Origin of the sequence: Paenibacillus polymyxa, from assembly GCF_001719045.1 — a bacterium.
Lineage (GTDB): Bacteria > Bacillota > Bacilli > Paenibacillales > Paenibacillaceae > Paenibacillus > Paenibacillus polymyxa_B.
Map to the genome: position 1 here is coordinate 3,315,172 of NZ_CP015423.1, position 115,343 is coordinate 3,430,514.

Annotated in this window: 102 protein-coding genes, 2 tRNA genes, 3 pseudogenes and 1 riboswitch (2 of these 108 only partly in view); of the genes and pseudogenes, 65 read left to right on the top strand and 42 right to left on the bottom strand. The window is 45.3% G+C overall.

Going from position 1 to position 115,343, the window contains the following annotated elements:
* Both AOU00_RS14845 and AOU00_RS14850 read right to left on the bottom strand, forming a co-directional pair.
* A protein-coding gene (locus AOU00_RS14845; RefSeq protein ID WP_069290920.1) for an MTH1187 family thiamine-binding protein crosses the window boundary here: on the bottom strand, positions 1–258 show its 5' portion. The gene continues 36 nt to the left of window position 1, outside the view; only the first 258 of its 294 coding nucleotides appear in the window; it begins with the start codon at positions 256–258; its stop codon lies beyond the left edge, outside the window.
* 387 nt (positions 259–645) lie between these two features.
* Positions 646–1,689 carry an ABC transporter substrate-binding protein gene (locus tag AOU00_RS14850; protein WP_069290921.1) on the bottom strand — a complete coding sequence of 348 codons (1,044 nt, stop codon included), beginning with the start codon at positions 1,687–1,689 and terminating at the stop codon, positions 646–648.
* A 191-nt stretch (positions 1,690–1,880) separates the two neighbouring features.
* Positions 1,881–1,990, bottom strand: a riboswitch (TPP riboswitch).
* A gap of 270 nt (positions 1,991–2,260) precedes the next feature.
* Here AOU00_RS14850 and AOU00_RS14855 point away from each other — a divergent pair.
* The 6 genes from AOU00_RS14855 (at position 2,261) to AOU00_RS14880 (ending at position 9,765) form a co-directional block, all read left to right on the top strand.
* Positions 2,261–2,695, top strand: coding sequence for a pyridoxamine 5'-phosphate oxidase family protein (locus AOU00_RS14855; protein WP_061831133.1), 435 nt, complete (start codon positions 2,261–2,263; stop codon positions 2,693–2,695).
* A gap of 221 nt (positions 2,696–2,916) precedes the next feature.
* Positions 2,917–5,019 (top strand): bifunctional 2',3'-cyclic-nucleotide 2'-phosphodiesterase/3'-nucleotidase, encoded by a 2,103-nt coding sequence (locus tag AOU00_RS14860; protein WP_069290922.1) that lies wholly within the window; start codon positions 2,917–2,919, stop codon positions 5,017–5,019.
* A gap of 275 nt (positions 5,020–5,294) precedes the next feature.
* Positions 5,295–6,356 carry an EAL domain-containing protein gene (locus tag AOU00_RS14865; RefSeq protein ID WP_069290923.1) on the top strand — a complete coding sequence of 354 codons (1,062 nt, stop codon included), beginning with the start codon at positions 5,295–5,297 and terminating at the stop codon, positions 6,354–6,356.
* A gap of 399 nt (positions 6,357–6,755) precedes the next feature.
* On the top strand, positions 6,756–7,769 hold the full coding sequence (locus AOU00_RS14870) for a zinc-dependent alcohol dehydrogenase family protein (protein WP_069290924.1): 1,014 nt from the start codon (positions 6,756–6,758) through the stop codon (positions 7,767–7,769).
* Positions 7,770–7,800: 31 nt separating this feature from the next.
* Positions 7,801–8,958, top strand: a complete 1,158-nt coding sequence (locus tag AOU00_RS14875; RefSeq protein ID WP_069290925.1) for an SMP-30/gluconolactonase/LRE family protein — start codon at positions 7,801–7,803, stop codon at positions 8,956–8,958.
* A gap of 18 nt (positions 8,959–8,976) precedes the next feature.
* Entirely contained in the window at positions 8,977–9,765 is a 789-nt protein-coding gene (locus tag AOU00_RS14880; RefSeq protein ID WP_069290926.1) for an SDR family oxidoreductase, read from the top strand.
* A 304-nt stretch (positions 9,766–10,069) separates the two neighbouring features.
* On the opposite strand, the gene AOU00_RS14885 is transcribed toward AOU00_RS14880, so the two are convergent.
* Entirely contained in the window at positions 10,070–11,161 is a 1,092-nt protein-coding gene (locus tag AOU00_RS14885) for a hypothetical protein (protein ID WP_069290927.1), read from the bottom strand.
* 272 nt (positions 11,162–11,433) lie between these two features.
* Between AOU00_RS14885 and AOU00_RS14890 the strand changes: the two genes are divergently transcribed.
* Positions 11,434–13,131, top strand: a complete 1,698-nt coding sequence (locus AOU00_RS14890; RefSeq protein ID WP_069290928.1) for a glycoside hydrolase family 13 protein — start codon at positions 11,434–11,436, stop codon at positions 13,129–13,131.
* 71 nt (positions 13,132–13,202) lie between these two features.
* Here the strand turns inward: AOU00_RS14890 and AOU00_RS14895 are convergent, their stop codons facing one another.
* A complete protein-coding gene (locus AOU00_RS14895) occupies positions 13,203–13,526 on the bottom strand; it encodes an HAD family hydrolase (RefSeq protein ID WP_231109479.1) in 324 nt (107 codons plus the stop codon).
* Between the two features lie 118 nt (positions 13,527–13,644).
* Positions 13,645–14,442: a delta-lactam-biosynthetic de-N-acetylase gene (gene pdaA, locus AOU00_RS14900; RefSeq protein WP_061831141.1), complete on the bottom strand. Its 798-nt coding sequence runs from the start codon at positions 14,440–14,442 to the stop codon at positions 13,645–13,647.
* A 262-nt stretch (positions 14,443–14,704) separates the two neighbouring features.
* Here pdaA and AOU00_RS14905 point away from each other — a divergent pair, with 262 nt between their 5' ends.
* Together AOU00_RS14905 and AOU00_RS14910 are read left to right on the top strand one after the other, a co-directional pair.
* Entirely contained in the window at positions 14,705–15,727 is a 1,023-nt protein-coding gene (locus AOU00_RS14905; RefSeq protein ID WP_061831142.1) for a methionine ABC transporter ATP-binding protein, read from the top strand.
* Complete coding sequence (locus tag AOU00_RS14910) at positions 15,724–16,389, top strand: methionine ABC transporter permease (RefSeq protein WP_061831143.1); 666 nt, start codon at positions 15,724–15,726, stop codon at positions 16,387–16,389. The genes AOU00_RS14905 and AOU00_RS14910 overlap by 4 nt, the downstream gene beginning before the upstream one ends.
* On the opposite strand, the gene AOU00_RS14915 is transcribed toward AOU00_RS14910, so the two are convergent.
* Together AOU00_RS14915 and AOU00_RS14920 are read right to left on the bottom strand one after the other, a co-directional pair.
* Positions 16,386–16,760, bottom strand: coding sequence for a MerR family transcriptional regulator (locus tag AOU00_RS14915; protein WP_025722906.1), 375 nt, complete (start codon positions 16,758–16,760; stop codon positions 16,386–16,388). The two genes, AOU00_RS14910 and AOU00_RS14915, sit on opposite strands and share 4 nt — an antisense overlap.
* A gap of 99 nt (positions 16,761–16,859) precedes the next feature.
* On the bottom strand, positions 16,860–17,840 hold the full coding sequence (locus AOU00_RS14920; protein WP_061831144.1) for an aldo/keto reductase: 981 nt from the start codon (positions 17,838–17,840) through the stop codon (positions 16,860–16,862).
* Between the two features lie 274 nt (positions 17,841–18,114).
* On the opposite strand from AOU00_RS14920, the gene AOU00_RS14925 reads away from it, so the two are divergent.
* The 4 genes from AOU00_RS14925 (at position 18,115) to AOU00_RS26625 (ending at position 26,466) form a co-directional block, all read left to right on the top strand.
* Positions 18,115–21,585: an S-layer homology domain-containing protein gene (locus tag AOU00_RS14925; protein ID WP_069290929.1), complete on the top strand. Its 3,471-nt coding sequence runs from the start codon at positions 18,115–18,117 to the stop codon at positions 21,583–21,585.
* Between the two features lie 162 nt (positions 21,586–21,747).
* Entirely contained in the window at positions 21,748–24,894 is a 3,147-nt protein-coding gene (locus AOU00_RS14930; protein WP_069290930.1) for an ATP-binding protein, read from the top strand.
* Positions 24,895–25,050: 156 nt separating this feature from the next.
* Positions 25,051–26,202, top strand: a complete 1,152-nt coding sequence (locus AOU00_RS14935; protein ID WP_061831147.1) for a response regulator — start codon at positions 25,051–25,053, stop codon at positions 26,200–26,202.
* A 111-nt stretch (positions 26,203–26,313) separates the two neighbouring features.
* The gene (locus tag AOU00_RS26625) at positions 26,314–26,466 is read left to right on the top strand and encodes a hypothetical protein (RefSeq protein ID WP_172828288.1); all 153 of its coding nucleotides are present in this window, start codon (positions 26,314–26,316) and stop codon (positions 26,464–26,466) included.
* A 160-nt stretch (positions 26,467–26,626) separates the two neighbouring features.
* Here the strand turns inward: AOU00_RS26625 and AOU00_RS14940 are convergent, their stop codons facing one another.
* Entirely contained in the window at positions 26,627–28,396 is a 1,770-nt protein-coding gene (locus tag AOU00_RS14940; protein ID WP_061831148.1) for an alpha-glycosidase, read from the bottom strand.
* 150 nt (positions 28,397–28,546) lie between these two features.
* Between AOU00_RS14940 and AOU00_RS14945 the strand changes: the two genes are divergently transcribed.
* The 5 genes from AOU00_RS14945 to AOU00_RS14965 are packed head-to-tail and all read left to right on the top strand — an operon-like array spanning position 28,547 to position 33,069.
* Positions 28,547–29,221, top strand: a complete 675-nt coding sequence (locus AOU00_RS14945) for a response regulator transcription factor (protein WP_061831149.1) — start codon at positions 28,547–28,549, stop codon at positions 29,219–29,221.
* Complete coding sequence (locus tag AOU00_RS14950) at positions 29,221–30,651, top strand: sensor histidine kinase (RefSeq protein ID WP_061831150.1); 1,431 nt, start codon at positions 29,221–29,223, stop codon at positions 30,649–30,651. Before AOU00_RS14945 ends, AOU00_RS14950 begins: the two co-directional genes overlap by 1 nt.
* 59 nt (positions 30,652–30,710) lie before the next feature.
* The gene (locus AOU00_RS14955; protein WP_061831151.1) at positions 30,711–31,628 is read left to right on the top strand and encodes an ABC transporter ATP-binding protein; all 918 of its coding nucleotides are present in this window, start codon (positions 30,711–30,713) and stop codon (positions 31,626–31,628) included.
* A complete protein-coding gene (locus AOU00_RS14960) occupies positions 31,625–32,341 on the top strand; it encodes an ABC transporter permease (RefSeq protein WP_061831152.1) in 717 nt (238 codons plus the stop codon). Before AOU00_RS14955 ends, AOU00_RS14960 begins: the two co-directional genes overlap by 4 nt.
* Positions 32,341–33,069 (top strand): ABC transporter permease, encoded by a 729-nt coding sequence (locus AOU00_RS14965; protein ID WP_061831153.1) that lies wholly within the window; start codon positions 32,341–32,343, stop codon positions 33,067–33,069. Before AOU00_RS14960 ends, AOU00_RS14965 begins: the two co-directional genes overlap by 1 nt.
* 71 nt (positions 33,070–33,140) lie before the next feature.
* Here AOU00_RS14965 and AOU00_RS14970 read toward each other — a convergent pair whose 3' ends face one another.
* Complete coding sequence (locus tag AOU00_RS14970; RefSeq protein WP_061831154.1) at positions 33,141–34,097, bottom strand: L-lactate dehydrogenase; 957 nt, start codon at positions 34,095–34,097, stop codon at positions 33,141–33,143.
* Positions 34,098–34,633: 536 nt separating this feature from the next.
* Between AOU00_RS14970 and AOU00_RS14975 the strand changes: the two genes are divergently transcribed.
* The 3 genes from AOU00_RS14975 (at position 34,634) to AOU00_RS26780 (ending at position 36,653) form a co-directional block, all read left to right on the top strand.
* A complete protein-coding gene (locus AOU00_RS14975; RefSeq protein ID WP_069290931.1) occupies positions 34,634–35,455 on the top strand; it encodes a MerR family transcriptional regulator in 822 nt (273 codons plus the stop codon).
* A 144-nt stretch (positions 35,456–35,599) separates the two neighbouring features.
* Positions 35,600–36,421 (top strand): serine/threonine protein kinase, encoded by an 822-nt coding sequence (locus AOU00_RS14980; RefSeq protein WP_069290932.1) that lies wholly within the window; start codon positions 35,600–35,602, stop codon positions 36,419–36,421.
* Between the two features lie 112 nt (positions 36,422–36,533).
* Positions 36,534–36,653: a hypothetical protein gene (locus AOU00_RS26780; RefSeq protein ID WP_013369112.1), complete on the top strand. Its 120-nt coding sequence runs from the start codon at positions 36,534–36,536 to the stop codon at positions 36,651–36,653.
* Between the two features lie 179 nt (positions 36,654–36,832).
* On the opposite strand, the gene AOU00_RS25855 is transcribed toward AOU00_RS26780, so the two are convergent.
* From AOU00_RS25855 to AOU00_RS14995, 4 genes are all read right to left on the bottom strand, one after another.
* The gene (locus AOU00_RS25855; RefSeq protein ID WP_081330714.1) at positions 36,833–37,018 is read right to left on the bottom strand and encodes a hypothetical protein; all 186 of its coding nucleotides are present in this window, start codon (positions 37,016–37,018) and stop codon (positions 36,833–36,835) included.
* An 87-nt stretch (positions 37,019–37,105) separates the two neighbouring features.
* Entirely contained in the window at positions 37,106–38,659 is a 1,554-nt protein-coding gene (gene gntK / locus AOU00_RS14985) for a gluconokinase (RefSeq protein WP_069290933.1), read from the bottom strand.
* A 41-nt stretch (positions 38,660–38,700) separates the two neighbouring features.
* On the bottom strand, positions 38,701–40,062 hold the full coding sequence (locus tag AOU00_RS14990) for a GntP family permease (protein WP_025722432.1): 1,362 nt from the start codon (positions 40,060–40,062) through the stop codon (positions 38,701–38,703).
* A 132-nt stretch (positions 40,063–40,194) separates the two neighbouring features.
* Positions 40,195–40,890, bottom strand: coding sequence for a GntR family transcriptional regulator (locus tag AOU00_RS14995; protein WP_069290934.1), 696 nt, complete (start codon positions 40,888–40,890; stop codon positions 40,195–40,197).
* Positions 40,891–41,083: 193 nt separating this feature from the next.
* On the opposite strand from AOU00_RS14995, the gene map reads away from it, so the two are divergent.
* Together map and AOU00_RS26280 are read left to right on the top strand one after the other, a co-directional pair.
* A complete protein-coding gene (gene map, locus AOU00_RS15000) occupies positions 41,084–41,830 on the top strand; it encodes a type I methionyl aminopeptidase (protein ID WP_023986734.1) in 747 nt (248 codons plus the stop codon).
* Between the two features lie 36 nt (positions 41,831–41,866).
* On the top strand, positions 41,867–42,013 hold the full coding sequence (locus AOU00_RS26280) for a diguanylate cyclase (protein WP_172828289.1): 147 nt from the start codon (positions 41,867–41,869) through the stop codon (positions 42,011–42,013).
* Positions 42,014–42,121: 108 nt separating this feature from the next.
* On the opposite strand, the gene AOU00_RS15005 is transcribed toward AOU00_RS26280, so the two are convergent.
* Both AOU00_RS15005 and AOU00_RS15010 read right to left on the bottom strand, forming a co-directional pair.
* The gene (locus AOU00_RS15005) at positions 42,122–42,619 is read right to left on the bottom strand and encodes a CcdC family protein (RefSeq protein WP_069290935.1); all 498 of its coding nucleotides are present in this window, start codon (positions 42,617–42,619) and stop codon (positions 42,122–42,124) included.
* 165 nt (positions 42,620–42,784) lie between these two features.
* On the bottom strand, positions 42,785–43,261 hold the full coding sequence (locus tag AOU00_RS15010; protein WP_053324504.1) for a disulfide oxidoreductase: 477 nt from the start codon (positions 43,259–43,261) through the stop codon (positions 42,785–42,787).
* A gap of 235 nt (positions 43,262–43,496) precedes the next feature.
* Here AOU00_RS15010 and AOU00_RS15015 point away from each other — a divergent pair, with 235 nt between their 5' ends.
* The gene (locus AOU00_RS15015) at positions 43,497–44,123 is read left to right on the top strand and encodes a nitroreductase family protein (RefSeq protein ID WP_069290936.1); all 627 of its coding nucleotides are present in this window, start codon (positions 43,497–43,499) and stop codon (positions 44,121–44,123) included.
* 105 nt (positions 44,124–44,228) lie between these two features.
* Here AOU00_RS15015 and mprF read toward each other — a convergent pair whose 3' ends face one another.
* Entirely contained in the window at positions 44,229–46,871 is a 2,643-nt protein-coding gene (mprF, locus tag AOU00_RS15020) for a bifunctional lysylphosphatidylglycerol flippase/synthetase MprF (protein WP_069290937.1), read from the bottom strand.
* A 211-nt stretch (positions 46,872–47,082) separates the two neighbouring features.
* Between mprF and AOU00_RS15025 the strand changes: the two genes are divergently transcribed.
* From AOU00_RS15025 to AOU00_RS15035, 3 genes are all read left to right on the top strand, one after another.
* Positions 47,083–47,841, top strand: coding sequence for an AAA family ATPase (locus AOU00_RS15025; RefSeq protein ID WP_069290938.1), 759 nt, complete (start codon positions 47,083–47,085; stop codon positions 47,839–47,841).
* Between the two features lie 250 nt (positions 47,842–48,091).
* Positions 48,092–49,294 (top strand): MFS transporter, encoded by a 1,203-nt coding sequence (locus AOU00_RS15030; protein ID WP_069290939.1) that lies wholly within the window; start codon positions 48,092–48,094, stop codon positions 49,292–49,294.
* A 222-nt stretch (positions 49,295–49,516) separates the two neighbouring features.
* Positions 49,517–50,569 carry a lactonase family protein gene (locus tag AOU00_RS15035; RefSeq protein WP_069290940.1) on the top strand — a complete coding sequence of 351 codons (1,053 nt, stop codon included), beginning with the start codon at positions 49,517–49,519 and terminating at the stop codon, positions 50,567–50,569.
* 120 nt (positions 50,570–50,689) lie between these two features.
* On the opposite strand, the gene AOU00_RS15040 is transcribed toward AOU00_RS15035, so the two are convergent.
* Together AOU00_RS15040 and AOU00_RS15045 are read right to left on the bottom strand one after the other, a co-directional pair.
* Complete coding sequence (locus AOU00_RS15040; RefSeq protein WP_061831167.1) at positions 50,690–51,646, bottom strand: ArsR/SmtB family transcription factor; 957 nt, start codon at positions 51,644–51,646, stop codon at positions 50,690–50,692.
* A gap of 273 nt (positions 51,647–51,919) precedes the next feature.
* Complete coding sequence (locus AOU00_RS15045; RefSeq protein WP_069290941.1) at positions 51,920–52,885, bottom strand: hypothetical protein; 966 nt, start codon at positions 52,883–52,885, stop codon at positions 51,920–51,922.
* Between the two features lie 175 nt (positions 52,886–53,060).
* Here AOU00_RS15045 and AOU00_RS27080 point away from each other — a divergent pair, with 175 nt between their 5' ends.
* From AOU00_RS27080 to AOU00_RS15055, 3 genes are read left to right on the top strand one after another with little or no spacing between them, the layout of a single operon-like run.
* Positions 53,061–53,237: a hypothetical protein gene (locus AOU00_RS27080; RefSeq protein ID WP_237166187.1), complete on the top strand. Its 177-nt coding sequence runs from the start codon at positions 53,061–53,063 to the stop codon at positions 53,235–53,237.
* A gap of 51 nt (positions 53,238–53,288) precedes the next feature.
* Complete coding sequence (locus AOU00_RS15050; RefSeq protein ID WP_061831169.1) at positions 53,289–53,921, top strand: NAD(P)-dependent oxidoreductase; 633 nt, start codon at positions 53,289–53,291, stop codon at positions 53,919–53,921.
* A gap of 33 nt (positions 53,922–53,954) precedes the next feature.
* The gene (locus AOU00_RS15055) at positions 53,955–55,673 is read left to right on the top strand and encodes a bifunctional ADP-dependent NAD(P)H-hydrate dehydratase/NAD(P)H-hydrate epimerase (protein ID WP_069290942.1); all 1,719 of its coding nucleotides are present in this window, start codon (positions 53,955–53,957) and stop codon (positions 55,671–55,673) included.
* Here AOU00_RS15055 and AOU00_RS15060 read toward each other — a convergent pair.
* On the bottom strand, positions 55,657–56,151 hold the full coding sequence (locus AOU00_RS15060) for a hypothetical protein (RefSeq protein WP_069290943.1): 495 nt from the start codon (positions 56,149–56,151) through the stop codon (positions 55,657–55,659). The genes AOU00_RS15055 and AOU00_RS15060 overlap by 17 nt on opposite strands.
* A 170-nt stretch (positions 56,152–56,321) precedes the next feature.
* Between AOU00_RS15060 and AOU00_RS15065 the strand changes: the two genes are divergently transcribed.
* Positions 56,322–57,158 (top strand): HAD hydrolase-like protein, encoded by an 837-nt coding sequence (locus tag AOU00_RS15065; protein ID WP_069290944.1) that lies wholly within the window; start codon positions 56,322–56,324, stop codon positions 57,156–57,158.
* Positions 57,159–57,342: 184 nt separating this feature from the next.
* On the opposite strand, the gene AOU00_RS15070 is transcribed toward AOU00_RS15065, so the two are convergent.
* The 3 genes from AOU00_RS15070 to AOU00_RS15080 form a co-directional block, all read right to left on the bottom strand.
* Entirely contained in the window at positions 57,343–59,094 is a 1,752-nt protein-coding gene (locus AOU00_RS15070; RefSeq protein ID WP_069290945.1) for a methyl-accepting chemotaxis protein, read from the bottom strand.
* A 166-nt stretch (positions 59,095–59,260) separates the two neighbouring features.
* Positions 59,261–60,292, bottom strand: coding sequence for a ribonucleotide-diphosphate reductase subunit beta (locus tag AOU00_RS15075; protein WP_029517885.1), 1,032 nt, complete (start codon positions 60,290–60,292; stop codon positions 59,261–59,263).
* A 20-nt stretch (positions 60,293–60,312) separates the two neighbouring features.
* Positions 60,313–62,646 carry a ribonucleoside-diphosphate reductase subunit alpha gene (locus tag AOU00_RS15080; protein ID WP_069290946.1) on the bottom strand — a complete coding sequence of 778 codons (2,334 nt, stop codon included), beginning with the start codon at positions 62,644–62,646 and terminating at the stop codon, positions 60,313–60,315.
* 527 nt (positions 62,647–63,173) lie between these two features.
* Here AOU00_RS15080 and AOU00_RS15085 point away from each other — a divergent pair.
* The 3 genes from AOU00_RS15085 to AOU00_RS15095 all read left to right on the top strand — a co-directional run bounded on the left by AOU00_RS15085 (position 63,174) and on the right by AOU00_RS15095 (position 64,701).
* Complete coding sequence (locus tag AOU00_RS15085; RefSeq protein ID WP_061830040.1) at positions 63,174–63,521, top strand: MTH1187 family thiamine-binding protein; 348 nt, start codon at positions 63,174–63,176, stop codon at positions 63,519–63,521.
* Between the two features lie 73 nt (positions 63,522–63,594).
* Positions 63,595–63,666: transfer RNA gene (locus AOU00_RS15090), tRNA-Thr, on the top strand.
* Between the two features lie 459 nt (positions 63,667–64,125).
* Positions 64,126–64,701 (top strand): sce7726 family protein, encoded by a 576-nt coding sequence (locus tag AOU00_RS15095; RefSeq protein WP_049817004.1) that lies wholly within the window; start codon positions 64,126–64,128, stop codon positions 64,699–64,701.
* On the opposite strand, the gene AOU00_RS15100 is transcribed toward AOU00_RS15095, so the two are convergent.
* Complete coding sequence (locus tag AOU00_RS15100; protein ID WP_068941186.1) at positions 64,670–65,749, bottom strand: beta family protein; 1,080 nt, start codon at positions 65,747–65,749, stop codon at positions 64,670–64,672. The genes AOU00_RS15095 and AOU00_RS15100 overlap by 32 nt on opposite strands.
* A gap of 488 nt (positions 65,750–66,237) precedes the next feature.
* On the opposite strand from AOU00_RS15100, the gene AOU00_RS15105 reads away from it, so the two are divergent.
* Entirely contained in the window at positions 66,238–67,650 is a 1,413-nt protein-coding gene (locus AOU00_RS15105) for a helix-turn-helix transcriptional regulator (RefSeq protein WP_069290947.1), read from the top strand.
* A 442-nt stretch (positions 67,651–68,092) separates the two neighbouring features.
* On the opposite strand, the pseudogene folE reads toward AOU00_RS15105, so the two are convergent.
* The 3 genes and pseudogenes from folE to AOU00_RS15120 all read right to left on the bottom strand — a co-directional run bounded on the left by folE (position 68,093) and on the right by AOU00_RS15120 (position 72,282).
* Positions 68,093–68,727 (bottom strand): annotated as a pseudogene (folE, locus tag AOU00_RS27595) (GTP cyclohydrolase I FolE).
* 151 nt (positions 68,728–68,878) lie between these two features.
* Positions 68,879–70,327, bottom strand: coding sequence for a 6-phospho-beta-glucosidase (locus AOU00_RS15115; protein ID WP_081330715.1), 1,449 nt, complete (start codon positions 70,325–70,327; stop codon positions 68,879–68,881).
* 20 nt (positions 70,328–70,347) lie between these two features.
* Positions 70,348–72,282, bottom strand: a complete 1,935-nt coding sequence (locus AOU00_RS15120) for a beta-glucoside-specific PTS transporter subunit IIABC (RefSeq protein WP_069290948.1) — start codon at positions 72,280–72,282, stop codon at positions 70,348–70,350.
* 667 nt (positions 72,283–72,949) lie between these two features.
* On the opposite strand from AOU00_RS15120, the gene AOU00_RS15125 reads away from it, so the two are divergent.
* From AOU00_RS15125 to AOU00_RS26295, 4 genes are all read left to right on the top strand, one after another.
* Positions 72,950–73,858 carry an EamA family transporter gene (locus AOU00_RS15125; RefSeq protein WP_061830035.1) on the top strand — a complete coding sequence of 303 codons (909 nt, stop codon included), beginning with the start codon at positions 72,950–72,952 and terminating at the stop codon, positions 73,856–73,858.
* Between the two features lie 87 nt (positions 73,859–73,945).
* Positions 73,946–74,428: a nucleoside deaminase gene (locus AOU00_RS15130; RefSeq protein WP_061830034.1), complete on the top strand. Its 483-nt coding sequence runs from the start codon at positions 73,946–73,948 to the stop codon at positions 74,426–74,428.
* 555 nt (positions 74,429–74,983) lie between these two features.
* Positions 74,984–75,070: transfer RNA gene (locus AOU00_RS26290), tRNA-Thr, on the top strand.
* A 146-nt stretch (positions 75,071–75,216) separates the two neighbouring features.
* Positions 75,217–75,492, top strand: a complete 276-nt coding sequence (locus AOU00_RS26295; protein ID WP_155765241.1) for a hypothetical protein — start codon at positions 75,217–75,219, stop codon at positions 75,490–75,492.
* 113 nt (positions 75,493–75,605) lie between these two features.
* Here AOU00_RS26295 and AOU00_RS15140 read toward each other — a convergent pair whose 3' ends face one another.
* The 4 genes from AOU00_RS15140 to AOU00_RS15155 all read right to left on the bottom strand — a co-directional run bounded on the left by AOU00_RS15140 (position 75,606) and on the right by AOU00_RS15155 (position 80,472).
* Positions 75,606–76,703, bottom strand: a complete 1,098-nt coding sequence (locus AOU00_RS15140) for a GerAB/ArcD/ProY family transporter (RefSeq protein ID WP_069290950.1) — start codon at positions 76,701–76,703, stop codon at positions 75,606–75,608.
* A 28-nt stretch (positions 76,704–76,731) separates the two neighbouring features.
* Positions 76,732–77,958, bottom strand: coding sequence for a Ger(x)C family spore germination protein (locus AOU00_RS15145; protein ID WP_069290951.1), 1,227 nt, complete (start codon positions 77,956–77,958; stop codon positions 76,732–76,734).
* Positions 77,959–77,970: 12 nt separating this feature from the next.
* Positions 77,971–79,587, bottom strand: coding sequence for a spore germination protein (locus tag AOU00_RS15150; RefSeq protein WP_069290952.1), 1,617 nt, complete (start codon positions 79,585–79,587; stop codon positions 77,971–77,973).
* Positions 79,588–79,977: 390 nt separating this feature from the next.
* Positions 79,978–80,472, bottom strand: a complete 495-nt coding sequence (locus AOU00_RS15155) for a MerR family transcriptional regulator (protein WP_061830029.1) — start codon at positions 80,470–80,472, stop codon at positions 79,978–79,980.
* Between the two features lie 173 nt (positions 80,473–80,645).
* On the opposite strand from AOU00_RS15155, the gene AOU00_RS15160 reads away from it, so the two are divergent.
* Entirely contained in the window at positions 80,646–81,497 is an 852-nt protein-coding gene (locus AOU00_RS15160) for an aldo/keto reductase (protein ID WP_069290953.1), read from the top strand.
* Between the two features lie 467 nt (positions 81,498–81,964).
* Here the strand turns inward: AOU00_RS15160 and AOU00_RS15170 are convergent, their stop codons facing one another.
* The gene (locus AOU00_RS15170; protein WP_069290955.1) at positions 81,965–82,957 is read right to left on the bottom strand and encodes a YiiG family protein; all 993 of its coding nucleotides are present in this window, start codon (positions 82,955–82,957) and stop codon (positions 81,965–81,967) included.
* Between the two features lie 515 nt (positions 82,958–83,472).
* Positions 83,473–83,991 carry a DUF3231 family protein gene (locus tag AOU00_RS15175; protein WP_069290956.1) on the bottom strand — a complete coding sequence of 173 codons (519 nt, stop codon included), beginning with the start codon at positions 83,989–83,991 and terminating at the stop codon, positions 83,473–83,475.
* Between the two features lie 155 nt (positions 83,992–84,146).
* Between AOU00_RS15175 and AOU00_RS15180 the strand changes: the two genes are divergently transcribed.
* The 4 genes and pseudogenes from AOU00_RS15180 to AOU00_RS27095 all read left to right on the top strand — a co-directional run bounded on the left by AOU00_RS15180 (position 84,147) and on the right by AOU00_RS27095 (position 86,530).
* Positions 84,147–84,389, top strand: coding sequence for a WGxxGxxG family protein (locus tag AOU00_RS15180; protein WP_069290957.1), 243 nt, complete (start codon positions 84,147–84,149; stop codon positions 84,387–84,389).
* Positions 84,390–84,649: 260 nt separating this feature from the next.
* Positions 84,650–84,892: pseudogene (locus AOU00_RS15185) on the top strand (glycosyltransferase); the annotation flags it as partial.
* 503 nt (positions 84,893–85,395) lie between these two features.
* Positions 85,396–86,277, top strand: coding sequence for a glycosyltransferase family 2 protein (locus AOU00_RS15190; RefSeq protein ID WP_061830024.1), 882 nt, complete (start codon positions 85,396–85,398; stop codon positions 86,275–86,277).
* A gap of 145 nt (positions 86,278–86,422) precedes the next feature.
* Positions 86,423–86,530 carry a hypothetical protein gene (locus AOU00_RS27095; protein WP_023986758.1) on the top strand — a complete coding sequence of 36 codons (108 nt, stop codon included), beginning with the start codon at positions 86,423–86,425 and terminating at the stop codon, positions 86,528–86,530.
* Positions 86,531–86,878: 348 nt separating this feature from the next.
* On the opposite strand, the gene AOU00_RS15195 is transcribed toward AOU00_RS27095, so the two are convergent.
* Positions 86,879–87,520, bottom strand: a complete 642-nt coding sequence (locus AOU00_RS15195; RefSeq protein WP_061830023.1) for a hypothetical protein — start codon at positions 87,518–87,520, stop codon at positions 86,879–86,881.
* Between the two features lie 365 nt (positions 87,521–87,885).
* On the opposite strand from AOU00_RS15195, the gene AOU00_RS15200 reads away from it, so the two are divergent.
* Positions 87,886–88,941 (top strand): acyltransferase family protein, encoded by a 1,056-nt coding sequence (locus tag AOU00_RS15200; RefSeq protein ID WP_061830022.1) that lies wholly within the window; start codon positions 87,886–87,888, stop codon positions 88,939–88,941.
* Between the two features lie 259 nt (positions 88,942–89,200).
* Here AOU00_RS15200 and AOU00_RS15205 read toward each other — a convergent pair whose 3' ends face one another.
* Together AOU00_RS15205 and AOU00_RS15210 are read right to left on the bottom strand one after the other, a co-directional pair.
* A complete protein-coding gene (locus AOU00_RS15205; protein WP_069290959.1) occupies positions 89,201–90,103 on the bottom strand; it encodes a discoidin domain-containing protein in 903 nt (300 codons plus the stop codon).
* Positions 90,104–90,621: 518 nt separating this feature from the next.
* Positions 90,622–90,867 carry a helix-turn-helix domain-containing protein gene (locus AOU00_RS15210; protein ID WP_061830021.1) on the bottom strand — a complete coding sequence of 82 codons (246 nt, stop codon included), beginning with the start codon at positions 90,865–90,867 and terminating at the stop codon, positions 90,622–90,624.
* A 518-nt stretch (positions 90,868–91,385) separates the two neighbouring features.
* On the opposite strand from AOU00_RS15210, the gene AOU00_RS15215 reads away from it, so the two are divergent.
* The 3 genes from AOU00_RS15215 to AOU00_RS15225 all read left to right on the top strand — a co-directional run bounded on the left by AOU00_RS15215 (position 91,386) and on the right by AOU00_RS15225 (position 93,060).
* On the top strand, positions 91,386–91,760 hold the full coding sequence (locus AOU00_RS15215; protein ID WP_061830020.1) for a hypothetical protein: 375 nt from the start codon (positions 91,386–91,388) through the stop codon (positions 91,758–91,760).
* A 67-nt stretch (positions 91,761–91,827) separates the two neighbouring features.
* The gene (locus AOU00_RS15220) at positions 91,828–92,070 is read left to right on the top strand and encodes a hypothetical protein (protein WP_420488428.1); all 243 of its coding nucleotides are present in this window, start codon (positions 91,828–91,830) and stop codon (positions 92,068–92,070) included.
* A gap of 174 nt (positions 92,071–92,244) precedes the next feature.
* On the top strand, positions 92,245–93,060 hold the full coding sequence (locus tag AOU00_RS15225) for a DUF2935 domain-containing protein (protein ID WP_061830019.1): 816 nt from the start codon (positions 92,245–92,247) through the stop codon (positions 93,058–93,060).
* 134 nt (positions 93,061–93,194) lie between these two features.
* Here the strand turns inward: AOU00_RS15225 and AOU00_RS27100 are convergent.
* The 3 genes and pseudogenes from AOU00_RS27100 to AOU00_RS15235 all read right to left on the bottom strand — a co-directional run.
* A pseudogene (locus tag AOU00_RS27100) lies at positions 93,195–93,349 on the bottom strand (alpha/beta hydrolase); the annotation flags it as partial.
* 14 nt (positions 93,350–93,363) lie between these two features.
* Complete coding sequence (locus tag AOU00_RS15230) at positions 93,364–93,729, bottom strand: cupin domain-containing protein (RefSeq protein WP_023986767.1); 366 nt, start codon at positions 93,727–93,729, stop codon at positions 93,364–93,366.
* 17 nt (positions 93,730–93,746) lie between these two features.
* A complete protein-coding gene (locus AOU00_RS15235) occupies positions 93,747–94,289 on the bottom strand; it encodes a GNAT family N-acetyltransferase (protein WP_069290960.1) in 543 nt (180 codons plus the stop codon).
* Positions 94,290–94,465: 176 nt separating this feature from the next.
* Here AOU00_RS15235 and AOU00_RS15240 point away from each other — a divergent pair, with 176 nt between their 5' ends.
* From AOU00_RS15240 to AOU00_RS15250, 3 genes are all read left to right on the top strand, one after another.
* Complete coding sequence (locus tag AOU00_RS15240) at positions 94,466–95,320, top strand: aminoglycoside 6-adenylyltransferase (protein WP_069290961.1); 855 nt, start codon at positions 94,466–94,468, stop codon at positions 95,318–95,320.
* A complete protein-coding gene (locus AOU00_RS15245) occupies positions 95,304–95,897 on the top strand; it encodes a dienelactone hydrolase family protein (protein WP_069290962.1) in 594 nt (197 codons plus the stop codon). The genes AOU00_RS15240 and AOU00_RS15245 overlap by 17 nt, the downstream gene beginning before the upstream one ends.
* Positions 95,898–95,961: 64 nt before the next feature.
* Entirely contained in the window at positions 95,962–97,116 is a 1,155-nt protein-coding gene (locus AOU00_RS15250; protein WP_081330717.1) for a hypothetical protein, read from the top strand.
* A 24-nt stretch (positions 97,117–97,140) separates the two neighbouring features.
* On the opposite strand, the gene AOU00_RS15255 is transcribed toward AOU00_RS15250, so the two are convergent.
* Positions 97,141–97,830 carry an ArsR/SmtB family transcription factor gene (locus AOU00_RS15255; protein WP_069290963.1) on the bottom strand — a complete coding sequence of 230 codons (690 nt, stop codon included), beginning with the start codon at positions 97,828–97,830 and terminating at the stop codon, positions 97,141–97,143.
* Between the two features lie 98 nt (positions 97,831–97,928).
* Here AOU00_RS15255 and AOU00_RS15260 point away from each other — a divergent pair, with 98 nt between their 5' ends.
* From AOU00_RS15260 to AOU00_RS15270, 3 genes are all read left to right on the top strand, one after another.
* Positions 97,929–98,567, top strand: coding sequence for a flavin reductase family protein (locus AOU00_RS15260; RefSeq protein WP_069290964.1), 639 nt, complete (start codon positions 97,929–97,931; stop codon positions 98,565–98,567).
* 152 nt (positions 98,568–98,719) lie between these two features.
* Complete coding sequence (locus AOU00_RS15265; protein WP_069290965.1) at positions 98,720–100,012, top strand: homocysteine synthase; 1,293 nt, start codon at positions 98,720–98,722, stop codon at positions 100,010–100,012.
* A gap of 191 nt (positions 100,013–100,203) precedes the next feature.
* Positions 100,204–101,868 (top strand): CoA-disulfide reductase, encoded by a 1,665-nt coding sequence (locus tag AOU00_RS15270; protein ID WP_069290966.1) that lies wholly within the window; start codon positions 100,204–100,206, stop codon positions 101,866–101,868.
* Here AOU00_RS15270 and AOU00_RS15275 read toward each other — a convergent pair.
* The gene (locus AOU00_RS15275) at positions 101,853–102,221 is read right to left on the bottom strand and encodes a VOC family protein (RefSeq protein WP_029516003.1); all 369 of its coding nucleotides are present in this window, start codon (positions 102,219–102,221) and stop codon (positions 101,853–101,855) included. The genes AOU00_RS15270 and AOU00_RS15275 overlap by 16 nt on opposite strands.
* A 141-nt stretch (positions 102,222–102,362) precedes the next feature.
* Here AOU00_RS15275 and AOU00_RS15280 point away from each other — a divergent pair, with 141 nt between their 5' ends.
* The 8 genes from AOU00_RS15280 to AOU00_RS15310 all read left to right on the top strand — a co-directional run bounded on the left by AOU00_RS15280 (position 102,363) and on the right by AOU00_RS15310 (position 110,024).
* Positions 102,363–102,692 carry a hypothetical protein gene (locus tag AOU00_RS15280; protein ID WP_023986776.1) on the top strand — a complete coding sequence of 110 codons (330 nt, stop codon included), beginning with the start codon at positions 102,363–102,365 and terminating at the stop codon, positions 102,690–102,692.
* A 337-nt stretch (positions 102,693–103,029) separates the two neighbouring features.
* The gene (locus tag AOU00_RS27480; protein WP_257785344.1) at positions 103,030–103,152 is read left to right on the top strand and encodes a hypothetical protein; all 123 of its coding nucleotides are present in this window, start codon (positions 103,030–103,032) and stop codon (positions 103,150–103,152) included.
* A gap of 99 nt (positions 103,153–103,251) precedes the next feature.
* Complete coding sequence (locus AOU00_RS15285) at positions 103,252–103,560, top strand: LexA family transcriptional regulator (protein ID WP_069290967.1); 309 nt, start codon at positions 103,252–103,254, stop codon at positions 103,558–103,560.
* A 785-nt stretch (positions 103,561–104,345) separates the two neighbouring features.
* Complete coding sequence (locus tag AOU00_RS15290) at positions 104,346–105,881, top strand: HD-GYP domain-containing protein (RefSeq protein ID WP_069290968.1); 1,536 nt, start codon at positions 104,346–104,348, stop codon at positions 105,879–105,881.
* Positions 105,882–106,020: 139 nt separating this feature from the next.
* Positions 106,021–107,466: an ATP-binding protein gene (locus tag AOU00_RS15295; RefSeq protein ID WP_069290969.1), complete on the top strand. Its 1,446-nt coding sequence runs from the start codon at positions 106,021–106,023 to the stop codon at positions 107,464–107,466.
* A 46-nt stretch (positions 107,467–107,512) separates the two neighbouring features.
* Complete coding sequence (locus AOU00_RS15300; protein ID WP_069290970.1) at positions 107,513–108,232, top strand: NAD(P)H-binding protein; 720 nt, start codon at positions 107,513–107,515, stop codon at positions 108,230–108,232.
* Positions 108,233–108,451: 219 nt separating this feature from the next.
* Entirely contained in the window at positions 108,452–108,832 is a 381-nt protein-coding gene (locus tag AOU00_RS15305; protein ID WP_069290971.1) for a RidA family protein, read from the top strand.
* A gap of 127 nt (positions 108,833–108,959) precedes the next feature.
* Entirely contained in the window at positions 108,960–110,024 is a 1,065-nt protein-coding gene (locus AOU00_RS15310) for an undecaprenyldiphospho-muramoylpentapeptide beta-N-acetylglucosaminyltransferase (RefSeq protein ID WP_172828339.1), read from the top strand.
* 97 nt (positions 110,025–110,121) lie between these two features.
* Here the strand turns inward: AOU00_RS15310 and AOU00_RS15315 are convergent, their stop codons facing one another.
* Positions 110,122–110,877 (bottom strand): TspO/MBR family protein, encoded by a 756-nt coding sequence (locus tag AOU00_RS15315; protein ID WP_069290973.1) that lies wholly within the window; start codon positions 110,875–110,877, stop codon positions 110,122–110,124.
* 242 nt (positions 110,878–111,119) lie between these two features.
* Between AOU00_RS15315 and AOU00_RS15320 the strand changes: the two genes are divergently transcribed.
* The 3 genes from AOU00_RS15320 (at position 111,120) to AOU00_RS15330 (ending at position 114,144) form a co-directional block, all read left to right on the top strand.
* Positions 111,120–112,070, top strand: a complete 951-nt coding sequence (locus AOU00_RS15320; RefSeq protein ID WP_069290974.1) for a bile acid:sodium symporter family protein — start codon at positions 111,120–111,122, stop codon at positions 112,068–112,070.
* 249 nt (positions 112,071–112,319) lie between these two features.
* Positions 112,320–113,444: an NADH-dependent flavin oxidoreductase gene (locus AOU00_RS15325; protein ID WP_069290975.1), complete on the top strand. Its 1,125-nt coding sequence runs from the start codon at positions 112,320–112,322 to the stop codon at positions 113,442–113,444.
* A 112-nt stretch (positions 113,445–113,556) separates the two neighbouring features.
* Entirely contained in the window at positions 113,557–114,144 is a 588-nt protein-coding gene (locus AOU00_RS15330; protein ID WP_069290976.1) for a GNAT family N-acetyltransferase, read from the top strand.
* Here AOU00_RS15330 and AOU00_RS15335 read toward each other — a convergent pair.
* Positions 114,110–115,343, bottom strand: partial view of a response regulator transcription factor gene (locus tag AOU00_RS15335; protein ID WP_069290977.1) — the 3' portion only. 401 nt of this gene lie beyond the right edge of the window; only the last 1,234 of its 1,635 coding nucleotides appear in the window; its start codon lies beyond the right edge, outside the window; the stop codon is at positions 114,110–114,112. The genes AOU00_RS15330 and AOU00_RS15335 overlap by 35 nt on opposite strands.

A 115,343-nucleotide genomic window follows, 5' to 3' on the forward strand; every position in this document is an offset into this window, starting at 1 on the left:
GATGCCTTGTGGGTTATGTGCGATTTTGATCTGTGAAATGACGCTGGGACTGCCCGCTTCCGTCAAAGCCTCGTGCATTTCTTTAACCACTTTCAGCAACTCGTCGAGGTCGCCCTCCATGGTCGTATCCAGTGGATTCACCTGATGTTTGACGCCGGAGCGCTGAATGACCTCAATCGCCTTATCTACATACGGGTAAGAGTCCTCGTTATTAGGAGTTTTAGGGATTACTTGAATACTGAGCAGTGTGTTAGCCATGAAAATTCACCTGTCCTTTATTGTGGAGTTGTTTTGAGAAAATAGGGTGATTTAAGGCGGGGAGACCGCTTCGCGGTTCATTTGATCTTACGATCGCTGCGCTTCTCCAGATTCAAATGAACCGCTCCGCTGCCAACCGCCTTAAAAAGCACCTTAGTTTTTAAGCTAGGTTGTGTAGCATTTTTATAAAAGCAAAACAAGCAAAAGAACGAAGTGGGCGGAATGGTGCTCTACAAGCGTTAGCGTTCGCCTTTGTACCCAGATTTCAACCTCTGGATATTCATAAAAGAAATCTGGGTACAACAGCGATGGGAAGCAACATCCGACTGCGTAGTGGCACTTCGTTCACTTCTCTAGTTCAGTCTTATTTAACGTTTTAACAAATGATCAGCGCTTGGGCAAGAAGTCGTTTGTGAAGGCTTTATCCACTTCCAAAGGCTTGCTGAGCAGCTTGCGTTCGTACATCCAGTCCGAATAGTTTTGCCATACCTCCGCTTTTTGCACACCCCATTGCGCGGCATCGTCCTGATAACGCGGGCTTAGCCATTTTTGGCTGGCAAGTACCAGTTTTTTATCCAGCTCCGGTACAGCTTTGCTTAAGATGTCCGCGGCTTCTTCTGGATGGGCGATAGTGTATTCATAGCCTTGTGCGGTAGCGTTCATGAACGCTTTTACCAGTTCTGGATCATTTTTTATTGTCTGTTCGTTGCTCACAATTACAGGTGTATAGTAATCGAGGCTTTTGGAATAATCTTTTACATACAGCATATCCAATGGCTCACCTCGAAGCTGGGCTTCGATTCCGGTCCATGCGTAGAAAATCCAGGCAAAGTCGATATCCCGCTTCACGGCTGTAAAATAGTCTGCATTACCCATGTTGACGATCTTCACTTTGCTCACATCGCCTTTGTCTGAATCCATGATGGATTTCATGACCGCTTCTTCTACGGGAGAGCCCCAACCGCCGTATTTTTTACCTTCAAAATCTTTGGGGCTCTTAATTCCGCGATCTACTGGGGCTGCGAAGCCTGAGGTATTATGCTGAATCACCGCAGCGATGGATACAAGCGGCACGCCTTGCGTACGAGCCTGTGTGACGCCTTCTTGGTAGCTAATACCAAAAGGTGCAGCATTAGAGGCAACCATTTGATCGGCTCCACCTGAACCAGGTTGAATAATTTGGACATTCAAACCCGCTTTTTCGTAAAATCCTTTGTCCTTGGCAACATAGAGTCCCGTATGATTCGTATTGGGTGTCCAGTCGAGCACGACTTTAACATCTTTGAGCTCCTTTGCCGGAGTAGACGTTTGAGTGTTGGTTGCGGGAGCCGCTTCTTGGGATGTGGAGGGACTTCCACCGCAAGCGGTCAGGGTCAGGGCCATGAGCCACAGACTGATCAGTCCCAGGCTTAACATTTTCATGCGCTTCATCGTTGTGTTCTCTCCTTTAATTACCCGTTATCCGTCCAATCAGACAGCTTATGTTCCCCATTTTCATAAAAATAACATCTGCCGGACGCGATCTTTCCAACAACTTAATCTTCAACAAAAAAAGCGCCCCGAGGTTCCGGACGCTTGCGCTTGTATATACCAAAGTAAGGGATGGTCCTATGTAAAAAAGGCACATCTTGCTTAAGCATTCCTACGCTGGCATTACCCAGATCAGGTTGTAAGGGTCAGTGTCTTGGGACACACTCTCAGCCGGCCGATTCCAGCACCCCTGGCATTGTAAGGTTTAATGGGTTCATTTATTCGGGTTTACTACGACGATTATATGCCTTGAATGCGGGTCTGTCCAGCATGGAGGAAGAGATGACGGTTCATTTGCCGAACGACAGGGTACACTTTTACTGTGAGCTTTGATCTGAAAATGAGCATGCATCAATCCGATCTGATCGGGTCATGTTATTTTCAGAACAGCTGCGCAGGTAGGTTCAGATGGGCTGGTGCCCAATGGCATGGCCGTAGAGAATTCTAATTCGTGAAAAGGAGTTGTTGTACTGTGGGTAAAACGGAAACATTGGATCGTAGCCAACTAGAACAAGCCATTGTGAAGGCTTTGGATAACAACAAATTTTGCTCGTTAGGCACGGTAGAGGGTGGCAAACCGAAAGTACGCTATATGGCCCTTTTTAACGATGGAATGAACATTCATCTGGCGACAGATCGTAAAACGCATAAAGTGGATGAGCTAAAGGATAATCCGAATGCTTATCTGCTGCTGGGTTATGAAGTTGGCGGTACAAAGGAAGTCGTAGAAGTGGAGGCTACTGTCCAGATTACAGCTGATGAGGGGCTACGTAAACAAGTGTGGAACGATTCATTGAAGGAATGGTTTTCCGGACCGGATGATCCCGATTATGTCATTCTGGACGTGAATCCGACTCGCATTGAGTATGTGGGTCAGCAAACGGAGCGCCAAGTGTGGAATAAATAATGAGAATATAAATGGATAAACCAGTGAATCTCCGAGTTTTTTAGGAGGTTTGCTGGTTTTTTTATTTTTGAGAGAATTAATTATTTTTTCATAAATAATTTAAGTGAATGACTACTCTTTTGTCTGGCGTTGGATTAAAATAGAAATGGTGGGTTCAAGGCTTACATATATGTGCAAAAGTATGTATATGAGGCATACACCTTAATGAGGAGGGGTATATTTTGTTATTTCGTAAAAATTGGTTTAAAGGGTTTACAGCAATAGTTGTAGCTTGTAGCATGCTGGTGTTTTCGGCCGCTCCATCCTGGGCAGCTAGCGATTCTCGCGATAGCGCTACGGTGAATTTGCGGATCATGGAAACAACGGATATCCATGCGTCGCTGATGAACTATGATTACTATTCAGACAAAGAAACCAACGAATATGGCTTGATTAGCACAGCCAGTTTGATCCAACAGGCGCGCAGTGAAACAAGAAACAGCATGCTGTTCGATAACGGTGATTTGTTACAGGGCAATCCATTAGGCGATTATATGGCCAGAAACAAAACCTATGAAAAAGAAGGCGGTGTCCATCCAGTCTACAAGATGATGAACTTGATGGGCTATGATGCGGCGACAGTGGGCAACCACGAATTCAACTATGGTCTCGATTTTCTGGAAAAATCGCTCAAGGGAGCCGATTTCCCTTACGTAAATGCGAATGTTTATGTTGATAAGGGGGGGCAAGCTACTAAAAATTATTTTACCCCTTATCAAATTCTTGATAAAACGGTAACGGATGAGAAAGGTGAAGAGCATACGCTCAGAGTGGGTGTCATCGGCTTGGTCACACCTCAAATTATGCAGTGGGATGAAGCCAATTTGAAGGATAAAGTCGTTACGAAGGATATTGTGGAAACGGCGAAAAAGTTTATTCCTCAAATGAAGACGGAAGGTGCTGACATTATTGTCGTGCTTGCGCACACAGGTTATGAGGATGTGCCGCAAACGCCAATGATGGAGAATGCCGTTAAATATTTAAGCCAGGTGGACGGAATTAACGCTATTCTGTTTGGGCATGCTCATAAATCTTTCCCTGGTCCTGATTTTAAAGAAATGAAGGGTGTAGATCTAGATAAAGGGACCATTAACGGCGTACCGGCCGTGGAAGCTTCCTCATGGGGCAAGGAGCTGGGTATTATTGACCTGAGCCTGGAAAAGAAAAACCGCGAGTGGAACGTAACAAACTCTCAGTCTGAAGTACGTCCGGTTGTGAATACCACTAACCAGGCTGTGCAGTTTACTCCTGACTACAAACTGACAGATTCGATCAAGGAAGAGCATCAAGGAACCTTGGATTATATTCGTCAACCTGTCGGAACAACGACTGCACCGATTACCAGCTATTTTGCATTAGTGCAGGACGATCCTTCTATTCAAATCGTGACGAATGCACAGAAATGGTATGTTCAAAACCATCTTAAAGGAACTGAATACGAAAAACTTCCCGTATTGTCGGCAGGCGCTCCATTCAAGGCCGGCGGTCGAAACGGAGCCGAGTATTACACCAATATTCCTGAAGGTACGGTAGCGATTAAAAACGTATCCGACCTGTATGTGTATCCGAACACGGTTCATGCTGTAGAAGTGACCGGTGCTGAAATTCAGGAATGGCTGGAGTGGTCTGCAGGTCAGTTCAACCGCATTGATCCAAAGCAAACTGAGGAGCAATCGCTGATCAACAAAGATTTCCCAACCTACAATTTTGATGTCATTGACGGTGTGAATTACCAGATTGATGTAACTCAGCCTGCACGATATGATGCCAAGGGAACTATTATTGATTCTTCAGCTCATCGTATCAAGGATCTGCAATACAATGGAAAAGCTATTGATCCTGCGCAGAAATTTATCGTAGCCACCAATAACTATCGTGCTTCCTCATCCAAACTGGCCAACCCAGATGGCAAACGAATTGTGATGGCAGCACCGGATGAAAGTCGCCAGGTCATTGTTGACTATATCCGTACGAACGGAACGATTAATCCATCGGCGGATGGCAACTGGTCTATTGCTCCTTTTGGTCAGGCAAAGGTTACTTTCGAGTCCTCTCCTGATGCCAAAGACGTGCTGGCAGGAAATCAACAAATTTCATTCTTGAGCAGCGCGGCAGACGGCTTTGCCAAATACAGCTTAAAAGCTGGCGCTAAGCCTAGTGCAGCAACGACTCCTGTAAAGGAAGCTGTGGCTCCCGCGAAAGCAACAGCAAAGCCAGCTGTTAAAACGACCAAACCCGCGACTGTTAAACCAGCTAAAACAACGAAGCCAAAGGCGTCCAAATAACTTCGAACTTTAGTTTTCAATCAATATCAGAGTGAAGCAGCAAGTCTCTTTAACCAAGAGATTTGCTGCTTTTTTTAATGTCAAAAACAACAGCCCCCGAATTTATCATGAGTGCAAAAAGTTTTCTGTTTTTGTCGAATATATACTTAAGTCCTAAGTTGTCGTTAAGAATAAGCTAGTTTTTTGTAAAAACACGTAGTTATATAGTACTTTTGTTCTAGTTATTTGTGATATAATGGTGAAAAAACCGGAAAATTGTTCCGAGGAGGACCATTATGACATGCAGCAATTGCAGCATCATATTACCTATTAAGGATCAAGGATTTCTCAGAATTAGGCATTCCAGGGTGTCGCTTACTCCAGCATTAGATGGTTTGGGTATGCTATCGGAACAAATGAAGCAGGAACATGAGCGTGAGGGTGGCATAGAGTTTCGCTATGACAGCCGTTCAGAGCTGGAACAGCTGGTTAACGGACTGGCTCGTCTGCCGAAGGAATACTTGAACCATATGCAAATTGTGGTGACCGGCTTGCATCATGTCGAAGGATATGAGGACTGGCTTTTATTTAGTCAATTGCAAGCCAGACTGCAACATCCGGATATCGTGAATATCATTAAGGATCAAAGTTTTTCCAGCCATATGCAACCTATTGTTGACCATAAGTTGGATATTATCGGGTTTGAGTTTTTACTGCGTCCGTCACATGCGGAGAGACCATTTCAGCCGTTACGACTGTTTGAAATCGCCCGTGAAGCTGGTTTGCATGCTCATCTGGATCGCTCGGCTCGTATTTCCGCTATTGAAAAAAGTGCAACATGCCTTCCGGCGGGAATTAAACGTTTTATTAACTTTCTCCCTTCGACCATTTATAATCCGGCTTATTGCTTGAATCACACCTTTGAGACGATTGATCAGTTATCCATGAATACGAAGGATTTTGTATTTGAGGTCGTAGAAACGGAAGAAATAGACGACCTTAATTTTTTGCATCATATCTTTGATCAATATCGTAATCGAGGAGTTTCGGTAGCCCTGGACGATGTGGGGGCAGGTTATTCTACGACAGAGCTTATGAATTGCCTTCAGCCGGATTATGTTAAAATTGACCGCAGTATAATTGACGGCTGTCATAGTAACAGTGATCAGAAGCGGCAAATTACAGGGATTGTAGAATCGGCTTTTCGTTTTGGAGGCCAAGTGTTGGCTGAAGGCGTAGAGCAGATGAAGGATTTTGAATTTTGTCGTGAAGCAGGTGTATCACTGGCTCAGGGTTATTTGTTTGGCAAGCCGGAGCCCGGTCCGCCCTCTAATTTTATACTTAGTAGCGTAATATAGTCAGGAACAAATTTAAGTAGACGTAGTTTATAAAAGTTGGAGCTTAAATAAGGCTGTGGCATAAGCAAATTCCAATTCTATTGGACAGTGCTTATATCACCATTAATGTAAAAAAAAACGCGAGTTGCAGAGGTTATCACACCTTTGCAACTCGCGTTTTTTGGTCATGCTTGCCCACCTGAGCAAGTTCTGGACAAGCGAAGCCACCCAGTCTCGAATTTACTTGGTAAGGAACGTTAAAAGTTTGGAACAGTTTACGACCATTTTTATTTTTAAAGTAAAGATTGACGTTTTGAAGACAATTGGATACAGTGTATTACATAGGAAACAGTGTTTCTTGCGTAATACATTGTATCCATACTAGGTAAAAAGTTTAACATTACAGGGAGGACAACCAAAATGAAAGCAGTGCAACTGAAAAATGGTTTTGGCTTTGAAGAGTTAACCTTGACGGAACTTGACATACCGGTGCCAGGACGGTTGGAAGTTCTAATCCGCATAAGGGCAGCGTCTCTGAATTACCGGGATTTGGTAATCATTAACGGAGTAATGCCAATCGGCATTCAATTTCCCTTCATTCCGTTATCTGATGGAGCGGGTGAAATTGTAGCTGTGGGCGAAGGGGTGACAAAATTTCAGATTGGACAAAGGGTAGCGGCAAATTTACAACAGAAATTCATTGGCGGAGCCACGAGAGCGGAGGTCTTAAAGGACAGTCTGGGAGGCCCGCTCAGTGGAGTGGCGTCTGAATATATCGTCCTGCATGAAGAAGGGGTCGTCGCCATTCCCGATCACCTTTCTTGGGAGGAGGCTTCCACCTTGCCGATTGCAGCATTAACCGCATGGAGCATGCTGATGGAATCCGGCGGGCTGCGAGCGGGGGATACGGTGCTCTTGCAAGGAACAGGCGGTGTTTCCATCTTTGGGCTTCAATTCTCTCTGATGGCGGGAGCAAGGGTAATTATCACATCGAGCAGCAATGACAAGCTGGAACGGGCAAAGGATCTCGGCGCATGGCAGACAATCAACTATTCGGAAGTTCCCGAGTGGGATAAGGTGGCTCTGGAGCTGACAGACGGCGGAGTCGACCATGTCCTGGATGTAGGGGGAGCGGCAACAATGGCGCAATCCATCAATGCACTTCGTACCGGAGGGACTGTGAACATGGTCGGCTTCTTATCGGGCTTGACTATTCCTGAGTTCGATGTCACCAGCATTTTGCAGAAGGCTGCGACGATTCGCGGCAGCCAAGTCGGTAACCGGGAACATTTCGAAAATATGAATCGTGCCATTTCCCGCCATCGTTTACATCCTGTCATTGACCGGGTATTCCCGCTCAGCCGAATCGGCGAAGCCTTCGCACTTTTGGCTGAAGGAAAACAGTATTTCGGTAAAATCGTCGTTCAAATATAAATATTATTCACATCACATAGGAGGCAATCTAATGCCCAGTAAACCTGATTTATCTGTCAAAGATTCTCAAGGAAGAAAGAATAAGAAACCGCGTAAATGGGTACGCAGAACCGGAGTATCGCTGCTGGCGGTAGTCCTTCTGGGAGTGGTTATTTTTATGCTCATCCCTTCCCCTGTCCAGCCTGCAAAATGGTTTGCACCTTCGGCCCCCTCATTTGAACAAGCGGGTCCATGGCAACAAAACAACAAACTCAGCTCCGCAGAGCTTGTTACAGATGCCCCTAAGTTTCCGGAATTTATCACCTTTGACAAGGTAGGAAATTTATATACGGGAGACTCCGACGGGAAAATTTATAAGGTTGCCTTTGATACTAAGGGCAATCCGCAAAAGGCCCAGCTATATGCAGATACCCAAGGAACGCCCAATGGACTTATGTTTGATGCAAGTGGAAATTTGATCGTTACGGATGTTAAGAAGGGGTTGCTGTCGGTAGATCCTTCTGGAAAAGTGACGGTGTTGGCCAATCAAGTCGACGGCACACCGATCTATTTGGCCAACGAGCTGGATATTGCCAAAGATGGTACCATTTATTTTTCTGACACCTCCAATTATGGCAGTGTAGTCTTCAAAGAAATCGCCGAGAACAAGCCACATGGACGTTTGCTGAAATATGATCCGGTGACCAAGCAGACGACAGTTCTGTTGGAAGGCCTTTATTTTGCGAACGGGGTTGCCTTGTCTGCGGACGAAGATTTTGTGCTTGTGGCAGAGTCGTATCACTACCAATTGACCCGATACTGGCTCAAAGGGCCGAAGAAGGGGACTTCGGATATTTTTGTGGATAATCTTGCCGGTTTTCCGGATAACATTACGCGTGATGATCAAGGCCATTTCTGGGTCGGTCTCTTCACAACACGTATTCCCTTTGTAGATCAGATGCATGGAAGCCCGTGGCTGGCTGGAATGATGGCCAAATTGCCTCAATCGCTGCTCAGCGGTGCAAGCGCACCTGTGAAGCATGGGCTTGCCGTGGAGCTTAATCCGCAGGGTAAACTTATCGGAAGCTGGCATGATCCTGAAGGCTCGCTTTATGGGGTAACCACGGCTGTGAACCATGACGGATATTTATATATAGGTACAGCTCCTGGAGGCAGCCAGGGTGTTCATCGCGTGCTTTTAACCAAATAAGCTTGGGGAGGGTATAACATGATATTGGATGAGTTGAGATTATCCTGGAAAGCGAAGGAAAGCCTGGCCGGGAAAGTAGCTTTGGTAACAGGCGCAAGCAGCGGCATTGGGGCATCGATTGCAAAAAAACTGGCAAAGCGAGGCGCGTATGTAGCTGTATTGGCACGCCGTCAGGAACGATTGGATGAATTGGTTCGCGACTTGCACCAAGAGGAATTGTACGAGGTCATGGCAATACCTGCCGATATCCAAAAAGCTGAAGACGTACAGCAGGCGGTCCACGCCATTCTTGAACGCTGGGGACGGCTTGACATTATCGTTGCCAATGCTGGCTTCGGGTATCGAAGCCCACTGGCAGAAGTGGAACTGGAAAGGTGGGAGGAGCTTTACAAGACGAATGTGCACGGTCTTGTCCTGACACTGAAGTACGGACTTCAGCCAATGAGGGAACAGGCCAAGGGGGATGTTGTCATTGTCTCCTCTATTGCAGCGAAGGAAGTGGTTGCCGGAGGAGGACTATACAGCGCTACCAAGTACGGCGTTAGCGCTATAGCCTCTGCATTGCGTTTGGAGACCAGTACGCAAGGAATTCGTGTAACTGCGATTCACCCCGGGGCGGTGGCGACGGAATTTTCGCAGGTGGCCGGATATCCCGAGCAGGAAATTCGGGCGTTTGCTTCGAGCGTTTTGCCGCTGCATCCCGATGATGTCGCAGAAGCTGCCCTTTTTGCACTAGAGCAGCCGGAGCATGTCAATATTCCAGAGTTGACCATTATGCCTTCGAGGCAGGTCCAGCGGTTCAAATAGAGCGATATTTATTCTGACACAAACCGGGTAACCGGGTATGGTCATCGCCATGCCGGGTATGGCGGCGATGAGGACTACGTGCCTTCGTTTGACCAAACCTGCTCAAATGGGTGAGCATGAACCAAAAAGCGCGAGCTATAGGGGGAATAACCCTTGCACTCGCGCTTTTTTATACTAATGACGAAGCGTGACTGTCCAATAAAATTTAAAACCAGCTTTGGGACAGCTCCATTTACTATAGAGCAGACCATATCCTGTGAAAATTTTGGCTCCACGTTCGCTCATCCAGTCATCGTGAGCATAGCTATAGTGTAATGACGTACAGACCTAGCGGCGTAGTTGCACTGCCGGCGACCATGAAGCTCAGATCATAGCTGGATCTACCGGGAGGGACGCTGATATCAGCCAATCGGCATACCTTGGTATTATCTCGTAGCAGAGGAATACCATATACACGATCGTCCACACGTACAGATCCGGCGAACGCGCCCCCACGTGGATTGGCGTAGATTCGTACGATACGTACCTCGTCACTGTCATTAACGATGGGAATGGTCGCGTTGTATATGGTTCCGAATTGTCCGCGATTATCTAGCGCAGGCCCCAGCTCGCTGCGTGCCCCGGTAAATAGCAGATCGGCAGGAGTCTCGCCGTTCAGCTTTTTGGTGGCACACGCCCGATAGTTGGCGCTCTGCCCCACCACGTACTCTGGCATCCGCGCATTCGTTTCGGAAAAGGACCACACCCCTCGTGGATGCGCCTGGGGTGGAGGTACGGGAGGAAGCGCGTCCATATGAATCTGGCGTAGATCGGTCTGCGTATCCTTGCTGATCACGGTGCGAATCACATAATCCAGCGTACCGTGGCCTTCAGCAAATTCTACTGTGAGGTCATAGATGAATCCGACCAGCGATCCTTCGGGCAGCTCAAATTCTTCCAGCAGGGCGGTGCCTTTGCTGAATTTATGACGGTCTGCTGGTTTCAGACGTTCCATCGTACCCGCCAAACAGCTTTTGGCAATAGACTGCCCGACATCTATAATCCAGTTGGCATCCTCAGGCACAATCTTAAGGGCACGTTCAATATGACGTACTTCTAGTTTAGCAGCGCTTCTGTTCTCTACGGTGATGCCCAGTTTAACAGCGCTGCTGATTTTGTTATAATGCCAGCCGAAAATGCGATGTTTGACTGTTCGGGTTGTCGTGCGAACCACGTCATGCCACAGGGTGGCTTGCTCGGTAGGTACCGTCACATGGGTAAGCGTCTCCGGATTATCGCTAAGCATCAGGCGGCGTGTTCCCCCCTCATTGGCTGACTCCACATCCACATGAATATTGGGCGGGATCACAGCAGTTTCCACAATCAGATCCTTTGGCTCCTTGGGTCGATGGTTCATGTCAATTCCTCCTTTTATTCAAAAGTGGCACCGCTTTGGGTACATGTATATGGGCAGTTCATAAATATAGGTAACGCCAGATACACTTTTACAACCTGTTTTGCAAAATATTTTTTTAAAATAAACCTCCGTAGGTTATAGCGGCTCTGCTGATGCATGGAAGCAAGCTTACAAGACTCTTGTTCCCCTTCACTAACGATTCGCAGACAGGTATTGCGTGTATGTTAAGAGCATAAGCTATTGGATGTACAGAGAAGCTACAGGAGGGAAACATGCCTAGAAAAATATGGTGGAAGGAAGCCGTTGTATATCAGATTTACCCGATCAGTTTTCAGGATTCTGACGGAGACGGTAAAGGGGACTTACGAGGTATTTTGTCCAGGCTGGATTATTTGTGTGAGCTGGGTATTGATGTAATTTGGATTTGTCCGGTATATAAATCGCCCAATCACGATAACGGATATGATATTAGTGATTATTATGCCATTATGGATGAGTTTGGAACAATGGAGGATTTTGACGAACTGCTTCACCAGGCGCATGAACGAGGCATCAAAATCATGATGGATTTGGTATTAAACCATACATCGGATGAGCATCCGTGGTTTACGGAGTCACGCTCGTCCAAGGATAATCCGAAGCGGGACTACTACATATGGCGAACAGGCAAAAATGGCGGATATCCGAACAACTGGGAATCGTATTTTTCCGGTTCAGTGTGGAAATATGACAAGCTTACAGACGAATATTACATGCATCTATATTCCGAGCATCAGCCAGATCTGAACTGGGAAAATGAAGAGATGGTGAGCGAGCTCTACCGCATGGTGGAATGGTGGCTGAAAAAGGGAGTCGATGGCTTCCGTTTTGACGCCATTGCCCATATTGTCAAAGCCGAGGGGCTGCCGGATGCCGATAATCCTGACAAACGAACCTTGGTACGTGCCTATCAGCTCTTTTCCAATCTAGAACAGGTACATGTACTTCTACGGATGCTGAATGAAAAATTACTGGAGCGTTATCCCTTAATGACAGTTGGCGAAACGTCTGGTTTAGGACCGGAACAGGCACTTGATTATGTGGGGGACCAGCGGCATGAGCTGAATATGGTTTTCCAGTTTGAACACATGTTTATTGATGCCCAAGGTCTGGGTACGGAAAAATGGAAATCCAAGCCGTGGACACTGGTGGAGCTGAAAAAAATAATGAGCAGCTGGCAGACAGTGCTTCATGAGGAAGGATGGAATGCCAATTATCTGAACAATCATGATCAGCCGCGGGCCCTCTCGCGATTTGCGAATGATGGACAATATCGTGTGGAGTCGGCCAAAATGCTGGCAACCTTCACGCATATGCTAGAGGGTACGCCTTATATTTATCAGGGTGAGGAAATTGGGATGACGAATATTGCATTCCCGTCCATTGATGATTATCGGGATGTGGAAACGTTGAATTATTATGAGCAACAACGGAAGATCGGTGAGTCTGAGGAACAGATTATGGCAGAGATCTGGCGGAAAAGTCGGGATAATGCGCGTACTCCTATGCAATGGAATGCTGGACCTTCAGCCGGATTTACCGATGGAGAGCCGTGGATGAAGATTAATGATAACTACACGCACATTAATGCAGAGGCAGAAAGAAGTAATCCAGACTCGATTTTCCACTATTATCGCAAGTTGATTGCTCTGCGTAAACAACATGAGGTCATAGTCTATGGCGAATACAAGCTGCTGTTGCCGCTGGATACGGAGCTGTATGTATTCACTCGTATGCTGGGAGAAGAGCGTTTGCTGGTCATTTTGAATTTCTTTGACCGTGATCCGGTGTACCACTGGCCCGAGGAGGACTTTCCTGTCGCTAAGGCGGAGCTGCTGCTGTCCAACTACAAGCCGGTTCAAGGGGAACAACTGCATGCCTTGAAGCTGCGCCCTTATGAAGCCAGGGTGTATAAGCTAACCATGCAATAGGCGTTGCTATCTTTAGAATGGTAAAAGGAAGGGAAGGTTCATAGAGAGACCTTCCCTTCCTTGGCGTTTGGCTAAATGGTAACTGTTTCAGCCAACTCACGTATTTTGGCGATAATCCGGTCTTCTTGATTTTCCCCTTCGTTAGAGATCGATTCAGTCGCGTAGGCTGCCAGTTCAGGATGGTGATGAATCATGACGGCATGTTGTGCCTCCTTGAACATCGGAATATCGTTCGCATCATTGCCGAAGGCGATAAATTGACGGGGCTGCACACCAAGCTTCTGAAGCGCGTTCCATTTATGGATATTTTGCGGGCTGATGTCCAGCACTTGTTCATTATGGTGTTGATGGATGACCACGCCGAGTGGCGAAAGCTTGGCAGCCAGCCCATCCATATCGTTATATCCATTACCTTCCTTGGTCGTAAACTAAAAAGCCCGATTCACACTGGCTACGCATGGGCAGGTGTGGATCGGGCTGATAACGTATCGACTCATTAAATTCAATTACTATTTAGTGATAATGCTTCACCTTAAGGTCGTCTAGACTTTTAAACTCATACCCTTGCTTGCGAGCCTCATCGATGATGGAACCAAGCGCCTCGGCATTGTCCTTGGATACGGAGTGGAGCAGAATAACCGCACCAGGGTGGAGCTGACCAATCACTTGACGATAGGCATAGTCCGTTCCTTGATGGATATTTGTGTCCCAGTCCTTGTAAGCCACGGACCAGAATACGCTCGTATATCCGGCTTCTCGACAGGAAGCCAATGCTTTTTCACTAAAAATGCCGCGAGGCGGCCGGACGTATTTCATTTCTTTTTGCCCGGTTAGCTCTGCCGATGCATTTCGTACCCGATCTAGCTCAGACCGGATCTCTGTCGAAGAAATGGTGCTCATATCAGGATGGCTCCATGAATGGTTTCCGATAATATGGCCCTCACTGGCCATGCGTCGCATCAAATCAGGCTGGTCTTTTACAAAATGCCCCGTCACAAAGAAGGCGGCTGGAACCTTTTTGGCCTTCAATACATCCAGCACTTTGGGAGTATACCCATTCTCATAGCCGTTGTCGAAAGTGAGAAATAATTCTTTTTTAGTGGTATCCCCCAGAAAGATGCCACCTTGCCTTTCGATTAGTTGCATAAAGCCTTCTTGTGCGATGGAAGGCAGCTCCCCTCCCTTACTTTTTTTGAACCCAAAATGATAAGGCTGTCCGCCAACAGTCTGAGTAGCCCATGCGGGTTCTGCCGTAACTGTCAACATCCCTATAACTGCAACGCATAGCCACAAGGTAAATATTCGCTTCATCTATCTTCCTCCGCTTCCGTCCCGTTCGGGCAAGGTGTGTATGCTTCGGCATATTTCATACCATTTGCAATATCATGCTGATTTATGCAAGAACTGAACTAACCAAGACTCAAAACACATATTGACATGAATATTAAATCGAAGTAGTATACTTTATAAAACTCACTAGAATACTCGGATTTAATTCGATCATTCATGCCAAAGAAAAGCAATCAGCTTAGAACATCTTACATACTTGTGAGAACGGAAGGAGTTAGGACTCATGATTGAACTTAGGAATGTATCCAAAACCTATGTGAGAAAAGGTCTAAGTATTGAAGCGTTAAAAAATATAAATATCAAAGTGGATAAAGGAGATATCTTCGGGTTTATCGGATTCAGTGGCGCAGGGAAAAGTACGCTGATCCGTTTGGTCAATCGTCTGGAGAAAGTAACCAGCGGAGAGGTTCTTGTTGAGGGGGAACAGTTAAATACCTATTCGACCTCTGGGCTGCGAAAGGTAAGAAAGAAGATCGGAATGATCTTTCAGCATTTTAATCTGCTGGAATCGAAAACAGTATTCGACAACATTGCAATTCCGTTGGTGCTACTTAAGCGCAACAAACGGGAAATAGAGAGGCGTGTAAAAGAGCTTTTGGCGTTCATAGGATTGTCGGACAAGGCGAATAGCTACCCCAGCGAGCTTTCCGGCGGACAAAAGCAGCGTGTGGGGATTGCACGGGCGCTTGCGAGCAATCCGTCCATTTTGCTCTGTGATGAGGCAACCTCGGCACTTGATCCGCAGACCACACAGTCAATTCTCGACTTGCTTCGCAAAATCAATAAGGAATACAAGATCACTATTTTGATCATCACCCATGAGATGTCGGTGATTCAGCGGATTTGCAACAAGGTAGCCGTAATGGAAAAGGGGGAAATCATCGAGCAGGGCAATGTCCTGGAGGTATTCGGGCAGCCGCAGCACCCAACGACGCAGAGCTTTGTACGCACGGTCATTCACGATACGGTACCCGAGAGTGTGCTGCAAACGTTCGAACAGCAAGAATCACAGCGAATATACAAGCTGGAATTTATAGGGCAGGTTGCTTCTGATCCGGTGGTTCATGAATTGATTCGGCAGCATGATATCCACGTGAACATTTTGTTTGCCAACATGACGGAGATTCAAGAAACGACGATTGGCTATATGACGATTCAACTGCGCGGTGGACAGCATGCCGTTCAGCAGGCTGTTGATTTTCTCAAGAGCAAAGGAGTCCATATTCAGGAGGTAGAGAGTCTATGATGATTACAGGAACTACGATCACCTGGGATCAACTGTGGGAAGCTTTGTATGAATCCGTGCTCATGGTCAGCATATCATTATTCATTGGCGCCCTGATCGGTATCCCTATCGGTATTTTACTCGTCATCACCCGTCCGGGCGGGATTCTGGAGAACAAATGGCTGCACAATATTTTGAATCCGATCATTAACATTGTTCGTTCCTTACCGTTTATTATCTTGCTGATTGCGATCATTCCGTTAACCCGTCTGATTGTGAATACATCCATTGGGACCAGTGCGGCAATTGTCCCCTTGATTATATACATTGCGCCATATATTGGAAGGCTGGTCGAAAACTCGCTGTTGGAGGTAAATCCGGGGATACTGGAGGCAGCAGATGCGATGGGGGCGACCCCGTTTCAGGTCATTCGATACTTTTTGCTTCCTGAGGCATTCAGTTCTCTGATTTTGTCGTTAACGACAGCAGCCATTGGTCTGATTGGTGCTACTGCTATGGCTGGTGCGGTCGGCGGAGGCGGAATTGGCGATCTGGCGATCGCATATGGCTATCAACGTTTTGATACGCTGGTTATGCTGATTACCGTCATCATTCTAGTCTTGTTTGTACAAGGTGTTCAGTCCTTGGGGAACCTATTGTCCCGTAAAGCACGCAGGGGCTAAATTAGATGTTTTTCTTTTTCACCTATTGTCTGTTCATAGCTTGTAATTTTATAATCCATGCGTTCCAACACATTTTCCATATCTTTCATTTTTGCAATGAGCTGCTTGCGCTGCTCTATTAGGAGTTCTTTTCTAGCATTCATCGTTTCATCACCCTGTTGGAATAACCTAACATACTCAATCAAAATTTCAATGGGAAGTCCTACGCCTCGCATACATTTAATATATTCAACCCATCTGCAATCTTCTTCCGTGTAATCCCTGATGCCACTTTTATTACGGTTCACACGCGGAATAAGTCCGATGCGTTCATAATAGCGGAGTGTATCCTGAGATAGTTCAAATTTTTTGCTTACTTCTGCGATCAACATGCAGACTTCACCTCCTGATTTCTGATCAAGAAACGCCCTATGTAAATGGATAGGGCGTTCTTGTCGTTTCTTATTTCGAAACTGTCATTTCATCCATATTTACTGAGCGCCAACTACCGGATGAGGAACATAAGGCTCTTCCAGCAATGCGATTTCTTCAGGTGTTAACGTAATCGAAAGAGCAGCTACTGCATCTTCAAGATGAGACGTTTTCGTAGCACCGATAATCGGAGCTGTTACCGGTTCTTTCTGTAGCAACCAGGCAAGTGCGATTTGAACGCGGGGAACTCCACGTTTTTCTGCGATGGCCGCAACCTGCTCCACGATCAATCGATCGGTATCGGCAGTCGCATCGTATTTAGATTTCGCAACCTGATCGGTTTCGGAACGGTGTGTTGTTTCCTGCGCACCACGCGTCAATCTTCCACCTGCAAGCGGGCTGTATGGAATCACACCGATTTTTTCTTCCTTACAAAGCGGCAGCATCTCTCTCTCCTCTTCACGATATAAGAGATTTAAATGATTCTGCATTGATACAAATCGGGTCCATCCATTCTTTTCAGCGACATGTAACGCCTTTAGAAACTGCCATGCGTACATAGCAGAAGCACCAATATATCTTGCCTTCCCGGCCTTCACAACATCATGTAATGCTTCCATCGTCTCTTCAATAGGGGTATTGTAATCCCAGCGATGGATTTGGTACAGATCCACATAATCTGTCCCCAGTCGCTTAAGGCTCTTATCTATTTCACTCATGATAGCCTTTCGGGAAAGTCCCGCACCATTCGGGCCTTGATGCATACGGAAATGAACCTTTGTCGCGAGGACAATTTCATCTCGATTCGCATAATCCTTTAAAGCCCGTCCAACAATTTCTTCGCTAGTTCCATCTGAATATACATTCGCGGTATCGAAAAAATTAATACCTAGCTCCAGGGCATTTTTTATAATGGGACGACTGCGCTCTTCATCTAGTATCCATGGGTGAATCCACCGTTCTGCAACCCCAAAGCCCATACACCCAAGACAAAGCCGGGATACATCCAAGCCGGTATTTCCAAGTTTCACATAGTCCATTTGATTATACCTCGCTTTCCTAGATATTGTTTTCTTCAAATGTAGTCTACTCCAGCTACTTACACCGGATATTATTACATTTGGAGTTCACTCCAAGTCAAGCAATTTTGCTCCGGAATGATTCGTGTAGGTCTAATTGTTCAGAATCGGTTCAGTGGGGTTTCGTATACTTCTCTTAGCATAGTTCCTTGGTTGCATAAATCGTAGAACTAAACATGACTAAAGCCTTTGATAAAACAGGATATATGCCAATAAATAGTGTCTAGGAGTGGAAATGTTGAAACTTGTAAATCGAAATAAATGGATTGCATCTGCGATGGTATTGGGTATTGCTTCAGGTTCAATCGTATCTCTGCCTTGGGTGGGCGGCGTCCAGACTGCTTATGCAGCGACAGCAGATACGCAAAGCGAAACTGGATTTGTAACACAAGCTCGCACCTTGGGTTTGATGACAGGCGGTAATCAGGGCGATTTTATGGCACAAAAAAATTTGACCCGTGCAGAAGCGGCTAAAATTCTGTGCAGTCTGTTCCAGTTGGAAGTTAACAACCAGTCGCAGACTTCTTTTATGGATGTATCGTCCGATGCATGGGGCGCTCCCTATATTGAGGCTGTACGTGCAGCCGGGTATATGACAGGTAACGGGGAGCTGTTCCGTCCGGGGGATGCCATTACCAAGGAAGAACTGATCGTATCGCTAGTACGTGCAATGGACTTACAGGATGCCGGCACAGCGAATGCACAGCAAAATGCAGTTCAAGTTGCCCGCTCTTATGGTCTGTTATCAGAGGATGCTTCTACAACGGATTTGAAAAATCCATTGAACCGGGAGAGTGGTGCGGAAGTATTCGTCAGCCTGCTGGATCATCCGGTAGGAGAAGTGAAATCAGAGGGGAATACCGTTCGAATCGGAAATATCCCGTACCAGTTGGAAGGATCTTTGCAAGGTTTGTTTGGTGAAAATAACAAAGCTGTATTAAAAGGGGCAAAATTCGACCTTAACCGTAATTTGCATACACTGACAGGTGTGAATAAGCTGGAAATTAACGCAGACGGTGGCGTTCTTGACGGCAAGGGCGTGTCTTTTGAGGGGCGCCTGATCGTTAATGGCTCGGTAACCTTGAAGAACATGTCCTCTACAGGGGTATTGGAAATCAAAGGCACAGGGACCCAGCCTGTATCGGCCATTTTGGAAAATACGGCATGGTCTGGTGTGGAGCTTGGCTCCAAGGATGCCAAGCTGACAGCAACCGGGACGACGAAGATCGACAACCTGACGCTGAAAAATGATGCATCGATCGTGACCGAGGGAAATGCCGCGATTAGCCGCGTTTCGTTGCAACAGGGACTGGGCAAGCTGTTGGTTAGCGGCAGTATTGGTTTGCTGGATGCATCACAATATGTGGGCGTTCCTTTTATTACGCTGGCTAAGGGAGCTACAATCAACCAGCTTAACCTGCCGGAACAAAAACAGCCGCAGGATGTTATCATTAACTATGATGCGATGAAAGAAGCTGTTAGTCTCGTGAATGGCACGACGAACTCGTCCTCTACTGGATCAGTTGTCACGGAAACAGAGAGCAAAGATAAGAAAAAACACAACAGTGATATTGTCAACGTAGACCGCAGTCAGCTGGAGGCAGAAGTCCATGCAGCCAAAGATCTGCTGGATCGTACAGGTGAGGGTGGACCGGATCAGGCACTCTACCCGGCTACGGCGAAGGAAAGCCTGTCGGCAGCAATCCATCAGGCTACGCTGGTACTCAACAATACTACAGCTACACAGGCAGAGGTAGATCAAGCGCTCAGCACATTGAAACAGGAAGTTTCTGTGTACACAGATTCAGCCACAGAACCGGTGATTGGAACACAGGAATTAGTTAGACTGATTCAGGTAGCTTCGACTACCCTTGAGCAAAATCGAATGGTTAGCGACGAATTCCCACCTCTTTGGGATGATTCATTAAGTCAAGCAATTCAATTTGGCAATAATGTGTTAGAAGGGAATGCGCCCCAAAATATAGTGGATCGGGAAGTAGTAAGCCTGCGTCGAGTAATTGAAGTCTACAATGCATCAGTAAAACTGAGAGATGCCTATCTGCATTTTCTCGATGTAACGGATCGTGTGGAGAATTTGAACACAGATAAAGCGCGTTATAAGTCCTTAGTGAGGGAAGGATTAAGCGTATATGTGAATCCATTAACTACAACGGAGCAGTTGGACGAATGGACACAAAAAATAGAAGCTACCACAGAATCATTCTTGGTACTGCAAACAGTGGACTTCTCAGTGCTTAAAAATACTTTACAAGAAGCGCAGGTTATCTACGATCAGAGTAGCGCTCAAAATGCCGAACTGGGCAACCTCATTCAGGAATATACAGAGAAGATGCACACCGCTATGACGCAGCTGGATGTATTGAACTTGAACATGGAGCTGAGTCAAAGGCTTGCGGAATTCACTGCACCAGTGCCTGCTACAACTCGGGAAAAACTGCAACAGCTGGTTCATGACGTTCATCTAAAACTGCTGTCTGACCCTATCGCTCGTAATTATTTGAATACGGAAATGCTCCCTTTAGAGCAACTAACAGAACAAGCCAACTTTGCACTCATGATGCCGTTTACTCCTGAGGAGCAATTGGTGATCTCTTATAATCAATTAAGTCAGGCTAAAGGGAACTATATTGAAAAATATAACGAGAAAAGACTACAATTAAGACACGAAATCATTGAAATGCAGGCATCGATCAATGGAATTTTGGTGCAAAATTCAGGCTCATTAAGCGCTGAAGCCCAGCAAGCCTTGTCTTCTGCTTCAGAGCATGCCTCCATCTTCTTAGGTTTGCCTAGCTTTGAATTGCAAGACGTGGTTCCTGTATACGAGGAGTTGCAACAGGTACAGAGCCAGTATGCTGCACCCATAGCAGTGGATACCATGTTCTTAAATTTCAACATAAGTATAGCTAATAATGAAGTTCAGACGTTCGGCCGTCATTATACCCAACAAGATAACGAAGAACTTCAAGGGCAAATTAATCAGGCAAGCCTTGTGCTTAATACTCCGGATATTACACAGCTTCAGGTAGATCAGGCTAACACAGATTTGATTACAGCACTTTCGAACTACCAATCCAAATGGATCGTAACTGATCTTGATATCAATGAGCTCAAGAACATTGCGAACAATCTGCTTACAGTAAATGGTACAGATCCTACGACGGTCTACTTTCACAGAGTAGTGGATGCATACAATCGTCTGGACCAGTATTATCCTATGCCGGAAATCAAGAAAAATTATATGAATCTGGAAGATGCGATTCAGGAGTATAAAGATTTTATAGCCAGCCAGCAACAAAGCAGCGGAACAGGAAGCAGTGACAGCAGCGGTGGAGCAACACCACCAAGCGATAGCAGCGGAACAGGAAGCGGCGACAGCAGCGGAGGAGCAACGCCGCCAAGCGATAGCAGCGGAACAGGAAGCGGCGACAGCAGCGGTGGAGCAACACCACCGAGCGATAGCAGCGGAATAGGAAGCGGCGACAGCAGCGGTGGAGCAACACCACCAAGCGACAACAGCGGAACAGGAAGCAGCGATAGCAGCGGTGGAGCAACGCCGCCAAGCGACAACAGCGGAACAGGAAGCGGCGACAGCAGTGGAGGAGTAATACCACCAAGCGATAGCAGCGGAGACGATTCAGGCTCGATTCCTGGCGGTGGCAATGATGAAGGCATGATTCCTTAATAAGGGAAATGCAGGGAGTACAAGGGTGTATAAAAGGGGACGATTCCGCACAGATTTTTGTCTGCGGCGGGCGTCCCTTTTTGCATGGGCAGCGCTTCTAATACAGCTGGTTAGAATAACCGATACTAAAAGATAGACGATATTGAAAAGAGCGGGGGATTTATGAAAAAACAGGGGGTTTTATTTTTTATTATACTTCTGCTTGCGGTTGCGTTGCCGGTGTATCCGTTAGTGTCAGGTGTTTTATCTGGAAACAGTCATTGGAAAGCACACAACGGTGTTATTGATTTGCGTAATTGGGACCCTGAAAAGGAAGGCCCTATACAGCTGGGAGGGGAGTGGAAATTTTACCCCAATCAGCTTGTGCAACCTTCATCCTTTCATGAAATGCAACAAGATAAGGATTGGGAAAATCATCAGAGTTCTTCAGAGTTGAGGCTGGAAACGAGTTCTTCTGCCAAGATTGTGGATGTGCCTGGTAAATGGAATCAGTGGATGCCTAAGGGACAGGCGACCGGATATGGAACCTATCATATCCGTGTGCTGTTGCCTGAAAAAGCGGAAAATCTGTACGGCATCTATATGCAAAACATTCGCAGCGCCAGTCAAGTATGGATTGACGGAGAAAACGTGGGAGCAAGTGGTATTCCCTCTGTTTCTGCCGACAAGGGCAAGCAGGGCAATGTTCCCTATGTTGGATTTGCAGCGATAGATGGACATTCGGCTGATATTACCGTGCATGTGGCTAATTATAGCTACTCCTCCGGTGGAATCATTTATCCACTGTTATTTGGGGATTACGAGAGTATTACGCATAGCCGGGAAGTTGCAATGGCAGAGGACACCATACTGATAGCAGGATTTTTTATTCCTACCGTATTTTTTATCATGCTATACCTTTTACGTAAAAAGGAGAAGGCATTGCTTTACTTAGGATGCTTTTGTATCGCGGCTTTATTTTATATTCTGACACATGGAGAAAAGCTGCTGGCTTGGGGAATACCGGACTTACCTTATGAATGGATACTGAAAATACAGTCGTTCTCGTCAACCCTGTTCTACTATTTTCTGATCCACTATGTTCATCTTTCGACGCAGATTGTTATGAATCGGCTCGTGCTGCGCCTCTATAATATTACAACCGCACTGATGCTGGGTATGGGGCTATTTCTGCCTACATTGGTACTCTCATCCTTTGAAGCATTTATTCTTCTTTTTGGTGTAGTCAGTGTGGGATATGTATTACTGATCTTGATTCGTGGGCTTCTTCAACGGACGGATGACGCTGCACTGCTAGTCATTAGTATTATGAGCATTCTTATGATTGTAGTGACTAATTTTGTGTATATTCTGGGCTGGGGAGATGTGCGTGGGGTGACAGCCTATGAAATGCTCATATTCGTATTGGCTCAAACGCTCCTGCTGGCCAAACGTTTTGTACATTCGTTTATGGAGGTTGAGAACCTGTCACGACGGTTGCTAACACTGGATGGGTTAAAAGATGAATTTCTGGCCAATACGTCACATGAACTGCGCACTCCTCTGCATGGAGTAATTAATATCGCTCAATCCATGCTAGACCGCTACGGGACACAATTCAATGAGCCGCAAAAGCACAACTTGGTCTTGATTGCGAATATAGGACGCAGACTTTCGTATTTAATTAACGATATTCTGGATTTTTCTAATTTGAAAAATGGCAGATTAGCCTTAAATCGTCGGCCTGTCAATGTACAGGCAGCTGTGAAGTCCGTGTTGGAGGTATTGGGTCATACAGTGGGTAAGAAAAAGATTCAATTTGTCAAAGAATTGCCCAATTCGTTGCCCAAGGTAGATGCGGATGAGGATCGGCTGATTCAGATTTTGTACAATTTGTTGGGGAATGCGGTGAAATTTACGGAGGAAGGCGAAATCGTTATCTCTGCCAAAGCGGGGAACCGTGAAATGGAAATCAGTGTGAAGGATACCGGGTCCGGTATTGCCCAGGAGCATCTTTCGCATATATTTGAACCCTTTAACCGAGGGGCGAATGCTGAGGATGAAGGATACAGTGGAACAGGGCTTGGATTAGGCATAGTCCGTCGTCTGGTGGAGCTGCATGGTGGTCATATCCGGGTAGAATCTAGATTGGGCAAGGGTTCGACCTTTTATTTTACACTGCCCTTAGCGCAGACTGGAACGTTGGCACATGAAGCTCAAAAAGATGTTTCGTCTGCGGTTATATTGCAGCCTGGTGTGACGTCGGGTCGGAATGTGATTCCGCAGGAAGAAGATGCACTGGAGCAAGTTCAGACTGTTCCTTACAAAGTGCTGGCTGTAGATGATGATGCGGTTAATCTTCGGGTGCTGGAGGAGCTATTATATACCACAGGTTGTAGCGTGGTGGCGGTGGATCATGCCGAGGAGGCACTTCACATGCTGAATGGCCGTTCCCGATTTGACCTAGTCATTACGGATTGGATGATGCCGGAAATGTCCGGTATTGAGCTGTGCCGACGGATACGGGAACGGTATTCCCTGTCCGAGCTACCGGTGTTGCTGCTGACGGCACGCGACCTGCCCAGGGATATCCGCGCAGGTTTTATGGCGGGAGCTAATGATTTTCTGCGTAAGCCTGTTGATGCTGAGGAATTAAAGGCGCGTGTGCGTACGCTGTTGAACATGCGTCATTCGGCGGAGGAAGCGGTGCGTTCGGAAATGGCCTTTTTACAGGCACAAATCAAGCCGCATTTTCTGTACAATGCCTTGAATGTCATTGTTTCGACTGTAGCCGTAGACCCGGACAAAGCAGCGGAGCTACTCATGGAGCTGAGTCAGTATTTGCGGGGCAGTTTTGATTTTCAGAACAGGGAGAATACGGTGCCATTATCCAAGGAGTTGGAATTGGTAGAATCGTATGTGGCACTGGAAAAAGCACGATTTGAAGAACGTTTGCAGGTGACCGTAGAGGTAGGAAGGAACATCCGGTCGCTCATCCCGCCATTAAGCATTCAGCCCATCGTGGAAAATGCGATACGGCATGGTGTGATGCAACGGGCAACAGGTGGAACCGTGCGAGTGGTTGTGCAGGAGGATGGAACCGATTTTGTGGTCAGCGTGACCGATGACGGCGTAGGGATTCCGTCCGAGCGACTGGAACAGCTGCTGTCGGAGGATCATGTATCTTCCAGCGTGGGACTGCGTAATATCCATCGCCGTCTTATCCATATGTATGGAGAAGGATTGCGAATTGAAAGTAATCCTATGCAAGGGACGACGGTAAGCTTCCGTGTGCCGGAAACGATCTCGCCCCGGAATACCGATGAATAAAAAAAGTACAGTACATTTGTCGGAAAAGCTAAAGTCACGCCCGCAATGATACGATATATAAAATATAAGAAATTAAAAATCGTAAGGATAAAGGCGCATAGCGTGTAAATAGAGCATCATGATGGATGTTGCAGCAGGAAGGGAGTACGGACACAAATGAAGGCGATTTTGATTGATGATGAGAGGTCGGCATTAACCTACTTGGAACGGTTGCTGGAGGCGGACGGACGGTTAACGGTAATGGGCAAATATACGTCTGCACAAGCGGGGCTGGATCATCTGGCGGCAGAACGTGCGGATATTGTTTTTATAGATATCGGAATGCCAGAGATGAATGGTCTAGAGGCCGCCGAGTGGATTCAACAGCTGGATTCCCATATTCATATCGTCTTTGTGACCGCGTACTCGGAATATGCTATTGAAGCGTTCGAGCTGCAAGCACTGGATTACTTGTTAAAGCCCGTTCATGCCCGGCGGCTATCCAAAACGTTAGATCGGATTGCAGCCACGCTGGCTGATCCCCGTTCTTCTAGTTTGGGAGCTTCAGCAGAGCAATCCCCCAAGGTACGTTGTTTTCAAAAACTTGAAATTTTGGAGGATGGACAGGAAGCTGTAGGTGCGAAACCATTCAAATGGCGCACATTAAAGTCGCAGGAGCTATTTTCCTTTTTATTACACCATGAAGGGGAATGGGTGAGCAAAGAACAACTGCTGGATGCGCTGTGGCCTGAATATCATTTGGACAAGGCTGTTGTTCACCTGCACACGTCCATTTACCAAATCCGCAAGGCGTTGAAAGAACGGATGCAAGATACGAAGCTGGAATATAATCTGGATCGCTACCGCTTGAACCGCAATGGCTGGATTACAGATGTGGAGCTATTCGAGCGGGGAATATCCGAATGGGCTGCATCCGGTAGCGGCGGTAAGCCGCGTATTGAGAGCCTGTTGGCACTATACCGTGGCAACTATCTGGAGGAGCACGATTACCCGTGGGCATATGCAAAAAGGGAGAAGCTGCGCAATATGTATCTGGCATGTGCTTCTGAGCTGGCGAGAGAAGAGCTTCGCTCAGGTCGTACCCGGCAGTCTGTTCAGCGCTTACTCAGCCTACAGCAACGGGAGCCGTACTCAGACGATATCTGCAGTCTGCTGCTGACAGCCTACGCCCAACTGGGCGATTATACCGCTGCGCAAAAGCATTATGAAAGCTTCATCAGAATACTGGAAGATGAGTTGGGTATTGAGCCGCAGCAGGTGACGCACCAGTTGTACGTGCAATTGAAAACACAGACGCTACCTGCGTAAACTGCTGTACTGGCTGTCTTCTTCAGTGGCATATTCATATAGCATATCTCTTCACGGTTGAGTCGTAATTGAGAGGTTTAAGGACTCACGTATATATAAGGAGGTATTGCATTGGGGAGAACGAGACGAACTGGCTTTAAGAATAAAAGAATTTCGGTGAACGTCAGACAATCTTCTTCAGCTCAGACAGGACAAGGCGGTAACCCCATTTCGATCAATGCTTCGGATGTTGGGGTAGTAAGAACAGATGTTAAAAACAAATAATCGACAATAGAAGCTCATATTCAACGTAAAAAGACCACCGGGAACAAGTTAACTATCTTGTTCCCGGTGGTCTCGCTTTTTTTACCGTATTCGGCAGTTACTTTCATCAGTATCCGCCTATAGAGGCGGATGCCTTGCTTCCCGTCTTGACATCGTCCTCTTAAGCAGGTTTTACTGACTGAGCAGGCGCTGCCTTCAGTACAGCGTATCCGTAGGGTGGAAGCTTGGCAAGCAGCCCCTTCTCTCTAACGGACCACTGGCTTTCGCCAAAGGCTAATTGCCATTCCTGCTCAGGAATGTCCAGTTCAAAAACGTGATCCTCATCGGAACGGTTGAGCAGCACGAGCAGCACCTCTTCCTCGCTGCGGCGCTCGTAGGCAAGTGAAGTGCCCTCTGGCTGTGCCTCCAAAAAGGTGATGCTTCCCTGATCACGGAGGACCGGGTGCCCCTTACGAAGCGCAATCAGCTCGCGGTAAAAGTCGAACAGCTCGCGGTCCTGTTTGTCGGTGTCCCACTCCATACACTTGCGGCAGCCTGGATCGGCATCTCCATCCAGGCCGATCTCATCGCCGTAATAGATGCAGGGTGCGCCCATGTACGTAAACTGGAACAGGGCGGCCAGTCGCATCAGCCGCTTGTCATCCCCGCACAGTGTCAGCAGGCGCGGTGTGTCGTGGCTATCCAGCAGATTGAAGGCAACCTCGGATGCTTGCTGTGGATAGCGGGCCAGCTGTCGTCCGATGGCGAAGGCAAAGCTTTGAGCATCAGTCACTTTTTTGACGAAAAAATCATTTACCGCGTAGGTGAACGGATAATTCATCGTTGCATCGAATTGGTCCCCCTGAAGCCATTCAGATGATTCATTCCACATTTCACCCAAAATGTACGCATCTGGATTGGCCTGCTTGACCGTAGTGCGGAATTCCCGCCAAAAGGCGTGATCTACCTCGTCTGCCACATCCAACCGCCAACCATCGATGCCGATTTCTTCGATCCAGTGCTTTGCCACATCCAGCAGGTACCTTTTCACCTCAGGATGTTCGGTGTTCAGCTTGGGCATCATCGGTTCCAGCCCGAATGTATCGTACGTCGGTATGCCATCCACCACTTTCAGGGGAAAGCTATGTACATGGAACCAGTCCTTATAAGGCGAGGCTTCGCCTTTTTCTTGCACGTCAACGAACGGTTTAAACGTACGCCCTGAATGGTTGAACACCGCATCAAGCAGCACCCGAATTCCTCGGTCGTGGCAGGCATCGACCAGTTTTTTTAATGTCTTTTTGTCCCCAAAATGCGGGTCCACCTCCATATAATCCTCTGTATCATATTTATGATTGGTCGTCGCCTTGAACACAGGAGTCATATATATGGCGTTAATCCCTAGCTCGTTCAGGTGATCCAGGTGATCCAGAATCCCCTGAAGATCACCACCAAAAAAATTGTCTCTTTGTGGTGTTCCGCCCCATGTCTCTGCACCTTCTGGGCTGATAGAGGGGTCACCGTTCGCAAAACGTTCCGGGAAAATCTGATAAAATACAGCATCCTTCACCCATGCAGGTGGCTTCAGAATATCAATCGGGTTCAAAAACGGATATTGGAACAGTTTATCTGCATTTTGGGGTTCCTGGGTGGTGAAGTCGTCCTCGTCCATCCAAATACGTTCCTCACCGTCTTCTAGCAAAAATCCATATTTCAGTCGACGGTGAGTAGGTTTTATGCTGCATTCATAATAATCAAACCTGCCATCGGTAGCGAATTTGGACATCGGGACAAGCTGTCGGGTACGGTCCCAATCGTATTTATCTCCGGTGAGAGCATGAACGGTATTCAGGTCATTTTTCTTCGCACGTAGACGTAGAAATATCGTTTCATCATTATAACCAAAAGCCCAATTACGTTTCGGGTGATGGTATATCGCTTCCAGCAGCATCGGGTAGTCCTCCTTTTTTACGAGCAATCAAATTTGAAAATGTGAAGCGTATGTCGTATAAGGTAGTTATTAACCTTTTTAAGTGGGTTATGTACCATAAATGCTATAATGCCCATTACATAAAAGAAAAACGATAAGTAGGTGTCTATTATGAAAACAAATGTGCTATACATCGAAGATGACCAGGATATTGGTGCTTGGACGCATCAGTATTTGGAAGAGCGGAATTACGCTGTAACCTGGCTTCGCAGCGGGGATGGGGCTGTGGAAGCAGCCCGTACGTGCCAACTCGTGATTTTGGATGTGATGTTACCCGGTCTGGATGGATTCACCATGGGGAAGCGGCTCAAGAAAGAGTACCCGGAGCTTCCCATTCTCATGTTGTCTGCCCGTACATCCATTGACGATAAGCTGCAAGGACTGGATTTCGCCGACGATTATGTAACCAAACCCTTTCACCCGGACGAGCTCATAGCACGTATAGAGATTTTGCTGCGCCGATCGGGAACCGTGCCCGAAGAATCTTTACAACTGGGGCATCTCTCTGTGTTCTCTCCTGATAACCGTATTGTGAACCGTGATACCGGGGAGGAAATTACACTGACAGGCAAGCAATATCACATTTTTGCTTATTTGCTGCGGCATTTGGGCCAAATTATGACGAAAGAGCAAATGTATGAAGCGGTGTGGGGAGATCCATATATCGACGGAGACAAAACTTTAATGGTCCATATCCGACACCTTCGAGAAAAGCTGGAGATCGATCCTGCGGCACCCCGCATCATTGAGACGATCCGTGGTGTAGGATATCGGGTGAAAGCATAATGAGCAGGACGCGCAAAAATTGGAGGAGGCTGCACCCCAGCTCTAGGCCGGGTCAGGGAGGTCGGTTTCGCAGTTCACTGTTGTTCCGTTATCTGGTCATTATTGTGGTTGCTATGATGCTATTGCCCATTGTGTTGCCTGCTACAGCCTTGATATATAGCGTGTTATTGAATTGGGGGGCGGAGCTCAAGCCTAAAAACGCTTACTATCCCTCTACTACCCATACCGAAAATAGCTGGCATCGCGAAGCTGTAGCTTTGAAGGGAGCCACACCAGAGCAAATCTCAGCCCATCTGCGCAAAATACAACAGGATATGTTCCCTAACTCACAAATATTTTGGGTGGATACCGCAGGTAAAACAAGGTTGGAGTTACCGACACAACCTAACATGCCAAAACAATGGAACGCTGCGCAGGCTATAGCTTTTATGAAGCAAGCAAGCTATGAGGGGCCGTTTACGGTAGTAGCCTTTATTGGCGGGGGCAAGAATGATGTGAATCAGGGCTATATGGTGTTAAAAGTGCCCCGTTCGTTCTTTGAACAGCCACCTACAGATAGCAGCATGTTCATGTACTATCTCTTTTTTATCGTATTGGTTCTTGGCGCTTTTATATTCGTATCTCTTCTGTTTTTTGGAGGCATTCGGCGTAGACTGTTGCAGCTTCAGGCCGCCATGTCGCAGCGAGGAGAGGATGGCTTGCCTATTCTTGTTACCACTGGACGCCCGGATGAAATCGGCAAGCTGGAAGAAGCATTTAATCAGATGGTTGAGCAGTTGGCAGAAAGTCGGGGACGTGAGCGTCAAGAGGAAGAGCTGCGGAAGAGACTGGTCGCGGATCTGTCACACGATATTCGGACGCCGCTTACGGTCGTGCGCAGCCATCTGTATACACTAGATAGTGAAAATCTGAGCAGCAGAGGGAAACAGTCGATTACACTGATGGAAAACAAGCTAAAAGACCTTGGGAGTCTGATCGACAATCTGCTCACCTATAATCTGCTAGCTAGTGGGAAATACACTATGAATAACACACCGCGTGATATCCTGCGGCTAGTGCGGGAGTGTGTAGCCAGCTGGTATCCGGTGTGGGAAAAGGAGGGTTTTGAAGTGGATATCGACCTGCCCGAGCATAGTATGGTGTGGAATGTGGATGAGCAAGGTTTCCGTCGTCTGCTGGACAATCTCTTTCAAAATGTAGTTCGCCATGCTGCCTCAGGCCGATATATCGGTGTTCAAGTACAGAAAGATAATGGGACAGAAGCATTGGTCATCGTAGATAAAGGGCCTGGTATGGAGCAACAGTCCAGTGAAAAAGGGGCCGGGATTGGTTTGGCGATTACAGAACTGCTGGCTCGCGAAATGAATTTGGAGAGGGAGATTATCAGTTCATCAGCCGGGACCCGAATCCGTTTTTTAAACAAAACTTAAACTCAGAGTTCCCTTGGCTTTAAACTTGGCACGTTACGATAGGTGTCGAGGTGAGGAACTTGAACGAATACATTATTGAAACGAACAGTCTCAGCAAAATATACAAAGGCCGCGCGGCGGTTAATCAGCTGGACCTGAAAATAGCTCGAGGAGATATTTACGGATTTCTGGGTCCGAATGGAGCGGGAAAAACGACAACAATCCGCATGCTGCTTGGACTTATTCGACCAACTCGAGGAACGATCCGTATATTCGGCAAAGATATTCGCAGACATAAGCTCGATATTTTGCGTAAAGTCGGCTCGTTGGTGGAGTATCCTTCGTATTATGGTCATTTGAACGCAATTGAAAATCTGGAGGCCATTCGCCGTATTTTGAATGTACCCAAGCAAAACATTGCGGAAGTATTAGAGGTCGTCCGACTGACCAAGCATGCCAAACGTCCAGTCAAAGGCTACTCGCTGGGCATGAAGCAGAGACTGGGTATTGCAGCAGCCCTGCTTGGGAATCCCGAAGTACTCATTTTGGATGAGCCTACGAATGGTTTGGACCCGGAGGGTATTCAGGAAATGCGCACATTGATTCAGGCGATGCCCGAGCAACGGGGGATCACCGTACTGGTATCCAGCCATCTGTTGAGTGAGGTAGAGCATATGGCGAATACCGTGGGTATTATCCGTGAAGGAGAGTTGGTCTTTCAAAACACGATTCATAATCTCCGTCAGGAATCCGCAGGCGGGATTCGGATCGTAGTGTCGGAACCGGAAGCAGCCCAGTTGATTGCGCGTGAGCAGGGCTACCATTCAGTGAAGGACGGATTGGCGCTGGATTTCGAGAACATGAATGATGCGGCTGTTGCGCTGTTGGTCAGAAGATTGGTCGAAAATACGCATGCCGTATACCGTGTGGAGGAACGCCGCAAATCGCTGGAGGATATGTTCATGCAGGTAGTGGGCAAAGGAGGGGCTTCCTTATGATGCTGCGAGCGCTCACGGCGGATCTGCTCAAAGCACGCAGAAAGGGAATCTGGTTCTTGGTGTTTCTCGGTCCTCTAGGGCTGGTAGCGATGCAGGGACTGAACTTTGGACTCCGCTATGACTATCTGATTCCGCGATACAAGGGGCGCTTATGGGAAAGCTTAATGGATAACATCGCTATTTTTGTCCCCCTTGCGCTGGTATTAGGAGCTACGATGGTCGCTTCCATGCTGGCGAATGTGGAACATTCGTCTAACTCTTGGAAGCAGCTGCTGGCTTTGCCTATTTCCAAATTTAGTGTTTATATGGCCAAGCTGACGCTAGCGATCGGGATGCTGTGCGTGTCCTGTCTACTCCTGACGGTCGGGACTTGGGTGTTGGGAATGATTCTTGGCTTTGGGGGAGAGCCTGCACCCGTAGGGGAACTGCTACGACTCGGGTTTTGGCCCTTGGGCGGCACGCTGCCTATGCTCGTATTATTGTTGTGGTTAACGGTCACGTTCCATAATCAGGCGCTGCCTGTAACACTGGGCATTACGTTAGGCATCGGCAGCTTGTTTGCTTCACAGCTGTCCGAATGGTTTCCGTTGGCCTGGCCGCAATTCGCATGGGTTGCACCTCAAGCATGGATGTTTGCGTCCGTCGGGTGCGGAACGGGCATACTCCTCAGCCTGCTGACAGCGGCCCATTTTAGCCGAAAGGATGTGGCGTAATGTTCGGAGGATATATACGGCTGCTTTCTGTTGAACGTATGAAAATGGCCAAATCGCCCGTTTGGCTGCTTGCGCTCGTCAGCCCGGCGATTGCCGTCTTGATTGGCTTGCTGGCGAATCCGGGAGGGAACTGGCTGTTGCTGTTGACTGCCATGCTTACATTACATGCCATGCTGTTCATGCCGATGCTGACCGCCGTATTTGGATCTCTAGTCTGCCGATTCGAGCATGGGGGCGGCGGTTGGAAGCAACTCATGTCATTGCCATTGTCCCGCACCAGTCTGTATGCGGCCAAGTTGACCATCATTATGGCCTTGGTCGGATTGACTCAGTTACTGTTTGGAGGAGCGCTGCTGGGTGTTGGAGCTGTGCAGGACATGAACGGACCAATCCCTTGGGCCGTGATCGCTCAAAGTTTGCTCGCAGGCTGGGTAGCCTGCCTGCCGCTGGCTGCGTTGCAGTTGATGGTGTCCTTCTTGTGGTCCAGCTTTGCCGCACCGCTTGCGTTGAATTTCGTCTTCACCGTGCCGAATATTCTGGTCGCCAATTCTCAAACCTACGGTCCGTACTATCCATGGACACAGCCTTTATTGGCGATGATGCCGAGTGGAAGAGACAACTTCGGGGCGTTCATGGTGCCAACTGACACACTGTTGACGGTTATAATAGGTAGCTTTGTCGTATTTACGTTGGCGGGACTGACCGTATTTCGTTATAAAGAGATATAGGGCGAAATACGGGGACTGCAAAAACTCCTTATCCTCAATGAGGGTAAGGAGTTTTTTACTGTGCTATTGGTTTACACTAAGCCTGAAATGGCACGGATATTATTGCTGATAAGGTGGCAAGAGGCGTCGAACTTCGCTTGTTCTTCCGGACTTAGCTCTAGCTCGATGACCTCTTGGATTCCTCTGCTGCCGATAATCGCCGGAACGCCCGTGCAGACATCGGTGTGCCCGTACTCGCCGTCCAATACAGCAGAGACCGCTATAATTTTACCATCATCATTTAAAATGGAACGGGTAATGTACGCCAGCGCATTGGCAATACCAAAATAAGTGGCGCCTTTGCGGGTGAAGATCTCCCAGCCTGCATCCCGAGTTTTACGGGCAATGTCGTCCAGATCGACGTGGCTGAATCGTTCCTTATGCTGACGCAAAATGTGCAAGAGCGGCTTGCCGCCAATCGTGACGTGTGACCAGGCAACGAATTGGGATTCACCATGCTCCCCAAGAGCATACCCTTGCACGCTGCGCGGATCTATGGAAAACACTTCGGAAAGCAACGTCTTAAGTCGGGATGAGTCAATGGAGGTGCCCGTGCCGATCACCTTGTTGCGCGGCAGACCGGATATACTTTGTACCATATACGTTACAATGTCGACAGGATTAGCGGCAATGACGAATATACCGTCGAAGCCACCCTCCATAATCGCTGTTACAATCTCTCTGGTAATAAGCACTGCGTTGTCCAGCACAGATAGGCGGTCTTGACCCGGTTTAGGGTTGGCTCCAGCCGTTATAATCACAACGTCCATATCCGTGCAGTCTGCATACGTGCCGGCACGCACCTTGGTACGTGTGGACGTAAAATCCATACAATGGGACAGATCTAGTGCATGGGCCAAAGCCCGATCATACGTGCGGTCAATCATCATGATCTCATCACAAATGGACTGATTAACCATTGAGTAGGCACAGCTCGAACCGACCATTCCCGCGCCGACAATAGCTACTTTCCTTGCCTTCCCCTTCATCTATGTTGCCTCCTCGTTCCAGCGAACGTTAATATGCTACAAATTATGCCTGAAATACATTTTACGTTACATAACATAACATATTGCTGATCTTTTGAAAATATCCATTTTTTTGCCTCCATTCCGGGAAATTATAAATAAACTGTGAATAGAGGTGTTCTTTAGGATTAATCATAGAATGAACGTGAATTATCAATACTTTTACTGGAAGATAGGAGAGCATGTTTCAATTTATATTTAAGGTAAATTCTGCGAAAATTATGACATGAACTATGTTGATGGAAGGAATAGTGCCATGAAAATAATGAAAGTGTGACATTTGTGTGACGTTCTTTAAAGAGTTTCAAGGACATACTTGAACGGAAGTATTCTCTGCAATGTCGTTTCTTGTATATCTACAAATATTCCGTTATGACAAAGGTTCTTAGCAGTCTGCAATATTAGAACATTTTTGCCAAAGGGTTTCCAATGGATTTCGCGAATTCTACATATACAAGCTTATTTCTTTCCATACCATCCGGGGAGGTAATGATTAAATGGAAGAAAGCAAATCGACGACGGAAGCAGCAAAACAGTTGGGAATCGGGGCGAGTACCCTTCGTAAATATGCAGCGGCGCTGGAGGAGCAGGGGTATGTGTTTCAGCGTTCCGCGAATCAATCGAGGATGTTCAGTGCTGAGGATGTTGAGTGCTTGAAGGTGATGCGGAGAGCGTTGCGTGAGCAGCATATGACGATGGAGCAGGCGGTTCAGGTGGTGCTTGAGAGAGTGACCGCTCCCTTTCAAATGGAGGATGAAGAATTCCGCTTGCCACCTATCTCGGATGCTGAGTCACTAACCGCAACCTGGGAAGAAATAATGGCGGCGGCTGAGGGCAGGGAAGAGACGGTCATGCAGGCGCAAGCAGCTGCTACGGTTGAACTAACAGAGTTACAGGATGAAATGAATGCTCAGGAACTGTCAGAGGAACCCATGCAGCTACAGGCGCAGGAAGAGTTCCAGACTTTGGAACCAACCATTGAGTATAGATTGGAGCAAGCACCTGTATCCGTACAAACGCGGGAGTACGTAGAGCCGCAAGAACTGGCGCAGATGCAGGACATGGTGCAAACCGCTTTGTTGGAAATGCGGAGCCGTTTGGAGGAGCTGGAAGCAGAGCACAGCCGTTTGGTGGAAAAGAATATCAGTCTGTCTAACCAACTGGAGGATCAAAAACGCTGGATGAAAGAAAAGGTTGACGAGGAACGAGACCGGCAGTTAATTACTAATTTGCGTACCTACCAGGGCAGGCAACGCAAATCGCGCGTTTCGTTGTTGTCCTGGCTTGGTCTGACACCGCGCAGACGCAGAGAGGCATAACCAGCATCTTCCCTGATAAAGACCATCAGACCTTCCCGGTTCTGATGGTCTTTTATCGTGGATGGTATAATAACGGAATACAAGAATACGAGAACAAGCCGCATAAGGAACGTTGCTGCGGCATGTAGAGGAAAGGATATAAGTATGTTTGCTTGGTTGCGGAACGCATATGAATCATGGATGGACTATCCGAAACAGCCTGGCGATTTACTGAGCGGACGTTATGATGTTCGTTCGCTTTTAGGCATGGGGAGCTATGGTCTAACCTACCTCTGTCTGGATCGGCACAGCGGACAAGAGGTGGCAGTGAAAATGCCCAGACCGAGCAAACGGGCGAAGGCAGTTCAGCTATTGCGGCGCGAGGCTCATATTATGCGGCAGATGGAACACCCCTATATTCCGAAGCTGCTCGAAATTGTCGAACATTCGAACGGAATAGTTGTGGTTATGGAATACATCTCCGGCATGACGTTGGAGGAGCTTATATTTGAACAGGAGCGTTCCTTTACGGAACAGGAATGCATTGTCTACATTTTGGAGTTAATGGAGCGAGTTCTGCATGTGCATGAACGGGGCTATATCCATCGGGATATCCGCATTCCCAATGTGCTTCACCGTGAGGGGAAGCCTTACCTGATCGACTTTGGTCTTGCTCTGGCGTTGGGAGAGCGACAGGAGGATGTATTTACCGAATCCATGCTGGAAAAGCGGGCACCCGAGCGACAAGATGTCGCCGTCTACAGCGATTTGTACGATGTCGGACATTTAATGCTTTTTATGCTGTATAGCAGTTACGAGCCTCAGCCGGATCAACCGCCGGCAAGCTGGCAGGAAGAATTGAAGCTGAGTTCACCTGTGCGTCATATGCTGGAGCGTCTTTTTCAGATTCGGCCACGTTATGAGAATAGCCGACAGTTTATGCAAGAGCTGGAGGAAGCATTGCTGCTGCTTGAGGTTAACCCATAACGTCCCTAAAAATAAACAGGCATTCGCCGCAAAAATGGGGGAATGCCCCCCTTACGCATTTGACCAGGTCTACATACAATGATCCTGTAAATGAGCGAAGGGAGTGTTGTAAATGAGTCATATGTGTGGAGTAGGCGGTATGGGTTGCGGTGTAGGAGCATGGACCTCTGTAGGAGCGATTCTGGTTCTGTTTATTTTGCTGGTGATCATCTCTAAAACCCTGTTTCTGTAATTTCGGTCTTGGCCGATTTCCTGTAAAATGCACAGATGTTGCCCTGCATAACGAAGGGCGCACAACAATAAAGCGAAGGCCCTTGAGATACGAAGGGTCTTCGCTTTATAGGGTTTGAAGGAGCCTGTGGCATGCTTCTTGTGTTACGCTCTATTCCGTCGCTAGTTCTTGTTGTTTGGCTAAGAACTGGAGTAATGACGGCGTTTATCTTTGTAATATCGGTGTCCATTGTGGCTATTCTTGTAACCGTCTGAAGAAGAGTGGCGTTTATGTTCACGTTCATAATAACGGTCTGAGCTGCTGTATCGCCGCTTATGAGAATGAGAGGTGGAATGTAGCAGGCGGTGCAGTAATTGTTTGAGCATCGTCTAATCCTCCTTCTTACCCTGCCCAACTGACATAGACAGGTTTTTATAAAACAGTAATACGCAGTAGCGTTAGAACAGGTTCCACTAATTTAAAGATTGTAGGGACTTGGCCTGAAATTCCGCAATATCCTTGAATTCTTCTTCGAATTTACGTGAAATGCGAATATAAATCGGCAGTAAATCGCGATAAATATCCACGTGTTCTGCTACAGGTTTGTGCTGGTGAGTGGTACCGATCATACCGGACACAGCATCCAGCGAATCAATCCGTCCCAGTGCGTACAAGCCCAGAATAGCTGCGCCCAGACATGAGCTTTCCAGACTTTCGGGGATAATGACTTCCTGATCGAAAATATCCGCCATAAGCTGTCTCCATAGCTCCGAGCGTGCAAATCCACCAGTGGCGTGAATGACTGACGGTCTGTCGATGACTTCTTCCATGGCGAGCATGACGGTATACAAATTGAACAGCACACCCTCCAGAGCGGCGCGAATCATATGCTCTTTTTTGTGACGCAGGGACAGACCGAAGAAGGAGCCACGAGCATTCGGATCCCACAGGGGCGCACGTTCACCGGATAAGTACGGAAGAAAGAGCAGACCGTCGGAGCCAGGACGTACCTGTTCCGCAATTTGGGTCAGCACATGATATGGATCAAGTCCCAGTCGCTTGGCCGTTTCCACCTCGGAGGCTGCAAATTCATCCCGGATCCAGCGGAAGACTATACCTCCGTTGTTTACCGGGCCGCCGATGACCCACAGCTTTTCGGTCAAGGCGTAACAGAAAAAGCGCCCTTTGGCATCCGTGAGCGGCTTATCAACTACGGTACGGATGGCTCCGCTGGTGCCGATGGTAACAGCGACAACTCCAGGTTTGATCGCATTCACACCGAGGTTGGACAAGACACCGTCGCTGGCCCCGATCACAAAAGGAGTCGTCTTCAGTAGGCCCATGTCATGCGCATAGGTCTCATCCAGCCCTTTGAGCACATGCGTTGTCGGCACCAGCTCGGATAGCTGCTCCTTCGTCACACCTGCAAGGTGCAGCGCTTCCTCGTCCCAGTCCAGCTGCTGCAAATTCATAAGTCCGGTTGCGGAGGCGATCGAGTGATCCACGACATATTGGTGGAATAACCGGGCAAAGATGTACTCCTTAATGGAAATGAATTTATACGTCTGGGTCGCAACATCCGGTAAATCCCGCGTAATCCACATTAGTTTCGTTAGCGGTGACATGGGATGAATAGGCGTTCCGGTGCGTAAATAAATATCGTGTCCGTTGTATTCATGTTTGAGCGCTTCGGCCCATTTGGCGCTACGGTTATCTGCCCAAGTGATGGAGGCGGTCAGCGGTTTGCCGTTCTTATCCACCGCCAGTACACTGTGCATGGCCGAACTGAAGGAGACGAACAGCACATGCTCGGCTGACACTCCGCTTTGTTTCATGACCTCTTGCACCGTCGTCACGACAGCTTTGAAAATATCTTCCGGGTCCTGTTCTGCCGCATCCGGCTCAGGTGTATGGAGCGGATAGCCCACATGGTGCTGGGCGGCAATATTGCCGTTTTCTTCGAAAAGCACCGCTTTGGTACTGGTCGTACCGATATCGACGCCGATCATATATCGGGTGTCTGTCATATTCAATCTCCCCTTCACTTACCGTTATTAGCTCATTATCGTTAAATTAACACACTCAGCAGCATAATCAAACCGAAAGCGACCAGGGAGAGGATGGTTTCCATAACAGTCCATGATTTTAGAGTCTGCGGAACCGTCATATTGAAAAACTCTTTAATCATCCAAAAACCGGCGTCATTCACATGAGACAAGATCAGCGACCCTGCTCCTGTAGCAAGGACGACCAGTTCGACATTCGCGCCGGGTGTAAGTGCCAGTACAGGTGCGACAATACCGGAGCCTGTCGTCATCGCGACTGTCGCTGATCCAGTGGCTACACGAATGAGCGCAGCGACCAGAAAAGCAAATACAATCACATTCATATGGGCTCCTGTAGCGACCGCTGCAATGGCCTGACCTACACCGCTGTCGATCAATACCGTTTTAAATGCACCGCCGCTCCCGATAATTAAGATAATAGAGGCTGTTGGTGCCAGACATTCACTGGTAAAACGGGACAAATCCTCTTTCTTTAGACCACGTGCATAGCCAAGCGAGAAAAAAGAAAACACGGCCGCAATCAGCAATGCCATAACCTCATCACCAATGAATTTGAAAAATACAGTGAGCGGATGTGTATTGGCCGGGTCTACGATTTCAGCGACTGATCCGCTAAGCATTAGAATAACAGGTAATAAAATGGTGAACAGAGTAATCCAAAAAGGAGGCAGCGACCGTCCCGTCGTATTTCTGAACTGCTCGTCCAGCCTCTCGGAGGGTCTGACCATGATTCTTTTGCCAATCCAAGCACCGAAGACCGGGCCTGCAATAATGGCGGATGGGATGCCCACGATGAGTGCATATCCTATCGTGCGTCCAATATTGGCGTTAAAGGCTTCAATCGCGATCATCGGAGCCGGGTGGGGTGGCAAAAGGCCGTGTACCGTCGATAGTCCTGCCAGCATCGGAATACCGATTTTCAGCAGAGACATATTCATTTTGCGGGCAACCGTGAACAGAATGGGAATTAATAAAATAATACCAACCTCAAAAAATACGGGAATACCCACGATAAAGCCTACAATCATCATCGCCCAATGAACGCGTTTTTCACCAAAACGATCCATCAGTGTGGTCGCGATGCGTTCGGCACCGCCGGATTCTGCCATCATTTTACCGAGCATGGTGCCTAAACCGATCACGATGGCGATGGAGCCGAGCGTACTGCCGAGCCCCTTGGTGATGGAGGCAGTAACTTCATGTCCCGGCATCCCGTTAACCAGTCCGAGAAATACCGACGAAAGCAGCAGTGAAACGAAGGGATTCCATTTGAATTTGGCAATCAGCAAAATCAAAAGAATGACGGTAACTAGCGCCCATATGAGCAGGGACGCGTTATGGCTCAAGCCGAGTAATGTGTTCATGAAGTAATGCCTCCTTATTCATTTATGTGTAGCTAAATGTATACTTGTCGACAACTTTAATGTAAAAGAGAACCGCGCCAGCAAAAAACGCATGAAGCGCGGTACATCGAATCTTTGTCACGTATGTTGCGGCTAGGACGACGTCTTTCTGTAGGGAGACAGGACGCTGTCGTTAACCGCGTTGCGGGTATCTCGGTAATGATCCTCAATAAATCCCGATAACTCCTGAGCATTCCCTTGACTTAAAGCGTTTGCAAAGGTTCGATGTTTGTGAATCGTGACTTGTGATTCTTCGATGTTAGACGCAAATCTTTGTTCTGTCGCAGCTAACATGACCGTCAGGATTAGCTGTCTCATACCATTCCAGGTATGAAGAATACGGGTATGGCCTGCTTCCAGAACCAGAGCCTCATGAAAATTAAAATCCTGAAGAGAAAATTCAACGACATCCCTGTACTTGAGAGCGACTTCCATTTTGTCAATCATCTGATTCAAAACAGTCACCAATGTGGCATTATCACTATGTACATACCTTTGTACAACAAAATGCTCAATTAGCATTCGCACATCGAATAGCTCCTCCATATCACCGGGTGTCATGCCGACGACAACCGCCCCCATGCGCTCCAAACGAATCAGTCCTTCGCCCGAGAGTGCCTTCAAGGCTTCACGCACCGGAGAACGACTGGTACCAAAATCGGCAGCAATCTGATTCTCAGATAGAACAGTGCCTGGCGTCTGAATACCCCGTATAATCTGAAGCCGAAGTTCACAAGCAATCCTTTCCCCAAGCGATGCGCCCTGTAACCAGGTTGTTGGATATTTCATAGGATACTCCTATCTTGGAAATAATTTTGCATACTGGTATACAAGTTATGGAATATTATATACCCCGTTTAAGATCCTTGTAAACGGTGTCAGTTGACATCGGTTCCATTTCGCTGCTTTTAGCGTTACAATAGAAGCAGAAAAAAGAAGCAGTGAAAAGTGGAACGAACACGGAAAAGAAGGAGACCGTTTAATGATTATCATTAAAACCAAAGAACAAATTGAAAATATGAAAAAAGCTGGAGACATTTTGGCTGCTTGCCACCGGGAAATTGCCAAAATGATCAAGCCAGGCATTACGACACTGGAAATTGACGCCTTTGCGGAATCCTTTATGAAGAAGCATGGCGCAACACCGGAGCAAAAGGGCTATAACGGCTATCAGTTTGCAACTTGTGGCTCACCTAACGATGTGATTTGCCACGGCTTTCCGAATAAGACACCGTTGAAGGACGGGGACATCGTGACGATCGACATGGTTGTGAACCTGAATGGCTGGCTGGCAGATTCCGCTTGGTCGTATGCGGTGGGTAATGTGTCTGAGCAGGCGCAAAAGCTGCTGGATGTTACCAAGGAATCGCTGTATAAAGGGATTGAGCAAGCCGTTATCGGTAACCGGATCGGAGATATTTCCCATGCGATACAAACCTACGCGGAAGCGGAAGGCTTCTCGGTCGTACGCGAATTCATTGGGCATGGCATCGGGGAAGAAATGCATGAGCAACCGCAAGTTCCTCATTATGGACCTCCGCATCGTGGACCACGCTTAAAAGAGGGTATGGTCATTACAATTGAGCCGATGCTCAACACAGGCACATACCGCAGTAAAATTGATGCGGACGGCTGGACCGCACGCACGTTGGACGGCGGCTTGTCTGCGCAATACGAGCACACGCTGGCCATTACAGCAGATGGTCCGATCATTTTGACACAGCAATAAAAGCAGGCACCCCTCGGGAGCATACAGACTAACGGGTTGAATGACAGTCAGTCTGGGCATATTCATCTGGCCCCCGAACGCCAGAGTGAGCGTGAAGAGCTGATCGAGCAGGCAGATCGGATGCTGTACACTGCGAAGACAGAGGGACGCAATCGAGTAGCTCCTTTTTCCCGGAATGCATAATGTAGACCTGATAGACTAAAAGACCAAAAAGACACGGCTCCTGTTGGGAGAACGTGTCTTTTTGGTCTATACAGCAATATGCGAGCATGCATGTTAAAAACCCGTTTGTCAGATGCGAACTTCCGTCTCGTTCGGAACGAACTGACGATATTGGAAATACATACGAAGCCGCCAGTGTAACAAGGTTCCGAAGGCTAGGATGAAAAATAGCCCTGCTGTCTGCGGAATGGTAATGTAATGCTGAATAAATTCATGCAGCAGCAATCGGACGATCAGCAGGCTGATCAGGATAAAAAAGAAGGTACGTGAGCGTTGGACGAAAACCAGCCCTTCTTGCGATTCAAATTTGGTGCTGCGGATCAACGGGTAAGAAAAAATAAACCAGCCGACCAGAAAAGCGCCCAGCGCCCAAAGCCAGGGAACCCGTACTTCCGGCACCACAAACATCATAAAACCGGTGCTCATGCCGAGCGGAGGAATGATGATTTTTTTGGCATTAATCGGGCGATGACCTGTCTTCATACGGATGAAAATAGCCGAAATAGCGATTACGATCATACCGAAGGTTGCGCCATATTGCAGCAATGGGGTGCTAATATGAAACATGGACTGGCCCCCTCTATAAGGAATATAAGCGTTATTGGACAGACTGCAAACCTTTTACATTATACCACATATGCAATGGATATATTTAGTTACAGTCTTTCCTCTGGCAAGCGGATTATACGCCTCTTGGTGGTAACGGATCCTATAATTAGGTCTCTTTCATACTTATGCGAGTTCCTTTGCTTGTACCTCTCCTTGAGCTGATTTTTTCTCCTGACGCATGATATAACCCATGGCTGCAATAATAAGGATAAAGGCAATCAGTGCGAGAAAAGGAATGGTAATAAAATCGAACCAGTTCAGGTAATCCTGTTCACAGGATACTCTGCCGCAGGAAGTTGAAGTTTGCGCAGCTGCTTTGGCGGCTGCATGGATGCGCTGAATGATAAAATGATAGGCTGAAATCGCGCCTCCAATGATAGCCAACGGCATGACATAACGGCGTATCCCGGAATCTCCTCGAAAATAGGCAATCCCGAGCAGAAGGGTCAGGGGATACATCAGAATGCGCTGAAACCAGCACAGCTTACAAGGCTCATACCCCAAAATCTCGCTGAGATACAGACTGCCCAAAGTTGCCACACAAGCTACAACCCAGGCGGCAAACAAAGCAATATCCGTTTTTTTAAAAGATCCAATCATAGTAACGCTCCTTTTTTAATTCAAATGAGAACAAAATGAACTCACCCGTGTCTTGTCCCATCGGCAGGCATCTGCCGATATGTATGTCTTAATCCGTATTGTACTGTATTTTGAGTGCAGGGTCATACTTAAACATATTGACATCATTCACTATCATTTTTATAATTGCAGTAGTTTGGGAAGTTAATGAGGATTCAAATTAGATATATATTAAGAAATTAGGAGTGTGCCTAGAATGTCGAGCAGTCCAAAAAATGAAACTCTATCTACTATTAGTGAAAGACACGCGGTAAAGAGCTATGTTAAGGATTTTAAATTGCCAGAGGAAGATCTGGAGGCCATTTTGACTGCGGCGGTAGAAGCTCCTTCCGCTTGGAACCTCCAACATTGGAAATTCCTTGTCATCGAAAGCGAAGCGGACAAACAAAAATTGCTACCTATCGCCTACAATCAGGGTCAAGTAGCGGAAAGTTCCGTTACGATTGCCGTATTGGGTGATTTGGAAGCGAACCGCAACACCGTCATTTATGATCAAGCGGTAGAAGCAGGCGCACTGCCAGCAGAAATCCGTGACGCATTGGTAGGTCAAATCAACGGCGCATACCAAAATCCGCAAGTAGCTCGCGATGCAGCCATCCTGAACTCTGCTCTTGCAGCACAAAATATTATGCTGGCTGCTAAATCTTTGGGCTACGACACTTGCGCAATGGGCGGTTTCATTCCAGCACAATTGATTGAGCAATTCAATATTCCAGCACGTTACCTGCCAACTATGCTTATTAGCGTAGGTAAGGCACAAGTGCCAGCGCGTCCATCAGGACGTTTTCCATTGTCTGAAGTTGTTGTAAAAGGCAGCTTCTAAGAAGATCTGTGAATATAAAAGGGTGTTCCTGCAACCGTTCGTGGTTGGGAACACCCTTTTATACGTTGTGTTAGGCTATTAAAGTTCCTGTTGTCAGCCCTTTGTTTAGTCCGATCGTTTGGACACGAGATAAACCAGCTCCAGCGTCAGGATTGGTAGAAAGACAGAAGCCGGATAGGCCAGATAGCGCGGCTCCCATTGGGGCTTGAACTTATCCTTAAAGCGCCGAAGCCCCTGAAAACCGTAAAAATGTCCCCCGTATTGGAAAACAAGTCGAGCCAGCTTTTCCTCGCGTAATGCCTTTTCGCTTTGTCCTACCTGGGACAGCGGTGCCATACCCAAATTAAATGTCGTATATCCACTCTCCTTGGCCCACTCAATGACCCGTGTGAATAAATAATCCATCGTGCCATTTGGCGTGTCAGGCAAGTGGCGCATCAGGTCAATGGAGACCGTCCGTCCATGATCATAGGCAGGGGCCATCGTAGCGAAAGCGATGACCTTCCCTTCAGAGTCCTTTAGCAATGCAATTGGAGCCAACTGAAGGTAAGGTTCTTTGAACCAGCCGAGGGAATATCCCTTCTCCTTGCGCCCGTCCAGCCAAATATTCGAAACATGCCGCATCTCTTCAATCAGTGACGCCTCTAGAGGCGGTTGGATGATTTCGAACGAGTAGCCTTCGCGGTCAAAGCGGTTTTTGGCGCTGCGTAGCGCCTGATTGCTTTTGCCCGTCAGTGTAAATGATTCCAGCGGTACCAGTGCTTCCTCGCCCAGTTTGAAAAAGCGATAGCCGTTCTCGTGATAGATGGACAAATACTCCGGCGAGGCCTGATAAAATACTGCCGTTAACGCATACCGATCTGCGAACCGTTGGAATTCCTGAATGGCTTCACTTACACGTTCTTTTGGACCGAGGGGGTCACCTAATACAATCAGTTTGTCCCGGCTGCGAGCATAGGGAATGACGACCTGTTCATTTTTGGTCCAATACAGATATTTATCGCCCAAAAAAAGCATATGAGATACGAGATTACCACCCTGCCGTTCCAAAAATTCTTTTAGCTTATCCAGCTCTTGCTCGTCGGGTAAATTGGCGATGCTACGCTGAGGTCGAAGAAAGAAATACACCGTTAGGAATACCCATGCCAAAATCAGACTAAACACAGCGGTAACTCCGTAATCGCTGCGGTTCATAAAAAAGTCCAGATGGACCTTGGCATGCAAATGGCGCATAAAAGGAGTGTTGGAGCCTGCCCCAATGATAAAATAAGCCCCGGTTACGAGTAGAGATAATCCACCCCATATTAAAATGTTGTGCCGATTCAGCGGAGCACTGACCCGATAAAACCGTGAACGTGAGATCCATAGCATTAACGCCACAAACAGCAGGAATAAGGCTTCTTCAAAATCTAGCCCTTTAGTGAAGGTGAAAATAGCTCCTGTCAGCAGCAGTATCAATGTCAGCCGCAATGCTCTGCGAATACGCAGAGAGATTCCGTGGGACAGGACGACAAGCATAATCCCGATGATGACCGAGATTTCATGCGACAAGCGCATGACGGGCAGGCTGAGCAAATGCTCAGCAAAACGTAGCCGATATAACAGACCGGGCGTAGCTGCCGACAAAAGAAGCACCACGCCGGAGATGAGTACCAGCTTACCAAGCGCCCATACCCCTAGATCGGCCAAAAACCGGAATTGACCAGGCCAGCCCCATACCTTCTGCCAGGCATTAAGGGAATAATCCCAACCCGTCTCAGCTAGCTGATTCAGGCGCTCGTTACGTGGAATCATTTCCAGCGCGGCTAATACCAAGCCGATGAGCCACGGGATGATGTAATAAAAGATACGAAAGACCAGCAGCACAGCCAGTGCCCGATCTGAGTTGGCTCCCGCCATTTGCAGCCCGAGCAGAGCAATGATGTCGAATGCCCCGACCCCTCCGGGTGCAAGACTGATCAACCCGGCAATCGCGGCTATCACATAAATGCCGAACACAGCATGGATCGGAAGTTCATGGAGCAAGTGCGAGCCGATCCATGCAAAGGTAAGGCCAGCCAGCAGCCATTCCAGCAGGGAAGCACTAATGGAAGCGGAGATAGTGGACCAGGAAAGCTGTCCTTCTCCCTTGTTGAACCATGTGGAGTACCGTTTGGAGCGCTGCATGATCAGAAATAGCGGCAGGTACAATGCCATTCCCCACAGCGCCCAATGAAGCCAAGGATGAGCATCCAGCACAGGCTGTACCGGATACAAATGGACAATGGCCCCCCAAGCCAGTAAAGATAGTCCGGTAATGACGACCGGCGAAAGAAACACGACGGCAGAGGTGATGACACCTAACGGCACACCGCTTTTTTTATACAGTACGGTGCGAAGTCCCGCTCCTGTAAAGCCTGCAAAACCAAAGACATTATTGAAGGTATTGGAGATCCACGCGTAGCGAAATGTCGTCCCAGGCTTGACCTGAAGCTTGAAATGATGCCTGATTACGTAATCGTACGCGCTCATAGCCGCCACGGCAGCCAGTGAGAACAAGCCAATTTCGATGAGAAACGTGGCATCCATTCGCCGCAGCTCATGAAACATACGCGCCAGATTAAAGTCATTTAGTTCTCGTCCGGCCTCCCATATAATAAAAGCCAGTACAGCCAACGGTAGCAGAATACGTGTCAATCGCTGCCTGTAGATGGTCATCAAGAACTGTACGATTTTAAAGGATTGGGTCGGTTTGTGATTTGACTTCATAGATTCACCTGCTTGAAAAGAATGAGATATACACGAAATAAAGTACTTAGAATTCATGCCCAATGAACATTACTATACATTATACCTACAATAATCGCTTGAATAACAACAGAAGGGTTACGAAATGGGATTTCCGATTGATTGCTGTAAATAATTCCAATATAATGATGGAAAACCTAGTGAATTGCTTGGCAATGGAGCTGAACTGGACATGAGTATATGGGACCGCAATCTTTTCATACGTCGCCTGGAGCTGATATGGCCTCCAGATGCTGACGAGAGCCAATATCCGTTTAACTTAAAAGCCCTGCACCAGTGGAACGAACTGAAATTCCATCCTTCCGTCACCTATATTATTGGAGAAAATGGCGTAGGTAAATCGACGCTTATGGAGGCAATCGCGGTCGCGTGGGGATTTAATCCAGAGGGCGGTACTAAAAATTTCAATTTTTCTACACAAGCCACGCATTCCTCACTGTATGAGCATATCCGGCTGGTGAGAGGGGTGGAAAAGCCAAGGGATGGCTTCTTTTTCCGGGCGGAGAGCTACTATAATGTGGCGACTCACATCGACGAGCTGGATCGAGAAGGAGGAGGGCGACCGATTCGAGATTCCTATGGGGGTAAATCGCTGCATGAGCAGTCGCATGGCGAGTCTTTTTTTGCTGCCTTTGTGCATCGGTTTGGAGGACAAGGGTTGTATATTTTGGATGAACCGGAGGCAGCGTTATCACCTTTGCGCCAGATGGCCATGCTTGCACGGATTCACGAGCTGGTGCAGCAAGGCTCACAGTTTATCATTTCTACTCATTCCCCTATTTTGATGGCTTATCCAGATTCCATCTTGTATCATCTGACACATGAAGGGATCGACACCCGGACGCTGGAGGAAACCGATCATTTTATCATTACGAAACAATTTCTGAATAACAGGGAAAAGATGATACAGGAGCTATTCGAAGATCCATAATAAAGTTCGTAGGGACCGCTAGACCGTTCCAGAAATTCATCCTGGTCGTTTGTTATGAGAGGGACAACACTGTCTATTCAGGTTGTTCCTTTTTGCTGTTTGCCAAAGGAAAGATTCAGGGTTATCGGAAGTATTTTATGATTGTTATTTGTCCCACACTCTATTAATATAATGAAGAGTTTTGCTGGAATGGTTGCAAAATAAGATTTTCGTATACGAAATAAAGAACCTGAGGAGGACAAAACGCTACATGTCAGATTCACAACAGTTGAAAATGGGACCGCTGGTCATTTTGATGATTAATATGTTTATTGCCATGCTGGGGATTGGCCTCATTATTCCGATCCTTCCCAAGTTTATGAGCTCCTTGGGAGGCAGTGGTGAAACGGGTGGTTATTTGGTTGCCGTGTTTGGCTTAACCCAATTCCTGTTTTCGCCGCTAGCGGGAGAATGGTCCGATAAATACGGACGTAAAAAAATGATTATTATCGGTTTGGTAATCATGACGGCGTCTTCTGTATTGTTTGCGATGGGGGAATCGTTGACCATGCTGTATATCTCCCGTTTGCTGGGAGGTGCAGGGGCAGCTTTTATGATTCCTCCGATGATGGCCTATATTGCTGACATTACAACGGTCCACAATCGCGGTAGAGGAATGGGGTTGTTGGGTGCCGCCATGTCTCTTGGCTTTGTGATCGGTCCTGGTGTGGGCGGCTTGCTGGCAGATATCTCGATTCGTACGCCCTTATATGTTTCGGCGGCCGTATCGGGCGTAGCTGCACTGATTTCCTTGATTATGCTGCCCGAAACCTTGTCGCTGGAGAAACAGTTGAAGTTTCGGAATGTCAAGGTCAAACGGGACAATGTGATTAAACAGTTTGCCCTTTCTTTTCGCAAGCCTTACTTTATGCTGCTGATTATGATATTCACGTTAACCTTTGGACTGACGCATTTTGAAACGATGTTTCCTTTCTTCGTGACGGGTAAGTTTCATTACAATGAGCGTGATATTGCTATCATTATTACGGTAGGAGCACTGGTCGGAACTGTGATTCAAGCTGTGGTCATTAGCCCGATGTTGAATCGTTTTGGCGAAAAAGGTGTCATCATCGGTTCCTTTCTGTTTTCGGCGATTTCCCTTGTGCTTATGCTGCTCTCCGGCAACTTTTATTATGTACTCGGGGTATCGCTCATCTTCTTTACCGCTACGTCGTTGCTGCGGCCAGCCATTAATACTGCTTTATCCAAAATGGCGGGGGATGAGCAGGGAGTTGCAGCCGGCATGAACAATGCTTATATGAGTATTGGTAATATTCTAGGACCTGCGCTTGCGGGTACATTGTTCGAGGTGCATATCAATTTGCCATACATTTTTGGGGCAGTCATTCTCATTCTTAGTTTGGGGCTGGCTGTAAAATGGAATAGCAGAGATACGCAAACCACAGCGGTTTAATGTTGTTCTTTTTGTAAACTTAGTCTCTTTTGGTGTGAACTGTGACGTTCTTGTGAACCACAGATTGCGCCGAAGGAGGCTATTTTTTTGCATATATCGCGGAACGTTAATGAAACGACCGAATCGTGGGTAATAATGCATGATGAGTTTACAACAAAACAAATAGTAGAGCTAAAAGCCAGATAATATGTTGTAAAAAAAGCTAGAAGGAGATGAGAGCTGATGGAAGAGCGAAATGAGCAGTTATTTTATACAGGAACTTATGCGTCTCGTCAGGAAAGAGGAATATATGTATGTGCTTTGCATGTGAACAATGGTGATCTGCGCATGGTTGGAGGTGTGGAAGAAATTGAAAGGCCTTCTTTTCTGGCGCTACACCCGGATGGGACGAAGCTGTATGCTGCCAGTGAAACAGAAGAAGGCGAGCTGTATGCGTATCAGGTGAATGCCCAGACGGGGGAATTACATCCTTTGGATCGAAAAGGGACGGAGGGAGCGCATACTTGCTATGTTTCCGTAACAACCGATGGACGATATGTGCTGGCTTCCAACTATTCAGGCGGCAATGCCGTTGTGTTCCCTGCGACGGAAGCTGGAGGATTAGGAGACATGTCGGGGCAAGTTCAGCATACCGGCTCAGGTATTCGCCAGGACCGCCAGGATGCGGCACATCCGCATTCGATTATTCCAGATCCTTCAGGACAGTATGCCCTGGTATGTGATCTGGGACTGGATCAGATTGTGGTATACCGGTTGACAGAGGATGGAAAATTGGTGACCCATCGTGAGATAGATTTGCCACCTGGTTCTGGACCGCGTCATCTGGTTTTTCATCCTTCGCGTCCATATGCTTTTGTCGCCAATGAGTTGAACAATACAGTCGCTGTATTTAGTTATAACGAACGTAATGGTGAGCTTACATTGATGCAAAGCCTGTCCACACTGCCAGAAGGCATTATAGATGTAGAAAATACAGCAGCCGATATTCGGATTACGCCCTGTGGACGCTTTTTGTATGTGTCAAACCGCGGCCATGACAGCATTGTGCTATACCATGTCAATCTGGACAGCGGCAAGCTGAAGACGGTGGAATGGGTGGAAACCTTGGGCAGCACACCGCGTAACTTCAACATCTTGTCCGGTTATTTGGTAGTAGCGAATCAGGATGGAAACAACATCGCATCTTTTGCCATCCATAGTGAGGATGGACGGCTGACCCGAACGGGATATGTGCTGGAGGTTCCTTCACCTGTGTGCATTGAACCTATACGCTAATCGCATAGCATGTGGCAAAAGAGTACGATATAAGTGGATGAAAAAATAAAACACGGCGCTTTGTTTCCCATGAAAAGTATGGGCAAAACGCCGTGTTCAGGTCTTGAAGTGGCCTAAAAGCTATTTGCTAGTATCGCCAGCTTCTACCGTTACTGTTTTGGTATGATTTTCTGCATGTTTGTAGTACAAACGGAACAGGATGTCCTGATTGTAGTTACCAAATCCGGTACCGAACAGAGTAACCCCTCCAACATGCTGGGCATCATCCAATATGGCAATACGGAATTTCCATTGCTTCTGATCAATCAGTACTTGGCTTAAAGTCACGTCGGATATTTGCTTGCCATCCATAAAGGTACCTTCGGAGGTAACGCGAAGTCTTTTAAGGAGACCATATTGATTGATAAAATCAGGCCACCATGCAGGTGTGTATTTACCCCGGTTATCCCCGAAATCCCCTGGGCTAGTCCATGTACCCAAATTCACATCATTTAGGAAAAAAGTGATATCTGAAGGCCAATTATCATTGGTAAAAGGGGCCTCGGATGATAGTTCCATCGAAATTTCCAGTTCCTCGGCTTTTTGGCTGGACAGTAGGAAATTCGGCACCTTATAATCCATATATCCTTGGCTGAACCATAGAATTTTGGAATTGAAGCGCTCAGGGTCCAAGAACGAACGAGGCTCATCGAATTCACCAATGATCTTTTCGACGGTAGCCAGTCCGCAGGTCGCCTGTATTTCAAAATCTGTAAAGTGTCCCACAGAAATCTCCGTCTGATGGAATTGTCGTACATCCTGCTGGTAGCGTGGCATGGCGATTTCAATTTTGTCTGTAGCCAGTGAGCACACTTTCTGTACTCCGCCTCGCCCAGGCAGCATTTTGGTCGAAATAATGGACGCTCTCTCCAGTTTCTTGACATGCATCGTCATAATCGCACTGCTGAGCCCCAACGCTTCCGCCAGCTCACGTATATTCATAGGCTTCTCCGCAAGCAGAACAATCATGTTTAGCCGAACCTCACTGGCCAGCGCTTCATAAACGGGAAGTGATTTTTCAGAAATGTCCAGTTGCATAGTTCCTCCAATTCTAACGCACATCATAAATTGATGGTAGTTTAACATATATGGATTTTTTTCAATATTCATACATAAAAAACGATATGATTTACATTTATATAAACAATATACCCTTTCCTTGATCACTGGCACAAGCCTAACCCCTCAAAAAGCCAAAAATTGTTCAAAAAACAGGACACCCCATAATCTCTTTCTTTGTTGTTGGGATGTCCTGTGATGGTATGTGATTTGCAGGGTGGATACGGGAATAGAATCCTGTGCCATTGGTGTTTAGGACCGGATATGTTCTTCTGCCAAAGAAGAGTCAGCCGTTTTATCTTTATCTGCTGCGTGTAAATCCTGATGTTGAGAAGCATCTGCCTTGATCAAGCCGGGATGACCAACATAAGGACGATCACTGCGCGAGCGGCCTCGGGTAAGTCGGAAGCCAATCAAGAACAGCACAAGCTGAACAGCCAGTATGTAGGGAGATGCTTCCGATCCGATCCATTGAAACAGAGCGACAGCGGCGATCACTAAGCACAACAGGCTTGTTGGAAAATGGGATGCCGTCACGTCCAGATCATTTTGCCTGCGCAGGGTCATCAGTCGGTACACATACAGTAGAGCGATCAAGCCGGAAACGAACCTCATCCATGCACACCCTATGAGCCATGAGGCAGATTGTGCAGTATCGGGCAGACTAACATCGACATGGCTGGAGGCTATCAGTTCCATAACCAGCCTTGTGACCAACCAGACGATTCCTGCCAGCGCCAACGGACCAGCTGCTGGGCGCAATAGCTTCCACAATGCTGTTCCCCAGCCCGGAGCATGAGATTCCAGCAGAACAAGACGCCGTTCCTCGATGAGTTTGTTCATTTCACGCTCCAGTGATTTGAGAAGCAATTCTCTGCGGAATGTATCACACTCCCGAAGGGATGCTTGAACCTGCTCTTGAAGGTGAGGGGTCAAATAGGGAGCAGCTTTGGCTTCCTGAAGAGCGTGGATGAGTCCGTTCTGGTACTGCTTTTCGCTGTTATTGAACCCGTTCTGGGTAGCGGTTTGGAGACAACCAGCTAATCGTCCATAGATACGCAGCGATTCCTGTAATTCTTCCAGCCGCTGCTGACGTGAATTTCGAAGCTGGGCTGCACTGTGAACATACAGCCATACCAGCAAAGACAACGCCAGCAGGAAGGCAATCAGACCGGGTGAGATATATGCGGCTAATGCCGCGAAGTCCGTCGGGGACACCCGCAATCCCTCCTTCCATTGTTCTTTCTACACTATTGCACAGACCATACAGGCATTTCAAGGGCTTGTATCCCTTTGACCAGGATATATGAAGTATTTTTTGGTAAAATAGACAAGATTACAAGCAGGAGGAGATTCGGCATGGATAAAAATGTAGAAATTGCAACAGAACATTATGAGACATCGAATCAACCGTACGGGCATCTTTGTGACGCTGATCGCGGATAAGCCGGTCGACCGCTTGTATGCGCAATTGGCGTCTAATGGGTCAGTCCGAGGTCGGAAGGGATGTACTGGCGACAGCCGGGGGGACTGTAAGCTGACATGCTGTACGGGTTTAAGCTGGACATAAAACGGATAAATAACAGTAAGTAAATTATAGACAGGAAGAGGGCACATTTATATGAAAGTTATTATTTTCGGAGCAACAGGAACCATTGGTCAAGCGTTAGTAAAGGAAGCAATCAAGCGTAAGTATGAAGTGACGGCGGCGGTGCGCGACCCGCAACGTGTGACGGAGCAAAGTGAATATTTGACGGTGGTTCAAGCGGATATTCTAAATCCGAATTCCGTTACGGATGTGGCCAAAGGGCACGATGCTATCATTAGCGCATACGGTCCCAAGTTTGGAGAAGAGGAAGAACTGCTCGAAGCGACTCGTTCTTTGCTGGAAGGAACCCGGCGTTCTGGCGCGGAGCGCATACTTGTCGTTGGCGGAGCGGGAAGTCTGAAAACAGAAAACGGTGAACGCCTCATGGATACCGCCGAGTTTCCGGAGGAAGTGAAGCCACTGGCGGCTGCCCATGCAGATGCACTGGAGCTGTACCGCGCTGCGGATGTAGATTGGACCTATTGTAGTCCTGCCGGAATAATTGAATTGGGAAAACGTACAGGGCAGTTCCGTATTGGTTTGGATCATTTGGTGGTTGACGAATTAGGCCATAGCCGTATCTCGGTCGAAGATTATGCGGTAGCCCTGATTGATGAGTTAGTAGAAGGGGAATTTGTCAATTCCCGTTTTACGGTTGGATATTAATAAGCAGGCATAGCCATACGGGAGGCGAAAAGCATGTATATGGTGACCGCCGAAGAAATGCGAGAATTGGATCGCTATACAATTGACAAGCTGGGTATTCCGGCCCTTACCTTGATGGAAAATGCTGGGCGCGAGGTAGCTGACGAGGTGTTGAAGCTATGTGCTGAAAGAAGTGGGAAGAGCAATGGCGGCGGCTTCTCAGTAGGCACTGCTGATCTAACACGTGAAAATGATCGTGCTGAAGTGTTGGGGTCGCAGTGGACAGAAGAGGTTACACACACAGGGCCGGGGGATATACCGGGACATGGCGGTGTTATACGGACAGAGACGTGGAGTCAAGGACGACATGACTTACGGGAACGAGAACACTGGTATATCCTCGTAGGCAAAGGCAACAACGGTGGTGACGGACTGGTGGCAGCCCGTCATCTGACCGATGCAGGGCTACGCGTCACCGTTGTGTACGTCGAGCCGCCAGACACGCTACGCGGTGAAGCGGCTGCGCAACGCGATATCATCGCGGCTCTGGGTGTCCCGGTGATCCTCTATGGCCGGGATACCCTCGACCTGCGCGGCGCCTCCGGCGTCGTCGATGCCCTGCTGGGCACGGGCACGCAAGGCCCGCCGCGCGAACCCTACGCCTCGCTGATCCGCGAGGCCAATGCCAGCGGCGCGCCGCTCGTGTCGGTAGACGTGCCTAGCGGCCTCGACGCCGACACGGGTGCGCTGCACGAGCCGTGCATTCGTGCGCGCGTCACCGTATGCCTCGCTTACTTGAAGCGTGGGCTCGTCCAATATCCGGGCGCCGGGACCGCAGGCGATGTGGTGGTACGCTACATCGGTATTCCACCCGGCCTTGCCCGTGAGTGCGGCGTGCAGCTGCGGCTCTTGACCCGTGACACGCTGCGCGCTGCGCTGGACGTAGATGTAAGCCGTAGCCGCGTGCCGGACGGGCACAAGGGCACCTACGGCCATGTTCTCGTCGCGGCCGGAAGCCTGCGCATGAGCGGCGCGGGCTTGCTGGCCGCACGTGCAGCCCTGCGCATCGGTAGCGGCCTTGTCACGTGGGCGGTGCCCGAGGCGTTGTTGCCGCGCGTCATTGGCGCCGCGCCGGAACTGATGCTCGCTGCCGCAGCAGCAGGCGGAGACGGCGAATGGAATGCCGACTCCGCAGACGAGCTGCTACAGCTCGCGCAGGCACGTGATGTACTGGCCGTCGGCCCCGGCCTCGGCCGCTTTGCAGGGGACACCGGCTGGCTGCGCCGCCTGTGGGAGGAATACGGCGGTCCGCTCGTGCTTGATGCGGACGCCTTGAACATCCTCGCCTCGGCGGGACCTGAGCTGGAGGCTTGGAAGCCGAGAGGTGCGGCGGTCGTACTGACGCCGCACCCCGGTGAAATGGCTCGTCTGCTGGGCATACCGACAGCAGAGGTGCAGCGTGACCGCATCACCCATGCCCGGGAGTACGCCCGGACACGTGGGGTCACGCTGGTGCTCAAAGGAGCACGCACGGTCATCGCTTGTCCCGACGGAACGGCCTACGTCAATACTACAGGCCATGCGGGGATGGCGACAGGCGGTGCGGGCGATGTGCTAACAGGCATCATCGCAGGTTTGCTGGCTCAGGGCTTGACTGCTTCGCAGGCAGCAGCCTTTGGCGTGTATTTGCATGGTGCGGCTGGAGAAACAGCCGCACGTCATCGCCAGCATCCTGCCTCTGTGATCGCAGGCGACATTATTGAAGCCCTATAGGCCATAGCAGCAGTGGCAGGAGGAAGGCCAGCATGATCTGTACTCCATATTCACGGTTCAGCCAGTGCCTTCCTCCATAATACAGCAGTGTAATCCCTGCACCTGCTATGCCGTTGCTCCATAAAATGCCCGTTCCGGCAGGCGACATCAAAGAACCTAGTAGGAGAAAGACACTGAATCCTGCAGCGAGGTATAGGGTGAGCTGCTCGGGCTTGCGAAGCCAGGGTAAAAGATCGCGTAGCGCATCAGCGGCAAGAGCGGCAGGAAGGGCAAAACCATAGGCCCACAGCTGCGCGGTCAGTTCACCACTATTGCCTGCTATAGTCAGAGGAATTCCTGTTATTTCCTCTGTCAGATAGCAGTAGATCCATAAGAGACCAAAAACTAATCCTCCACAGGCTAGTTTATTCAGCGCATAACAACCAAGCTCCATCCGCCAAGGCATTTTGGAATTAAATTCATTCCAAGGCTGTCTCATGTTGCGACTCCTCCTCTTATCACACTCGGTATTCACAACCAATCAAGGAATTTATTTTCAATTACAATCCGCTTACCGTTTACGACATTTCAGTTTACGTTAGCTGTGTATCATGTTCCTAAGCAAAATAAAGATTGCGGATAGCCGCGGTACGGAAAGGCGGGGATTGCATGATACAGGCGGTTGTTTTTAATCTCGAAAGTACATTGTTAGACCCCGGAGGACGAGGCTTAACCCAGGGAATGCGTGACATTTTCAGATGGAAAGGTATACAGGTAACTGAAGAACAGGTATCTCATGGGCGAGGAATGCCGATCCGGGATCATATTGCGAATGTGCTGGGACTTTCAGAGGTTCGGAAAAAATGGCTGGAGTGCTTTGGTGCGCATCCTGGCAGAGTGGATATTGAGCATATTTATCTCGAGCTTGTCCCTGTTCTCCGCTCCTTGATCCAAGGGGCTGAGCCTGCTATCGGTATAGACAGGGCGCTGCAGGAGTTGCAGGATCGTAGTATTCAGTCAGGTGCCACTGCATCCTGTCCGATGGAGATGCTCAGTCACGTATTTACGCCTGCACAGTCACCCTATACGCTGGATTGTATGGTAGCCCCTTGTGAAGTTTCGCAGGGGAGGCCATATCCGTGGATGATCTATGAAATTGCACATCGCTTGCAGGTATTTCCGCTGAGCGATATTGTGAAAGTAGGAGATACAGCAGCCGATATGCAAGAAGGACGGAACGCAGGTGTATGGACGATTGGTGTCTTGAACCATAACGAAAGCGTGACGACCGCAGCTCAAACGACCAGCCATGAAGCGGACGACAGAGTGGCTGAGGAACGGCGCAGACAGAGTGTATATGGTTTGAAAAGAGCAGGAGCCCACATCGTGATGAACTCGGTCGCTGACTTGCCGCGTATTTTGCGTGAAATCGAAATGCTCCAGCATACGGGAGGTTATCCTTCTTATACGAAACAGGTGAAAACAGCGGCGCTACCCCCATCATAAGAACGGGTATGATTCTGGGATGCTTGAATACACACTTCTAGGTTATATGTATGCACCTACTCGGATAAAGGTGAACTCTGCTCGGCTTTCATAACATAATAATGGAGCATTCGCTACGTTAGCGAATGCTCCATTTTAGTTTACTCCTTTTCGTTTAGTTGAATCGAATCCAACATAATATTCACTATTCAGCGTTTTTTACCTGGAACTGGTCGGCATGACGCTGCAGATTGTTTGATAGTGTAGTGAGATTACGGGCTACTTCGGATAGTTCTTTTACCGCTAGGGCCTGCTTCTCGGCGCTTGCTGATACATCTTCTGTCATTCCGGCAGTCTGCTGTGCCGCGCTGGCTGTGTGATTTAAATGTTGGTCTACGCTGTGACGTACCTCTTGCATCTCTACCGTCAATTGAGCTAGATGTGCGGCTAACTCCTGAACTTCCTGTGAAACCTGGGTGACTTTGTCAACAGACTGTAGACATACTGAAATTTGGGTTTCATGTTCATTGACGGTCTTTATGTTCTCATCAAATTGATCACCCATTTGCTCAATTTGATCAACAAAGCTTCTTAAGATTTCATCGATTTCCCGAATCGATATGGCAGATTGCTGTGCAAGTTGTCCCATTTCATGAGCGACCACAGAAAAACCCTTGCCAGCTTCGCCTGCACGTGAGGCTTCAATAGATGCATTAAAGGACAAAATCTGCGTCTGCTTTACGATGCCCTGTACCTGCTGACCGATGTTAGCCGCTTCGCGCGATTTTTCGGTTAACGCGTGTGACATACGCTGCATCTGCTTGATACGCAGGGCGCTTTCTCGTCCTTTTTCTAATAACAGTTCATGCTCACTGGCTACCTGATTACGAACCTCATTGAGATGATGGGCCGTATTCGTAAATTGTTGCACATGGCTTCCGACTTCATCCAGCGTTTGTCCTAATCGGTCAGATTGTTGAACCGATTCCACTGCTTGATCCGCTTGGTTAATAGAGACATCGGCAATTTGCTGGAGTGTGCGGGACAGTTCCTCAGTTTGGTGGAGTGTCCCCTCCGTTGTCACGACGATATTTTCTGATGCATGCTGGAGTGTGCTAGAACTGCTTTGAATATCTACAATTATATTGGACATGGCTTCCACCATTTTGTTTGTCAATTTGCTAATTTCGCCTAACTGATCATATGTTACTTGCGACGATGTAACCGTAAGGTTGCCGTCGGCTACTTGCTCCAGTGTATTTTTAATAAATCTCACCTGACGCAGTATCCGCCGGGTTACCAGCATCATAGCCGCAATGGAGATGATCAGAATGATGGAGATAACAGGAATAACTAATCGGTAGGCCTCGGGCAAGGTATGTTCGTATACTTCAGTCACAGAGGACAGGGATCTATCGATTCCCAAATAACCAATGATGGTTCCATCTGTATCCTTAATGGGAGTAAAGGAGGAAAACATCGTCCCCCACTCAGGGTCCGTTGTAATATCTGTAGTCACTGTTTCCCCTTGTTTCAATTTCTCTTCCGTTTCTTTAAGGGTAAAACTTACAGGAGTTCCGAATGGACTGTAGTCTTTGTCGTCCCATGCGGTTCCATCCACCGTAATTTTCCACTCATTGCCCACACGGTTGTACATATAGATGTACAGGATTCCAGTTTGCAGCCTAAGCGTATTTAACTCGTTCCGAAGCTGCTTATACTCGCTGCTTTGCTCAGATGAATCAGTATTTAAGCTCTTGACTGCAGATTTGTCCAATAACTGGGCCGTGTTCTTTGCCAGCGTTTCATTGTTTAGCTGCATGGTTGATAGAGAAGCATTCTGGATGGATTGATTGGTCGTCCACAGAACAATGACGCCAATCACGATTAAAGGAATGAGCAAGATGAAGTAGAGTTTGGATTGTAATCCCATTCTTTTTTTAACGCTGCTTTTCATAATATGCTCCTTACTATGTTTTTTTCACCTTAATATATAACGTGTACAAATAGGGAAATATGAATAGTTATTCAGATGTTTCATGATTTTTTTGCGTATTTGCGTAAATTCTCATGAAAAAAGCCTTAGCCCGGTAAGTACCGAGCTAAGGCTGTAATCTTATGACTTACAAATCGTCAAATCCGTTGTCATCTCCGACCTTGCCATAATTGCGTGATTTTGCTTCAAAGAAGTCCGTTTTTGTCGCATTCAGCGCTTCATCTGAGAATGGTTTGATCCAAGGCATACAGTTTACATCTACGCCTTCGTACGCTTTGTCCATACCAAGCAGTCTCAGGCGCATATTTGCCATGTATTTGATGTAATCGCTCAGCTCGTTCAAGTCGATGCCGCGAACCTCTTTGAGCGTATAATGCGCCCAATTCGTTTCGAGCTCCACAGCTCGGTCAATCATACGATAGACATAGTCCGTATTTTCCTTGGTATTCAACTCAGGGAAATCGGACAATAGCTGCTTGAACACTTCGGCGAAGAAGTAGCAATGCTGATTTTCATCACGCTGAATATACGAGATCATTTGGCTGGTTGCCATCATTTTCTGATCACGAGCCAAGTTGTAGAAGAACGCAAACGTACTGTAAAAGAAAATGCCTTCCAAAATCAAATCCGCTACCATCGCTTGGAAAAAGGTCTGTGGGTTCTGCTCATCGCGGAACTCCTGATAAATGTCCGAGATGAATGTGTTACGCTCCAGCAGGACGGGATCGTTTTTCCAGTATTCAAAAATTTCCTTCTGTTCCTGATCTGACACCAAAGAAGACAGAACGTAGGAGTAGGACTGGTTATGCACCACTTCCTGCTGCCCGATAATCGCTGAAATAGCTTCCAATGAAGAGTCGGTAAAATAACGTTTTACATCCCCGACAAACATCGTTTGCATCGAATCCAGTACAGCCAGCAGGCCGATGTTAATTTTGAAGGTGCGCTGTTCTTCGGCATCCAGCACAGGGAACTGGGACGCGTCCTTGGACATCGGAATTTCATCTGGAATCCAGTGGTTCAGCAGTAGCACTTTATACAATTTGTACATATGCGGCATCCGAATATCGTTCCAATTCAAAATACCGGAGCTTTCGCCTTCAATAATACGGGTAGAGCGATTGGGCGCTTCCGTGTTAAAAATCTTCTGTAACTGCATGAGAGCTTCTCTCCTTTAGTTTAGGATGCGCAGCTATCACATTCTTCAATCGTCAGTGCGCGGCTGCGTACATAATAGGTCGATTTCATACCTGATTTCCAGGCATGGATGTGCAGCTCTAAAAATTCAGTTGCTTTAATATCAGGTCGTACATACAGGTTAAAGCTTTGGCCCTGGTCAATATGACGCTGACGTGCAGAAGCCATGTTGATCGAAGCGTGTTGATCCAGCAAGAAAGCCGTCTTGTAGTACCAGATGGTTTTTTCGTTCAAATCCGGTGCAGGGTTAGCAATCTTGTAAGTTGTTTTCTCTTCATAGGAAAGCAGCTCGTACAATGGATCAATGCTGGCGGTAGAACCTGCAATAATAGACGTGGACCCGTTAGGCGCGATGGCGAACAGCCATGCGTTGCGGACACCATTTTGTTTGACTTCTTCTGCAAGCTCGCTCCACTCGGACGTAGTGACAAATTTGCCTTCGCGTGTACCATCCGTATAGCCACGGGAAGTGAAATAGTGCCCAGTAGACCAGTCAGAACCCTCGAATTTGGCATAACGGCCTTTTTCTTTCGCTAGCTCCATGCTGGATTTGACGGCCAGGTAGTTAATTTTTTCATACAAATGATCGTTATATGTTACCGCTTCATCGGATTCCCAACGGATACCTTCCAGTGCGAGTAGATGATGCAGTCCAAATGTACCCAGACCGACAGCGCGATATTGGCTGTTCGTATATTGTGCTTGGAGTACTTCAATGTTGTTGATATCAATAACATTATCCAGCATACGTACCTGAATCGGTACAAGGCGATCCAGCACACCTGCCGGAACCGCACGAGCCAGATGGATGGAGTTCAGGTTGCACACCACAAAGTCGCCAGGAATTTTGGAAATAACGATGCGTGTTTGTCCGTCCTTGGTGACCAATTCTTCTTTTTCTACTACAGTTGCAGATTGGTTTTGCATAATTTCCGTACACAGGTTGGAGGAATATACCATACCATGGGCGCGGTTCGGGTTCGCCCGGTTTACCGTATCACGGTAGAACATGTACGGTGTACCTGTTTCCAGTTGTGACTTCATCAGGCGCTTCATGATGTCGATGGCAGGCACTGTAATACGAGAGAGAATGGGATGCTGTGACGCCTCCTCATACTTCTCGCGGAAGGTACCTGAACCGAAGGTTTCATCATAAAAATCTTCCAGTCCCAGTGGACGACCGTTGTCATCTTTCCAGCCCATCACCTTCTTCACTTCATGCGGACAGAACAGATTCCATTCACCCCGTGCTTCGACCCGCTCCATGAACAGATCAGGCAGACATACGCCATGGAACACGTCATGTGCACGCATCCGCTCGTCACCGTTGTTCAGCTTCAGGTCAAGGAACGCGAGGATGTCCTTGTGGAATACGTCCAGATATACGGCAATTGCACCTTTGCGAGTACCCAATTGGTCTACGCTAACAGCTGTATTGTTCAACTGGCGAATCCACGGAATGACGCCGGAACTTGTATTTTTATGTCCACGGATATCGGAGCCACGCGCCCGTACTTTACCGAGGTATACGCCGATGCCGCCGCCCATTTTGCTAAGACGGGCTACATCCGTATTGGAGTCGAAAATGCCTTCCAACGAGTCGTCTACGGTGTCGATAAAGCAGCTGGAGAGCTGTCCGGCCACCTTTTTTCCGGCATTGGACATGGTTGGTGTAGCTGCTGTCATGTACATGTTGCTCATCGCCCAGTATGCTTCCTTCACCAGCTCCATCCGCTTGTCGGCAGGCTCTTGGTGCATCAGGTACATCGCGATGATCATGTAGCGTTCCTGCGGCAGTTCCATTACGCGTCCGTCAAAATCATTGGCCAAATAGCGCTCAGACAGCGTTAACAGCCCGATATAATCGAACAACAGATCATTTTTCGGCAATATGGAATCACCCAACTCATCAATCTGCTCCTTGGTATAGTAGTCGAGCAGTTCTTGACGGTAAATTCCTTTTTGGACCAAATCAGTGATCAGTGGATAAAAAGCACCGTAAGGCTCGTCCGCATAGGATTTATAACGGCGGTGAGTGGCCGCTTTTTTATACAAGGAAGTGAGCAAAGCACGCGCAGCGGCAAATTTCCAGTCCGGTTCTTCCTTACTAACCAATTCAAGGGCAGCCATCGCAAACGCGTTGCTAATGTCATCCCCCGTGACTTCGTCCCGGCGCAGTTTGCTAGTTACACCACGAATGAGACGATCTTTATCCAGCTTGTCCAGCCCGCTGAGTACACGGTCGGCATATACGGAAATGCGTATTTCATCAAAAGCCAACTGGCGATTGTTTGGTTTGGTTACGATTTGTGGCATAGGATTAATTCCTCGCTTTCCTGATTTGGAATCATACTTGGGAATAGGCATGAAAATGATCATGATGAGAAGATAATGGCGAAAAAAAGCGATGGTCAGACAGCATTTGGGGGCTGTATGTAATCCAATAACATAGAAATAGCGATGCACCTGCCAATGAAGGGGGAAAAGATGGTTCCCGTACGATTTATCGGCTACATCACTATATTTAGACGTGTTATGAATATTTAACCCAACATATTGTGTGTATAAACTTAAAATTTCAAATAAGTGCAAGGAGTATTATAGCAACATTCGAAGCCATACGTAAAGGAAAAGGAATGGAAAATCAAAATATACAGAGAAGTCGTGGGCTGTATTTGAATTGAGGCTATTTGAACGGTACAATGAATGATAAAGATGTTTCCTACAGAAACAAGCAGCATACATATGAACTTTTTTTGTGAAATAAGGTTGCTCGTTCTATCGGACTGAAATTTTAGATTTTTAAAGAAGCGACGATTTTAAATTAAAGGAGGAACTTGGCGATGGCTATTGCAGAAGTGACAGTGATCCCGATTGGAACGGGGAGTACAAGCTTGAGCGACTACGTTGCCCAGATGCAAAAAGTGTTGAAGATGCAAAAAGGAATTACCTATGAGCTTACCTCCATGAGTACGATTATTGAAGGTTCGTTGGACGATGTGTTCACCGCCATTGCTGCGCTGCACGAAGCGCCATTCCTGTCTGGAGCCAAGCGTGTTTCCACCTCGGTCAAAATTGATGATCGCCGTGACAAGCCTTCCTCCAGTCACCAAAAGCTCCGTTCCGTCGCAGAGAAACTATCTGGCACCGCGACAGGAAATGTTACCGAATTAAATCCAAATCCTAGCTGAAAAAGTTGATGTAAGTGATTGATTTTTATGTAACTAAGAGTATAATAGTTTTTGTTGTCAGTTACACTGACCTGCTGGTGTAGCTCAGGGGTAGAGCAACGCACTCGTAATGCGTAGGTCGGGGGTTCAATTCCCTTCACCAGCATAGCTATCATCTCAAGCACAGCGCGGCTTCCAAGCTTTTTGGAGGGCGCGCTTTTTTGTGATTCTGGACAATCTTCTAACAATCTTCTAACCTTTAGTATAGTAAAGTGGTTTTTTCAGTGTTCATGAGTTCCCTGTTATGAGCGTGTCTTAGATCATAGAAACGAATCCGCGGAAAGTCAGGGTGCTCTTTTACGATTGTGTCCAAAATACGATAGTAATGTCGTGCATTCGGTGCAGTGATTGCTTACATTCTGGCTGAGGCTTATGTGGATGGTAAATCGGCTGAAGCCACAGGCACGTGCAATCAAGAATAATCATAAACGGTAAAAATTGCCAGAGGTTCGCTGGCAATTTTTCATTTTGAAGATTTTAATACCTTGTGCTAGTATTAGGCTAATAAAATATCAATTTTTTTATCAACTTTAATTATTTTATTTCGTTTACTGGAGGATGGATAATGAAAACCAAGGATATAGATATCCGTAAATCCCTTCATTGTATACTCCAAAAAGAGCATGAGCTTGAACCGGATACACTGATACTTGATGAGTTAGTTGTATGTCAAGGCGATGCACGAATTGACGTTGCTGTTGTAAATGGGGAAATGAATGGCTATGAGATAAAAAGTGAGAGTGATACATTAAGTAGACTCCCATCACAATCTGAGTACTACAATAAGGTTTTTGATAAAGTTACTATATTGACAGCTTCAAAGTTTGTTGAGGGGATTATAGATATAATTCCTGAATGGTGGGGAATAACACAAGCCGAAAAAGAAGAGGACGGAATGGTTCATTTTTTTGTGTTAAGGGAGGCGCAGAAGAATTTAAACATTGATGCGCTCTCTTTAGCACAGCTCCTTTGGCGCGATGAAGCTATTTCGATACTAAAAGAAAGAGGCTTACAGAAAGGATTACTGAGCAAGCCTCGGCAAGTATTATGGAGAGCATTGGCTGAAAACTTACCATTGCAAGAACTTCAAGATGAAGTGAGAGGGAAACTTAAGGCAAGGTCACGGTGGCGAGTTCATTAACAACGTATGTTATATGATGATTGGTTCCTGTTTTGCGCCAATTGGTTGCATTACCAGGACCATCAGTGTTGTTTGCTACATTCTGTATATATTGGTCTCCAGCGCTGAAGTTGGGACCTGAATATTCCGGATGGGTTACAACCTGTGAGGCCAATTGATAATATTGATTTCCACCATATCTTTTAATCATTCGTCCTTTGAAAATTATAAACTTATCGTCACCAGTATATCTTATATTTGCACTCATATTAATGAATCTTGGATCGGCTTCAAAAGGAGCTGGGTTTGAAATTGCATAGTCTCCAAACGAAGGAACTCTCTCAATTGATCCTGAATAAATGAGTCTTTTCCAAATCAACCATTCTGCTCTATCAATTTGTCCGATTGAATTTGAATCTATTGATGAAAGGTCACTTGGAAATGAAGTACCGCAAAGTATGAGTCTACGCCACTGATTTAAAAAAGGAATACTACTAAGAATACCTGTTAGAAATAACATAGTCCTTACTCGTTCATCTGGCTTTACATATTCATAATCTAAAACTAAGTCTACTTCAGAAGGATTTACTGACAGTTGAGTTAGTAAAGAACCGATATTATTCTGTAAATCTCCGAAGTCTTCCTCTTTTAATCGAAAACAAATTCCATTTTGATCTTGTTGATGGGCCGATCTTACTTCGGCTTGGTATGCGACATCACGATTAGTACTTGTTACTGGAATTGCATTTAATCCGCGTGTTCTGGTTTCTTGAAGAACGAAGCTAAGAGGATGTTGACCGTTTGCTAAGCGATCAGTAGAGTCAACGTAGTATAAATCAATGAAGAAGGGGGAATCTGATCCCCAAGAGCGTGACAAGGTTTCTCCAACTTTTTGGAGGTGCTCATCGATTGTTTTTTTCGGAGTGTCATTTTCAAAATCCCAATCGATTGGAGGAACTTCTAACATAGGAGAGGTAGCTTCTTTTATAGAAATGGGTAACTCCTCCAACGCTTTTTGTTCACCTTGCTTCCATTTTAAGACGGGAACATAGTAGTGCTTTTCTAACATTTTTTTGCCTCCGTAAGTTTCTTCATCGGCTGAAGTAATTGCTGAGGTCTTCTGAGTAGAACTATTATACTATAAAAAAATATAGATGTGGGTATTAAGTTGTGTATTATGTTATTTTTTTATCTCTAAATACCTATTTTTTGTGAAAAGAATTTAGGTGTTTGAAACATATTAAAAGATGATAACATGAGAGTTATGTTCACTTAAATGTTATGAATTTGAATAATACATACGAGTATTTACAGAGTCACTCTAACCCTTTATGCTTATAACAACACATACGGAAGCATCGTTGTGTAATCCGAAAGCATCGGTAGCACCCTGCTGGCTAAAGCCAGTGGGGTGTTTTTGTTTATATAAGTGCTCTTATGACAAACGTGGCTTTTCTGCATTATTCGCAAAAAGGATATTGACAACTGTTAATTATTGGACAAAAATAGTAAATGATTATAAAATACTGGAATTTCTATGCGAAGGGTGGCTATGGCATGAAGCATACACCTACGATTCGAGCAGAATTAGACAGATACCTACAACAAGAAGGATTGAGTTTAACACAGTTTGGTCATATTGCGGATATGAATAGGGGAGCAGTAAGTGCTATCGTGACAGGAAACAAGCCTTTGTCTGTTAACCAGCTCGACCGAATTACCGAGGCTATGGGTTTACCTGAAGGTCACTTTTATGACTTGTTCATAGAAAACTACATCATCGACCATCCTCCGAATATGAGGCGAATCGAGCCATTTTTGTTTCGCTGTGCGGAGTTGGACAAGTTGGACGCGATCCGTCGAGTGGTGGGAGCCATCATGGATAATCTACTGTATTCACCCAAGCTATTTGAAATTGCAGAAGAATTATTGTCGCAGGAAAAAAATGCGGCTGCATTGTTGCTCTATGAGGGGATAGCTGAAGCGGAGAAATATCAACATTCTGAGCGTTTGGCAGTCTGTCAATATCGTATATTTACGATTCAGATTGGAGACGATCAAAGCCAGAATCTCAAGGCTGCAACACTATTTGAACCCTTCGTGGAACGTCTGGATGAAATAGACCAGCTTGACGCATTGAAGGATTTGGCAAACGTGTACAGGTCTTTGCGTAAATGGGACAAGGTAGACGAAATGGCAAGGCAAATGAGAACTAAAGCGGAAATCCAGTATAGTTTAAAACACCAAGAAAAACGTGAGTTACGAGATATTGAAAAGAGAACAAGAGGGCCGCTATTTGGATACATTGCTTATGCTGACTTATTGTGTGCAGGTGTCTACGAAGCCCAAGGCGATTACCACCAAGCTCTACAATATACATACGCCTATGCTAATTTAGATTGGGTTAAAGAGACAGACGAAGATACCCAACACTGGATTGGCTTGTTTAAGCATTGGGCAAAAGCTAATATTATTGTCAATAAGCTTTTATCCGGAGATATAAAGGTGCTGCAAGAATATATTGAATACATCGATGCAGCGGAGGATACAACGCAAGAAGATAAGGTCATCCAACTGCTGAATATTATGATAGCGGCTAACCGATATGATATTGATGTTAGTAACATAATTAAACGTTTTGAAGCGGACATTGTATCATTGTCGCAACACTCACCAAGTGATATATATACTCAACAAGTGGTGCCAGATTATTTTGCTTGGTGTGGTTACGAGTTGGCTCATTATTATTTACATAGAAATTCTTACGATGATGGCTTTAAACATTTGATGTATTCAATGGTAAGTTATCATACACTAAATAATGAGACTTATTTCATAAATTGTATGGGGCTGTTTTTACATTTTCGAGAACATGCGACTCCTGAAACCAAAGCAAATTTTTTAAATTTTATTGAAAAGGTGTGGATGAACAATGTTAAAAAAAATGGCACTGTTGATCGTCGCAGCTAGCTTTTTGTTAATTGTTACTGTACCTATTCACTCGCATGGTATAGAGCCTCAAGTACAGCATGGAGGATTTTAAACGTAAGTAAAGCAAATCCCCGCTAACCTTAATTGGTCGGCGGGGATCTATTGCTTTGAAGGAATTTTCTAAATCCACCGAATAGCTAAATGAGGTGATCAGCATGAAACATACATATAAGGTGTTAAAGTCGGATATCGAATTTGATAGATATTGTGGATTATGGCGGTACAGTGGAGAAGATTATACCGGAATGGCTAGATACATACCTAATCGGTAATCGGACTATGTTCTTGTCCATTTTCGGCAATCGGGACAAGAACTTGTACCGATAAAATAAAAAAGCCGCTAAACAGCGACTTTCAATGGGACCATGTTCCCGGCAACGTGTCATCACGGTTTGAAAATTCATTTTTCACAAATGCTCGCTCAACATTTAATCATTGCCAATAGTTCAGACCGAGCAACCGCATCGTCTTTATACACACCACGGAATGATGAAGTTTTCGTTACAGTTCCACGTTTTCTAATGCCCCTTCCACACATACAGTAATGCTCAGCTTCGATGTATACGGCTACTCCTAGTGGTTTAAGAACTTTATCCAAGGTATCTGCAATTTGTGTTGTCATTCTCTCTTGTAATTGAAATCTGTGTGCATAGGCATCTACCTTCTGGCTAGCTTGGATAATCCCGTGATGATATTCCCTTGTGGTAGATAGGCAATATGCGCCTTTCCATAAAACGGAGCAAAGTGATGCTCACAAAGAGAATGAAAAGAGATATCTTTCACAAGAACTAATTCATCATAAGATACATCGAAAGACTTCTCCAGAAGGGCTTCAGGATTTTCATTATATCCTTCGGTATATTCCATAAACGCTTTAACAACACGACAAGGAGTCTCTTTCAATTCATCTCTACCTGGATTATCACCACATAACCGAATGAGGTCAGTGATGCCAGCCAACGCACTATTAACTTGCTTGACTTCAATGTCGCTAAAACTATGCCCCAGACCAATTGATTTTTTCAGTTCAAGCAAAGATTCCGAATCAAGATTCATCTGAGTTTTCTCCCTCACTATATCTAGAAAATTCACTCGAAAAATCCCCTGTAAGTGCCATGTGTTTTTTACATCATAGTCTTCTTAAAGGGGATAATTTATATTTTATTTATTAGTCAACATAGAAAGTTAACCTGTATTAAATCAGCGATTATTTCTGAAAATACTTCGCTCCATTATTAGCGATAATTTCTTTGTACCAATGAAAACTTTTCTTTCTGATTCTACGAAGCGTGCCAGAACCATCATTGTTTTTGTCCACATAGATGTATCCATACCGTTTTTTCATTTCGCCGGTACCGTTACTCACAAGGTCAATCGGTCCCCAACTTGTATAACCAATAATATTAACTCCGTCTTTTATTGCTTCAGCAATCTCTGCAAAGTGAAGGTCCAAATACTCAATGCGGTAATCATCTTCAATGGTATCGTTGTCCAAAAGAGTATCTTGGGCACCAAGTCCGTTTTCAACGATAAACAATGGTTTGTTGTACCTTTCATGTAACTGGTTGCAGGTAATACGCATGCCCTTTGGATCAATTGTCCATCCCCACTCGGAGGTTTCCAAGTAAGGATTAATTACGGAACCAAACACATTTCCATCCGTACAATTCTTCAAAATTTCAGGATCAGCACTGGTACAACGGCTCGAATAATAGCTGAAACCGATGTAATCCACAGTATATGTCTTCAGAATCTCCAAATCTTCAGGCTCAAGCTGTAGCTGAATTCCATTCTCAATGAAAAAGCGTTTGGCATAACCTGGATACTCGCCTTTGGACTGTACATCAATCAAGAAGTATGAATCATGCTCCATTTTCATTACTTCCCAGTAATCTTCCGGATTGCTACTGTATGGATATACATTTCCAGCCGCCAACATACATCCCATCATGGCATTAGGAATGATTTTATGACAAGCCTTGACTGCCAGTGCACTTGCTACAAGTTCATGATGCGCTGCTTGATACAGAACTTGTTGTTTGTCCTCGCCTTCTTCAAAAATAATGCCCGCTCCTGTATAAGGAAGATGCAATAACATATTAATTTCATTGAATGTCATCCAGTATTTCACTTTATTTTTATAGCGTTCAAACAGTGTTTTGGAGTATTTTTCAAATAGTTCAATCATGATTCGGTTTTTCCAGCCGCCATACGTTTTCGCCAAGTTCACGGGTAAATCAAAATGACAAATCGTAACGACAGGCTCAATATTGTACTTCAGAAGTTCATCAAACACGTCATCATAAAATTGCAATCCTGCTTCATTCGGAGTTACATCGTCACCATTTGGAAAGATACGGGCCCAGGAGATCGACATTCGAAATGATTTGAAACCCATTTCAGCAAAAAGCGCGATATCCTCTTTATAACGATGATAAAAATTGATAGCTTCATGCGAAGGATAAAACTCGCCATCCTCGGGTACAAATGAATTTAAGTTGCCAGTCGAAACCTGATTACGTTTGGGCCCCGTCGGCATCAAATCAATGGTCGTCAGTCCCTTACCATCAGCCAGGTAAGCTCCCTCAATTTGATTCGCAGCTGTAGCTCCACCCCACAGAAAATTATCCGGGAATTTAGTGATTTCATTAAACATTTCCACGTACCTCCCTATTTTTATACATATACTTTGATTAAATGTTCTTTTTCATTAACCATGTCATTTTTGATCCCTACAATGTCGCGATACGTAGACGTATTCGTGACTATAATGGGGGTTACCGTTTCATAGCCGGCATCCAGGATCGCCTGCAAGTCGAACTCTACAATGATATCACCGACCTGAACACGATCACCATCCTTAACAAATGCATTGAAATGCTGACCTTTCAACTGAACCGTATCTTGTCCGATATGAATGAGTATTTCTACCCCGTCATCACTAATGAGACCAATGGCATGTTTAGTACGGTAAATCGTTTGTACAATGCCGTTCACTGGGGATACGACCCGTCCGTTCGTGGGGCGGATGGCTATCCCTTTACCCATATGCTCTCCTGCAAAAGTCTCGTCTTTAATATCTTGGAGTCTAACAACAGTACCGGTCATCGGACTAACAATTTCAAATGGTTGGTCATTCAATTGACTTGTGTTGGGAATCGGTTCTTGTTTGTCACCCATATTTGTTGACATTGTTTCTGTTGGATCTTTAAAACCAATAAAATAGGTCAAGACAAACCCAAAAATAAAGGCAGCTGCAGTTGCGATAAGCGACATGTAAAAACTGAAATCAATGCCGGCTGCCTTATTTACGAAATTGGGATAGCCAAACACACCGAGGCCCCCAAGAATATAGAATTTTGACCCGGCATATCCCAATAGGCCTCCACCGATCCCTCCGGCAATACAACTCATAATGAATGGTCTTTTTAAAGGCAGGGTCAGGCCATATATAGCAGGCTCCGTGACGCCAAAAATCCCTGAAATGAATGCCGGTACACTCAAAGCTTTTGTTTTTTGATTTTTGGTTTTGATCAGAACCGCTAGAACCGCACCGATTTGCGCAAATGAAGCTCCAAAAGAAAGCGCCATAATCGGATCTGATCCTAGTGTGCCAATATTCAGCAACGCAATGGGAATAATCCCCCAATGAAGTCCAAAAAGAACCAAGACTTGCCACATTGAGCCTATGATTAATCCCGTTAAAATGGGGCTAAATCCGTAAATTTCGGTAGCGCCCGCGCCAATTAAATTCCCTGCCCATGTAGAGATCGGACCTATAACCAAAAAAGTGGCTGGGACGATAATAAGCATCGTAAAAAAGGGAACCAAGAAAGTTCTTACCACTTGTGGAATAACTCTTTTTAGATACTTTTCTAATTTTGAGGCAGAGAATGAAGCCAGAATTATAGGTATGACAGAGGAGGAATAACTCATCAAAATTACAGGAATACCCAAAAACGTGATATGAATTGGAGATTCAAAAATGGTTCCTCCAAACAAAACGTATTGTAGATTTCCTTCACTTAAACCCGACAACGTCGGATATACGAGAGATGCTCCTATAGCCATTCCAATAAAGGAAGACCCACCGAATTTTTTCATTGCAGTGTACCCTAGAAATACGGGGAAAAAGTAAAACAGACAGTCGCCAGTTGCTTTTAGCAATTGATACGTCCCAGATGTTTCAGTAATCCAACCGAAAGACAAGAACAGTTCATTGAATCCTTTAATCATTCCTGTTGCAGCCAATAGGCCAAGTAATGGCTGAAAAACACCTGAAATCATATCAATAAAACGATTGAAGATGTTTCCTTTGGATGTTTTTTCGTCATTTGAATTTAATGTCTCTTCATCATCTGAAGACCATTTTCCAATTTTAGTTATGGCTTTATGCACATCTGGAACTTCGTTCCCAATAACAACTTGGTATTGCCCCCCACTTTGCATAACCGTAATGACCCCAGACAAACTTTTTAATTCTTCCGTTTTGGCCAATCCTTCGTCCTTCAATTGAAAGCGCAATCGTGTTACACAATGAACAACGCTGGTAACGTTTTCAACACCGCCAACTCCAGACAAAATCTCCTTGGCCAACTGGTCATAATTCATGAATGCTCTTCCTCTCTGGCTGTGACTTTGCATCAAAAAAAACTGAATAGCTGTCCGGTGCATAGATCTTAGACAACATCACCATGCTGGAAGTTTAGCGATCCAGATATTGCCCTTCGACGGTTACATCCTGTAAGGCTGTGTTAGCAATTTTCTATTTGTCACAGGCCTCAAATTTTGTGAAAGTTAGCTGAAGGTACGTCTTTTCTGGCCAGAAATGGTATTGCCTGATTGAACAGTCACAATCCAGTTGATGTACAAGCTCCCTTTGCGGACAATAATAAAACAATCTTTTTTGAAAATGCAAGGTTTTTTTCTCTGGAATTTAACTTGTAGAGAGAAATTCACATGAACATTCTTACATTTCATATATGTAGTAATTTTGGCCCAAATAATTAAAAAATAATTTGGACTTGATTGCTATTTAATCACATTACTTTGTATTTAACTGTTACTGTCGCTTTGACCTACTTTAGATTTCATCCTGATTCTCTCCGAATCAGATTATTGACAAGAACAAACCTTTGCTTTTATACTGATACCGAAAGAACGAAATACTAAAACCCGATGGATGTGGATTTTTCTAGAGAGTCATCTCTATTTTCGCCACACGAATGCCTTTACGCATTTGTGTGGCTTTTTTGTATTCAAAAAAGGAGGATTGTTTATGAAGTTGTGGCATTATGCAGTTATTGTTTTCTTGGGAGGTTGTTGTTACGGCATACTTTCCACATTTGTTAAACTGGCATATAGCGCTGGTTTTTCAACACCAGAGGTAACTGGTGCGCAGTATTTCTTTGGTGCAGTTTTGAGTTGGATATTTGTAATTTTTGCAAAAAATAAAAACCTTACGTACAAGCAGGTTACAAAACTCCTTCTATCCGGAATTCCATTTGGACTGACAGGCATGTTTTATTATCAATCGCTACAGACCATAAATGCTTCTCTAGCTATCGTCCTTTTATTTCAGTTTGTTTGGATTGGGACACTATACGAATGGATTCTCCAGAAGAAAAAACCAACCAGAAGTAAACTTATCTCGATTGGAATACTGCTCATCGGTTCGGTTTTGGCGGCAAACATTTTTTCTGAGGGTGATCTCTCGCTCTCGTGGCAAGGAACGATATGGGGGCTATTGGCTGCTTCAACATTTGCTTTATTTGTTTTTCTTAGTGGTGCTGTTGCGAAAGAAACTTCGCCCATACTGAAAAGCGCCCTTCTTTCAACCGGAGCTGTTATTACTGTTTTTGTAGTATTTCCGCCAACCTTCTTATTTAACCCCGATGTGCTGGCAGGATTGAGTCCTTTTGGATTAGTCCTCGGAGTGTTCGGAGTAGTGTTGCCTCCGCTTTTGTACTCCATAGGTATGCCACATATTGGTTCAGGAATGGGTACAATTATGACTGCATCTGAATTACCCATGGCCGTTATTATGTCTTCTCTTGTATTAGGAGAATTTGTCGGCTGGTCTCAGTGGATTGGCGTTATCATTATTTTATGCGGCATCGCATATAGCAACATACGACAAAGAACATCCAGCCCGGAATCTTCAATGAAGGAACATACTGCACTTTAATCTAAACGATACACGAGGATAAAGGGGCATGCTATCTTATCCTTATACAATATCAAAAAACTCATCATATTAGGAGGTTAGATAATCATGATTTCAGAACAAGACTCGAAGCTTTTGCAACGCTGTGTGGAACTTGCACGAATTGCGCTGGAGCATGGAGATGAACCTTTTGGTTCTCTACTTGTGGACCAACAAGGGAACGTACTGGAAGAAGATTATAATCATATTTCTGGGGGGGATCATACTCAACATCCGGAATTTGCTTTGGCACGATGGGCTGCTAACCATATGACACCAGAGGAACGAGCAAAAGCAACGGTATACACATCTGGCGAACATTGCCCAATGTGTGCAGCTGCTCATGCATGGGTTGGATTGGGCCGCATCGTATATGCGAGTTCTTCTGCTCAACTGGTTCAATGGATGGAGGAATTGAACGTTATGCCAACGCCGATCTACAATTTATCCATTCAGGAAATCATTCGCGATGCGAAAGTGGATGGCCCTGTACCTGAGTTAGCTAACCAAATTAAAGCACTGCATGTGGAGATGCATCAACGAACTAAATGAGCATGCTATTATAATAGTAGAAAAACATTCTAAGTTAGTTCCAATAACATGTCAATAAATAGCAGTTAATTCCATATATAATAAAAAAGAACATTGAATTGTTTTTTTGTTGGATAAGTTCAAATCCTTACTTAGAATAAGAGCTTTTTTACATATAAAAAGATGCTTTAAGAGTAGGTATAAATGGCGCGATTATATTTAGATCATTTAGAAAAGGAACATTGTTCTTTTCCTTTTCAGCAGGCCACTGTGATATGTTAGATCTGGTGATAAAGACGTGGAGGCGCACAGAGAACATAAAAGTTATTAGCTTGTTCTAGAGTAAGATACCTAACTCTATGGGGGCGGGAAATTCTATACTACGGGATATTGTCATCTGGAGGGCCGGGATCAAAATCTAAAGATCATCATGCTCGTAGGAGACGAGAAGGAGACTTAAGAGAGCATTAAGGCATCAGTCTCGTCTTATTGCCTCAATTACTTTCTTCTACCAAATCTTCTACCGAAATACGGATATCTAGACTACCAGTAGGAACCTTATTCTTGATAGTGCAGGCTATAGGAGTCTTGTAAAACCCACCAAAACTCTATTTCGACGCACTCGTAATGCGTAGGCCGGGGGTTCAATTCCCTTCACCAGCATAGCTATCATCTCAAGCACAGCGCGGCTTCCAAGCTTTTTGGAGGGCGCGCTTTTTTATGATTCTGGACAAATTGTGACAGGGAATAAGTCTATGTCTGTTAACCAGATAGATCGCATTACTGAGGCTCAGATAAATAGTTGTAAAATGACAAGACATGCTGATTTGGGTGCCAACCTTTGGCGGTATGTCTTGGTAAGTGTGAGATGTGTACTGGAAGCCCTAGTCGCTGTGAGCGACCAGTCCGGTCACGTCTTTTTGCTTGGCAAAGGCTTTGGCGAACGTCTATACAATCAATTCGTTGTCGTTATGTTCGCTGAGTTGGTGGGCTACAATTTCATTGTTGAATTATCTTTAATCGCAGATAGATATACCCAGCAACCCCCTACACGATATTGCGTGATATCTGTGACCCATTTTTGATTAGGTTTGTGCGCCTTGAAATCCTGTTTTAGCAGGTTTTTCGCCACACGACCTTCCGTAGAAGAAGTTTCAACCGGTGCGTAAAATCAACATGCTCATGCCTACAGTAGCTGCTAACTATAAGCCCTTCTCTTCTTCTTCCGAATTAGCATGGTCAGGAAAAGGAGGACAGGCAGAGCAATTTGAAAGATAGGCCAGACTTGAACCAAGGCTACATGAAGACCGAACCACAAAAATTCGGTTAACCTAGGAGATAGAAACGTAAGAGAGTATATGATGATGCTTAGCAATAGTAAAGCAGGCTTATATCTAAAGGGGGTTATCGTTTGAAGCCCTATGACGGCACCAAACATAAAACCAGCCGTTTTGATTCCGAGTCCAATAAATAGAATCATCGTAAACAGGACATCAGCTCTCTCAACGATCTTCGGTAGCTCAATTAGTTGAGTAACCTCAAACAAGGGATAGGTGCTTGATGCTGCCCAATCTGGACCTAGAACAAGGACTGATAGTTCATTCAAAACGATAAGGAACACAGCAGTGAACCAGTAAACAATGATGATCGATCGCTTTAACTTACGTTTATCCGTGACGATCTTGAATAGCACAAGAAAAAGAACCGTTTGACCGAAAGGAAAAGACACGATCTCGGGAATGGCAGCCTTCAATACGGGAGTTAAACCGCTCTCCAATACAGGAAATAAAAACTCAAAGTGAATAAGTCCAGTAAAAAGAGTAAGCAATAGTAAAATGCCGTAACCAAACACCAACAGAAGCAAAAATATATGACATAGAAGGAACCAGACTCTCGGTCCAAACCATACCACATCGGCACAGACAATTAACGCTATAAACGTAATAACTTCGGTAGGGGTTCTGTTCAGCAATGTCAATGCGCCGAGCTCACCCATGTCCCTGACATTCCTGGAAGCTTCATAAGCAAAGTAACCGATGAACAAAAGTCCCCCCAGACTACCTATCCATTTTCCCCAATAATGGCATAGGAGCTCGTACAAATCTCGATGTGGATCAAGTTTATGCATGTATAAATACATGATTAGCAGGACGAAGCCCGCAAGTGCACCTATCAGCATGGCTAGCCATGCATCCTGCTTGGCTTTAGCTCCCAATAGGAATAATGTTGTACTGCCAACCTGAAACAAGGAAAAAGCGATAGCTAACCCGGATACCCTGGTGACGGTTTCATTCATACTGTTTAGGCCCCTTTTTACAAATAGGTTAGGTTTGACTTCCGATATGCTTCTGCAGGAGTCCAGGACGCTGAATTCGTGCATCTACTCGAATATCCAGTTCTATCTTTTTGAACTCCTGCTCCCAGTCTTCTTTCACCGTCTCCCACTCCCTTGGGAACCTTCGGTGAATCCGGTCAGCAAAACCAGTTGCATCCACGCCCAGTTCCTGGAGTTTATCCCAGCCCTCATTTATCGTTCTGGTCACTTCTTTTCCAATCTCTTTTTCCATATCATGTATGGTTCTTGTCTTGGAAATATCCTTAGTGCATGTGCTTTCATTTAAAGTTCCGTTAATTTTAACTCTAACCTGCATGGTGTAATGAAAACTCGTTTTTCTGGGTATAAGTTTTACATCTGCAGAATCTACTGTTAGAGAAGAGTGCATTTCCCTACCGAGTTGTTCGCTGCATGGGAACGAAATTTCGGTGTTATTAACCTTTTGGGACAGATAAGATACTCCCAGACTCTCTTCCTTGTCGAGAAATCCTTTAAGCTTTCCGTTTTGAAACACCCCTAATTTAGTCAATGCCAGCTTGAGCGGGGTCGAGGTTTTTTTAAAAACATCCAGACTCTCTGCTTCCTTCTCGTTCTCATGGTCTCTCTCTCCGATTAATTCGGCGACTGGTACCCCAATGGATTTGGAATCCGAGTTCATGCTCAATACGAAATCATAAACCCTAACTTTCGGAAACAACGATAAACTATCGCTCTCTTTGTCGATCAATTCAGCCATGGCGGCGCCTTGAAGTTTTTCAGGAGGCAATAATTTCTTTATTAGATCGGATGCTAGTCCATCCGTTATAATTATAGATACCATTTCTCTCGCTTCCGTATTACGAAGATAAAAATCGATTAAACGATCCATTCCCTTCTCAGCCGCTCTCTTACCGATATATATAACACGATTATGTGCTATGTAGATTCGTCTTGATGTTTCCAAATTGCTGTACGATAACGCCTGGTTATAGGTTTTGGACTTTACAGAGAATACATGGGATGCGGGTTGGGAAGAGCTTCCCGATCCTCCTCCGGTTCCACTTGCAATGGCAGAGGGAACAATAATCTGATAGGACACCATCCACTGTCCGTCGTCCATCATATCTACTCCTGTAGCCGCAGTTACCCACAGCTCATTCAGTTCGACTCGATTCCAGCAACCCGTCAAACTGAATAACACGACCAAAATCATAAAAAACCTTCCTAATAGGGACATACCGGTTCCTCCTTACGCCATGGGATCTCGGCCATGTTCCCCTGCCTGTTCTGCAAATGATTCCTGTTCCGTTGCCTGTCTTACTGGATTGGAATCCCCAATCATTACCGGCCGTTTCTTCATCATCCACCAAGGTGCACGCACAAACAGGTCTTTCATATTGCTCTTATAGAAAGGTGCGATCGGTATCATATAAGGAACACCGAACGAATTCATAGATACTAATCGAACGAGGATGGGAACCAAGGCCGACAAAACGCCGTATAACCCAAATAAACCCGCCACCAGCATGAGTACAAACCTGAGCAAACGAACAGCCCCCGCCATATTGATCGAAGGTAACACAAAGTTGCATATAGCCGTGAATGATACCACAATCACCATAGCTGCGGACACCAACCCCGCCTGAACGGCAGCTTGTCCAAGAACCAAAGCCCCAACGATAGAGATTGCAGGCCCTACAGCGCGCGGCATTCGTACTCCTGCTTCGCGGATAACCTCGAAGGTCAGCTCCATTAGCATTGCTTCAAGCAGGGCGGGCAATGGTGTATTCTCTCTCTGTGCAGCCAGAGTGATAAGCAGTGTTGTAGGCAGCATTTCCTGGTGAAACGTAGTTGTTGCAATAAAGAATGAGGGTAATAGCAATGCCAAGAAAAAGGATGCCATCCGAACGATTCGAAGAAAAGATGCCAAATCATATCGCTGGTAGTAATCCTCACTGGATGCGATAAACCGAAAAAGGGTTACGGGAGCAATCAGCGCAAATGGGGTCCCATCAACCAATATCGCTACCAGCCCTTCAAGCAAGCTACCTGCTACAGAATCCGGGCGCTCGGTGTTATGAATGGTTGGAAATGGTGTCCATACCCCATCCTGAATAAATTCCTCGATATATCCACTTTCGAGAATACTGTCAGTGTTGATGGAGTCTAACCGTCTGGAGATTTCCTTAACCACCTCCGGATCTGCAATGCCTCGAATATATGCCACCGATACCTTTGTCTGCGTGTATGATCCGATAATTCGAGAATCAAAGTGGAGTTCAGTTGATTTGATCCTTCTCCGAAGGAGTGCGATATTGGTGGATATATCCTCTGTAAACCCCTCTTTAGGGCCGCGAATTACTGTCTGCGATGTTGGCTCCTCAACCGCTCTTTTAGCCCCCCCGCTGATAGAAGCAGCAAAGGCCTTGGTGCTGCCTTCGACAAGGAGACCCACCTGTCCATAGAGAACGGCATGGATAAGTGCTTGCTCCTTTTCAAGGCAAGTGATGCCCCCAATAGGAATACGATCCATCAACCAACTTTCAACATTACGATCAGAGAGATCCCCATTTCGAATACCTGCAGTGAGCTCCTCCAGTAGTGTCGTTAAAATTTGCTGATCAATCAGGCCCTGAAGAAAAGCTACAGCGAGAACCGGATTACCCTGTTTATCGTTCAAGCAACGAAGAATGAAATCCGTGCTATGTCCTATTTCGTACTTCAGCATGGTCACATTGTTCTCAAGCGTGCCACTCAGCTTCTTGGATAACTCATTCGATTTTTCGTCATTAACTGGTTTAGGGCTCCTGCCATTTTTGGATCGTGGAGGCTGTTTAAACAGCCATTTTTTTAACTTATCAATCACAGCAATACAGTTCCCTTCTAGTTAGCGGTCAATTGTAATATGCTGCTATTCCACGATTTATATGTACTGTTCTTGTAAAAGATGGTTGCAACCCAATCCATTGCAACTATGATTACAAATTGTGGAGGCCCCTGTTGCCTAACGACGTATTGTAGTCTACAGGCTTATTCATACTGAAATATATTTTAAAATCCGCAGTATTAGAGCAACAGAAGTAATTTAAGATATAAGTTTAGAAAAAAGCAGACTGACTCTAGAAATTGAAACAGCGACAGCAAAGGACGGAGAAAATAAAGTCCTAGACTGTCGCTGTTTTCATTGAACTAACGCCTCTGTGTTAGTTCAATCTAGACTGATGTAAATCTTGTTCATCCTAAGCCAACCAGGAGTTTAAAAAAGAGTATTTTCTTCGAGCAGTTGTGTTTCACGTAGATCTCTAGCCTTCCGAACAGAGGGCGAGTAAAAAACGTCACTATGCATATGCTGAATTTTATCCCAGTTGCCAGGATTAGTCGTGTCTGGAGAACGGTGCTCCAGAATGGCCTGATATAGGGCCGTTTTTTGTTCCAAATGGGCAACGTGCTGTTTGGCTTCTTCGAGCTTAACGAGCGCCGCTTTCTTATGCTCCATCATGAGTGTGTAGCGTTGCGGAATGGTCGAATCCCCTTCGAGACAGAAATCGACGTACATTTTAATGACTCCAATCGGCATCCCGGATTGCTTGAGACATTTGACGCCATGTAACCAGTTGATCGATTCTTCGTCGAACATCCGAATGTTGTTTTGATTGCGCTGTACGCTTGGTACTAGGCCTTTATCCGTGTAAAAGCGTACAGCGTGCTCGGTGAGTCCCGTTATCTGGGCGGCTTCTTTGACTGTATACATGTGGAATCCTCCTTGGAAAAGTAAATTTTTTTGAAGACGGCTTGACTTCGTGTAACACGAAGGCGATAGGTTTATTGTAATGCAGGTCGACCGTAAGCGTAATCCCACTGAGGTGCCCGATTTCCCAGTTCCGCGGCCGTTTGCTTTACATTTGAACAATGGGAGGAAATAGAATGCAAACCGTGACATTAAACAATGGTGTGAAAATGCCGATTATCGGCTTTGGTGTCTACCAAGTTCCAGATATTGAAGAATGCGAGAACGCCGTATATGAAGCGTTGATGGCTGGTTACCGCCTGATCGACACCGCCGCCGGTTATCTGAATGAGGAAGCGGTCGGTCGTGCGATCAAGCGCAGCGGCGTACCGCGTGAGCAGCTGTTCATCACGACCAAGCTATGGGTTCAGGATGCCGGCTACGAGAGAGCCAAGCTCGCATTTTCCAAATCCTTGAAGAAGCTGCAACTCGACTATCTCGATCTGTACCTTATTCACCAGCCGTTCGGCGATTACTACGGTGCTTGGCGTGCGATGGAAGACCTGTACCGCGAAGGCAAGATTAAGGCGATCGGTGTCAGCAACTTCCTACCCGACCGCCTTATGGACCTCATCGTTCATAACGAAATCGTGCCCGCCGTCAACCAGATCGAAACGCACCCGTTCTACCAGCAGACAGAGAGCGCAGCTTTTATGAAAGAGCAGAGAGTTCAACATCAGTCGTGGGCCCCGTTCGCTGAGGGACTTAACAACATGTTCAGAAACGAAGTGCTGGTCTCGATCGCAGAAAAACACAAAAAATCCGTCGCTCAGGTCGTATTGCGCTGGCTTGTTCAGCGTGAAGTCGTTGTAATCCCAAAATCGGTGAGAAAAGAGCGGATCGTTGAAAACTTTGACATTTTTGATTTTGAGTTGAGCGCGGACGATATCGAACAAATTTCGACCCTCGATACGCGGGAAAGTCTTTTCTTATCGTACCGTGACCCGGAAGTCGCCAAGATGATGGGCAACTGGAGAGTCGATCTGTAAACCTTGAATCGAACCGTAAACTGATCACGCGTTTATCCTCATCTATAAAGAAAGGACAGGGCGGTCTGAAGTGAACCCTGTCCTTTCTTTACTTGAATTGACCCTTGGATTCGCTTTTCTGCTTTATAATGATGTCATCTTTCGCTTAATCATAATAAAACCTCCTATTAGAGCAATCATTTAGGGTTCTCTTCTGTAATTGAATCGCCAATGTTTTTTAACACTTTTAAATCTTATTGAAAAGGTGTGGATAAAAATGTTGGAAAAATCGGTACTGCTGCTTATTGTGGCTAGCTTTTTGTTTATGGTTAATGTGCCGGATCAAGCTTTTAACCACCATCATAGCATTCCCCCTCAAGTTACCAGTGGAGGAGTTAAAGCAAAAGCCCTGCTAACCTTATGGTTGGCAGAGCTTTTTCGTTACCGGAACTCCGTATTTGTTTTCGCAGCCCCTATCGTAGATTCGCTTAATTTATTTCATTATATCGTTCGACTGCCTTGCTTAGCTTATAATTGAAATTCTCAGGTGTGCCATCCGTAGTGTTCAGGAACTGGCCGTTCAGGTCAGAATCAGATACAGGTTCCTTCTTATTGATGCGTTCAATGACTTTCGAAGCAGCCGCTTTTGCCTCAGTGGCTGAATCAACATAGTTCCTGATACTGAAGCTATTAATCCCTTCTTTTTGAACTCGATTCTTGTCTTTTGAGATTGTCATGAGCGCACTCAGATCTGCGGTCATGATGTCGTATTTGGCTTTAAACTTCGTCATATCAAGCTGCAGCACATTGTCGGCGGTGATACCCTGCTCATCCATTTCAATGGCCGTAGCCTCGGCATCTATCATGAACTTCAAGGCATTATACCTGATCTGCTGGTCTGAATCCTTGAGTTTTTGCAGTTCAGCCAGACGTTGCTCGTTACCCAACTTTTGCATAGCTGTGAAGTATTGTTTGGAGACAGTCTCGTAAGCGAGATTGGCACTTACCAGCTTGGTATGCAGCTGTTTTCCTTTTGCGAAATCATCATCCACGTAGCCTTTTGTATCATAGTAGGCTTTCATCTCGTCGAGGACGGACAACAGATCATTGATGACTGGTGTCAGTTTGATCACTACGGGGTCTGCGTTCGCAAAAGCAGGTTGGCTTGCGGTATAGCCGTTCGCTTTATCAATAACTTCCCGCTCAGTTTCAGCAACGCCGAGCATGATGAAGCTGAAGTTCTTCTCGATTACAGGCTGTGTATCAACTCCGAACTTCTCGAAATAATGTACCAGAACCTCATTGATTCTGCCTGTCATCAAGTTATTCAGCCTCACATACGCATTGTATTTTTCGATTTCTTTGCTCTCGCCGGACGTAACACCTGCAGACGCTTGATCCACGGTGGATGTAATGGCAGAACAAGCGGACAACATTGCACCTAACATGATAATGGCAATAAAGAATGATAGCTTTCTCAAAATAGTGATTCCTCCGACTGAGTAATTTAACGTGCTTTTCTTTTGTAATATGTCTGAATAGGAGAGAGAACAATTGACCTCTTCTGGTCGATTAAATTCCCTCTTCGCCGCATATCAATGTTGATTGTGACAATCTATTCAATTTTAAATTTATTTGGTGAGTAGGTCTTGAGACTTGAGTAGCATATATTGGAACTGTCCTGCTCGTTAGCTTAACGTCGCCGTTCAGATTAGTCTGCAACTTTTTAGCAGGATGCTGTAATATGCCAGCTATGTATCGAAAAGGTGTGGATGACCAATGTTGAAAAAAATGGTACTGCTGATCATCGCGGCTAGCTTTTTGTTTATTGTTACTGTGCTGGATCAAGCCTATAACCACCACAATAGTATTCAGCCTTAAGTTACCATCGGAGGTGCTTAAACGTAAGCAGAGCAAATCCCCGCAAACCTTAACTGGTCGGCGGGGATTTTTGTTGAACGATCTATGGAAGAGTGTGTTGAATTGTGCTGGAATTTTAGGCTTTAACTGGTTCAGGTCTTTTTAATTGAAGAGGGGGAGGTATTAGCCAACCCTTTTCTTTGTTCATTTTTAGAATACGGACTCCCAAAGCAGTCTTAGTTAAATGATATTTCGCAAATAAAGCCCCGATGTCTTCTCTAATGGATTGACCCATAGCTTGGCTGCAAGACGTCAATCCCACAGAGGTATCTAATGCGATTTTAGCTGCAATTTCGGGATCAGTAAACCTTGCACCAACCGGGATATCCTCAAGTTTCACAGGGGGTCTTTCAGGCAAAATAGGAGCTGGGGCAATCCCATTATCAGTAAGCATTGCGTCGCATTCTTGGATTTCTAGTTTAGCTTGATCAATAAGATCATCCAGTACTTTTTTGAGCTCTTTGTCTCCTGCGTGGTTTAAGCATGCTTGGTAAAATGAAACGCTGCCTTTCGCTAACGCTGAAAACTGCCACACACTATAAACTTCTCCGTAATGCATGGGCTCGTCTTTTGGATTCCCGCTTAGGATACCCATTATAAAAACCACTCCTTTTTTAATTTTAATGATATACAAATTTATGATTCCCAGTAGTGAAGATTTAATGTGTGTATAAGAAATAAGTTCTACTGGGCATGCTAAATACATTAAAAAATTGATTGCAAACACAAATCTAAAGGAGTGGTTTAGGTATGTTGAAAAAAATGAAGATAATGGTTGTTGTTGCATTAATGATTTCAAGCTTTGGAGCGGCAGTAGCATTTGCTGAAAACAGTCAAAATAATATGGGCACAAACGACAATGGTAGAACACAAATGCTAACTACTAATAATAATGATGACGATAATGATAATTGGGGATGGCTTGGTTTGTTGGGGTTAGTTGGATTGGCAGGTTTAAAACGTCGCGAGCCTGAAAACCACAATAAAAGATAATCGTAAATACAACTCAAAAACAACTTAACAATCCCCGCTAACCATACTTGGCCGGAGGGGATTGTTTTTATTCGAACTATGTCTTTAGACGGAAAATAAAGATTAAGACACCACTTTTGATCTCTGCGATGATGGCTAGTTTCTCTTTCGCGTTCAAAATATCGGCAACCTTTTGGTTTTACACTAACTGTATAAAATAGGATATTACACCTATAATAACACAGCCTGTTTTATTCCAAACGTAAGAGGAGCAGATGAATGTGAAAAACAAATGGTTACTGGCGTTGCCGTTAACCTTGGGCTCGTTTTCAGCATGACTCCGTTAGTAGTCGCGCAAGCGAAGGTAGGCGAGGAGAAGAACTCTGCTTGCCTAAGTTCCAAAATGGTGCAACTGAAAGGCGATATGCAGAAGGTATGGATCGACCATACGATATGGACGAGGAACTATATTGTCAGCGCCATATCTAATCTTTCAAGATCAGAAGGACGTATTGGACCGGTTAGCGGACATCCTGACAGAAGGCATTGTTAAACAGTTCCCTGGAAAATTTTAAGTGAGCGTTATAAGCGCTGCCAAGCAGATTAGCTTTCTATAATCACCCCAAAGGGTGGTATAGAAAGCTCAAGCACAGCGCGGCTACCAAGCTTTTGGAGACCGTGCTTTTTGTTGGAGTGGGTATTATTAAACAATTAATCGAATTAGAGTAAGAGTTTGAAGATTTCACTTTAAGTAAACTTAAAAACCAGGGTAGTTCATGAACAAGAAAATTTATAATAATCCTATTTTATTTCAATAATTTTAAAAAAGAGGAAATTATATTATCGGTTCAACAAGTTCTTTTTAGTAGAACCTTTTTTACCAAGAAGCCGCCTCGAAATGTATTTCCAATACATATACTTAGAACATGATTATATGAAGAACTAGTTTTCGAGAAAAATAGGGAAGTTCGCTTTTATGTAAAATAATATTTTCTTAATTTAAAACGTAGAATGGAGGGAACTTCTTGTGCCACGAGCTTCAGTTATACTGCCAGTTTATAATACTGTGGCTTTTGTTTGGGAAGCAATCCACAGTATTTTAGTTCAAACCTACTCCGATTTTGAATTAATTATTATTGATGATGGCTCAACAGATGGATCTGCTTTTCTTATTTCACAGATAACAGATCCTAGAGTGGTTAAAATCTTTCATAGTACCAATCAAGGTTTGGTCGCTACTTTAAACGAGGGATTCAATAGGGCAACTGGTGAATATATCGTTCGTATGGATAGCGATGATATTTCTACGCCAGATCGACTGGATGTGCAAATATCATTTATGGATCAAAATCCCTTAATTGATGTATGCGGTGCTGCTTTTACTACATCTAATGGAGGGGCACTTAAGGTGAATCCGGCTAGTCATGAAGAAATTAAAACATGGTTGTTATTTCATTGCTGTATCTGCCATCCTGCTACAATAATACGCAATAGCATGATACATCGGCTAAACATTCAATATGATAGTAGTTATCCTCATGCCGAAGACTACGAACTGTGGAACCGATTAGCCTCTCAGGTACAAATAGCGAACCTCCCCATAAACTTATTGTTTTATCGTCAACATAAAGGACAAGTGTCCATTCAGCACAGAGCAATACAAGACGACACCGCTCGGAGAATTCGGCAAAGACAGTTTAGCCAGTTGGGCTTGGAATTATCAGATGAAGAGAATCGGATTATGCTGGATATTCTTGAGTTTAAAATTAATCCCTATGATTATAATTGCTACATTAAAGCAGTAGGATTTGCGAATTGGGTGTTGGATCAAAACTGTAAGTATCAGATTTACAATCAGAAGCTATTAAGCATGGCTTTTTCACGGTGTATATCCCATCTTCCATATTAACAAAAATATCAGCAAGCGATCGGAAAGTATCCTAATATCCCGCTGGCATAAGTAATGGGGTGTTTTTATGTTTACCTGAATGCCCGGTCATAGAACGTATTTACACATATATTAAGATGACGACAAATAAAGGAGGGCTAAAGCTATGAGCGGATGTGCAGGTGCAGCTGTTTGCGGTGTGTGGACTTCTACAGCGGCCATTTTGGTGCTCTATATTCTCTTGGTTATCATCCTTAAATCATGTTGGGTTTAATTTTGTGAAAAGAATTGTATGATAATGTCCCATCAATCAAGTTCAACGACTTTCTTTCATAATCTGCCCGAATTTAGATTAGATTAGATAAAAAGCTCTGCTAACCTTAGGGCTACCCGTTTATTTAAGCTGAGTTTACGGGCCGCATTTCATGTTCTATCCCCCTGCTATAGAGGGCCGATCCTATTCCAGAACACTCGTAATGCGTAGGCTGGGGAGGGAAATGCAAACAGTTTGCCCTTTAGTAAATCTAAAAAAGGACTCTATGGGCATTTAACCAGATAGAGTCCTTCTTGTTGTTTATTTCGTTGAATACTCGTTAAAGATAAGGGCTTACTTGATTAAAATTTATTGATTTTCCTTCGTGAGAAAAGAAGCTGCTAACAATGTAGTATTCGTATAGCCACCTGAAACATTTTCATATGAAAAATTAGCGATAGGAACTCCAATAACTGTAGCAACGTCTCCTTCAAAAATTTCTCCACTTGCTCCCGGATAAACTGCCATTACTGTATTATCATTTTCATCACTAATGTAAACGATCGCCGTTGTCCCTATAGGAATGTTATCTTCTTCTATGTCTATTACATCGCCGGTTATTTTCACAAATTTGTTTAAGTATAAATTCAGATTTTTATTTAAGTGTTTTGTTGTTACAGATTTGTCTACTAGATTAATGACTTTGCTTTTATCTGTGGAAGGAAATAAGTCACTATTTTTAACAATGAAGTCATAAGAGGTTTGTTCCATAGAAGCTTGATCTTCTGTTAACACGGGTGTTCCATCTTTCAAGAATTCAGCAAATAAATATTCTTTATCTGTGACCTCATTTGTAGAAGCTTGCTGAGCAGTATTTTCATTGCTTACTGTTTGTTCAGTAGCAAAGGATGTACTTGAAGACCCAGACCTTGTCGTTGTTTCTTTAAAATTGCTTCCACAAGCTGTTAGAGCTACAGAAAGTAGAGCAATGGATAGAACTTTTTTTAACATGACGAATTCTCCTGTGAGTATCCTCATCGGTTGAGGTAGTTGCTCATTTTATCTTGTTACCTTTATTATCGAATATTAATGTTGAATACATAATACTTTTAAGTTTTAACAACAAGGATATACTGTGTTGATAAAAATTGTATAAATGGCTGATTCTATCAAATTAGGAAATGTTGCATACCCGGGGGTTATCACTTCACCAATAACTTACAAACTCAGGCACAGCGTGGTATATAGGTTTTTGGGGCCGCATTTCTTTGTATAAAAATGGAGGGTGAAATAGTATTTAAAAAAATAAATATTTTATATTTTTGGTTTGTGCTAATATATCTCTATTCAATTACAACTAGAAAAGAGGATATTGTGTGCACCATGACAAGGAATTAAAGCTTGCAGAAACAAATATTGCAAAAGGTATTGCTGTAATACTACTTTTGATCCATCACCTCTTCGCTTTTCCTGATAGATTAAAGTATGACTATGTTTCATTATTTAGTTTATTTCATGAAAGAGGGGAATTTTATTTAGGACACTTTGGTCAAATAGCAATATCTATTTTTTTGTTTCTAAGTGGTTATGGATTATATAAGAGCAATGTTCAAAATCCACATCATTTAATGCAGAAAAGCTTTACAAGATTAAGCAAAATAATGATAAATTACTGGGTTGTTTTTTTGCTTTTTATCCCAGCTGGTCTATACTTCTTTGGAAATTCTGATAGATTTCAACATAATTCAATAATGGATTTTTTGCGGAATTTTATAGCGCTCTCAAGTTCATATAATGGTGAGTGGTGGTTTTTATATGATTATATTCTGCTGCTATTAATTTTTCCGGTCAGCTTTCAAGCCATTCAACGTAACGCATGGGTAACTCTACTCATTTCCGGTCTTGTTTTTTATAATTCATATTCACAAGGCAATTATTACAGTATTATGTATTGGCAGCTACCGTTTATGATAGGGTTGTTCTTTGCTAAATATAAATTGTATTCATGGATGAGTAAGATTTATAATTCCATCATATTTAATAACATACTGTTTGATATTATAATAATTGTAGTGTTATTTCGCTTTCGTACCACGAGTCAATTATTTGAGAAGACAACGATTGATATGATAATTGCCCCTTTATTTATCCTCGTTAGTATTCATTTAATGAATAAATTAAAACTAACCAGACCTTTTGCTTACTTAGGTAAAAATTCAATGAATATTTGGTTAACCCACACCTTTTTTTGTTATTACTATTTTCAGAGTATTGTTTTCTTCCCCAAGGTATCTATCTTGATCTTGTTGTGGCTAACGTTGTTAACGGTACTTACTTCAATTGTAGTTAACAGCATCATTAGTCTCATTAATAACAAAGTGTACACTAAAAATATTGATCTGAGTACAAACAAAGTTGGGGGCCAAGTGTAGGGTTCTTGCTATTTGTTTGAAAGAGGCTACTGAATTGTACTTCACGGACACTCATTCGAGAGTATTGTGATTAAACTTAAGCACAGCTTCCAGACTTTTTGGAAGCCGTGCTTTTTTGTTGAAATAAAACGATTTGCAAACCTTTAGTCTAGAAAAAATGTATCGTCCAGTACAGCAGTTTAGGCGTGATTTCGAGATTAGAGTAAATATCAAGAAGAACTTCATTAGCATATTAGCCGATATGAAGTCCTTCATATGTTTATTTAGTTGAATATTCGCTTACTTCAAATGTGAGAATTTTGTTGAAGATTACGTAGTCTTTGCGATTACTGAATGGACCTTTGTTGTTATTATGCTTGTCAATGGCAAAGAAAGAGGCACCTCTTCCAGCATCTTTAGCGTCATACCAAGCGATGAAGGCATTGAGTTCTTTTTTACTCAGATCGAATTCTTTATCAAATCCATTGTCCATAGTTACAGTCAGAATGGCGCGATCACCAGTTGGTTGGGAGGCCCCATCTGTATCTGACGGATCAGGTGTTGTAGATGGGTCAGGCTTTGTAGAAGGATCCGGTGTAGTAGATGGATCAGGCTTTGTAGAAGGATCCGGTGTTGTAGATGGAGCAACTGGGTTAGTATTATACATTTCAAAAGCTCCAAGAGTCAGAATATTTTGCCCATTATTCATTGATACATTTAGACGATACTTTATATATTCTTTTGTGTTACTAAATGTAAATTCTTTTTTTACAGGTTGGTTCCAATTACTTTGATTTTTTTGTGTATCAAGAATGATCCATGATGTTCCATCCCAGCCTTCAAAAGTCCAATCTTTTGGAGATTCGGCTTTGTAATAATTGCCTCCACGAGCTTGTAATACATATTTGTTTACAACAACTGGTTTCTCAAATTGGTAACCAATCCATCCAGGGATGCCATTTGCAGCTGTAGACCATCCGTTATCATTAATGAATTGATCAAAAACGGTCCATGGTTGATGACTATCACTATAACTACTGCTAGCACTAGCGATTCCAGAGGGAATGTTGTTCCCTGACATTTTTGGGATTAAGTTAACATCACTTGAGCTAGCAAAAGAAGAACTTGCAAACACAGATGCTAATAAAAAGATAGATAATAGCGAGAAAAATATTTTTTTCATGTTAAATCCCCTTTTGTTTTATTTATTCATTAAACATACAAAAGCCAAAAAGGATTGTCTAAACATTAATTCCTATATATATAAATAAAGGGTTAATTTAGGGTTTGAATTTTTGAGATAATGATCGGATACTTTGAGATAGAAGGGCTTAACGAATTATATGGAGATTATTTATTCTCAAATGGTGTCTTTTAGCTATTATTTTTCTGGTGATTCTGTTTTGTTCGAGGGTATATTTAATGATCTTCAATAACGAAGGTTCCTACAATAATATTATACGAGCAATTCGCGTCCAGTTTAGTTGTGGGAGTATCTAATTTAATTGTTTTTGTATCACTATTTGCTAAGTAAGAACACGTGTTTGGGATTTGTTTCTATTGTTTTAGTAAACGATGGATTCAACTTAAAGTTTATTTTACTATCGACAAAATGTCCTTTTGGATAATATATCGTTCTATAATAATAGAAGCTTTGTCCCAACGTAAAAAGGACCCTCAGCATCTGCGGTCCTTTTTGGGTTATTCAGTACTTTCCTTGGCATTTGATATGTAATCAATTTCAATAATGTCCCCGATATTTGTAATTTCAAGTACCTCAATAATCTTTGCCAGATGGTCTTTATTCAAAACACTACGGGAGCCACGGACAATTTCACTAATGGTACTTGGGCGTAGCCCTGTTAACTGAGATAAAGTCCCTTGTGTCATTCCTTTTGACTCCAGAATCTTTCCAAGCTTGACCACGATTATAGCTTTTTTTGACATATAATCGACCGTTCCTTCCCCTTGATTCTTGCTTAGTTATGCTTGTGTTGATTTTAAGTGAAACTAAAAGATAACGCAAAAAGATGTTGACAATAACGTTATATGGTTATATTATGAATAACGAAATAACGTTAAATTGTAACGTTGATTTATGCGATGGTAGCAATCTCGTTATTGTCATCGTTGATGATAAGTAGTGTCGAAAATACGCATCTAATCAGAGTGATTCTTTCCTATTGTACAGCAAGTAAATCTGCAATTCTACGTGAGTGAACATGAGGCAGTATATATTCTTGATGTGATGAACACAGCTGTTAGCAATTTAATTCGCAATTTTGCTTATAACAATGTATTTTCGATATAATATGTTAAATTGTGGTTGCTTCAATTACCCCCTCTATAGCAAAAACACTAAATTCCCTTCTTACCTAATGGGTTATGTAGCAGCGATTCACTATCATTACGATCAGGTGCCCTTACCAAGTTGGACGGATAACACTACGAAGGAGTGCAGAAAAATGGAGACTAAATCAACCATACTAGAATGGGCGGCAATGGTATATGGACCTTTTGACCATTTATATATGTATGAAATATATGAAGGTGTGCTTTATGGTGGACGCTACTTCTTTCACATTGAGGACGGACGTTTGTGGATGCGTCATGTACGCAGAATAGAACACCCAGAACATACACGCTTATTCGTCGATGGAGACAGTGGTGGGCTGCAATTGGCAGAAGGCATTCAGCGTGACCTCATGGAGGTTGTTTCGGAAACCATTGACCAGCTACGCTCAATGGATGGCATGACTTTTTTGCTTAACGAACTGCTGTGGTTGGAAGGAGAGGATCGCTATGACATCCAGTTGAATCTCGTAAAGAACAAAGGCTAACACGAACATAAAGAAATTTTTGTCATAGAAGGAGTTGTTATACTGTTCACCGAATGGAATATTTGAGGTGATCATCGTGAAACGCACATATAAAGTATTGAATACAGACATGGAGTTGTTTGGAGCTGCTCTAGTCCAGGCACATGTATACGTTGTATCCGTTGATGAGGAATTGCGTGTGACATTTGAGGATTATGGGGGAGTAGTAGAGGAGATTAAGCCAGAATCAGTTAAGATAGCGGGTAAAATTTTTATGCGAGACCAGCTTGAATTTCGAATAGACCTAGTATCAGGAGAGGATCCAGAATGACTAATAACTCCGACGGTCAATAGCCAGTATAGAGAAATATTTCACATACATAAATAAGGCAACAGAGTTACGAGTTAGATTAGTATGAGGCGTAGGATTCAATATTCATAATGACAAGGCATATCCCATATGACTAAGTAAGTGCTTTTTTGCTCACATAGAGGAGGGATATGATTGGATGCATTCGTTTCACGCTCATTAGATGAAATACGATTTTGGTCCAGGATTATGAAGGAGCATTCATTTTTTCTGGGGTTAGGTTTTCGAGCGGAAGATACTCAACTTAAAACAGAAGCCAATCGGTTCTACGCCATTTTTGAGGATATTGAGAAAAGGTCGAATGAATTTAATACCGAGACAGATCCTTATACAATCAAAGAGTTTAATACGGAAGTTCAGAATGCGGCGACAAATATTTGGGCATTTAAGAGAATGGTATTGGGCCTTATATTACAATGCAAACTTCCTGGGCAAACCAATTTTCCCTTACTGGTAGATCACGTAAGCCGGGAAGCCAATTATTTCAGAAATCGTTTAGGAGAACTCAATTCAGGAAAGCTTGAACCATTACCCGATGCAATTATTGATGAAAATGTATTTTTCTTAAAAATCATGGCTGATCACGCAAAATTTATAGGACATTTGCTTGATCCATCCGAGCGTAAACTGGTTGAACAAGCTAGGGAGTTTAGTAATGATTTTGATATGCTGATGTTTCAAGCGATTGATTTAAGTCATATGCGGCCACAGTCACAAACCGTTCCACTCCTGAGTCAATTTGTTGATGAAAACCGTGTCTCTGTGAAGTCCTTGCGAGATTTTAAGAAAACAGCGCGTGATTTAATCGACGAGTGCCGAATAAAAAGCATTATCCATCCTTTATTGGCCGATCATGTATTTCGTGAAGCGGAGAGGTTCCTTTTTATTCTCGATATGTTTGATCAATCCTTATCAGGTGTTAAGGTGAATAAGAGAGAAATCATGCACTGAGAGAGCCCAGTAAAAAGAGTACAGTTTCTGTAAAATATCCAGTGGAAATAAAAGCTTTAGACTGAACAAAAATCAAACAGCGGCAGACTAAGACTTGAAAAATAAAGTCTTAGTCTGCCGCTATTGTCATCCAACTAACGTGTATAAGTACATAGAAAATCCAATATGTCGCATTAAGCATCCTATGGAAATGTTCGCGATCAAAGCCGGGAGGGTCTTGCGATGGGAGAAAGGCCGGAGTACTCATCGATTCCGGGAAAGGACTCAGAAAGGAGAAATGTCCGGCGTTTCTACGGTATATATTTAAATCCAAATATCATTGACTGCCGTTAATTCTGACTCCGCTCCTCCAGTATTTACTACACCTCTCGGCTCTACTAGCATGATATGGCACTCTTCATGTGCGAAAGGCTTGTGTTCGACTCCCTTAGGCACAATAAACATTTCTCCCTGAGAAACCTGTACCCGTCCATCTCTAAAATCAATGAACATCTCGCCCTCAAGTACAATAAAGACCTCGTCGGTATCTTGATGATCGTGCCATACAAAATCCCCAACTATTTTCACCAATTTAAATTGATAGTCATTCATTTCACCAATAACTTTCGGAGACCAATGATCACTAAATTTAGATAACTTTTCATGCAGTTTGATTGATTGATACTTCATAATACCCTCCTTTAAAACTAGATATCCTCTGATGGATTGATAATCGCCAGTACCTGGTGATCCTCCCACTTTCCGTTGATCTTTACGTTGCTTCGAGAGATGCCTTCTTTGTGAAAGCCAGCCTTCTCAAGCACACGGATGGATCCTGGATTCCGAGGAGAGGCTTCCCCGAAGATCCGGTGAAACTTTAGCTCATCGAAAGCATAGCGAACCACCTGCTTCACCGCCTCCGTCATATAACCCTTGCCGTTATATGCTTGGTCTAGGCTGTATCCGATCATACAGCTCTGAAGCGGTCCTCTCACCACAAAAGATAGACCTATGCTGCCTATAATCCGGTCGTCCTCCTTGTGGCATACCACAAAGGAATATTTCCGATCCTCCATCATGTCGGTCTTGCTCTTAATAATCGTCTGGAGCTGGTACTCCTCCGTATAGTACTTCTCTTGGTTGTTTGGCGAAAACTTATCAAAGAACTCCTGATTGCGCTTGTACATTGCTGCCAACTCTGCGGCGTCCGTCTCCTCAGAGAACCGGATGTATACTCGCTGCTCCGACATCTGCACCATCCTTCCAAACTGTAATATTGAAAGAATTATATCACAGGCTGAAGATTGGGAAATTGATTTGATGAATGGTGTATATCAGGCAGCATTCCTTTGAATGTTAACTAAAAATATATACCGTAATTATTGGATTGGATATAATGTTTTCTAAAAAAGGAGCATATATTGTAATGAATAATGCTTACGAAGTGCTTGAGGAGCGTATATCCGAATGGGGAATCTCTAATGAGGAAATTATTGCGGTTTATATCGTTGGGTCCCGGGCAAGAGAGGACAAACCTTTTGATGAGTTTTCTGACTTGGATGTAGTCGTCTTTTCAACGAATCCAGATTACTATCTTCAAAATGATCAATGGTTACTAAACATCGGCAAGGTTTGGACCAGCTTTATGTTTCGAACGGCAAAAGGAGATCCGGAAAAACTCGTTCTTTTTGATCAGGGGGCTGAGGTTGATTTTCTATTCCGTCATACTTCTGATCTGGATCATATAATCAAAAATGGACGTATTCCTGAAGGATTTCAGCGTGGGGTTAGGATGCTGCTCGATAAGACGGGAAATGGAAACCAAATCATCCCTCAAACCACTACGATCCCGGGTACTCCTCCGATATCTGAAGGTGCTTATCTACAGGTTGTTAATATGTATTGCTTCGCCTCTCTCTATGTGGCTAAACAAATTTTGCGCAATGATCTGTGGGTAGCTAAGCAAAGAGATATGGACTGTAAACAATTATTGCTGCAAATGATAGAGTGGCATGCAAAAGCTGTACATGGATCGGAATATGATACTTGGCATGCAGGGAAATTCATAAATGAATGGGCTGATCAAGATGTCGTTGCTGATTTGAAAAAATCTTTTGGGGAATACGATCCCAATCATAGTTGGGAAGCACTGGTCGTATCCTTTGAGTTGTTCAAACGGTTATCCTCGGAAGTGGCAGCTAAGTATAAATACGCGTATCCGGATGAATTATTTTCCCATATTCAAAACTGGTTAGGGGGACAATATGATAAGCATAGATAAAAAGTCGGACACCCTAATTGTTGTGCTGCATGAGATTTATGGGATTAACCAGCATATACAAAATTTTTGTAGCCTATTATCAGATCAGGGTTATGACGTCATTTGTCCAAATTTACTAGGCAAGGAAACGCCTTATGACTATTCGCAAGAGGAAACTGCCTACACCAATTTTATGGAGAATGTAGGATTTGACCGCGCTTTCTATCATATCGAAAGTTTATTATTAAGTATTCGAGCTCGTTATAAAAAGGTATTTATCGTCGGATTTAGCATAGGGGCAACGATTGCCTGGCTGTGTAGTAAAGAAAAGTATGTTGATGGAATCGTAGGATACTATGGCTCTCGTATTAGAAATTATTTAGAAGTAACTCCACATGGTCCAATACTGCTTTTTTTCCCACAGGAAGAACCATCATTTAATGTGGATGAGCTCATTTCAACTTTAGACAACCGTAATATCCGGGTACATCAATTCAGTGGACAGCACGGATTCAGTGACCCGTACTCTCCCCGATATAACGTACACTCAGCTCAGCAATCATTTAAAGAAATGGTAGAGTTCTTCAAGGAAGGTTGATCAATAAAAGCAGTCGTTTGCTTCCAGCCCACACCTTTCCATTGTTCTGGGGAAACGCACAGTCATGATGTGCGGATTAGTCATATGTATATACATCATTGACTATGAAAAGGGGATGTATGTGGCTGTGGCTACCTTTTATCAAGCCTTCAAGTTGAAGAGTCGGATTTGGCGAACGATGCTAAAGCGGAACGGAGTAACAGGGATTGGAGTAGGCTATGCTGATCCTAACAGACCCGCAAAGGGTGCGGCGATTGTGTTATATACCTTGAGAAATATTTCGGCTGTGACGCAAACCAAATTGCAGGCAGTAACCCATAATATAAGTCGGGCTACTGCGGTACCTATCCGAATTTTAGGTGTGGGTTCCTTCAAAAGGGAAGCGGTGGCTCCTACCCAAACGAACCCTCGCCAAAGATGGCGCCCCATGCCCGGTGCGGTCAGTGTAGGAACGACGGTTCCCACCACTGCAGGAGGAACCGGAGGACTCATTGTTATTAAGAATAGTACTTTGTTTATTTTGAGTAATGCCCATGTTCTAGTCCCGACGAATACAAACCAATTTCACAATACCATTCAGCCTTCTCCGGCAGATGGGGGCAGAACGGCGGATCAGATCGGGAGAGCTTTTCAATTTGTCCCGCTTACTACGACAGGTGTTAACTTTCAGGACTCCGCCATTGCTATTGCCAATTCAAACAGTCTGCTTAACCCGAGGTATCTGATTAACCAGAGCGGTGGCCTCATTACCGTACCCGGGCACTTATTGAGCTACCGTCTGGGAATGACGTTTAAAAGAATGGCTAAAACCAACGGCTTCGCCAGAGGAGTCGTGGAGGCGATTGGCGTGGAACAAAGGGTGAGAGGCGATTCGGGAATCAAGATTTTCCGTGATCAAACGGTCATTCGTTTTACCCAGGGACGAACTGGGCCTGGAGATTCGGGTTCCGTATGGCTGAATGACAGTAATGATCGGTTGAACAACTATGCGGCCGCGGTCCATTTTGCCGGATCTACAGACGGAACGCGTTCTATATCTTTCCCGATTGAACGAGCGATGAGAACGTACGGAACCTTGGTCGCCATCCCGGCTGGAGCTGGAAGATATAAAGCAGGTGTAGCAAAAGGAAAGGCTCCAAAAAACAATTATGCCTATGTCCGTCCAATGACGAGAAAACAACTGGCCTTGTCTCCAATCATAAAATCCAATGCGGAATAAGAGAAGGACTAGAACTATGATGTTCTAGTCGACCTCTATCGAAAATATCTCTTTAAAACCTCTTTTACCATCGGCTGTAATACGTATCGCTCGGGTTGTGGGCAGACGCTCGATCCAATGTAATTCGAATAATCTGTCTAGAACAGCACTTCCTAAAGCACCTGCAAGGTGATGGCGTCGTTCACTCCAATCCAGGCATTTATGTGAGAAGGAGCGGCGCTTTTGTCTTGTTTTTTTTAGATCAATCTGAAAGTTAGTGAAGAAAGCCTCTCCTGGTTCCGTGATATGAAGCCCGTCCTGATCTTCGAAAAGAATCCCCTTTTGAATGAAAAAATTCATGAGCTGTACGCCTAATTGACCCGCAACATGATCGTAGCAAGTCCTTGCCAACCGTAGGGCCTCGTCTTCAGAGGCATGTTTGAATGAATGGATAGGGACAGGCGGAGCTATAGATAAAAATGACTCCATCACCCGGGCAACTTCGGGGTCTTGAATGCCAAAGTAACGGTGCCGCCCCTGTTTTTCCACGGTAACGACTTGTGCCTCGGTCATTTTAGCCAGATGGAAGCTGGCTGTTTGCGGTTTGATGCCTGCCATATGGGCCAATTCACTTGCCGTGTGGAACCTGCCGTCTAATAAAGCGGTGAGGATAGCTGCACGGGAAGGCTCGCTAACAAGAGAAGCAATCATGGCTACATTTGACTTGGTACTCATGGCACGATTATCCCCCTTTGTAATCCATACTTCGATGAAGGTTGAAATATTTATATTTTACAATAGGGAGGTAGATCTGAATAGAAGGAGAAGAGATGATGAACCCAATACATCAGATGAATGAGATGAATCATAGCCCAGACGTTATAACGATTAACCCTAGCATTTTATATTACGGAACCCCTGTAATTTTACTCAATACGCTGAATGAGGATGGAACGACCAATATTAGCCCCATTTCCTCCTCGTGGGCATTAGGAGATTGTGTGGTACTAGGTATTGGAATTGGTGGGAAAGCATTTGAAAATATGAAGCGGCATCCTGAATGTGTAATCAACGTCCCGGGGCCTTCGATGTGGGAAAATGTAGAACGTTTGGCTCCTTATACAGGCAAGAATCCTGTTCCAGCGGAAAAAAAGAAAAATGGATTTATGCACCATAAAGATAAGTATGAGATCAGCGGACTAACTTCGATGGACTCGAATAGGGTCAAGCCCGCCCGAATCAGGGAGTGCCCTATTCAAATTGAAGCCAAGGTGAAGGATGTAAGAATTCCTGACCATTCTCCTTATTTTGCGATCGTCGAAACTCAAGCCATCCAGGTGCATGTTCATCAGGATATCATCCTCGGTGAGAACCATATTGATCCGACAAAGTGGAGCCCACTCATCTATAATTTCCGCCATTATTTTGGTCTGGGTGAGCATTTGGGCAAAACCTTCCGATCTGAAACCTGATATTTCAACAAAATAATAATATCCTACCTGAATAATAAGAATTATCTTCCCAAATCGTTCTTTTTGTGCGAGAATGATTGAAAAATCATCCATGAGTACGCATACAGGAAGGGACGATTCATACAGCACGTATAACAAGGGAGGAAATAATCATGTCAGAAGAACGCAAGCTGTCATTCGAAACTCTCGCTGTCCATGCCGGACAACAAATTGATCCTACTACCTTTGCCCGCGCCGTTCCGTTGTATCAAACCACTTCATATGGATTTCGGGATGCGGAGCATGCGGCTGATTTGTTCTCGCTGAAAGAATTCGGCAACATTTATACGCGTCTGATGAATCCGACCACGGATGTATTCGAGCAACGGATCGCCGCGTTGGAAGGCGGGGCTGGTGCGTTGGCAACGGCTTCGGGAGCAGCGGCAATTTCCTTCTCCATCCTGAATATTGCGGGAGCTGGGGATGAAATTGTGTCGGCCTCCAGTCTGTATGGCGGTACATATAATCTATTTTCTACAACACTGCCGAAATTGGGCATTAAAGTACATTTTGTCGATTCGGATGACCCAGAGAACTTCCGCAAAGCCATTACAGATAAGACGAAGGCATTATTTGCCGAAACGATTGGCAACCCACAGGGCAATGTGCTGGATGTGGAGGCTGTAGCGGCGATTGCGCACGAATATGGTATTCCGCTAATTGTGGATAACACATTCCCAAGTCCTTACTTGTTGCGTCCTATCGAATATGGAGCGGACATTGTTGTGCATTCTGCAACGAAGTTTATTGGCGGGCACGGCACGTCTATTGGTGGGGTGATCGTGGACAGCGGCAAGTTTGACTGGAAAGCGAGTGATCGTTTCCCGGGACTGACTGAGCCGGACCCGAGCTACCACGGAGTTGTTTACACCGAGGCGGTGGGGCCTATCGCATATATTATCAAGGCACGGGTCCAATTGCTGCGGGACTTGGGAGCGGCCATTTCTCCGTTTAATTCATGGCTGCTGCTTCAGGGCTTGGAGACACTTCATTTGCGGCTGGAAAGACATAGTCAAAATGCCTTGAAGGTAGCGCAATATCTCGAAGGCCACAAGGATGTGGAGTGGGTCAGCTACACCGGGCTGCCAAGCCATCCGTCCTATGAATTAGCTCAAAAGTATTTGCCGAAAGGACAAGGAGCAATCCTGACCTTTGGTATTAAAGGTGGAAGCCAAGCGGGAAGCAAGCTAATTGCGAATGTAAAGCTATTTTCTCATTTGGCGAATGTGGGTGATTCCAAGTCTTTAATTATTCACCCGGCAAGCACAACGCACCAGCAGTTGAATGTGGAAGAACAGGTCGCTGCCGGAGTCAAACCAGAGCTGTTACGCCTATCTGTCGGGACAGAAGCGATAGACGATATTTTGTACGATCTGGAACAGGCGATCGCGGCCAGCCAGCAGTAGTAGCAGTAGACCCTTCTTAGACTAAGTGTGACAGAGCAATCGTGTAGCATCGCAAGTGATTTTCCGACCCAGATCAGTATTCGTCCAGAGTTTGATCAGGCGGGGGGCAACCTCCGTCTTTTTTTGCGTGTTGACATCATACCCCCATAGGTATATATTATACCCCGTAGGGTATATGAGGAGGGGAAGAAATGGGTAGGAAAATAGTTATTATTGGCGGGGTAGCAGGTGGAGCTTCTGCTGCTGCGAGATTGCGTAGATGGAATGAGGAAGACGAGATTATTCTGTTTGAACGCGGAGAGCATGTTTCTTTTGCGAACTGTGGCCTTCCCTACTATATTGGCGGGACAATCCATGCGCGGGAGAAGCTGTTTCTCCAGACGCCTCAAGGGATAAGAGACCGTTTTAATATAGATGTAAGGGTACTGAAAGAAGTGATACAAATAGACCGCGAGCAGAAGCTCGTCCGCTTCCGCGATATGATTACAGGGGAAACAGATGAGCAGCCGTACGATATTGTGGTATTGTCGCCGGGAGCCAAACCGATGATACCGGACATTCCCGGATTACATGAAGCTGTGAATGTATTTACATTAAGAAACATTCATGACACGGACGTCATTAAAGCATATGTAGATGAAAGACATCCCCAGCATGTCACGGTGATCGGGGCCGGATTTATTGGGCTGGAGATGGCCGAGAATTTGCGGGAGCGTGGACTTGCAGTAACCATTATTGATATGGGGCAACAATTATTGAATCCGCTGGACCCTGAAATGGCCAAATGGGTAGAACAGCATATGAGGCTGAACGGGGTGGAGGTGCGTTTAGAGGAAGGAGTCACGGCTTTTGAAGAGCAGGGTACACAACTTCGATTGACCTCCGGGGGTGTGCTTCAGACGGACATGGTTATTCTGGCGATCGGTGTTGTTCCTGAAAATGAGTTGGCCAAGCAAAGCGGATTGGAACTTGGTTTTCGCGGCGCCATTCAGGTCAACGCCCAACTGCAAACCAGCGATCCGGCCATTTATGCGGTGGGGGATGCCATCCAGGTCAAAGACCGCAATCATGGGTTTGCAACGATGGTATCACTAGCTTGGGGAGCCAATCGTCAGGGGCGTTTGGTAGCGGATCATATTAACGGTCAAGCCATTTCTTATGATGGGGCGCTTGGAACATCCGTAATTAAGACCTTTGCATTGACTTCAGCTTCTACAGGTAATAATGAAAAAACATTACAGCGGCTGGGCGTTCCTTATCAGGCTGTTCATATTCATCCTGGTTCGCATGCCGGCTATTACCCTGGCGCATCACCCATTGCTATGAAGCTGCTCTTTAATCCTGAGAACGGGATGATCTATGGGGCGCAGGCTGTTGGAGCTGATGGAGCAGACAAAAGGATTGATGTGATTGCGACGGCTATTCGTGGTCATTTGAACGTCCGTGAGCTGGCTGATATTGAACTTGCTTACGCACCTCCCTATTCTTCAGCAAAAGACCCTGTGAATATGGCGGGTTACGTGGCTTCGAATATCATGGATGGGCTGGTCCAAACGATACAGTGGCATGAAGTTGATGATTTTCACCGCAATGGTGGTCTTATAATTGATGTAAGGGATGCGGTGGAGCTACAGGCAGGAGCCATTCCAGGTTCTGTTCATATTCCTCTGGCCGAGATTAGAGAGCGGATGGCAGAAATCCCTAGTGATCTGGAGATCGCGGTATCCTGCCAAGTCGGTCTGCGAGGCTATATTGCGGCCCGAATTTTGACTCAATACGGTTATCGGGTGAGGAACGTTGATGGTGGCTATAAGACGTATTCGGTTATGGCTGAACGTGATCATCTCTTAAAATAGTTCATCACCCATCCAATCTGGTTGAGATGATCCGTTACTTCGCCGTGCAGCGCCCCAAAGAAAGTATCTTGTAGCTCCACGGTAACGGTACCTTTTTCTGCTAGTGCGTGGTAAGCTTGCTTAAGCTCGTCCTCACTTTCACAGTCAAGAATGATTTGGACATGCTGCGCTTTGAGCGGTTTACCGTAGGAATCTGAAAAATGGATATGACTGCTACCCAGGTGAAGTTCAGCGTGCAAGAGTCTGCCTTCCTGCTTGTTTAGCACTTTGATTTTCCCACCTAACACCGATTGGTAATAATCAATGGACTGCTGCACATCGTTTACAATGACAAAAGGACTTGCACTTCTCATGGGATCATTTCCTTTCATGTCTTTGGTGTAGGATCGCTACTGTACATTATTTACGTTATCCGCAGGGTTTACCCCTTTTCTGATCAAATTATGGCTTGGTTCACTGTGTGACGTCTGTTACAATAGAAGAGGTATATACGAATGGATAGAAAAGAGGTTGAACAGGTGGGCACTTCAGTGATTTGGGAAGCAGTTATATATTGGGTGATCTTGGTGATTTCCGCTCTGTGCGTGATCGCAGTATCTGGTACTCGGAAGACAGCAAGCACGATTATTTTAGCGCCCGTTGTTTTGTTCTGTACCATATTTATGATGCAGGGATCAGTGTTTACTGCCATGAATCACCCGACGATGGGGTCTAATGTCGGTTTGGGTATGGCATTTCTGACAACATGGGTGGTCAGCGGAATATTGTTTGCTGTAGCGCTTGTAATTGCTTTTATTAAATATAACAAGAAGAACAAGGCGTAATTTAGCCTTAACCTCAGATGGATAAAGGCTTTCGGTGATGTACCGAAAGCCTTTTTTTGTATTTTTTTACGATGGAGGATGTCTCTGCTTATCTACGTCTTCTCATAAGCAATACAACGATTAGCACGACGATGATCACGATCAATAGGAATTTCATATTCAATAACCTCCTTGGTCTGTCTCATATTTGGTATTAACCACTTTTAGTTAGTATGTACCGATGGATCTCAAGCAAGTATCTATTGTCGAGTGCTTGGGGAAAATTAGAATGTGGGACTAAAAAGAGGTTTACAGGCTTAGCTGGAAAGTGTATACATAAAGTAAGGAGGCGATTGCCATGAGTGATCGTGCATTTCATTTGTTCTATATTATTTTCTTAACGGTTCTGGCACTTGGAAGTGTTGGTGGAATCGCCTGGTGGTTGCGCTCTATTGGTCGTCAGGAGAAGGAAAAAAACTAAATTCAACATGGGCATACAAGCCCGAATGCATCTTCCAGTAGGAGGGTGCATTTTTATATGTTATAATGGGAACATATGTTCTTTGTAGGAGGGAAGACGATGTTGCCAGATTTGGAACGAAAGCTGCTACGTATTTTGTATAATTATTTCGCCCAGCATCGCCACATGCCCACAATGGCGGAATTGACCGTAAAAACAGGCAAGCGAGACGCTGAAATTACAGCCGCCTTGCGACATATGGAACAGGAGCGTTACATCACTTGGGAAAACAATTCGGGTACCCAGCATGTTGTTTTACTGGAAGGGTGGGAACGTCCCTCGACCCAAAGGCGCACCCAAGCGGAAACAAGACGTTCCACTACGCAAACGATGCCGCCCGATGGTACAGAATATTGGACGAATTATTAGAAGGTATATAAAACTGGAAAATTAATGAGTTTTTAAGGTGCATATCATTTAGTTTTAAGAAAGCGAGACTATAATGACCCTATTAACCCCTTTTTGATCAAGCTATAGGCCCTGCCGATGTATCGGCAGGGCCACTTTTTTGTTCATAAATATGCTTTCCGTATATGAAAAATCCCCCGGGGATCATCCGGAGGATGGTGCAGTTTGCATATACTGCACGGCCTGCTCAAACTTCATCGTTTGATGGCATAATATATATTCAACCCCTGCTACCTTGCATTATATGGTCAGCATGTTCATAAGGGGCAGTGTGATTCCACTGTTCATTTTCCAAACGACAAAAGCCCTACCTCTCTTTCGTCCTTGCGGCTCCGATGACCGCGCCAGTGTGAATGTGAAAATCTTCGGCAAAAGCTCAAAATTCTACATTAGGGTTATACATAAAATTTGGAGAAGCTCCATACGGTGATTAGGAGTAATAGCTTGTTGCGTGGAATCTTATGGGGTTAATACATATTCTAATAGTATAGCAAGAATGATTATAAAACACAAGTCATTTTTTGCTTTTTGATGATAGACTGGAAAAAATGTTGGCTAAAATGTCCTTCCCTCGCGAGTTTCTTAATTAAGAATAAGATGATTTTCCATCTATAAATTGCAGATTAAAAGCCGTCCTCGTATTTATGTAAAATGCTCGAGCAAGAAGGTAAACTTTTGATGGTTGGACTCCGATATTGAATACACAAGATATTTTAGAGTGTACGGATGAAAAGAGGGGTAGCAATTTGCCGACCTATAAGCGCTTTATTCAGCATGTTATCCTGAACTATATTATAGGTTCGTTTATCGCTGTATTGTTGGTAGGTATGATTTTTGTATTTTCCACGTTAAATGTAGCCCACTATGAAATTCTGGGTCTTGTTAAAATTATTGCATTTTCCAGCGTTATTATGATTGCTTGTGAAACCATAGTGTTTCGAATGCATTTGAGACCCGTTCATCGTTTTTTTCTAGGTAACCAGGAAACGCTTAAGGATGTAGAAGCGGTGTATATCCGGGTTCATCATCTGCCTAATTTGTCCGTTTTACGTATTGTTGGACCGCATTTGTTAGGCTTCTCTATCCCGGCAACCGTTATTGCGCTATGGATGATACATACTGGACAACTTACTTTTCCCTTTTATTATGTAGGAATCGCCTGTATAGGAGCTTGTCTGGTCGCTTCCATGCACGCACTGGTTGAATTTTTCCTGACCATGAGAGCAATCAAACCGCTTCTGGAGGAAATTCGTGATCGAACCTACCAGCAATATGGATTAAACCTGTCCCTGCGAGGACGAGTCCTGCTATCGCTTCGGCATAAATTTCAGTTAAGCGCGACGCTCATTGGTGCTTTTCCTTTATTTTTATTTTGTTTAGCTACACAGATTCGCCTGGAACGTTTGGAGGCGACGGATTCTAGCTCCTATTGGGCTTGGGCGGGTACGATTTTAATTTTTGGTGTAGCCTTTGCTTATCTGGGCGGCAGGTTGCTGACCCGTGAGATCGAACAGCCGATCCACCATCTGCTGGAAAAAATGAATGAAGTGAAGGAAGGCCGCCTGAACAGTAATGCCAGCGATTTGTATTCGGACGAATTTGCGGAGCTGGTCGAAGGATTTAACATGATGATCGAGGGTCTGAAGGAACGGGAAGAAAAGAACGGTCAGCTATTGGACAGTTACTTCGCCACCTTGGCGGCAGCACTGGATGCGCGAGATGCCTATACCGCAGGACATTCTTTGCGTGTAGCTGAATATTCCGTACTCATTGGGCGCAAGGGAGGTTTGAATGAGACGGACCTCGACTTGCTGCGCAAAACAGCCTTGCTGCATGATATCGGTAAAATCGGCGTGGCTGACGCTGTGCTGCTCAAGGACGGCAAGCTGACGGACGAGGAGTTTGATCAGATTAAAATGCACCCGGTTATGGGAGAAAGCATTCTCCGGCAAGTTGAGCCGGCTTATGCTATGGCCCCTTATTTGCCCGGCGTGCGCTCGCACCATGAGCGTTATGATGGCAAGGGATACCCTGACCAGCTCGCTGGGGAAGATATCCCCTTATTTGGGCGAATCATTGCTGTAGCGGATGCTTATGATGCGATGACGTCTGATCGTCCCTATCGGCAAGGTATGAAGGAAGAGAAGGCGGTTATGATATTGGAAGAGGGAAAGGGAACCCAATGGGACCCTTATTTTGCCGAATTATTTGTCAAAGAGTGGCGCCGAAACAAAGGCATCACAGCTGACTCTATAGGTATCAGCACTAGGGCGAGCCATTGAGGTTCGCTTTTTTTATATACGGATATAAGATCTTTTGACATGTCGAAAGATGGGGCTTCATGTTATGATGTACAAGAAAGGCAGACGCGGTTAACATAGGCCTGGCATCCAATTTTTTGCGCTATGGGAGTGTGAGTCCATGCAATTTTCAATGATGTTTTTAATGAATTTGGGGATGCTGATTGCCGTTGCCTATGTGGCGAACGTGATTTATAAATATGGTTTGAGTCGTACCTCTTCGCGGTTCAAATATGTCAGCTCGGTGCTGCTAGTGATATTTGGCGGATGGGTCAGCTCTTGCTTTGGTTTTAACTTTAGTGAAACAGTTATTTTTGATCTGCGTTTCGTACCGCTGATTATCGCGGCGTTGGTGTATCCTCGCTCTTATACGCTTATTATTATTGGGGTCGCAATCGGACTTACGAGATTTACCTTCGGCCTGCATATGGCGGCGTGGGTCGGCTTTTTGAATATGAGCATTCTGGGCGTCCTGTGCGCTGGATTGAACTACTGGATGCGCCGTTCCACCTGGCGTTTAATTATCAAGGCATCGGTAACCATTTTAGCGGTTAATATCGTAAATACGTTAAATATTGCCTTTCTAGGCGTCATTCCCTGGCGCTACTATCTAGCGGAGGTTGTTCCTCTTACACTGCCTATCGGCATCGTTCTCAGTTTTTTATTTGCTCTGATTTTACGTGACTTTCAGATGGAGCAGCAGCGGAATCATCAGATTAAGCAGGCGAATGAGTTGTTATCAGAGCAGCGAGATGAGTTGCAGAAGGCAAAGGTCATTCTAGAGGAACGTGCCAAGCAACTGATGATGGCTTCCCAATATAAATCGGATTTTATGGCAACGATGTCGCATGAGTTACGTACACCTCTTAACAGCATCATTAATCTGGCGCAAATTATCAACGAGCAGGGAAAAGAGCTGGATGAGGACGAGCTAGACCAGTACAGTGATCTAATTTATGCCTCCGGGCATGATTTGCTCCAATTGATCAACGACATTCTGGACCTATCCAAGGTCGAGGCTGGGCACATGGAGATCGTAAGTGAGCCAGTCAGTGTACGTGAGATAGCGCAGGTGATGATGATGCATTTTGAAGTCACAGCGAAGGATAAAAATCTGGAATTCAGCTTGAAGGAGCATGAGCCTATACCGAATGAAATCCGGTCTGATTCCAAACGCGTACAGCAAATTTTGCGTAATCTGTTGTCCAATGCCTTTAAGTTCACTCATGAAGGACGTGTATTGCTGGAAATCAGCACACAACATCTGGATCGAAAGGGACAAGAGGGAGATTGGGTTGTATTTGCTGTAAAAGATACGGGCATCGGCATTTCCAAGCTTCAGCAGCATGTTATTTTTGAGGCATTCCAGCAGGCGAACGGTTCCATTAATCGTAAATATGGAGGAACTGGGTTGGGATTGTCCATCAGCCGTGATTTTTCCCGCTTGTTGGGCGGGTTTATCCGTCTGGAGAGTGAGGAGGGCAAGGGAAGTACATTTTCCCTGTACCTACCGATGTGTCCGTCCGAAAACAAGGAGGCGGACGAACAACCCTTTAAATTAACCTAATCGCAATTGTAGGAGCAGAAGCGCTATGGCACAAAGGAGGTCTATCATGGAACGCAAAGCGGTCGTTGTGGGTGCAACAGGGCTTGTCGGGGGTTATGTTGTACGAGAGCTGCTGGTGCAAAAGGAATACAACCGCGTCATGGTTATGGGCAGACGTCCATTGGACATCAAGCATCCCAAGCTGGAGCAGGCGCTCATCGATTGGGAACAGCCACAGAAAGCGGCGTTCGCCTTCGAAGGGGTGGATGATGTTTTTTGCTGCCTTGGGACAACGATGAAAAAGGCGGGCTCCAAGGAGCAGTTCCGTCAGGTGGATCTAGACTACCCGGTGCTGACAGCCCAGTTGGGCAAAGAAGCTGGAGCGGTACAGATGCTTGCGGTCTCTGCGATGGGCGCCGATCCAGACTCACGCGTGTTTTATAATCGCACCAAAGGTGAGGCTGAAGAGGCGCTTGCTGCTGTCGCATTGCCTGCGCTGCATTTGTTCCGTCCGTCGCTGATTTTGGGCGCGAGACCTGAACGACGTTTGGGCGAAGCCGCTGCCGCTGTTGTCATGAAGGCACTGGACGGCCTGATGACGGGCAAGCTCGCTTCCTACCGCGCCATCCCGGCCCCGGTCATCGCACGAGCCATGGTACGAATTGCTCTCGCACAGGCGAGCGGCGTACATATTTATCCGAACGACATCATTCGAGTCATCGGTGCAGAACTAACATCCAATGATGAGGAACCCGGTACAGGAACGGCTCCTGATGAGAATGTGTAAAACCACAGCTAGGGTTAAAAATGACAATAACGCCGCTGCTGCCCGATGATTCGGGCAGCAGCGGCGTTGCTTGTGTTTTATTGGTAGTTTGTATGTTGCGGCACATCTATCGTAATCTCTAATTCATCAAGTGCGTTAATCCGTCGCACGGAATAGTGGCTTTGGACTGCACATGCTATAATACGGTGAACCAGTATCAGGAAGGAGAATCCAACCCATATGAAAAAAACAATTGCTACTGAAAAAGCACCCGGTGCTATCGGCCCTTATAGCCAAGCGGTAGAGGCAGGCGGGTTTATTTACACTTCGGGACAGCTTGGACTGAATCCGACAACAGGTGAGTTTGGTAAGGATGTACAGGAGCAGGCACGCCTGTCCTTGAGCAATGTACAAGCCATTCTGGAAGAGGCAGGCAGCAACATGAACCAGGTTGTGAAAGCGACTGTATTCCTGAAGGACATGAACGATTTTGTCAGCGTCAATGAGGTGTACAGTTCTTTCTTTGAACAACCCTACCCAGCACGCAGTGCGGTGGAGGTAGCTCGTCTGCCTAAGGATGCACTGGTAGAGATTGAAGTCATTGCATTGAAGGGCGAATAATCTGAAAGATCCGTTCATAAAATAAAAAGTTTGCATGGCAAACGGGTGTCCCTATTAAATAGAGACACCCGTTTACTCAAATTTAATGTGTTTTGTTCTTTTAAAATACAGAGCGGAGGTGGAGATGATTAATAAAAAAATAATTTTGACTGGTGGAGGCTCTTCAGGACATGTAGCAGTAAACCTAGCTTTGATTCCTCACTTACTGGAACAACATTGGAGTGTCCAATACATAGGCTCTGAACAAGGGATTGAAAGAAAATTGATTTCCGGACTAGAAGATGTGTGTTATTTCAGTATCTCAACTGGAAAATTGCGTAGATATTTTGATTGGGATAATTTTAAGGACCCTTTTAAAGTACTGAAGGGGATTTCTCAAGCGTACCGGATTATAAGAAAAGAAAAACCGGATGTTATTTTTTCAAAAGGCGGATTTGTTTCGGTTCCTGTGGTATTGGCTGGATGGTTGAATAAAGTCCCTGTAATCATTCATGAATCAGATATTACCCCTGGATTAGCTAATAAGATTTCCAGCACATTTGCTACAGAAATTTGTACTACCTTTCCTGAAACCACTCAGTACTTTCGCTCTAAGCATACTCGGTATGTAGGTGCTATTGTGAGAGATGAACTAAAAAATGGGAAGGCAGCCAAAGGTTTGACCTATTGCGGTTTTACTCGGAATAAGCCGATCATTCTGATCATGGGTGGGAGTTTAGGCTCCAAGAAGATCAATGAGATGGTCTGGATGAATTTAGAGGCTTTGCTCGTTCATTTTCAAATCGTGCATATTTGTGGTAAAGATCAAGTGAATCATTCCATTCATATGCATGGCTACAAGCAATTTGAATACATAAACGATGAACTGGCGGATGTTATGACGATGGCAGATATGGTTGTTTCTAGGGCGGGTTCAAATTCCATTTTTGAATTCTTGACGCTGCGGAAGCCGATGCTATTGATCCCTCTTTCAAAGGTGGTTAGCCGGGGAGATCAAATTCTAAATGCAAAATCATTTAAAGCGCAAGGCTTTTGTGAATTTTTAGAAGAAGAAGAGTTGGAATCTGAACGATTTGTCGACATAATACTTCGTTTGTATGAAAAAAGGTCGGATTATATTATCAATATGAAGAAAATCAATGCAGATCACTCGACAAGCAAGCTTATAGATTTGTTTAAAGTCCATACCTAATCACATGGTTAAAATGAATAAACAAAGCAAGCGAGCTTGGGCTAGATGATTCAGACCCAAACTCGCTTGTTCTTGCTAGAGATCATATTCGTTTTCTTTAATCCCGGTCTCGATTACGGGCAAAGAATAGCCATAGCGCGTACACCAGAATGATTGCCGCCAAGATCAATGCGGCTAGCCGTACATTTTCATTGTTCGGATGCTCGACGGCGATGGCGACATAGGCCCATACAAATACGAGAGGATAAATGCTGTCGCGATAAGGGAAGCTGACCATGATCGCCAATGCGGTGCCGATGAGCAGGAAAATGATCGCCCATGTCGTATCGCTGAGTCCCCAGCCACTCCATTCATTCTTTTCCAGTGCCATTGCAATGTTGATAATAGTAGCAATGGATACCCAACCGAGATTGAGGCTGAACGGTAGCTTGACGAACCACATTTCTCCAAGGGTTGGTTGCGGCGTGCGGGTACGTACATACACGACGCTAAGGGAAAGCAAGTATAGAATAATGACGATGACACACAGCTCTACGTATACATACTGCCAGAGGAAAATCCAGATGATATTGAAGAGACAGCTTAGAATAAAAAAAATACCGATGGACTGAACGCTTGTCTTGGATTGCCCTGTAGGTGTAGCTTGGTACACGGCAAAGCAGGCGAGCAGTACGTAGATGACCGACCAGATGGAAAAAGCGTAACCCGCTGGTGTGATCAAGGTAGGGTACATGTTGGATACAGCAGCAGTGCTTCTGCCGCCGATAGGAAGTGTAGACGCCAGAATGTTAACGAGAATGACAGCGATAAATGCAATAATATTCCACCATTTATACGGATGGCTTCGTGACATAGGGATATCTCCTCCTCATCGAATGATGATCCAAAATGACCGACTGGTCACAACTTCTATTATGAATATACCCACTTTGCTTTCGAATATGTCCTAACGGGAAAAAGTTTCTTGATCCCAGTATAATCATAAAAAGATGTATGTATATGCAGTCATATGTAGTACAATGGTGAAAATTTTAAGCACTATATAAGCTGAAATTTCTCGGATTCAACTTATATGGAAGTAAGGAGATAAGTAGAATGAATGGCTTGGAGAAAGTAGGGAAATTTGTAGGAGGAACCTTTTCCGTCTGGGTACTTTTATTTGCATGCTTGGGATTTTTCTTTCCTGCGGCGTTTACAGGGTTGAAAGGATACATACAGTTATTTCTGGGCATTGTCATGTTTGGGATGGGATTAACTTTATCTGCGGCTGACTTTCGTGAAGTATTCCGGCGCCCAGTGGATGTGGCTATTGGTGTGGTCGGGCATTATCTGATTATGCCGTTTCTGGCCTTTGGATTGGCATTAGTATTGCAGCTGCCACCGGATATTGCGGTAGGTGTCATTTTGGTAGGCTGTTGTCCGAGTGGAACTGCCTCCAACGTAATGACGCTTTTATCCAAAGGCGACGTGGCATTGGGCGTGTCGATTGCTTCGGTGTCGACGCTGATTGCTCCACTGGCTACTCCGGCGATGATTAACCTGCTTGCTGGACGTTGGATGAATATTGATGCGAAGTCGCTGATCATGGATATTCTCATCGTAGTTATTGTCCCCATAGTGCTGGGTGTTATCGTTAAGTCGCTATTTCGCAAACAGGCAGAAGCCAGTGTTCAGGCGCTGCCGCTCATATCAACACTGGCGATTGTACTCATCGTGGCTATTGTGGTTGCAGGCAGCAAAGGAAAGATTTTGGAGACAGGTCCGATTATTTTTGGTGTGGTTATTTTGCATAATGGTATCGGGTTCCTGCTTGGATATTGGTTTGCCAAGCTATTCGGTATGAATCTTTCCAAGCGTAAAGCTGTTACGCTGGAAACGGGAATGCAGAATTCCGGACTGGGCGCTGCGCTTGCAGCAGCTCACTTTAACCCGATTGCTGCTGTACCGAGTGCGATTTTTAGCGTGTGGCATAATATTTCCGGCTCGTTGCTCGCGACCTGGTTTTCCCGCCGGGAGGAGAAGAACAGCACAGCCGGGAACCATTAAGCTTTGTCAGTGGCTTGTGATAAGTAGCTGCGGTTCAGCTTTTTCGAACAGTTTAGAGAAGATCAGAAAGGATAGATTTGACTTTATAGTTGCGGATCTTTATACTGTGGTTATTACAACCACTGTATTTAAGTAAGCAACAGTAGTTTAAGTTCGTTATGGAAGGAAAACTGCATCGAATTCGTATTCGGCTTCATGCTCAACAGCCTTATATATCTGATCTGATTTAAACTGAAGGAGAGAGAACGAATGAACCCAAAATATAAGTCTCTATTTGAAACTTTTACCCTGCCATCCGGTGTTACGTTGAAGAACCGTATTACCATGGCACCTATGACTAACTTTGCTTCCCACGAAAATGGTGAAGTCAGTGACCAGGAGCTGGCGTACTACCGCGAACGTTCCGGTGGTGTAGGCGCGGTTATTACCGCTTGTGTGTATGTAACTCCAGATGGCAAAGGCTTTGTCAATGAGTTCGGTGCGGACAAGGATGAAATGATTCCGAGCCTGCGTCGTCTGGCGGATACGATTCATCAGGAGGGCGCGAAAGCGATCCTGCAAATTTATCATGGTGGCCGCCTGTGTCCACCAGATCAAATTCCAGATGGACAGCCGATCAGTGCAAGCGCAGTAGCCGAGGAAAAAGAAGGTGCGCCTGTGCCGCGTGAAATGACCTCCGATGATATCCACCGCGTCATCCGTGCCTATGGCGAAGCAACTCGCCGCGCGATTGAAGCAGGCTATGATGGTGTGGAGCTTCACGGAGCGAACGGTTACCTGGTTCAGCAGTTCTTCTCTCCGCACTCCAATCTTCGTACCGATGAATGGGGTGGAAGTCTTGAAAAACGATTGACCTTTCCGCTGGCGGTTGTTCACGAAGTGAAGAAAGTGATCGCAGAACATGCAAAGCGGCCATTCATCTTTGGATACCGCTTGTCTCCTGAGGAAGGACACACACCAGGCATTACGCTGGAGGATACGATGGTGCTTGTAGACCGTCTGGCGGATCAAGGGCTGGATTACCTGCACATTTCCGTAAATCATTTCTTCGGTGGTTCGTTCCGCGACCGTAGTGACGAACGGTCACGTACCGTTCTCATTCATGAGAAGGTAGGTAACCGTGTGCCGATTATGGGAGTCGGATCGCTGAATACACCGGACGAGGCGCTTGCAGCACTGGAGACAGGTGTACCGCTTGTATCGCTGGGACGTCCGCTTTTGATGGAGCCGCAATGGGTTCAGAAGGTGCAAAACGGCACAGAAGATACCATTCGCACGACATTATCCAAGCAAGCCCAGCAGGAGCTAGTCATTCCTGACTACTTGTGGGGTGCGTTGACGACCCTTCCAGGCTGGATGCCTGTTACGGACTAAATTTTGAACGATGGAGATACCCTAGACTGCTCTCATGCACCTGGGGTATTTTCCTGTCTCGTGACCGTGAACACAATAATATAGGAATAACTGAGAAAGAAGGAAAATGACAATGTTACATAAAGCTAATGGCGCCATTTTGATAAAGTCCACCCATCCGGGGCTACAGATTCGATTGTTACAAGTAAGTGATGCAGAACGTTTATTAGAGATCAGACGTGAAAATTTTGATTTTTTCAAACCGTTCGAGCCAGAACGACCTGAAATTTACTTTACGCTGGAAGAACAGGCGCGTCTGATTTCTAACGGTTTGGAAGCGGCACAAGCCGGACAGGGATATACGTTTGGACTTTTTTTGCCGGAAAATGATAAGCTGATCGGCAGAATAGAGCTGTCGGGTATCGCTAGAGGCCCCTTTCAAAACGCCAATCTGGGCTACTTTGTAGATCCTGCATACCACGGACAAGGCTATGCCACTTCCGCAGTGAAGGATATTGTACGCTACGCCTTAAATGAGTTGGAATTACACCGTATTCAAGCTGGAGTGATGCCAAGAAATACGCCTTCCAATCGAGTGATGGAAAAGGCAGGATTTCGCCGCGAAGGGCTGGCTCTCAACTATTTGAAGATTAATGGTGTGTGGGAAGATCACGTGTTGTATGCGGTCACGGCTGAGGATTTGCAGAATGGCGTTTTCTGAATTCGCCGGGCGTGACCCCCTCCAGTTTTTTGAACACCTTGCCAAAATATTTTTCATCCTGATACCCGACCATACCGGCAATATGATGAAGGCGCAGCTTGTCATTCAGCAGCAATAGCTTTGCCTTGCTCATCCTGATCTGACACAAATAGTCCGACAGATTAACCCCGTACTCCTGCTTGAATTTACGAGAAATATATTCGCGACTGAGATAAAAGCGACTCGCCATATCCTGTAGAGAAATGTCCTCGTCATAGTGTGCATCCAGATAGCGGGCAATATCACGGATGGTCGGGTTGTTTGGGCTATGGCTTGGTGTAAGTGCCTGACCGGCTGCCAGCAGTCGGTTTTCAACCTGTCTTTGCCATAAGGGCAGGGAAAGCATACCACGGTTGTCGACCGGCAGTGCATGAATGGAGCCGGACTCATCTGCCAGTTCCTCGCCATCGGTATCTCCGGGTCTGTCATTCAGCCAGCGGGCCAGCATCCAGTCCAACTCCTGATTCCAACTGGCTAGCTGCTCTGCTGTCACCGAAGGCAGCTCGGCTACGGCTGCTATCCAGTGGCCTACCGCTATCGACACACGATTGGCATTACAGCTGAGTGCACTAAGCCGCAGTTCCTCTTCCATCTCAGGCAACTGGGGAAGACGAATGCTTTGCCGTGTCTGGGAACTCTGGTGCATCCAGTCGACGGTTTGCAACACATCCCGTTTCCACAACGCTTGCCGTGCCTCTTGGTAGGCAGTGGCTGCCGCTATGGGAAAAGCGCCAAAAGAGCCAAAAGAGCCAACCCCGATGTGCATGTAACACCGCAAAGCCGTTTTGATCCCTGTGTGAATATCCTGCAAGAGCAGCGGCCAACGAGATGGCTCGCCCCAATATAGCAGAATAATTTCGTCCATACGCTCCAGATGACGGAATGCAATTCCGGTTTGAGAAGTTCCAAGAAATTCGTTGCAAATGTTAATCAGGGAAAAGCTCAAAAGCGCACGACGCGTTTTATATTTGTCCAGTATATCGGCATCCAGCTGCGTGGTACTCATCACAGCTGCATTACATATCTGAATAGCTGCTGGAAGACGTAACTCCTCACGTAAGGGCGTAATGGAAAGAGGGGTACTCGCTATACCGGAAACGATCTCAGTCAGGAGCTTATCGGCATAGTGCGGCCTCATCCGGTTGACCTCCATGGCCTGC

Excerpts from the sequence above, each read along its gene's own strand:
- AOU00_RS14850 (WP_069290921.1), bottom strand. The coding sequence starts at position 1,689 with ATGAAGCGCATGAAAATGTTAAGCCTGGGACTGATCAGTCTGTGGCTC.
- AOU00_RS14865 (WP_069290923.1), top strand. The coding sequence starts at position 5,295 with ATGACATGCAGCAATTGCAGCATCATATTACCTATTAAGGATCAAGGA.
- AOU00_RS14870 (WP_069290924.1), top strand. The coding sequence starts at position 6,756 with ATGAAAGCAGTGCAACTGAAAAATGGTTTTGGCTTTGAAGAGTTAACC.
- AOU00_RS14875 (WP_069290925.1), top strand. The coding sequence starts at position 7,801 with ATGCCCAGTAAACCTGATTTATCTGTCAAAGATTCTCAAGGAAGAAAG.
- AOU00_RS14880 (WP_069290926.1), top strand. The coding sequence starts at position 8,977 with ATGATATTGGATGAGTTGAGATTATCCTGGAAAGCGAAGGAAAGCCTG.
- AOU00_RS14885 (WP_069290927.1), bottom strand. The coding sequence starts at position 11,161 with ATGAACCATCGACCCAAGGAGCCAAAGGATCTGATTGTGGAAACTGCT.
- AOU00_RS14890 (WP_069290928.1), top strand. The coding sequence starts at position 11,434 with ATGCCTAGAAAAATATGGTGGAAGGAAGCCGTTGTATATCAGATTTAC.
- AOU00_RS14895 (WP_231109479.1), bottom strand. The coding sequence starts at position 13,526 with ATGGATGGGCTGGCTGCCAAGCTTTCGCCACTCGGCGTGGTCATCCAT.
- pdaA (WP_061831141.1), bottom strand. The coding sequence starts at position 14,442 with ATGAAGCGAATATTTACCTTGTGGCTATGCGTTGCAGTTATAGGGATG.
- AOU00_RS14905 (WP_061831142.1), top strand. The coding sequence starts at position 14,705 with ATGATTGAACTTAGGAATGTATCCAAAACCTATGTGAGAAAAGGTCTA.
- AOU00_RS14910 (WP_061831143.1), top strand. The coding sequence starts at position 15,724 with ATGATGATTACAGGAACTACGATCACCTGGGATCAACTGTGGGAAGCT.
- AOU00_RS14915 (WP_025722906.1), bottom strand. The coding sequence starts at position 16,760 with ATGTTGATCGCAGAAGTAAGCAAAAAATTTGAACTATCTCAGGATACA.
- AOU00_RS14920 (WP_061831144.1), bottom strand. The coding sequence starts at position 17,840 with ATGGACTATGTGAAACTTGGAAATACCGGCTTGGATGTATCCCGGCTT.
- AOU00_RS14925 (WP_069290929.1), top strand. The coding sequence starts at position 18,115 with ATGTTGAAACTTGTAAATCGAAATAAATGGATTGCATCTGCGATGGTA.
- AOU00_RS14930 (WP_069290930.1), top strand. The coding sequence starts at position 21,748 with ATGAAAAAACAGGGGGTTTTATTTTTTATTATACTTCTGCTTGCGGTT.
- AOU00_RS14935 (WP_061831147.1), top strand. The coding sequence starts at position 25,051 with ATGAAGGCGATTTTGATTGATGATGAGAGGTCGGCATTAACCTACTTG.
- AOU00_RS14940 (WP_061831148.1), bottom strand. The coding sequence starts at position 28,396 with ATGCTGCTGGAAGCGATATACCATCACCCGAAACGTAATTGGGCTTTT.
- AOU00_RS14945 (WP_061831149.1), top strand. The coding sequence starts at position 28,547 with ATGAAAACAAATGTGCTATACATCGAAGATGACCAGGATATTGGTGCT.
- AOU00_RS14950 (WP_061831150.1), top strand. The coding sequence starts at position 29,221 with ATGAGCAGGACGCGCAAAAATTGGAGGAGGCTGCACCCCAGCTCTAGG.
- AOU00_RS14960 (WP_061831152.1), top strand. The coding sequence starts at position 31,625 with ATGATGCTGCGAGCGCTCACGGCGGATCTGCTCAAAGCACGCAGAAAG.
- AOU00_RS14965 (WP_061831153.1), top strand. The coding sequence starts at position 32,341 with ATGTTCGGAGGATATATACGGCTGCTTTCTGTTGAACGTATGAAAATG.
- AOU00_RS14970 (WP_061831154.1), bottom strand. The coding sequence starts at position 34,097 with ATGAAGGGGAAGGCAAGGAAAGTAGCTATTGTCGGCGCGGGAATGGTC.
- AOU00_RS14975 (WP_069290931.1), top strand. The coding sequence starts at position 34,634 with ATGGAAGAAAGCAAATCGACGACGGAAGCAGCAAAACAGTTGGGAATC.
- AOU00_RS14980 (WP_069290932.1), top strand. The coding sequence starts at position 35,600 with ATGTTTGCTTGGTTGCGGAACGCATATGAATCATGGATGGACTATCCG.
- AOU00_RS26780 (WP_013369112.1), top strand. The coding sequence starts at position 36,534 with ATGAGTCATATGTGTGGAGTAGGCGGTATGGGTTGCGGTGTAGGAGCA.
- AOU00_RS25855 (WP_081330714.1), bottom strand. The coding sequence starts at position 37,018 with ATGCTCAAACAATTACTGCACCGCCTGCTACATTCCACCTCTCATTCT.
- gntK (WP_069290933.1), bottom strand. The coding sequence starts at position 38,659 with ATGACAGACACCCGATATATGATCGGCGTCGATATCGGTACGACCAGT.
- AOU00_RS14990 (WP_025722432.1), bottom strand. The coding sequence starts at position 40,062 with ATGAACACATTACTCGGCTTGAGCCATAACGCGTCCCTGCTCATATGG.
- AOU00_RS14995 (WP_069290934.1), bottom strand. The coding sequence starts at position 40,890 with ATGAAATATCCAACAACCTGGTTACAGGGCGCATCGCTTGGGGAAAGG.
- map (WP_023986734.1), top strand. The coding sequence starts at position 41,084 with ATGATTATCATTAAAACCAAAGAACAAATTGAAAATATGAAAAAAGCT.
- AOU00_RS15005 (WP_069290935.1), bottom strand. The coding sequence starts at position 42,619 with ATGTTTCATATTAGCACCCCATTGCTGCAATATGGCGCAACCTTCGGT.
- AOU00_RS15010 (WP_053324504.1), bottom strand. The coding sequence starts at position 43,261 with ATGATTGGATCTTTTAAAAAAACGGATATTGCTTTGTTTGCCGCCTGG.
- AOU00_RS15015 (WP_069290936.1), top strand. The coding sequence starts at position 43,497 with ATGTCGAGCAGTCCAAAAAATGAAACTCTATCTACTATTAGTGAAAGA.
- mprF (WP_069290937.1), bottom strand. The coding sequence starts at position 46,871 with ATGAAGTCAAATCACAAACCGACCCAATCCTTTAAAATCGTACAGTTC.
- AOU00_RS15025 (WP_069290938.1), top strand. The coding sequence starts at position 47,083 with ATGAGTATATGGGACCGCAATCTTTTCATACGTCGCCTGGAGCTGATA.
- AOU00_RS15030 (WP_069290939.1), top strand. The coding sequence starts at position 48,092 with ATGTCAGATTCACAACAGTTGAAAATGGGACCGCTGGTCATTTTGATG.
- AOU00_RS15035 (WP_069290940.1), top strand. The coding sequence starts at position 49,517 with ATGGAAGAGCGAAATGAGCAGTTATTTTATACAGGAACTTATGCGTCT.
- AOU00_RS15040 (WP_061831167.1), bottom strand. The coding sequence starts at position 51,646 with ATGCAACTGGACATTTCTGAAAAATCACTTCCCGTTTATGAAGCGCTG.
- AOU00_RS27080 (WP_237166187.1), top strand. The coding sequence starts at position 53,061 with ATGAGACATCGAATCAACCGTACGGGCATCTTTGTGACGCTGATCGCG.
- AOU00_RS15050 (WP_061831169.1), top strand. The coding sequence starts at position 53,289 with ATGAAAGTTATTATTTTCGGAGCAACAGGAACCATTGGTCAAGCGTTA.
- AOU00_RS15055 (WP_069290942.1), top strand. The coding sequence starts at position 53,955 with ATGTATATGGTGACCGCCGAAGAAATGCGAGAATTGGATCGCTATACA.
- AOU00_RS15060 (WP_069290943.1), bottom strand. The coding sequence starts at position 56,151 with ATGAGACAGCCTTGGAATGAATTTAATTCCAAAATGCCTTGGCGGATG.
- AOU00_RS15065 (WP_069290944.1), top strand. The coding sequence starts at position 56,322 with ATGATACAGGCGGTTGTTTTTAATCTCGAAAGTACATTGTTAGACCCC.
- AOU00_RS15070 (WP_069290945.1), bottom strand. The coding sequence starts at position 59,094 with ATGAAAAGCAGCGTTAAAAAAAGAATGGGATTACAATCCAAACTCTAC.
- AOU00_RS15075 (WP_029517885.1), bottom strand. The coding sequence starts at position 60,292 with ATGCAGTTACAGAAGATTTTTAACACGGAAGCGCCCAATCGCTCTACC.
- AOU00_RS15080 (WP_069290946.1), bottom strand. The coding sequence starts at position 62,646 with ATGCCACAAATCGTAACCAAACCAAACAATCGCCAGTTGGCTTTTGAT.
- AOU00_RS15085 (WP_061830040.1), top strand. The coding sequence starts at position 63,174 with ATGGCTATTGCAGAAGTGACAGTGATCCCGATTGGAACGGGGAGTACA.
- AOU00_RS15095 (WP_049817004.1), top strand. The coding sequence starts at position 64,126 with ATGAAAACCAAGGATATAGATATCCGTAAATCCCTTCATTGTATACTC.
- AOU00_RS15100 (WP_068941186.1), bottom strand. The coding sequence starts at position 65,749 with ATGTTAGAAAAGCACTACTATGTTCCCGTCTTAAAATGGAAGCAAGGT.
- AOU00_RS15105 (WP_069290947.1), top strand. The coding sequence starts at position 66,238 with ATGAAGCATACACCTACGATTCGAGCAGAATTAGACAGATACCTACAA.
- AOU00_RS15115 (WP_081330715.1), bottom strand. The coding sequence starts at position 70,327 with ATGTTTAATGAAATCACTAAATTCCCGGATAATTTTCTGTGGGGTGGA.
- AOU00_RS15120 (WP_069290948.1), bottom strand. The coding sequence starts at position 72,282 with ATGAATTATGACCAGTTGGCCAAGGAGATTTTGTCTGGAGTTGGCGGT.
- AOU00_RS15125 (WP_061830035.1), top strand. The coding sequence starts at position 72,950 with ATGAAGTTGTGGCATTATGCAGTTATTGTTTTCTTGGGAGGTTGTTGT.
- AOU00_RS15130 (WP_061830034.1), top strand. The coding sequence starts at position 73,946 with ATGATTTCAGAACAAGACTCGAAGCTTTTGCAACGCTGTGTGGAACTT.
- AOU00_RS26295 (WP_155765241.1), top strand. The coding sequence starts at position 75,217 with ATGACAAGACATGCTGATTTGGGTGCCAACCTTTGGCGGTATGTCTTG.
- AOU00_RS15140 (WP_069290950.1), bottom strand. The coding sequence starts at position 76,703 with ATGAATGAAACCGTCACCAGGGTATCCGGGTTAGCTATCGCTTTTTCC.
- AOU00_RS15145 (WP_069290951.1), bottom strand. The coding sequence starts at position 77,958 with ATGTCCCTATTAGGAAGGTTTTTTATGATTTTGGTCGTGTTATTCAGT.
- AOU00_RS15155 (WP_061830029.1), bottom strand. The coding sequence starts at position 80,472 with ATGTATACAGTCAAAGAAGCCGCCCAGATAACGGGACTCACCGAGCAC.
- AOU00_RS15160 (WP_069290953.1), top strand. The coding sequence starts at position 80,646 with ATGCAAACCGTGACATTAAACAATGGTGTGAAAATGCCGATTATCGGC.
- AOU00_RS15175 (WP_069290956.1), bottom strand. The coding sequence starts at position 83,991 with ATGGGTATCCTAAGCGGGAATCCAAAAGACGAGCCCATGCATTACGGA.
- AOU00_RS15180 (WP_069290957.1), top strand. The coding sequence starts at position 84,147 with ATGTTGAAAAAAATGAAGATAATGGTTGTTGTTGCATTAATGATTTCA.
- AOU00_RS27095 (WP_023986758.1), top strand. The coding sequence starts at position 86,423 with ATGAGCGGATGTGCAGGTGCAGCTGTTTGCGGTGTGTGGACTTCTACA.
- AOU00_RS15195 (WP_061830023.1), bottom strand. The coding sequence starts at position 87,520 with ATGTTAAAAAAAGTTCTATCCATTGCTCTACTTTCTGTAGCTCTAACA.
- AOU00_RS15205 (WP_069290959.1), bottom strand. The coding sequence starts at position 90,103 with ATGAAAAAAATATTTTTCTCGCTATTATCTATCTTTTTATTAGCATCT.
- AOU00_RS15210 (WP_061830021.1), bottom strand. The coding sequence starts at position 90,867 with ATGTCAAAAAAAGCTATAATCGTGGTCAAGCTTGGAAAGATTCTGGAG.
- AOU00_RS15215 (WP_061830020.1), top strand. The coding sequence starts at position 91,386 with ATGGAGACTAAATCAACCATACTAGAATGGGCGGCAATGGTATATGGA.
- AOU00_RS15230 (WP_023986767.1), bottom strand. The coding sequence starts at position 93,729 with ATGAAGTATCAATCAATCAAACTGCATGAAAAGTTATCTAAATTTAGT.
- AOU00_RS15235 (WP_069290960.1), bottom strand. The coding sequence starts at position 94,289 with ATGTCGGAGCAGCGAGTATACATCCGGTTCTCTGAGGAGACGGACGCC.
- AOU00_RS15240 (WP_069290961.1), top strand. The coding sequence starts at position 94,466 with ATGAATAATGCTTACGAAGTGCTTGAGGAGCGTATATCCGAATGGGGA.
- AOU00_RS15245 (WP_069290962.1), top strand. The coding sequence starts at position 95,304 with ATGATAAGCATAGATAAAAAGTCGGACACCCTAATTGTTGTGCTGCAT.
- AOU00_RS15250 (WP_081330717.1), top strand. The coding sequence starts at position 95,962 with ATGATGTGCGGATTAGTCATATGTATATACATCATTGACTATGAAAAG.
- AOU00_RS15255 (WP_069290963.1), bottom strand. The coding sequence starts at position 97,830 with ATGAGTACCAAGTCAAATGTAGCCATGATTGCTTCTCTTGTTAGCGAG.
- AOU00_RS15260 (WP_069290964.1), top strand. The coding sequence starts at position 97,929 with ATGAACCCAATACATCAGATGAATGAGATGAATCATAGCCCAGACGTT.
- AOU00_RS15265 (WP_069290965.1), top strand. The coding sequence starts at position 98,720 with ATGTCAGAAGAACGCAAGCTGTCATTCGAAACTCTCGCTGTCCATGCC.
- AOU00_RS15270 (WP_069290966.1), top strand. The coding sequence starts at position 100,204 with ATGGGTAGGAAAATAGTTATTATTGGCGGGGTAGCAGGTGGAGCTTCT.
- AOU00_RS15275 (WP_029516003.1), bottom strand. The coding sequence starts at position 102,221 with ATGAGAAGTGCAAGTCCTTTTGTCATTGTAAACGATGTGCAGCAGTCC.
- AOU00_RS15280 (WP_023986776.1), top strand. The coding sequence starts at position 102,363 with ATGGATAGAAAAGAGGTTGAACAGGTGGGCACTTCAGTGATTTGGGAA.
- AOU00_RS27480 (WP_257785344.1), top strand. The coding sequence starts at position 103,030 with ATGAGTGATCGTGCATTTCATTTGTTCTATATTATTTTCTTAACGGTT.
- AOU00_RS15285 (WP_069290967.1), top strand. The coding sequence starts at position 103,252 with ATGTTGCCAGATTTGGAACGAAAGCTGCTACGTATTTTGTATAATTAT.
- AOU00_RS15295 (WP_069290969.1), top strand. The coding sequence starts at position 106,021 with ATGCAATTTTCAATGATGTTTTTAATGAATTTGGGGATGCTGATTGCC.
- AOU00_RS15300 (WP_069290970.1), top strand. The coding sequence starts at position 107,513 with ATGGAACGCAAAGCGGTCGTTGTGGGTGCAACAGGGCTTGTCGGGGGT.
- AOU00_RS15305 (WP_069290971.1), top strand. The coding sequence starts at position 108,452 with ATGAAAAAAACAATTGCTACTGAAAAAGCACCCGGTGCTATCGGCCCT.
- AOU00_RS15315 (WP_069290973.1), bottom strand. The coding sequence starts at position 110,877 with ATGTCACGAAGCCATCCGTATAAATGGTGGAATATTATTGCATTTATC.
- AOU00_RS15320 (WP_069290974.1), top strand. The coding sequence starts at position 111,120 with ATGAATGGCTTGGAGAAAGTAGGGAAATTTGTAGGAGGAACCTTTTCC.
- AOU00_RS15325 (WP_069290975.1), top strand. The coding sequence starts at position 112,320 with ATGAACCCAAAATATAAGTCTCTATTTGAAACTTTTACCCTGCCATCC.
- AOU00_RS15330 (WP_069290976.1), top strand. The coding sequence starts at position 113,557 with ATGTTACATAAAGCTAATGGCGCCATTTTGATAAAGTCCACCCATCCG.